Origin of the sequence: Sphingorhabdus sp. (assembly GCF_041737645.1) — a bacterium.
In the GTDB taxonomy this organism is placed as follows: domain Bacteria; phylum Pseudomonadota; class Alphaproteobacteria; order Sphingomonadales; family Sphingomonadaceae; genus Sphingorhabdus_B.
Genome location: NZ_JBGSRI010000021.1, coordinates 1 through 82898 on the forward strand (window position 1 = coordinate 1; position 82898 = coordinate 82898).

Sequence of the window (82898 nt, forward strand, 5' to 3'; positions counted from 1 at the left end):
TAACACCTATCGCGGCCTCGTCCGCGTCGCGCCCAATGCAGAAGGCGTGCGTAACTTCACCCAGTGCGATTCTTTATTGTTGGGCTCGCTCAGCGGCGCGCACACCGTCCCCTATATCGAAGTCCGCAACCCCAGCGCGCAGATCGAGCATGAGGCGACGACGAGCAAGATTTCCGACGACCAGATGTTCTACGCGATGCAACGCGGCCTGAACGCCGAGGAAGCCGTGGCCCTGATCGTCAACGGCTTTGCCAAGGAAGTGCTGCAGCAATTGCCGATGGAATTTGCGGTCGAGGCGCAGAAGTTGTTGGGGATTTCGCTTGAAGGGTCGGTTGGATGAACGACTGCTTAGACACCGTTCAAGTGCGCGAGGTTTCGCGCGACGACGCTGCAGAACTGACCGAACTGCTCAACGCTATCATTGCGCGAGGTGGCACGACTGCGCTTCAAGAGGCTTTCACGCCGAACGATCTTGCGGAGACTTACCTTGATGGCGCCGCCGTGCACTGCTGTTTTGTAGCGATCGATCCCATCACGGGACGGATCGGAGGCTTTCAGACGTTGGTCCGCGAGCCGAGCCTACCCGACGAGATTGGCGACATCGGAACATTCGCACGCGTTGATGGCAAACAGCGAGGAATTGGATCGGCCTTGTTTAAAGCAACACGCGAACGTGCAAAGTCGTTCGGCCATGTCGCCATCAACGCGACAATTCGGGCCGATAACGTCGGTGGCTTGGCATATTATACCAAGATGGGGTTTTTCGATCACTCGATGACGCCGAACATCGCACTTAATGACGGTACGCCAGTGGACCGCGTTCACAAGCGATACCCCCTAACTACCGAAGTGAAATACTGACAATGCTCCAAATAACTAACCTTCACGCCAATGTTGGCGACAAGCCTATCCTCAAGGGCCTCACGCTCTCACTGGGCGCGGGTGAAATCCATGCGATCATGGGGCCGAATGGCGCTGGGAAATCGACGCTGGGTTATGTGCTTTCGGGGCGGCCCGGTTATGAGGTGACCGAGGGTTCGGTGACCTTTAACGGGCAGGATTTGCTTGGCCTAGAACCGCACGAGCGCGCCGCCGCTGGGCTGTTCTTGGGTTTCCAATATCCGGTCGAAATTCCGGGCGTGTCGAACGTGCAGTTCCTGCGCGAGGCGCTCAATGCGCAGCGCAAGCATCGCGGCGAGGCTCCACTGACCGGCGGCGAATTCCTAAAGGTTGCGCGCGAACAGGCGGGCGCGCTGGGCATGGACATGGATATGCTGAAACGCCCGGTGAATGTCGGCTTTTCCGGCGGCGAGAAGAAGCGCAACGAGATGGTGCAGATGGGCATCATCGACCCCGCGCTCGCGATCCTCGATGAAACCGATTCCGGCCTCGATATCGATGCGCTGCGCGTCGTCGGCGATGGCATCAACCGTATCATGCGTAAGCCCGATAAGGCTGTCTTGCTGATCACGCATTACCAGCGGCTTCTCGATTATGTGAAGCCGGACTTCGTCCATGTCCTCGACGGTGGCCGGATTACGCGGACAGGCGGCGCGGAACTGGCGCTGGAACTAGAGCGCGACGGGTATAAGGAACTGGCCGCATGAGCGCCGCAGGCATCCCCCTCTTTTACTCTGCGGTCTCTGCGTCTCTGCGTGCAAAAAAATTGAGTTCACGCAGAGGCGCAGAGACCGCAGAGGGATCGCCACTGCGATGACTGCTCTCCCAACTCAGCGTGATGAGGCTTGGCGCTATAGCGATATTGATGCGCTGGCGCGCATTTGGCCTTTGCCAGCCGCGGAGCATGTTGTTGTGCCTGCTGGTGGAAGCTTCGCCAGGACTATCGTTCAGGACAGCGGCAGCATCCACCAACTCGACATCGCCATCGGCAAAGGCGCGACCGCTGCGATCCATGTACTCAATATCGGTGGCGATTTTGGGCGCGTGGAGTTGAACGTCACGCTGCACGAGGGTGCCGATTTCAAACTCGGCGCGGTGCAGATTGGCGGCGGGGAACAGACGCTGGAAATCATCACCACCGTCACCCATGCCGAACCCGGCGCGACATCCTCGCAGATCGTGCGCTCGGTCCTCGCCGGGACAGCCACCGGCACATATCTCGGCAAAGTCGCTGTAGCCCGCGATGCACAGCAAACCGACAGCGAGCAATCGGTGAAGGCCATGCTACTCGACCGCAGCGCGACCGCCAATGCGAAGCCCGAACTCGAAATCTATGCCGATGACGTCAAATGCGCGCATGGCTGTGCGATTGGCGAGCTGGACCCGATGGGGCTGTTCTATCTGCAGGCACGCGGAATTGCGCCCGCCGATGCCAAGAAACTGATGTTGCAAGCGTTCGTCGCCGGTGTGTTTGAAGGCGCGGCGGATGAGGAGATGCTCATCGATGCGGCGCTTTCGAAATTGGGGGAATTGGTGTGAACGCGCCTGTCTCCATCAAGACCGATATCAAGGCCCAATTCCCCGGACTTGCCAACAACTGGCATTATCTCGACACCGCAGCGACAGCGCAGAAGCCACAGAGCGTTCTGGACGCGATGATGCGCGCAGGTGGCGTGGATTACGCCACGGTCCATCGCGGCGTTTATGCGCGTTCTGCCAATATGACCGTTGCCTTCGAAGCAGCGCGCGAACGCGTGGCGCGGTTTATTGGTGCCGCCTCGCCGAACGAAATCGTCTTTGTCCGGGGTGCAACCGAAGGCATCAATCTGGTCGCGCAGAGTTGGGGACCGGCAAACCTGAAGGCTGGCGACCGCATCATGCTGTCGCAGTTGGAGCATCACAGCAACATCGTGCCTTGGCAGATGCTGGCCGAAAAGGTCGGCGCGCACATCGATGTGTGCCCCCTGACCGCGGACGGCCTGATCGACCTCGATTGGCTGGAGGCGAACCTGACCGGGCAGCATAAGCTGGTCGCATTGGCGCATGTGTCCAACGTGCTTGGTTCAATCCTTGGCGCGAAACGTGCTGCCAAGGCTGCCCATGCTGTTGGCGCAAAACTGCTGCTCGACGGCTGTCAGGCCGCGCCCCGGATGCGGCTCAACATGGCTGAACTGGGTTGCGATTTTTACGTGCTTTCCGGCCATAAGCTTTACGGGCCAACCGGTGTCGGAGTGCTTTGGGCAGCCGCCGAAACGCTCGATGCGATGCCCCCATGGCAGGGCGGTGGCGCGATGATCGACCGGGTCACATTCGCCAAGACGACCTATGCACCTGCCCCTTCAAGGTTCGAAGCGGGAACGCCGATGATCATCGAAGTCATCGGTTTGCACGCGGCTATCGATTTTGTCGACGCGATCGGGCCTGAGGAAATTTTCGCGCATGAAAGCGAACTTGCCGCGCAAACGCGTGAGGCGTTACGCTCGATCAATTCGATAACCCTGTTCGGCCCCGAAAAATCGGCAGGAATCGTGTCTTTTTCGATGGACGGGGTGCATCCGCACGATATCGGCACCATATTGGATGAAGAAGGCGTGGCAATCCGGGCAGGTCACCATTGTGCGCAGCCGCTGATGGACCATCTTGGGGTCCCGGCAACTGCGCGGGCGAGTTTCGGTATTTATAATGATGAAAACGACGTCGCGGCGCTGGTGCGCGGCCTTGAACGAGTGAAGAGGATTTTCGGATGAGCGACGATGGCATCCGCATTGAAGAAGTCGACAGCGTAGAGAAGCCGCCCAAAGCGCGGATCGAAACGGCGTCGGAAACCTTTGAGCGCAAGAAGGACTATCTGGAAGGTTTCCTTACACAGAAACCCGCCGCACCAGCCGCAGGCGAGCCGGATGGCGACCTGTATGAGGCTGTCATTGCGGCGCTGAAGGAAATTTTCGATCCGGAGATTCCGGTCAATATCTATGACCTCGGGCTGATCTACAATGTGGAAATCAATGACGGTCATGCCGTGGTTTCGATGACCCTAACCACACCGCATTGCCCCGTGGCCGAATCCATGCCCGGTGAAGTCGAGCTTCGTGTCGGGGCAGTGCCCGGGATAGGCGATGCGGAAGTCAATCTGGTTTGGGAGCCGGCATGGACTCCAGCCAATATGACCGATGAAGCCCGTCTGGAGCTTGGAATGCTATGAGCGAGATCAAAACCCGCGCACGGCCAGCCGCCGTAATGCTGACACCCGCATCTGAAGCACGCATCGCCGAGCTGATGGCCAAGGCACCCGCCGACGCGATTGGCGTAAAGCTGTCTACACCGCGGCGCGGCTGTTCCGGCCTTGCCTATTCGGTTGATTATGTCACCGAAGCGGTCGCTTTTGACGAGAAGATCGACACGCCCGGCGGCGTGCTTTACATTGATGGCGGGTCGGTGCTGTATCTGGTCGGTTCAAGTATGGACTGGGTGGAAGACGAATTCGCCGCTGGTTTTGTGTTCAACAATCCCAATGCCACCGGCAGCTGCGGCTGCGGCGAAAGCTTTACTGTCTAAAACCGAACCTTAGAAATCATATTGCAGCCGGAAAGCCACACCTACATCGTCGGACAGATTTTCATAATGCCCCGGCTCCTGCCGCCAAAATATGTTGGACGAAAAATAGCCGCCGGTCATCGGTAAGGTCCAAGCTATTTCACTCGCAATTTCGCGGCCCGATGGTGCCAGACTGAACCGGCGCGTACCAAATGTCGGCGTTAGAGTTGCATAATCATAGGATATAGGCACATTCAAAGCCAATCCGCCGCCCGATACACGCAATGGTTGTGCGACCCGCAACGCCAATCGGTCACCGCTGGCAAAGGCATTGATGCGGGCGATATCAAACGAGAATGCGTTGCTGCTCAATTGGCTTTGTCCCGAGATCGCAGCGCCGCTGTTGGCATAAGTCCACCCTTGCCGCCAACTTGCGCCAAGACTCCAGCCCGTTCCCAAAGCCAGTTCGCCATTACCGTCTAAAAACAGAGTGCGCGCGCCATTCTGGCCGATAAACTGGGCAAAACGCGAACCCAGAATTGTCTCATCCTCCCGCATCCAACTGGTACCGAGCGCAAATTTTGCCGGGCCGACCCGCCTGTCCAACGACAATCCAAGCGTTGCGTAGGGATATTTACGTTGGCCGCTGCGGTCAAATTCACCTCCCGCACGTTCGAACAGACGTGCATCGCCCGTTTCGATGCTGCCAGTCAGGCCGAATGCCCCCATCTGCCGTCGTAGCGCCACAGAACTGCCCGGCTGCCGTTCAAATCCGCCGTCGAGACGGGCCTCGGTCGCGGTCAAAAATGCGCCGCTGTGCATATCCTGTAAGGCTACGACTTGTGCCGAAGCCGCCTGCCTTATGCCCAGACTAAATCGCATATCTTGCGAAATGGCGGCACTTACCCGCCCCGCCAGAACGCGGGCCTGTCTTTGCTGTCCATCCGACAGCGCCAAGGGAAGTATATTCGCCGCTCCGGTTGATCCAGCGCTGATTGAAAAGGCAATCTGGGTTGTTCCAACACCCAGATTCACCGACCGCCCCTGATCAACCAGTGCCGGTGTCAGGCGCAATTTGGGCGTCGCTGCATTCAACCCATGCGCCAGATCTATATCATAGGCCCTGCCATAGCTGTCCAATATAACCGCGTTAATTGGCTGGTTGGAAAGAGCGACGTCACCCATAGCGCCCGATGTCGTACCTCCATTCCCAGCAATGGGCACAACTGTCGTTGTTCCTGCCAATGACGTCGTTCCAACCGGGGCAAAGGCTCGGGCAATATCCAATATACCGCGTCCGTAGATTGCATCGGTACCCTGTGCCCCTGCATCGCGCGCACTCGTCAGCAAAAGATTGACGATCTGCGTGCCCGTCAGATTTGGAAATGCTTGTGCGAGCAATGCGGCGGCACCGGCAATTTGCGGCGCGGAAAATGACGTACCATTGAAAACACGCACCAGAGTCTGGCCATTCTGCTGAATACGATTGATGGTATCATTTACATATTCGCAACAGATTCCCTCCCCCAGCGCCGATAAGCTTGTGTTTTGCGACACTCCCGCCTTGTTGCTGAAATCCGAAATCACGTTTTGATCGTCGACTGACGTCGAAATAATGACCAGCCCATTTCCGCTCGCAACCAAGGCTTGTGCAAACGGACTCGGGCTATTCGGATCAAATTCAGGCGCGGTGCTATTGCCTTCGTTCCCGGCGGAAACCACGATGACTATACCGGCAAGGGTAGCGCGATTTATTGCGCTTCGGAGGGCCGCATTGGCTCCACCTGCCCCGCCCAATGATATGTTGATGACACGTGCGCCAATATCGGTTGCGCGATTGATACCGGCTGCGATTGAAGAATCAAAGAAGGAGCAACCGGCTTCGTCATCTCCTGTCGCGGGGGCTGTGCAACTGCCGGCTTGATCCGCGCGCAGCGACAATATGGTTGCGTTAAATGCAATGCCGTGTGTGTCGCGGTCATCTTTTGCAGCGGCAATTACACGCGATACTTCGGTGCCATGTCCGTCTTCATCTCCCAAGGCGCGTCCAGCGCCCGTCACATCGCCTGATTGTGCGTGAATTCGTCCGGCAAATTCGTGGCTGTTGGGATCAATGCCTGAATCGATAACGCCAACCGTGATGCCTGCGCCCGATGCGCCCGACTGATAGGCAGTGACGGCATTGTGGAATCCTGGCCCATCCGACCGGTTATATTCCATCGTGGCAAAATTGGTGGTCGGGGGAGGCGGGGGTGGAGGGGGGGGGTGGGGGTGGCGGAGGTGGAGGTGGAGGAGGCGCAACAATTGTGGGGGCGGGCGGAGGTGGAGGTGTCGAACTCACGCCGCCCCCACTTGCACCGCCGCCACCGCAAGCCGACAATGTAAGGGCAAATACAATCGAAGAGCCGATTACAATCCTATTGTTTTTATGAGCTTGTTGCATCGCCGGGTCAGCCTTTTTTCAGAGTGGAATTAGATAGGACGGCATCACTTTCAAAAAACTTAAGAACATTTATATCCAAAGCTATTAACCCTACTAAATTGCTCCCGACCCTAAGAATTGTTGAGATATGTCAAATAGAAGTTTAGGCAAATTTCGATGCAACAAGCTTTCCGCCATATCGACACCTGGATTTTCGATCTTGATCTGACTCTCTATCCTCCTGAAGCAAATATAATGGCACAGGTACGCGAAAGAATTGCGCTTTTCGTGCAGGATTTTTTTAAGATCGGCTCACAAGAAGCACATCTGATCCGGTACCAATATTGGCAGAAGTACGGGACGACCTTGGGCGGCTTAATGCGCGAGCATCAAGTGGATCCGCATGGCTATCTTGATTTTGTTCATGACGTCGATTTGTCGTTGCTGTCGCCCGCGCCCGTATTGCGCGCGCAAATCGAAGCATTGCCCGGCAGGAAACTGATTTTCACAAACGCCGACGCACCTTATGCCCATCGTGTTTTGATGGCACGCGGGCTGGACAATCTTTTCGAGGATATTTTCGATATTCACCGAATGGATCATCTACCAAAACCAAATCCGGACAGCTACGCCGCATTATGCGCGGAACTTGAAATCAACGCGAAAACGTCGCTTTTCGTCGAAGATTCTGCCCATAATCTGGTCCCTGCCAAAGCAATGGGAATGAAAACTATTTGGGTGAAACACGCCGGAGAAGCTGATAGCAGCGGCAGTGTGGGCCATATCGACCATGAAATTGCCGATGTCGCCGAATGGCTATCGTCAATTCAAAGCATTGAAAGAGCGTTATGACAGAGCAGCTTTCCGTAATAATCGACAATGCCTGGGATGATCGGGAGCAGATCAGTGTGGCGACACAAGGCGAAGTGCGTGATGCCGTTAACACTGCATTGGCTGGGCTGGATGACGGCCGTTTTCGCGTGGCGGAGAAGCGCGAAGGGCAGTGGCTTGTCAATCAATGGCTTAAAAAGGCAGTATTGCTGTCGTTCCGCTTGAACGACAATGCGGTGGTCGACGGAGGTGCCTCGGGCGCTCCTGCTTATGACAAGGTTCCATCAAAATTTGCCGGCTGGGGTGCGAACCGGTTCAAAGATGCAGGCTTTCGTGTCGTTCCGGGCGCCGTAGCGCGGCATGGAAGCTTTATCGCCAAAAATGTCGTTCTTATGCCGAGTTTTGTCAACATCGGTGCCCGGGTCGACGAAGGGACGATGGTTGACACCTGGGCAACGGTGGGCAGTTGTGCGCAAATCGGAAAGAATGTGCATCTGTCGGGCGGCGTCGGGATAGGCGGCGTACTTGAACCATTACAGGCAGGCCCGGTCATCATTGAAGACAACTGCTTCATCGGCGCACGCTCTGAAGTCGTCGAAGGTGTAATTGTCGAAGAAGGCGCTGTCTTGTCCATGGGCGTGTTCATCAGCTCGACAAGCAAGATTGTTGATCGCACGACAGGCGAAGTCTTTGTGGGACGGGTTCCGGCCTATTCGGTGGTCGTTCCGGGTTCATTGCCCGGCAAACCCTTGCCCGACGGCAGCCCCGGGCCCAGCCTTTCGTGCGCGGTTATTGTTAAGCGCGTGGACGCCCAAACCCGCGCAAAAACCGCAATAAACGATCTGTTGAGGGATTAGATCGCTCAGTCGAGTAGCATCGATAAAATTCGCTCTTGCAAATCAGAGCGAATCGCTCCATTAAAAAAGGGCGGACCGGGCCCCTCTGGCGCTCGCTTCTTTTTGAAGCAACGTGATGTCGGCCGCATCGGATGTTTCCGGTGCACTGGCTTGGTGGTTCCCTCCCCCAAACCCGAAACGCTACCTCTCCGGTGACCGGAGCATCCGATTGAACCCAAATTTGTTCAAAGAGGATGTAGCTATGACACTTACGTCATTTCGATTGATGCAATTTCACCAAAAACTGGACCATCAGCTGCGTGCCGAACTCAAGATGCGCTGGCCTGACCTGTTCCGGATCCAGAAGCTGAAACGGCTAAAATTGGTCGTCAAGGATCGTCTGCAGGCGAGCGCGGAAAAGCGTTTGCACAATAAGCGACCCCACCTTTAATAATATGGAGAAACAAGCCCTCTCCCGACACCATATGGCCTGTCCATATGGTGTCTTTTGGGCTGGTAACAGGGAATAGAATATGGAATTTTTACTAATGGACTGGCTGGGCACACCAGTGTGGTTCTGGATGGCTTTTCTTGGCCTGGTCGTGGCGCTGACCGCATTTGATCTTGGCATTTTGCACAAGGAAGACCGCGAGATGGGGATTGGCGAGAGCCTGAAACTGTCGGCCTTTTATATCAGCATCGCTTTGGCATTCGGCGTCTGGGTCTATTTCCAGAAAACTGCCACGTTCGGCGCCGAAATTGGTGCCGACCTGACAATGAAATATTATACCGGATTTTTCATCGAAAAAGCATTATCGATCGACAATATATTCGTCATCGGCCTAATATTCACAACCTTTTCGATACCGCCAAAATATCAATATCGCGCTTTATTATGGGGCATAATTGGCGTTATTGTTCTACGTGGCGTGATGATTGCTCTGGGCGCTGCCTTGGTTGAGCAATTCTATTGGGTGCTGTACATCTTTGCACTGTTCCTGATCGCAACCGGCGTAAAAATGCTGTTCGCCAGCGACAAGCCGATGGACGTCGCAAACAACCCCGCCGTTCGGTTTATTTCGCGCATGATGCGGGTAACGCCTGAATTGCATGCGCAGAAATTCTTCGTTCGCGTTCCCGACACAAAGACCGGAAAGCTGGCTTTGGCTGCCACGCCACTATTCCTGGCTTTGGTGGTTATCAATGTCGTGGACCTTGTGTTCGCGGTCGATTCAGTCCCGGCTATCTTTGCGATCACAACCGATACGTTCATCGTGTACACGTCAAACATCATGGCGGTATTGGGTCTGCGCGCCTTGTATTTCGCGCTCGCCGCAATGGTCCATCGCTTCCATTATCTGAAATATGCGTTGGCGCTTGTGCTGGTGTTCATCGGTTCCAAAATCTTTGTCTCCGACTTTCTGCTGAGCGGCGACAAATTTCCGCCGGTAGTAAGCCTGGCCGTAACATTCGGCCTCATTCTTGGAGGGATTTTCTACTCCCTCTGGAAAACAAGGGGCGAGGAAGAGGCGGCACTCAGTTAACGCCTATCCTTTGTCGGTGCGTTAAAGTCGGGCGGCTTGTTGGCAATCCATGCCACAAACCGCCCGATTTCTTCATGGGCCAAAAGCGCAGTGACATTGGAAAAGCGCTTTTCCAAATCACTGTTGCTAAAGTTCGCGTGGATTGTCCTGTGGCAAATCGGATGTACAGGTTCGCGCGACTTGCCGCCCCGGCTTTTGGGCACAGGATGATGCCATTCGGTTATCTCGCCCATTTCACGGCCGCAAAGCCAGCAAGTGACGGCTGGTTCGGCTGATGCGGACTCTTCATCGTCCAAGTAATCGCGCGATTTGCGAGCCACCCTATTTAACGCCTATCGCCAGACATCAACTTTTTGTCGTGCCGAGAAGATCAAGCACAGCCGCAGTCATTGCTTCAATTCCCAGCCGGACTGAAGGTTCGGGATCAATCTTGAACAATGGAGAATGATGCCCCGCGACGGGCTTGCCACCATTTTTTGCTGTTTCAATCCACTCCGGTGCAGTGCCCCCAACGCCAAAATAATATCCTGGTATGCTGAACTTGGGATCGACAAAGAAAGCAAAATCCTCTGCCCCCATAGTGGTCTGACGGAATGGAACGACAACGTCCGGACCCAGCGCCTTTGCAATGGCACCATTCAACCGACGCGCCAGCGCCGCATCATTGACGGTGACTGGTGTCGATTCAATGACTTTGACGATGGGCAGCTTGTCCTCTGGCAACCCATGCGCGCGGCCAATACCTACCGCAACGCGTTCGATGGAGGCGATTAGCTTGTCGCGCACGTCCTGACTGTTCGCACGAACGGTGACTTGCAGATCAGCAAATTCGGAAATAATGTTATGCTTGGTTCCTGCGTGAAAAGCTCCGACCGTAATCACCCCGGGTTCCAGCGGTCCTTTTTCCCGGCTGATTATCGACTGAAGTCCAACTACAATTTGCGAAGCAATATAAACCGGATCTCTACCAAGTTGGGGTGCTGCGCCATGCGTAGCTATACCGGGGACTCGGATATCGACGCTGTCGGCGGATGAATACTGAATGCCTTCCGATGCGGAAATCTTTCCGGTTTCCAATTCCGCCGCGACATGGAAAGCCAAGGCATAATCCGGTTTGGGGAAACGCGTATACAGACCGTCTTTAATCATCGCATCTGCGCCGCCGACACGTTCTTCAGCGGGCTGTACGATGAATACAACGGTCCCTTTCCATCGATCCTTCATAGCCGCCAATTGTCGCGCCGTTCCGACGAGCGACGTAATGTGCACATCGTGCCCGCACGCGTGCATGACGGGCATTTCAAGACCATCCACGCCAACCTGTCGAACGGTTGAAGCATTGGCAAGACCGGACCGTTCCTGAACCGGAAGCCCGTCCATGTCCGCACGCACCAGGACAACTGGTCCATCCCCATTTTTCAATACGCCAACGACGCCTGTCTGGGCGACTTTTTCGGTAACGACCATACCGGGAACGGCGCGCAATTCCTGCGCCATCCGTGCGGCGGTCTTAAACTCGCGGAACGACAGTTCGGGGTTGCGATGGAAATGATCCCACAAAGCGGCCAGCGATTTGTCATAATCGGCCTTTATGTCAGCCGAATAGTCAGGCTTGGCCATCACCGATCCTGATAGCATTGCGCCGCCTAATAAAGCCAAAATCAATTTCTTTTGCATCATCCTGCCCCTTGTTCCTTTGCGCGCACATCAATGTCTATGCCGCCTCCAGATTGCCTGCAATGTATCATGGGCAACTATCGAAGCAATGGCCAACAGGTGCGAATTCATCGATCATATTTACATATTGAAAAAAACCGCGCCCGCTTTTGCGATTGACCCAGAACCCCGCGCGCAGGCTGTATGCCTCACCGACATGGCCAATCCATTGACCGCCATTTCCATCATCAAGCAAGTGGACGCCCAAACCATAAGCTTTGAAATATCCATGGTCATCCTGGCCATTGCTTCCGTCGAAAGTCCATGACGCCCCGACCATTTCTTCGAACGACCTTTTCGACAATAGAGGCTGGCCTCCTTTCAATAACAGCTGCCCAATTTTTGCAAGATCGCGTGCTGAAATTCGCAAACCTCCCTGCGGACTGAATGTCGATCCGTTAAGACGAAGCCGATAGAGCGCGTCGATATTGCAATTCCCATCGGTTGCAGGAGCAACATTGCAAATGACTTTCTTGCTAAACGCCGGATCAGCGGCCAGATCTCCATTTGGTCGAAGTAGCGTTACGGCCTTTGCTCGCCGTTTTGCGCTACAGCCTGCGCCCCAGTTAAAACATGCATCAAGCTTCAACGGTGCCAATACCAGACCCGCCATCAAACGATCAAAGCGTTCACCGGTGGCGCCCTCCATTATTGCGGCAATTAATGGCGAATTGATATTCGCGTAATTAAAGTAATCCCCGGGAGGATATCGTAAATCCCACGCTTTATTTGCAGCCAAAACTTGTTGCAGGTTACCATCAAGGGGAATGATGTAATCGACCATATCGCGCAGGCCCGACCGATGCGACAATATCTGACGCAGCGTAATAGGCGCATCGGGAAAAGCAGGGTTGCGTGCTGACCAACCGAGATAAGCGTTCACATCCCGGTCCAAATCAAGCTTTCCCTGGTCTACCAAGCGCATCACACCCAAAGCCACCACTAGCTTTGAAATGGATGCAACACGAACAGGGTCGCCAATCGTTACGAGCCGATCTTTTACACCGGCATTGCCTTGAACAAAACGCGTCGAAATTGTCGAAGAAGTGAAGTCTACCATAACTTTTGCGGGACGAATTTCATTTTTCGAACCCTGTTTGCCGAAGGCTTGCTCCGGCGAGCCCGTCAATCCAAGAAAGAGTCCCACCAACGTTGCGACACCGAAATGACGGAACCGGCCTGTCATGTTTTGGGGCAGGCTCCGATATATTTACCTATTGCGTTGCCTTTCATTTTTACCTTGCCAAACATTGGCAAACGGACATCCACTGCGCTTTCATAATTAAATGCAGTTTCGCCCATTACGCCGGCCAGTTCCATATCGATACTGCCCATGCCTTCCATGCCACAGCTCAGTTTTAGCCGGACATTCTGTCCGGAAACATCAAAAGCCTTATACAGGCATTTTTCAGCACCATCGCCGCCGAAGAAATCCGCTCCCGGTTTCTTTGCCTCTGCCTCCGATAGGCAACTACGGCTGGACGCGCTTTTGGCAATCTCATCCATTATCTGCTGCTTTTCCGACTTGCCCAATGTTGGTACATTGATGTCCGAAAAGACAAATTTGGTTTCCCAAAGCCCTGCCTTCATCGGAATAAAGGCATCGTAATCCATTTCGGCGGCACGCTCTTTACTATCAACGATCCCGTTACCATCCTTGTCTGCGCCATTGTCTGAACAAGACACTAGAGATATAATAGCGATCAGCGCCCCTGTTGCGACCCAGAGGCGGTTCATGCCGGACAATCCCCGACGCGTTTGCCTTCTATCTTTCCAGTCATCTTCACCGCACCCATCGGCGTACCTTCGGTGCTTTGATCAATATTCATCGTATAGGTTTCGGCTGCAAATTTTCCATCCATCTTGCTCTTGATCGTCATATTACCCGCAGGCTTACACGTCATCGCAACCTTCATGCTGTTGCCTGACCGGCTCAATTCTTCAAATGTACAATTGGCTTCCGCAGGTGCGCCAAAGAAATCGCCGCCAGGCTTGTCGACCTGTTCTTGCGTAAGGCAGCTTTTCTGGGTCATGCCTTTGCCCATTTGCTCTTTCATTTTACCTTGCAGTTCGGCGGGGATTCCCGGCGCGTCAATCTTGTTGAAGCTGATTTTCACTTCCCACTCGCCCGGTTTCATGGCCATCGAGCCGCCATCCGACATCTCCGCCTTAGCCTCGGCATCGGAAATCTTGCCATCGCCGTCGGCATCCGCACCTTTTTCCGAACATGCCGAAATAGCAAGCACGGCTGCACCTAAGATCAGAAATTTACGCATGGGTTTTCCCTCCCGCTTATGTTTGATTTCCGCTTTGTGTCCCTGCGCCGTCCAAAAGGCAACAGGGATAAAAAGATCCACAATGCAAAAGTGATGCCTTGCCGTAAAATTTAGTCACGATGCCGGGCGCTTCTCTCTTGCCCCTTTTATCCAAAAAGTACATAACGCGAACATGGCTGAACTGATTATCCGCCGTGGGCTGGAAGAACCGGATACGGTCGGCAATTTCATCCCACACAAACCCGAACGCCCACCCAAGATGGAAGGCGGGAAGCCTTTTCGTATTGTTTCTGATTATGAACCGGCGGGGGATCAGCCCACCGCCATTCGCGAACTTGCGGAAACCGCATTGGCGGGCGAAAAAAATCAGGTTCTGCTCGGTGTAACAGGCTCCGGTAAAACCTTTACGATGGCCAAGGTCATCGAAAAATTGCAAAGACCCGCACTCATTCTGGCGCCTAACAAGATTTTGGCGGCGCAGCTTTACGGCGAATTCAAAAGCTTTTTCCCCGACAATGCAGTCGAATTTTTTGTCAGCTATTATGACTATTACCAACCCGAAGCCTATGTCCCGCGCAGTGATACCTATATCGAGAAAGAGTCCTCGGTAAACGAAGCCATTGACCGGATGCGGCATTCGGCCACCCGATCCCTTTTGGAACGCGACGACGTGCTGATCGTGGCATCTGTGTCGTGCATATACGGCATCGGTTCGCTGGAAACCTATTCGGCGATGATCTTCGACCTGAAAAAGGGCGATAATGTCGACCAGCGCGAATTGATTCGCAAGCTGGTCGCCTTACAGTACAAACGCAACGACACAGCCTTCACGCGCGGTAACTTCCGGGTACGCGGCGACAATCTGGAAATCTTCCCCAGCCATTATGAAGATATGGCGTGGCGCATCAGTTTCTTTGGCGACGAAATTGAGGAAATTGCCGAGTTCGACCCGCTGACCGGGACAACGGGCGTCAAGCTGAACAGCGTCCGCGTTTATGCCAACAGCCATTATGTCACGCCGGGTCCGACGATGAAGCAGGCGAGCGAGGCGATCAAATTCGAATTGTCGGAACGGCTGAAGGAACTGGTGTCCGAAGGCAAATTGCTGGAGGCGCAACGGCTGGAACAGCGGACACAATTTGATCTGGAAATGATTGCGGCCACCGGGTCGTGCGCCGGGATCGAAAATTATTCCCGCTTTCTGACCGGCCGCCTGCCCGGCGAACCACCACCGACGTTATTCGAATATCTCCCCGACAATGCACTGCTGTTCGTCGATGAAAGCCACCAGACCGTTCCGCAAATCGGCGCGATGGCCAAGGGTGACCACCGGCGCAAACTGACCTTGGCCGAATATGGTTTCCGCCTGCCCAGTTGCATCGACAACCGTCCGCTGCGCTTCAACGAATGGGATGTCATGCGGCCACAGACGGTGTGCGTATCAGCCACGCCGGGCGGATGGGAGATGGAGCAATCCGGCGGTGTCTTTGCCGAACAGGTGATCCGGCCCACTGGCCTGATCGACCCGCCGGTCGAGATAAAGCCGGTCGAGGACCAGGTGCAGGATTGCATCAACGAATGCCGCAAAACTGCCGAGGCTGGATACCGGACACTTGTGACGACTTTGACCAAGCGCATGTCCGAAGACCTGACCGAGTTCATGCACGAGGCTGGGCTGAAGGTGCGCTATATGCACTCCGATGTCGAAACACTGGAACGTATCGAGCTCATCCGCGATTTGCGGCGGGGGGTCTATGACGTTCTGGTGGGTATCAACCTGTTACGCGAAGGCCTCGATATTCCGGAATGCGGGTTGGTCGCGATATTGGATGCCGACAAGGAAGGTTTTCTACGCAGCGAAACCAGTCTGATCCAGACCATTGGCCGCGCGGCGCGTAACGTCGACGGGCGCGTCATTCTCTACGCCGACCGTATGACGGGCAGCATGGAACGCGCTATCCGCGAAACCGACCGGCGCCGGGAAAAGCAACACGAGTATAATGTGAAGCATGGCATTACTCCGGCCACGATCAAACGCGATATCCACAATATCGTTGCCGACACCGCCAGCCGGGATTCGGTTTTGGTCGAAATCGATGCCGAAGGGTCTAACAACCTCGTCGGCCACAATCTGCGCGCCTATATCGAAGACCTCGAAAAGAAAATGCGCGCGGCCGCGGCGGATCTGGAATTCGAAGAAGCCGGACGCCTGCGCGACGAAATCCGCTCGCTGGAGGCGACGGAACTTGGGTTGCCGCATGAGCAACATGTGGCAGCACCTGTGGGAAGGGCGCAAGAAGGCAAGCCGGGAACGCGCAAGATGCGCTATGGCAAAACGCAGCGGAAGTTCGGGCGGTAGACTTTAGCTTTTTGGCAGCTTCGCTATCAGCTTTTCTACCGAGGCAAGGCGTACCGGTTTCGCCGGGGCTGGTGTTGCCTTCGTTTCTTTGGCTGCTTTGCGATCAATGTCTTTCAGCAGATCGCCCGAAAGACCGAAGCCTGTTTTCAACGCTGCCGATTTGATCGCAGGCGCGGCCAGCTCTGCCATGCGTACCGGTGCGGCAGAGGCAGGTAATGTCGGAACGGTGCGATCTTTCAACAGCATCGCGACAGCCTTGCGTGCGTCGGCTTCACTGCGGCGTTGTTTGGGATAGATGAAACCGTGCACCGGCCATTCGGTGCTGCCTAAGGCTTCGTTGGGTGTGTACCAGACGCGGACGCGGCTCCAGTCGTTCGCTTCGGACACGTCTACGGCGCGGACGTCTTCTTCGATATGCCCACGCACGCCGCCTATCGTTGACCAGTTGGCGTGGCTGATGATGATAGTCCGATCATCCAATATGCGCCGGACAGCCGCGACATGGCCTAGGCGCATTTTGCCATGGGGCGGGAATGCGAGCACTGCGCCAACTTCGGGTGCGTTTCCACGGGCATATTTGCCCTCGGCCTGCCCCCACCAACTATGCGCGTCACCATAAATGGTCACGCCCGACAAGGCCCGTGCATAGGGCACGCATTGCAGGCCTTCATTCAACGCGAACGCTGGTGAAGCGACCAGCAATAAGGACAAGAAAAGCGCTCTCATGTAAAATGTGATAAATTAAGATCACAAATGCAGGCATAATGTTTATGGTTAACGCGCTGTTAAATGTGCGGGCAAGTGAAGATCAGAACAGCCTTGATACAGCCGAAATCGCGGCCAACCCCAAGGTCAGCGCCACAAACAGGCGCCAGATGTGCGCTGGAATTTGGCCGAAAGATTTTGCTCCCAGCCAATTGCCGGCCACCAACGGGGGAAACAATATCAACGACAGCAAAAGCAGCCGCCAACTGGCCAGACCAAGCGCCAGGGATGAAATTGTTCCGGCAATCGCGGTGGCGAAAAAGACCAGCAACATCGATGCCCGCGCTTCGGCGGGGGGAATCGGTTGGCGCAAATAATATGGCACAACCGGCGGCCCCGGCATCGCCGCAAATCCGTTCAATATGCCTGAAGCGATTCCAGTTAGTGCGGTTTCCTTGGGCCCCGGCCGTATTTCGGCGCGCGGCGGCAACAGAACCAGTATGAACGCTCCAATGGCAATCAGAACAATCAGCAAACGCGCCACGGCGGGCGTCGTCTGCTGCAAAAGCCAAATGCCACACGGCGTCGCCACAACGGCATAGGCCGCAATATTGAGCACGCTTTTGCGGTGCGCGTCTGCATAGATTGTCTTAATGCCGACCGGCCCGATCAACACTTGCAACAATATGCCAAGTACAACGGCTTCGGCTGGCGTCACGATCAGCCCTAGGAGCGGAACCAGGATAATAGCCATACCAAAACCGGTAAGGCCACGGACATAGGCCGCGCCAAAAGTCATGGCCGCAGCCGCCGCCAACGTGACAGGGTCGATGCCTGCCAAAATATCGACCGGATTTATGTTCGCAAGTCCGGAGGCGTGGCTTCGGTGGTCAGCATCCCGATCGCGTCATCCAGCGACATGATCCGCTGTCCATCCGAGCCCAAGGAGCGGATCGCGACTTTGCCTTCCTCTGCCTCGCGCATACCGACAACCAACAGATGCGGCACTTTTGCCAGGCTGTGTTCGCGCACCTTATAATTGATCTTCTCATTGCGGAAATCGCTTTCCACACGCAATCCTGCGGCGCGGAGCCGTTCTGTAACGGCAATACCATAGCCGTCGGCGTCCGAAACAATGGTCGCCACCACAGCCTGAACCGGCGCCAGCCAGACGGGGAAGCGGCCGGCATAATGTTCGATCAATATGCCGATAAAGCGTTCATAAGAACCGAATATCGCGCGGTGCAGCATGACCGGCCGGTGGCGCGCGCCATCTTCGCCGACATAGCTTGCGTCCAGCCGTTCGGGCAGTACGCGGTCGGACTGGATTGTCCCTACCTGCCATGTGCGTCCAATGGCGTCGGTCAAATGCCATTCCAGCTTGGGCGCATAGAACGCCCCTTCGCCGGGCAATTCTTCCCAACCATATTCTGCGGTCGCAAGTCCCGCGCGCGCAACCGCATCGCGCAGTTCGTTTTCCGCCTTGTCCCAATCGGCGTCGGAGCCGAACCGCTTTTCGGGTCGGAGCGCGAGCTTGATCGAATAGGTAAAGCCGAAATCCTTGTAGATCCGGTCCGCCAGCGCACAGAAATCCTGGACTTCGGCGACAATCTGGTCTTCGCGGCAAAAGATATGGGCGTCATCTTGTGTAAACTGTCGCACCCGCATCAACCCGTGCAACGCGCCATGCGGCTCGTTCCGGTGGCAACACCCATTCTCGTATAGTCGCAGCGGAAGGTCGCGATAGGATTTGATGCCCTGCCGGAAAATCAGCACATGCGCCGGACAGTTCATAGGCTTCAAGGCCATCCAGTCCGCGTCGCCTGAAATGACAGGACCTTCATCATCCACATTCGGCACTTCATCGGGAATCACGAACATATTTTCGCGATATTTGCCCCAATGGCCCGACTGTTCCCATTGCCGCGCGTCCATCACCTGCGGCGTCTTCACCTCTTGATAGCCTGTCGCGTCGATGGCACGGCGCATATAGGATTCAAGCTGGCGCCAGATTGTAAAGCCATGCGGATGCCAGAATACCGAGCCGTGCGCCTCTTGTTGCAAATGGAACAGGTCCATATCCTGGCCCAAGCGGCGATGGTCGCGCTTTGCCGCTTCTTCTAACCGGACTAGATGGGCATCAAGCTGCTTCTTGCTCAACCAACCCGTGCCGTAAATGCGGCTTAACTGGGCATTATTCTGATCGCCGCGCCAATAAGCACCGGCGACGCGCGTCAACTTGAACGCTTGCGGGTCAAGCTTTCCGGTTGATGCCAGATGTGGCCCGCGGCACATATCCATCCAGTCATCACCCGACCAGTAAACCGTCAGTTCTTCGCCATCGGGCAATTCACGGGCCCATTCCGCCTTGAAGCTTTCGCCCGCCGCCGCCCATGTCGCGATCAGCGCATCGCGGGCCATGACTTCGCGGCGCAGCGGCTTGTCGGCCCGAATTATCTCGCGCATTTTTTCTTCAATGACAGGCAGGTCATCGAGCGTAAACGGTCCGCGATTCGCCGGTGCCATCACATCATAATAGAAACCGTCATCTGTCGCCGGCCCGAACGTAATCTGGGTCCCGGGAAACAGCGCCTGCACCGCTTCGGCCAATATATGTGCAAAGTCATGCCGCGCCAGTTCAAGCGCATCGCCTTCATCTTTTGCAGTAATCAGCGCCAGATGGGTGTCCGTTTCCAAAGGCCGCATGATGTCACGCACCTCGCCATCCACACGGGCAGCAAGCGCAGCCTTGGCAAGGCCGGGACCAATTGCGGCGGCAATCTCCGCAGGGGTGGTTCCGCAAGGCACTTCACGGGCGGAGCCATCGGGAAGGGTGACGCGGATCATCTCGGACATGGGAAAGACTGACTTTCTAAAAGTTTCAAGAAGCGCCCCTTTGCCAGCCCTCACCCAAAGCCGCAACCCTGCAGAAACAGGCGAATTGGCGTGAAATATTCGGCAATTTGGAAAAAATGGAAAGGACGCTTGACACTGCGGGTTAATTAAGTAAAGAGTGCTTGTCTTTTTTATAAGGGTATTTGACATGATCGAGAAGAACAGGATGGCGCCCTATATGCGCCGCTATACGATACGGATCATAATGTTCATGACGGCATACGTCCTTATTTTGACCGGCAGTCTGTTTTTTGCACGTAATGGGGCACCCCATTCGCAAGCCACATTAATCGGACTGGCACTGATAACCGCTTTTCCTGTTATCGGCGTTTTTTGGGCAATTTTTCGATTGCTGGTCGAAACCGATGACGAGTATCAACGGCTGTTATTTGCCAAGCAGACATTGCTCGCCACTGCGATTACTTTAGTTATCGTCACTGTGTGGCAGTTTCTGCAAGTCTATGATGTGGTGTCGACAGGGCCTCAATGGATGGGCGTCCTCTGGTTCGGGGCGCTTGGTATCGCTGGCCCGTTTGTGCGTTGGAAAGCATGAAAAACCGTCTGAAAGTTCTGCGCGCCGAGCGCGACTGGAACCAGCAGGACCTGGCCGATGCGCTTGGCGTATCGCGCCAGTCGGTCAACGCAATCGAAACAGGAAAATATGACCCGTCGCTGCCGCTGGCTTTTCGAATTGCCGATCTGTTCGGTTTGCCGATCGAAGCCATTTTCCTACGCGACTGATTACCTCTTTGGAGACCTACAATGAAACTGATCTTATCTTTGATGTTGGCCACGCTTTGTCTTTTCGTGTCATCATCGCTTAACGCAAAACCCACACAATGCGATCCCGCAAAAGCCACCAAAATTGAACGCTCAACCTTCGAAGGTCAACGTTTCAGCGTCCATATCGAAGGCCCGTCAAAGGGCGATGTCGATGATGTGATCTTGATCCCCGGCCTCGCGTCGCCACGCGATGTATGGAGCACAACAGTGGCGGCCAAAAGCGGATGCATTCGGATCCATGCCGTGCAAATCCGGGGCTTCGGCGACGATGCACAAATCAATGCCGATGGTCCCGTTCTCGATCCGTTTATTAAGGAACTGGCTGATTATATCGCGCAACATATCGTCGCAAAAAACGGAAAGAAGCCAGCGATCATCGGCCATTCAATGGGCGGCCTTTCAGCTTTAATAATGGCGGCCCGCTATCCTGATCGGGTTGGAAAGGTCATGGTCGTAGACGCCTTACCCTTCATTGGAACATTGTTTAACCCTGCAGCGACGGTAGAGTTAGTGCGTCCGCAAGCCGAACGGATGGCCGCCAGTATCCGGTCCTCTTATGGCCAGCCAGCACCGAAAGATACAGGGACCGACCCCGGACCGCAAAGCCAGGCAGGTCGTTTGACCAATACCGCCGAGGGCCGGATCCTGGTGGACCGATGGAGCAGAAATTCGGACTCCCGGGTTATCGCCCAGGTATTGCTGGATGTCATGACAACTGATTTGCGCCCCGAACTCCCAAAGATAACCGCGCCGGTCACATTACTCTACGCACAGGACGATAGCGCGATGACCGTCGAACAATCTACAGCGGCCTTCATCCCGCAATATGCCGGAACGCCAAACTTTAAGGCAGTCCAAATAACTGGCAGCTACCATTTCATCACGCTGGACCAACCGGAAAAATTTGGCGCAGAGCTCGACCTTTTCCTCGATAAAAAGCCGGAGGGTAAATAACCCTGCCATATCAGCAAAAGACCGTTTGGCCCAGGACGGGCGCTGTGTCCAAGTCTGCCGAAACAACGACGACGTTGGTGGCGGACAGACCGGACGGATTATCCGCCCGTCTTTTCCTTTCGATAGGGAACGAATTCTCCAAGGCTGCACACGGGCCCCGGAATGCCACTTGTCCGGTCGACGAGCTTTATCAAGTCGCCCCGGCATTTCTGGCTGCCAAACTGTTCTGTCACCAATATATCATGGCCATTGGCAAGACCGGGGCACCCGCTGCGCAAGGTGTTTTTATACACAAGCCTGCCTGAGACACGGTAGAGGAGAATATCGTCGCTGATACGGATGATATTTTCGCCGTTGAAATCGTTGATGCAGTTCACAGGTTCGCTCGCAACCTTTCCGGACAGTTCCTTGGTCAGGCGAACCGACTGTTTATCGGTTAAGGGCTTCGGAGTGCTGTCAACCGGTCCACAAGCCGCAAGTGTGGCGATTGCCGAAACAGGTACGGCCAATGCGAGAATCATTTTTTTGTGCATGATATTGCTCCTTGAACGATACATCACATTACCAACCTGAACGGCACATTAGCAATATATAGTAGCGCTATGTCTTTTTTCTTGTGGCGTGACATTTACGATCATCCCGCCAAGTTCGATGTCGGCCACATCTTCAAGTACAGCCATGGCCCGTGTGCCATTTTCCATGGCTATCAATAAGGTGGCGGCCCCTATCTGGTCCTTGGACACAGGCCGGGCATAGGTCAGGATTTTGCCTTTACCCTGAGGCGTGCTGTCCAGTTCCACCGATTTGGCCTGATATCCAGTTGCGACGTCACCCATCCACGGCTGCGCGGGTTGAAGGGCGGTATAAATGCCGACCGCCTGTTTTGACATAACGCCACCATTGGCGGTTACCAACGCCGGTTTGGAACCGTCGCTTCGCAAAGCATCGACCATGGCGGCTATGCTATAGGTGGCATAGCCGTTTCCGGGTCCGCCAAAAAAGTTGAGTCCGCCGGTCAGCGTATAATCCCCCAGCGAACGCGTGGGATCACCCAAAGTATCAACCGCCCCATAAACGGCGACCGGGAAACAACTGTAAATGTCGACAGGCCCCAGATCAGTTGCCGCGACTCCCGCCTGGTCAAGCGCGGCGTGCAAGGCGTAGTCCAGCGCACAGGCGTGCAATATGTCGGCACGTTCGCTATAGGGCGGTTCCTTGGTTTCGCTGGCCCCGGCAAGCCAGACCATCTTGTCATCGGACACGCCCATTTCGCGTGCCTTGCCTGCGCTGGTCAATAGGATGGCACCGCCCAGATCAACGGCGTCCTGCGCGACACGCCAACGCCGGTAGATATCGGTCAGACGATAATCGCTTTCATGGTCACGCATCAGGTCGCGCGTCGTAAAATGCTTTGCAAATTGGGCATGTTCGCGGGTCAGGGATTTGACCGACATCGCCGCGCTCAATTCGGCCATATGGACCAGATAGTCTTCGCGGGAAATGCCCAAACCCAGCCGTCGCGCATTTTCCAGAAGCGAATAGGCGAGCGGCATGGAGATAATACCGTGGCGTATTTCGTTGCGGCTGAGAATAGGAAAACTGGACAGGCGATTGTCGAATGCGGTTTGCGACGGCAAGCGCCAGTCTAGTTCAATCCCTGCCTTGCGCGCCCGCTTGGCCGTGCCAGTGGCTTCTGCGGCGACAATGATCGCAACCTGCGTTTCCCCGCGCCGGATCGCACCGGCCATTTCATGCACCATGGCCTGTGGGCTTTGGCCACCGATATCGGCATAGATCAGGTTTCGGGCGCTGATGCCGCCTGCTGCGCCAAATGCTTCGGGCGTGTTATCGGGGGAACCGGTGCCCAAGGATACGCCGCTGTCCTCAAATGTCCGGATGGCGGCTATGGTGTCGATTGCGGCAGAAACCGCATGCGCCTGACCCGTATCAGCCAGCGCAAATTTGATCGCCTGCCCGGCCAGATCGACCGGCCGAGGCCATTCCCCCGGCACCGTCTTGCGGCTTGCCTCGCCTACGCCAATGATGACGGGTGCGCTGTTATCAAAATTGCTCATCATCGGCCTCTCATTATTCGCTTAACCGCACGCTTAAATATGCTAGCAGGTGATGCAAGAATAAAGGAGAGCGCAATGGCAACCTGGCCGAAATTGACATGGGACACAGAACCGACAGGGCCGTTAAAGGGCATCAAAGTCGTTGACATGGCGACCGTGGTTTTGGGGCCTTATGCCACGGTGCAGCTTGCCGATCTGGGTGCGGAAGTCATCAAGATCGAAAACAGCGAAGGCAATACGCCGGGCGACCTGATGCGCCATGCAGGTGATTCGCCCACGAAGCAGCACGGGCCGATCTTTGCCGCGTTGAACCGCAATAAAAAGGCGATCAATCTCAATATTAAAAAGGATGAGGACAAGGCTGTCCTGGAAGCCTTGCTCGAAGAAGCCGATGTCTTCATCCATAATGTCCGGATGGCCGGCATGGAACGCCTCGGCTTTGGCTATGATGCGGTTAAAGCCATCAACCCTGACATTGTTTATGTGCATTGCGCGGGCTTTGGCGCAGGCGGGGCCTATGGCGAACGGCAGGCCTATGATGATCTCATTCAGGCAGCGTCCGGCTTTGCCGCGTTAAGCGAGCAGCGTGATGGCGGGCGGCCCACCTACGCGCCTTCGCTGGTAGCCGACAAGGTTAGCGGCCTGTTCGCAGCCAACGCCACTATGGCCGCCTTGCTGGCCCGTGCAGGGGGTCAAGGCGGGCAATTTGTGCAGGTCCCGATGTTCGAATGCTTCACCTGGTTTCACATGGTTGAAAATCTGTGGGGTGAAACCTTCATTCCCGGCAATGGTCGAATGGGTTATACAAGGTCAGTCAATCCGCGGCGGCGGCCTTATCCGACGAAGGACAGTTTCATTGCCATCGTTCCTTATAATGACCGGCAATGGGCGACATTTTTTGAACTGGGCGGTCGGCCCGGCGTCTTCGATGACCCACGCTTTTCCACCTATCAGGAACGGACCAAACATACGGGCGAACTGTACGCGCTGATCGAAGAAGTGACCGCCGAACGGACGACAGCCGAATGGCTGGACCTGTTGGCGGAAAATGACATTCCGGCGATGAAATATAACCGCATGGCCGACGTGTTAACTGATCCGCATCTGACCGATGTCGGCTTTTTCGAAGAACGCGAAAGCCCCGATATCGGCAAATATCGCACCATGAAGCATCCTGTACATTATGCCGGAACGCCTGTGACGAATTATGCCCATCCACCCATGCTGGACGCAGATGGCGACGAGATAAGGAAAGCGTTGGGGATGTGAAGCCCCTCTCCTTCGGGAGAGGGAATTCAGCTAAACCAACAACCCCCGCATGATAAGCTCGATCGTATGGTCGCGATACCGGTCGCGCATGTTTTCGTTGAAATCGTGCTGATTATAGCAATGCCGCAGAACAAGGCGGGAGGAATAGAAGCGGTCTGCAGCGCCGGTGACGGTGAAATAGAAAAACTGCGGGTCGATGTTGCGGAACTTACCCGCTTTCACACCTTCGCTGATAAGCGTGTCATAGGCCTTGGAAATAGGGCGGAGATAAAGATCGGCGATCCGGGCTGCCTCGGTCGGTGCACTGTCGCGCACCATCCGCATCAACAATCGGTTAAGATAGGGAAAGGCGTAATAAGTGTCGATCACTGCGCCGATATGAAAGCGCAGCTTTTCTTCCGGCGGCATGTCTTTGGCGACCAGCGCACCGAGGCCATGGACGATATTGCCCATATCCCGGTCGAGCAGGGCCAGCATCAAGCCGTTCTTGTTACCGAAATAATATTTGACGAGCGCGCTGTTGAGACCGGCCCGCATGGATAACTCGGACAACGACAAGTCTATCGTGTCGCCGTCACGCATGATCTGGCTGGCAGCGTCTATCAACTGGTCACGGGCATTTCCGCTCTCAGGTGCTTCGCTTATCAATTTGGGTCCAATGCTGGCCATATGCTCCCTATTCCCTCGCTGACGTAGCGTCACTTATAAGCAGGTTCGTTCCACCAAGGAAAGAAGTCCGGCATATCTGTGGATATTTTATCGGGATATACAGGCGGCCGCTTTTCGAGGAAGCTCGCAATCCCTTCGGCCGCATCACCGGACCGCGCGCGGCGGTAAATCGCCCGGCTGTCGATCTGGTGCGCGGCCATCGGATGATCCGCCGACGGCAAACGCCACAGCATCGCCCGCGTCAGGGCAATCGAAACAGGCGCGGTATTGTCTGCAATTTCGCGCGCCAGCTTTGTCGCCTCGGCGAGCAGGTCACCCGGCGCATGGACCGAGCGAACCAGTCCTCCGGCAAGCGCCTCAGCCGCGTCAAAAACACGGCCGGTCATACACCATTCCAGCGCCTGTTGCATGCCCACCAGACGAGGCAGAAACCAGCTTGATGCCGCTTCGGGAACAATGCCCCGACGCGCGAAGACAAAGCCGAAACGTGCTGTGTCGCTTGCCAGCCGGAAATCCATTGGCAGTTGCATCGTCGCGCCAATGCCCACCGCCGCACCATTGATCGCGCCAATAACGGGTTTTTTGCACTGAAATATCCGGAGTGTCAGTCGTCCACCAGAATCGCGTACGCGCTCATCCGAGAGCGACTCGACCTGCGACCCGCTGGCGAAGACATCGCCGCCGCCATCGGGCGTCAGATCTGCCCCTGCACAGAAAGCCCGATCGCCCGAACCCGTTACGATGACCGCACGGACCGCATCATCGGCGTCCCCCAAATCAAACGCCGAACACATTTCGCGCATCATCACATTGGTGAAGGCGTTCATCTTCTCCGGGCGATTGAGCGTGATGGTGGCTATGCCATCGGCAACGTCATAACGGATTTGGGCGAAGTCGGTCATGATGTCAGCGCGGTGCCATGCGGATTGCGCCGTCAATGCGGACATCTTCGCCGTTGAAATAGCCGCATTCGATCATGGTCAATGCGACCATCGCATATTCTTCGGGATTGCCCAGCCGTTTGGGGAATGGCACCGATGCGGCAAGCGCATCCTTCACCTGTTGCGGCGCGCCGTTCATCAACGGCGTGTTGAAGATGCCCGGCAGGATGGTGTTCACCCGAATACCTTCGCTCATCAGGTCGCGGGCGATGGGCAGGGTCATTCCGACAACGCCGCCCTTGGATGCGGAATAGGCCGCCTGCCCCATCTGGCCATCTTCGGCGGCGACCGACGCAGTGTTGACCATCGCACCGCGCTCGCCATCTTCCATCGGGTCGAGTGTCAGCATGCCCGCAGCCGATTTGGCAATGCAGCGGAATGTGCCGACGAGGTTTATCTGGATGATGCGGTCAAAGGCATCCAGCGGAAAATGCTTGATGGAGCCGTCTTCCTTTGATCGGCCGGCTGTCTTGATGGCATTTCCGGTGCCGGCGCAATTTACGAGTATGCGTTCCTGCCCATGGGCCGCACGGGCTTTGGCAAAGCCTGCATCAACGCTGTCATCACTGGTGACATTCACTTCGCAGAAAATGCCGCCAATTTCGGCGGCAACGGCCATGCCTTTTTCGGCCTGCAGGTCGAACAGCGCAACCTTTACGCCTTTGGCGGCCAGCGCACGCGCGGTGGCTTCGCCTAGTCCCGATGCCCCGCCGGTTACGACGGCTGCGATTGTGGAATCCAGTTTCATTGTACTTGCTCTCCGTTTTTTAACCGTCATGCTGAACTTGTTTCAGCATCCATCTATCGACTTTGCCGCCGGTTGCGCGGCGCGATGGACCCTGAAACAGGTTCAGGGTGACGGTGCGTTGATATTAAACCCGTTCGATAATCGTCACATTGGCCTGGCCACCGCCTTCGCACATGGTCTGGAGGCCATATTTGCCCTTGCGCGTCTCAAGCGCGTTGAGGAGCGTCGCCATCAATTTGGTACCCGACGCACCAAGCGGATGGCCTAATGCAATGGCGCCGCCATGCACGTTGATCCGCGAACGATCAGCACCGATATGTTTCAGCCACGCCAATGGCACAGGTGCGAACGCTTCATTCACTTCATACAAATCGATATCTTCGATTTTCATTCCCGAACGCTGCAACGCACGGTCGGTTGCGAACAAGGGTTCTTCAAGCATGATAACCGGATCACCCGCGGTGACCGTCAGGTTGACGATCCGCGCCCGCGGGGTCAGGCCGTGGTCCTTCAGAGCCTTTTCCGACACGATCAAGACCGCCGACGAACCGTCGCAAATCTGGCTGGCATTGGCCGCGGTAATCGAGCCGCCTTCCTGCAACAATTTTACCCCCGACAAACTTTCAATTGTCGCGTCATAGCGGATGCCTTCATCGCTATTGTGGATCATAGTGCCTTCTGGCGTTTCGATTTCGACACCGACTATTTCGTTGGCAAACAATCCCGCTTGCGTCGCGGCTATCGCCTTTTGGTGCGATTCCAAAGCGAACTGGTCCAGATCTTCACGCGAAAAGCTGTGCTTTTTCACCAACATTTCTGCGCCCATGAACTGGCTGAACATGATGCCGGGATAGGCTTCTTCGAGCCGGGGGCTCTTGTAAGTGCCAAGGCCTTCCATTTTGAACAGCATTGATGTCGAACCCATGGGTACGCGGGTCATGCTTTCGATACCGGCGGCCAGGACAATATCCTGTGTACCCGACATGATACCCTGTGCGGCAAACATCATCGACTGTTGCGAAGATCCGCATTGCCGGTCGATACTGACCGAAGGAATCGAATTGGGTAGTTTGGATGCCAGCACGATGTTGCGGCCGACATCGCCTGCCTGCTCACCGCCCATCATGACGCAGCCCATGATGACATCTTCAATCGCCGCGGGATCAAAGTCATTGCGGTCGGCAATCGCATCCAGAACGGCGGCGCCCAGATCTACCGGATGTACCCCGGCGAGCTTCCCACCCCGTCGTCCACCCGCGGTGCGGACCGCGTCTACAATATAAGCATCAGCCATCTTCACTCTCCTATGGGTCAAAATTTAATCAGACGATTAAACTTTGTAAACCGAGAGTCAAGGGCAACTTCCCTCTCCCATTGGGCGTGGAGGGACCAGTCCCCCGGACTGATCCGAGAGGCTCCACGGGTTGCGCAGACTTGCAAACTTGTTTGCTAGTCGAAGCTGGGTGAGGGGTTCTGCGCTATTGGCATAGTAGAGCCCCTCACCAACTGCGCGTAATCAGCAAGCTGATAACGCTTCGTATCCTCTCCCAATGGGAGAGGGAATTAAGCCGCTTCGCGCGCGATTGTGATGACTTGCGGATAGGTGAATTCGAGCAAGCCTTCTTCGCCCAATTCCGCGCCAAAACCTGACTGCTTATGTCCACCAAAGGGCGCATTGGGGGCAAGATGCATCGATTCATTAATCCAGACCGTGCCAGTCTCCAACTGTTCTGCCACTGCCACTGCGGCTTCGGGATTGCTCGTCCAGATAGATCCAGCTAGTCCGTAATCCGACGCATTGGCGCGGCTGATGACTTCGTCGACGGTCGAGAATTTCATCAGCGGCATGACCGGACCAAATTGTTCTTCCGCCACAATGCGTGCATCTTCCGGTGGATTGTCGAGTACCGTCACAGGCACGAAATAGCCGGGAATCGAAGGGTCGTGGTCGCCGCCAACAAGGAATTTATATCCCTTGTCCTTGGCATCGGCGATCAATTCCAGAACGCGGTTATATTGCTGCTTGTTCTGGATCGGGCCAATCGCTGTTCCCTGCTCGGCGCCATCGCCCACTTTTACGGCGCTCGCATAAGCGGCAATTGCGGCCGACAATTCGTCATAAATATCTTCATGAATATAGATGCGCTTTGCCGCGATGCAAACCTGACCCGCATTGTAAAAGCTCGCCCAAAACAGCTTTTCGGCAACCTTGGCAACATCCGCATCTGGCAAGACAATCGCGGCATCGTTTCCACCCAATTCCAACGTGATCCGCTTCAAATCTTTCGAAGCCGATTCCATCACGCGCTTGCCCGTGGCGGTTGAACCGGTGAAGGTAATCTTGTCGATATCGGGATGCGACGTCAGCATAGGCCCAAGCGCATCACCGCCTGTAATGATGTTCAAAACACCAGGTGGGAAAACGCCGGCAATCAATTCTGCCATCCGCAAGGTCGCCAAAGGTGTGAACGGCGAAGGTTTCAACACCATTGTACAGCCTGACAACAAGGCAGGCACGATTTTCTGCACCGCCATCAGCACCGGAAAATTCCACGGCACGATTCCACCGACAACGCCCACCGGGACACGGCGCGTGCGGCTTAGGCGCTTATCGCTGTCTTCGCTGATTTTTTCGTCGAGATTCAACATCGGCAACGCACGCGTCATACCGACGCAACCGGCAATTTCGCTGCCCGCCTGCATATGCGGCTTGCCCTGTTCGCTGGTCAACAGGCGCATCAGTTCATCACTGTTCGCCTTGATGGCATCGGCCATTTTGGCAAAACAGGCGCGGCGTTCTTCAACGGTCGTTTTTTTCCATTTGGGAAACGCAGCGCGCGCCGCCGCCACCGCTATATCCAGTTCCGCCTGTCCGCAATCGGGGACTTGCCCGATGACTTGTTCGTTGGCAGGGTTAACAACATCGATCCATTTGTCGACTGCAACCAATTCGCCGTTGATCAGGTTTTTATACTGCGTGGTCATCACATCTCTCCTTACGAGTCTCTCGACTTATATAATCATTCTGCGGGGAAACCGAGCCTAGACTTTGTCCTGTTTCGTCCAATATTCATCGCGCAACAACCGCTTGTAAAGCTTGCCGGTATCATGACGCGGTAATTCATCGCGAAAATCAATGCGGCGCGGAATTTTGATGCCCGATAGCTTTTCGCGGGCATAAGCGGTCAACTCGTCACGCAAGGCATCGCCTGCGTCTGCCATGTCGAGCGGTTGGACAACCGCGATCACTTCCTCACCCATTTCATCATGAGGTCCGCCGATAACCGCGACGTCCCGAACCTTGGGATGGGCGACCAGATGATTCTCGATTTCCTGCGGGTAAATATTCACGCCGCCGGATATAATCATGAAACTCTTGCGATCGGTGAGGTAGAGATAACCCTCTTCGTCCAGTCGCCCGACATCGCCCAATGTGGTCCAGCCATGCTTGTTCGTGGCGCCCTTCGTTTTTTCGGGGTCATTATGGTAACTGAACGAAGCTGCACTTTCGAAAAAGACGGTGCCTTCCTGACCCACAGGGACATCGTCACCATTTTCATCGCAAATGTGCATAACCGCATTGAGCGCGCGACCTACAGATCCTTTGTGAGTCAGCCATTCTTCGCTTGAAATGAAGGTAATCCCTTGCCCTTCGGTGCCGGCATAATATTCGCGCAGCACTGGTCCCCACCAGTCAATCATCGCTTCTTTGATCGGCACAGGACAAGGCGCAGCCGCATGAACCGCGGTTTCCAGCGTCGAAACATCATATTTGTTTCGCACATCCTCGGGCAGTTTGAGCATACGGGCAAAATGCGTCGGCACCCATTGGCTGGCGGTGATCTTGTATTTCTCGATCGCAGCCAAGGCGGCTTCGGGATCGAATTTCTCCATAACGACAACGGTGCCGCCCAGACGGTGAACGGCGATGCACCAGCGCAGTGGCGCGGCGTGGTAGAGCGGCGCCGGTGACAGGTAGATGCTGTCGCCGGAGAATTTGAACGCCATCATCGCCAGGCCCGATAACGGGTTGGTCCCTGCGATGTCTGGATCCTCGGGCAGCGGAAAACGCACGCCTTTGGGCTGGCCAGTAGTCCCGGAACTGTAAAGCATATCCGTCCCAGCCCGCTGGTCGGCGATCGGCGTTGTCGGCATGGCGGACACAGCAGCGGTATAATCTGTCCATCCGGCATAGGGACCACCCAGTATAAAACGCTGCACCGGGCTTTGCAGGTGGTCAAGTGTCGCACCCAGATAGGACGATGCAAACAGAGCCTTTGCCCCGCTATCATTCAGGATATAGTCCATTTCCGAAGCCGTCAGGCGGCAACTGATCGCGACATAGATCAGTCCGGCCCGTTGCGCGCCCCAGACCAGATCGAAAAACTCGGCGCGGTTTTCAAGGCAGAAGGCAACTGTGTCGCCCTGTTGCAATCCTATCAAGCGGAACAGGTGCGCGCATTGGTTCGATCGTTCATCCAATTCTCGATACGTGATCGTCTCGCCTGATCCCGCCATGATGACGGCGGGCTTGTCAGGATTTGCAGCGGCATGGACGACCGGATGTCCCATGATTATTCCCCTGACCAGTTCGGTTTGCGTTTTTCCGCAAAGGCCAGTGCGCCTTCACGCGAATCTCTCGAGGTGAAGACCGGCCCGCAAACTTCGTTCTGTTTCTTCCACATTTCGGTCGAGTTCCAGTCCGGTCGTTCATTGATAACACGCTTGGTGGCGATCAACGCCAGCGGCCCGTTTGCCGCCACTTTTGCCGCCAATTCCAATGCTGCGTCGATAGCTGAACCTTCGGTCAGCCGGTTCACGAAACCGATTTCATAGGCGCGCTGGGCCGAGATGAAATCGCCGGTCAGCGCAAGCTCCATCGCCATGCGCTTGCCGATGATCGAGGGAAGCGTGAGCAACCCGCCCGCCGCAGCTACAAGGCTACGCTTCACTTCGGGGATGCCGAATTGCGCCTTATCGTTGGCCACCAGCAGGTCACACGCAATCGCTATTTCCATACCGCCTGCCAAAGCATAGCCCTCGACTGCGCCGATCAGCGGCTTGGCAGGCGGGGATTCGATAAATCCGGCAAAGCCTTTGCCCTTGATGCTAGGCAATTCGCCACGCAGAAACGCCTTCAGATCCATCCCCGAACAAAATGTCCCGCCTGCGCCGGTAATGATTCCCGCATTCAGGGTCTTGTCGCTATCGAGCTGCTCCATCGCTGCGGCGACGCCTTGCGCCACCGCTTGATTGACGGCATTCTTGGCTTCGGGCCGGTTGATCGTAATGATCAGGACGCCGTCCTGCACTTGCGTCAGCACTTCACTCATATTGTCACTCTCCAATAATGCTGGCGGGGCTCATTAGCGGCCCTTCGGTAGTCCCAGCACATGCTCGCCGATGATATTTTTCTGGATCTGGCTCGTGCCGCCGCCAATGGTTGCGGAAAAGCTGTTGAGATAGGCACGATGCCAATAGCCATCATCGACTGCATTTTCATCACCGACATAATAGCCTGCACGGCTGCCCTGAAACTGTAGCGAAAATTCGGTCAGTTCGCGGATCAGTTCGGTCCGCGCCAGCTTGTTCATCAATGCCAGCCCCATGGGCCGGTCGCTGGTCAACGGGGCCATCCGGCGGCGCTGGTTATTGAGATTGAGGGCCTGAATTTCAATAATATAGTCAACAAGCTTGTCACGCATGACAGGGTCGTCAAGCACCGGCTTACCGCCACGCTTTGCCGTTCGCGCCATGTCGACAACGCTCATCACGTCCATTTCCTTGACGAAATAGCCGCCGACAGGATTGACCTTCGCGCCCCGTTCATATTCCAGCGTTTTCATCGCGACCATCCAGCCCTGCCCCTCTTCGCCGACAAGGCCCGAGGCGGGAATACGCGCATCGGTAAAGAAGCATTGGGTAAATCCATATTCGCCCGTCAGCTTCTTCAGCCGCCGGGTTTCGACACCGGGGATTTTCATAGGCGCGAGGAAAAAGCTGAGGCCTGCATATTTGCTGGGCCCGTCATTTGAAGTGCGCGCGAGCAGGATCATATAGTCCGCACGGTCACCCAGCGAAGTCCAGATTTTCGATCCGTTAATGACATAATCATCCCCGTCCCGCACCGCCTTGGTCTGCGCCGACCCGAGGTCGGACCCATGCTCGGGCTCCGAAAAACCCTGGCACCAGATTTCCTCGGCGCTCAGCATCGGCTTGATGTAGCGCCGCTTGTCCTCTTCACGACCGATGTCGAGCAACAGCGGCCCGGTCCAGCCATTAGCAATGGCGTTTATCATGATCGGCGCATCATGCGTTTTCATGATCCGCGTCGCTATCCGCTGATATTCAGGATGCAGTCCATAGCCACCATATTCGGTCGGCCAGCTCATTCCGAAATAGCCCGCCTCATAGACCTTGCGCTGCCATTCGCGCAGAAAATCGAACTGTTGGTCGGTGGATACTTCCATGAAGGTCAGCGGCAACATGAAACCGGGGTCGCGAACGGTATGTTCGGCGAACCAGGCGTCGCACTGCTTTTCGAAATCCACAAGTTCTTGGGGGCTTGGTTTGCTCATGGCCGATTCCTCTCTTAACGTTTAATTGCGCGATTAAATATCGAATTGCAAGGGGCGAGGTTTGATTTTCCCTCCGCTTTAAAACTCTTTTTAACCCCGATTTGATCGGCGGTGTCATTGACGTATGCGGCTATTCAACTTTGCCGCTTGAATGGTCCCATTTCCCCCAGAAACTCTATCTCGCGTTCCATGGCCTGCGTCTCGCGTTCCAGAAAATCGGCAACGGCCGAACGAAAGCCGCCATTGGCAATATAATGCGCGGAATATGTGGGCACCGGTTCATAGCCCCGCTCCAGCTTGTGTTCGCCCTGCGCCCCTGCTTCGACTCGCGGCAAACCATGGGCAATCGCATAATCCACCGCCTGATAATAACAGAGTTCAAAATGAAGGAAAGGGACGTCACGGGTGCACCCCCAATAGCGGCCATAAAGGCAATCCGGACTGACAAAGTTCAACGCACCGGCGATGGGCGTAGCCCCATCAAAGGCAAGAAAAAGGACAATGCTGTCCTTCATGCTGTCGCCGATGATGTCGAAAAAGGCACGCGTAAGATAGGGCCGCCCCCATTTGCGCGCGCCGGTATCCTGATAGAAGACCCAAAAGGCACCCCACATTTCTGACGTAATATCCGCTCCCGAAATTTGCTCGATCCGAACTGTTGCCTGCGCCGCTGCCCTTTCTTTGCGGATCGCCTTGCGTTTGCGCGAAGACAACGCCCCCAGAAATTCGTTGAAGTCGCCGTAACCGCGATTTTGCCAATGGAATTGCGTGCCGATCCTGACCAGCCAGCCTGCTGCGCGATAAAAGTCCAGCTCGGACTCGTCGACAAAAGTCGCATGGGCTGACGAAAGACCATTTTGATCCACCACGGTTTCTGCAGCCGCCAGCAGGGACGCCGCATAGGTCGGATCACGCATCAACAGCCTTGGGCCAGGCACTGGCGAAAAAGGCGCGGCAATTTGCAGTTTCGGATAATAGCGTCCACCCGCCCGTTCAAAAGCATCCGCCCAATGGTGGTCGAACACATATTCGCCCTGGCTATGCGTTTTCAAATAGGCCGGAAGCGCCGCTGCAGGAATGTCATCACCGTCGCGGATAAGAATGGGTGCCGCTGACCACCCCGTTCCCGGACCAACGCTGCCCGATTCTTCAAGCGCCGAGAGAAAGGCGTGGCCGACAAAGGGGTTGCCGCGCGGGTTGAGCGAATCCCATTGCACAGGCGCGATATCGCTGACCCGGCTCAACAGTTCGGCGGCAACGCCATCGGCCATTAATTCGAGCGCACCTTGACCACACAATCAATTTCCACCGTCGCATCGCGCGGCAGAACAGGCACAGATACCGCTGCACGGGCATGCTTTCCGGCATCGCCGAACACCGACTCCATCAGGTCGGACGCGCCGTTTGCGACCTCCGGTTGATCGGTAAATTCAGAAGTCGACGCGACAAAGACGCCCAGTTTGACGATCCGTTCCACGCGGTCCAGATCCCCACCCAATGCCTTTTTCATCTGCGCGATCAGCATGATACCACATGCCCGGGCGGCGAGCTGGCCGTCGGCCAAACTGCGCATATCGCCCACTTTGCCGGTAATCACCTTGCCATCGACAAAGGGCAATTGCCCCGACACATACAGCATCCCGTTCGCTTCGACCGTTGGCACATAAGACGCAACAGGGGCCGCAGGTTCGGGCAAGATGATGCCCAATTCGGCGAGTTTTTCTTCAATCATGATAGTCCCTTTTCCAAAGCAGGTGCGACCGCATTTGCCACCAGTTTTTCCCGGATCCAATGTTCTGCGTCAGCCCATCGGTCCAAACGTGCATGCGCCGCCTTCGATGATTTAACCCGTTCCCACAATAACGGCTCACCCACAAAATGCAGCCGCCAGACGTCGGGGAAATGTTCCCCCACCGAATCATGCTGATGCCCCAGATCATCAACAAAAACCGCAACGCTCGGTTTATATGTGTCCAGAATTCGGCCCAGTGCCTCACCCTTGCCGCCCTGATTGGTATAGACCGGCGCATCGATGCCGACGGCCTTTAACTGTGCCGCCCGCGGTTCGGCGCGATGGTCGAGCAAATTCGTCAGAATGACGACATCGGCGACATCGCTTAGCCGGTTAATCGCATCAACCGCGCCGTCAATTGCCTGTTGCCGGCCCATTTCGGTATCAAAAAAGCCGTTCAGCAAATCCCACACGCGCCCGCGTTCGACAACTGTGCCATCATGTTTATGCCGCAACGCTTCGCCCCAGTCGCCATGCACCAGATCGAAATGAATGTGATGCGCCTCGTCCAGCCAATCGCGAAACGGCACAATCATGTGCAACAACACTTCGTCACAATCTGAAATCAATAGGGGTTTACTCATGATTCCAGTTCCTCACGCGCTTTTACCAATAATGCCGGCGATACCCCGATACACGCAGCGCACGCCAACAGATCGGGTTCGTGCGCCTCTAAAAAAGTCAATATCGCCGCCTGTGTCCCGCGTTCGGCGATACTGGTCCGCAACCCTTCTGGCGTAAGTCCGGTAAGCGACAAAAGCCGCTCCGCACGCGTTTCATCCATCAAGGCCCAGGCCAATGCCTGAAACGCCATTCCCGACGCGTCCAACTTGCCATTTGTTTCATGCATGGCTTTCGCTTAAGCGAAGGCACGGGCGAACGCAAAGTGGGAAAAGAGCGGTAATGTCGAAAAAGGTGATGATTGTTGAGGACAATGAGCTGAACCTCAAGCTGTTCACCGACCTTTTGCGCGCGCACCAGTTCATTGTTGAAGGTGTGCGCGACGGGCGGCTCGCGCTGGAACAGGCCCGGATGTTTGCCCCTGACCTCGTTATCATGGACATCCAGTTGCCGCATGTCAGCGGCATCGACCTTATCGAAGCCATGCAGAAAGACGCGATATTGTCCGCTGTACCGGTGCTCGCCGTAACCGCCTATGCCGGCAAAGGCGACGAAGAACGGATCAGAGCCGCAGGGGCGCGCGGCTATTTATCGAAGCCTGTGTCGGTAATGAAGTTTCTGGAGGCGGTGCGGGTGATTGTTGGTTAGGATTCAAATAGTCTGTGCCGCTCGGCCTCGTCTTCGGACTCGACATACCAAACGAAGCGCATAATTTCGTTTAAATCCCCACCTTGCATCTCGAACGCGTCCAAATATCTTGCGAAGCCTGACCTGCCTTCGGAAATGAAGTCATATTTTTCCAGTAAGAACTGAAACTGGGACGCAGCAGCTTCCGCCGTGCGGGATACTCGTTCCGACCACGGCAACTCGGCTGGAACAGACTGGAACGTATCTACTTGGACCCAATTGCATTCACAAATTTCGCCATCCGGAAATCGAAACTGTAATTGTCCGCCGATGCTAACCAGATTCGCAAGCCGTGCTGCCTCGATGACCCTAGGCACATCGCCGACCGTCCAAGAATATTCGTTCCCAATCAGCGTTGAGCGGTCAAGGATATCACTCGGAAGAAATTGTTCTGATGGCTTCATAAACCGAAGCTAGCGGCGCAAAAGTAACCTGCAAAGTATAACTCTCTTATTTCGCAACGCCGAATCAAAAAGGGCGCCCGAAGCGCCCTGATCGATACCGTATTCAAGCAGCGGGAGGCTTACTTGATTTTGGCTTCCTTGAACTCGACATGCTTCCGCACGACGGGATCGTATTTGCGGAACGTCATCTTTTCGGTGATGTTGCGCGGGTTTTTCTTGGTGACATAGAAAAAGCCTGTGTCAGCGGTGCTGAGCAGCTTGATCTTGATCGTGGCTGGCTTCGCCATGGCCCATTCCTTCGTGTTCGAATTTCGTTAAAAATGATAGCAGCAGCAACGCCGACCATTCACAGACGCGCGCCTTTGCGGATTCGTGCGCGCAAAGTCAAGCATTGAGTCGATTGTTCACGCTAAATTCGTTCACAGCACATCAGCTTTGCGGCGTCCTTAGCGCGCGCCGCTCGGCCAGTTTTCATCACTTATTAACCATGATGGCGCAAAGTTCCCGAATATATGGGGTTTAGGGGCAAAGTCATGGACATGAATCATGATCGACAAATGCTGATTCGCGCTGAGTTGAGCGACTTGCTTGAATCCCTGCGGTTGACGTCTTTTGATACCAACCCCTTACAATTTCTCGTCCGCCTTGAAGCCATCCGCCAAACCGCCATCGCACATCATTTCAGTGCCGTCGCCGAAATAGCCAGTGTTTTTGAAGCAACGATGAGCCGGGTTATCGAACATGGCGGGGCCGATTCTGTCGTCAGTAACTTCACCGGCATATTGGACGATGCCATTGGATGTCAGCAACTCAGCTCCTCTGTCACGCAGTCTTTGCTGGCCTCTGTCGCGGTGCGATTGCCGCGTTAGTTTTCAATTGATGCTGCTATAGCGACAACATGGACGCGCTTCTTTCTACATTCTTTTCGGTTTTCATGGCGGAAATGGGGGATCGTACCCAGATTTTGGCTGCCGCGCTGGCTTTACGATATCACCGGAACGGCGCGATTATCGGGGGGCTAGCGTGCGCGACGCTTTTGAATTGCGCGCTTTCGGCAATCGGCGGCTCGGTCATCGATCAGTGGATTAGCGAAACCGCTTTGACGCTTTTTGCCGGGCTTGCTTATATTTTTGCAGGTGCCGGAATGTTGATGTGGCGGCGGACGGTGGACCCTTTGACCACATGGAAAACCCCCGCCTTTCTGACCGCGTTTCTCGGGCTGTTCATTCTCGAATTCGGGGACAAGAGCCAATTCATCATCGCCGCCCAAAGTGCACGCACGCCCTTTTGGGGAATGGCAATGGCCGGCGGTTTTGTGGGCATCATGGCAGCCGCGATTCCTGCGGTGATATTGCGGGCGCGCCTTGCACAGGTCGTCCCGCTCAAACCTATTCGATGGGTGTCGGGGGGCCTGCTGTTGGGCTGGGGGCTTATGTTGGCAACGCAAGCTTTCGGGCTGGCTTGAGCAAGCTGTTCGATATGAGTGGACGACAGGCTGCGATAGCAGATGGAACGGCACGCCTGGTTTTTTAGCGGCAACGCTCGGCAAAGGCTGAAATAAAAAAGGCGGGCAAAGCCTTATGCTTCACCCGCCTTTTCAAAATTTGAACGACGTTTATTCCGACAGCGTGCTTAAATTCGTTGCCGAATATTTGCCGCGGCGATCGATTTCGATGTCGAATGCCAAACGGTCACCCTGTGTCACCTGACCCATGCCCGAACGTTCAAGCGCGGAGATGTGTACAAACACGTCTTCGCCGCCATCATCACGCTGCACAAAGCCAAAACCCTTCATGTCGTTGAAGAATTTCACCGTTCCGTTTGCGCGTTCACCGGTCGATTCGCGCTGCGGTCCACGGGGGGCCGAATCACGGTCACCGCCACGGAAGCCACCGCCTTCACGCGGGGGGCGATCACGGTCAAAACTGCGTTCCGGACGCGGTGCTCGTTCGGGAACAGCGATAGGTTCGCCATCAATCACAAGATCGGTCGCAGATACCTTGCCGCCACGATCCACGAGTGTGAATTCAAGGGGCTGGCCTTCCGCCAAACCGGTCAGACCGGCCTGTTCAACCGCGCTGATGTGAACAAACACATCGTCGGGACGGTCATCGACTTGGATAAAGCCGAAACCCTTTTGCCCGTTGAAAAATTTGACTATTCCTTTGCCGGAACCAATGACCTGTGCAGGCATTGGGGGTCCACCAGGGCCCCTACGCGGGGCGCCAAAGCCACCGCCGCCACCGCCGCCGGCAGCACCGCCGCCAAAGCCACCGCTCGGACGGCCACCGCCGAAATCATTCTGGAAAGGAGGGGGTGCCCGGTAGCCATCATAGCTGTCATCACCAAAACCGTCTCTTTTGTCCCGGCCACGGCCGTTACGCTTGCGATCAAAACCCATGTCTTCGTACTTGCCTTCTCACCGCCCAGAACAACCTAGTCTATGCAGTCGAGGGCGCCGGTCCTGCACATCACAAGCGCGGCCCTTCCTGATCGCGCAAGCCCAAGCTATATCCCAATAAAAGACTGTGCGATAGCAAATATTGCGATGAATCGTCCAAGGTTCAAAAACGCACTTTTAATTGCCTTGGTGGACACAGTCGGGCAAGGGACCGTGCATGAGCGTATATTTGCATGAAGAAGACCTGCCCCAAGGCGTTTTGGCCGAAGGGCCTGTCGCCGTCGACACCGAAACAATGGGCCTGATAACCCCGCGTGACCGGCTTTGCTTGCTGCAAATCTCCGACGGCGGCGGCGACGAACATCTTGTAAAGTTCGGACCCGACAGCGACTATGCCGCACCCAATTTGCGCGCTGTGCTGGCTGATCCCGCACGACTTAAACTGTTCCATTTTGGGCGTTTCGATATTGCCGCGATTTCGCATTATCTAAATGTGGTCGCCGCGCCGGTATTCTGCACCAAAATCGCCTCGCGTTTGACGCGGACCTATACGGATCGGCATGGCCTGAAAGAGCTGGTCAAAGAAATGTTGGCAACCGACATTTCGAAACAGCAACAATCGAGCGACTGGGGCGGCCCGACGTTATCGGAGGCGCAAAAAGATTATGCGGCAAGCGACGTGCGCTATCTGCACCGGCTGCATGATGAATTTGTGGTCCGCCTCGAACGAGAAGGGCGCACCGCATTGGCCCAAGCCTGCTTCGACTTCCTTCCCCACCGCTCTGCCCTTGATTTGGCGGGGTGGCCGGAAATCGACATATTCGGACACAGTTAAGGTTCGAAGGCCCAAAAAGATAATATGTCGAAACAAACTGATCTCGATCGCACACAAAGGCAACAGTGGGCCCTGCCTGGCGGGCGACATGATCGCCTTATCCGATTGTTGCGCGTTGGTCTGCCCAGCACCATCGGGATATTGGTCGCCATTCTGGCTTTCAGTCCCTTTACCGGAACGCAGGAGCTTAGCTTTGTCTTGAACAAAGACGAGGTCAATCTGTCGCGCGAACGGATGCGGCTGATCGAAGCATTTTATCGCGGTGAAGACAGCAAGGGCCGGCCATTTTCGCTACGCGCCGGAAGCGCAGTTCAACAAACTTCCGCAGAGCCGGTGCTTAATATGACCGCATTGTCCGCACGAATTTTACTTAATGACGGCCCGGCATCCATTCTTGCACAGCGCGGTTCTTATAATCTCAACCGCGAAACGATGCGCGTTACCGGCCCGCTGGCGGTAAATTCACCAGATTATAATATGGTAGCCAGCAATGTGGAACTGTCGCTAAAAACCAAATCCTTGCAAAGCTTTGGCCCTGTCAGCGGCAGGACAAAAGTCGGTACATTTCGGGCGGACCGGCTGCAGGCGAATCTGGAAACGCGGGTAGTGCGACTTGAAGGCGGCGTGCATTTGCGTATCAACCAGAATGCAGTTAAGTGAGGCCCTGATGAATTTACGTGCTACTCAATCCGGTGTTTTTGTCACTTGTGTCGCGGCGGCATTGGTGACGACAGCATCGTCTGCACAAACGATCCGCAACCATAACAGTGATGCGCCGGTTGATTTCACGGCTGATTCCCTTGAATTGCAGGATCGGGCAGACCGCGTTGTGCTTTCCGGCGGGGTCACGGTTACCCAAGCCGGCCTTGTGTTAAAAGCGAGCAGATTGACCGCTGCTTATTCCAATGGCGGCGGCGGAACCGATGTTGAACGGCTGGATGCAACCGGCGGCGTCACAATCACGAAAGATGACCTGCGAGCGACCAGTAACGCAGCAATTTATGATCTGGATTCCAGTCTGATTACCCTAATCGGCAACGTCAATCTGGTTCAAGGCAGCAATAAATTGAGCGGTGGACGACTTGTGATCGACCTCAATTCAGGCCGTTCAACCATCAATGGCGGTGGTGCGAGCGGTACGAACGCCAACGGCGGCCGCGTTTCGGGTACTTTTACAGTTCCACCCCGAAAAAATTAATTTCGCCAGATTGTATACGCATGAATCATGCCAATTGCATGTTGGCGGCAGAATGGTTAGCTGTTGAAGATAAACACAAGCTATTCTCGGGCGATGATTTGAAATGGACAGCATGACAGCAGAGCGAGCGGCAGGCGATACCATATCACCCGATGTCGTGCCGTCCGGGTTAGGCGTGATATCAATCGCCAAAAGCTACGACAAGCGCGCGGTCTTAACCGATGTCTCTCTTGCCGTCGCAAAAGGCGAAGTGGTGGGTTTGCTCGGGCCTAATGGCGCAGGCAAAACGACCTGTTTTTATTCGATCATGGGTCTTGTCAAACCGGACAGCGGCCGCATCACATTGGATGGTGACGACATTACCGCTATGCCAATGTACCGGCGGGCCATTTTAGGTTTAGGCTATTTACCACAGGAAACATCCATTTTTCGCGGGATGACTGTTGAACAGAATATCAGTGCAGTTCTTGAAATGGCCGAGCCTGATGCGGATGCCCGCAATGCCCGGCTTGAAAAGCTGCTCGAGGAATTCGGTCTAGAACGCTTGCGAAGCGCGCCTGCTATGGCTTTGTCCGGCGGTGAACGCAGGCGCTGCGAAATCGCCCGCGCCCTTGCCGCCAATCCATCTATCATGCTTCTCGATGAACCGTTTGCAGGGATAGACCCGATATCGATTTCGGATATTCGTAATTTGGTCAGGGACCTTAAAACCCGGGGAATTGGTGTGTTGATTACCGACCACAATGTCCGTGAAACATTGGAAATCGTCGACCGCGCCTGCATTATCTATGGCGGTCAGGTTCTGTTTTCAGGATCGCCCGAAGCGTTGGTGGCAGACCCTAATGTCCGGCGGCTCTATCTGGGCGAAAGTTTTGCAATGTAATGGGGTGGGCGCTGACCGAATTTTTCAATATCCCACGCCGAAATTATAATCCTTGGCTTTAGCACCTCGCCTCGACCTGCGCCAAAGCCAGTCTCTGGTCATGACGCCGCAATTGCAGCAGGCGATAAAATTGCTTGCCCTGTCCTCGCTGGAAATTGAGTCTTTCATCGCCGAAGAGGTGGAACGCAATCCGTTGCTGGAGACTGGTATTCCGGAAATCCTGGCCGAAACGCCGCCGGATGATTTTAACGCTTTGCCCTCCACCCAAAGCGGCGACCGGAGCAGTGACGAGGTGCTGGTCGGCACCGACATGGCGGCATCAGAGGCTTTGGACGTCGATTTTGGCGCAGAAACATTCCATCATGATGGCGTAGCGGACAGCGTTGGTGGTGCCGATGGTATGCTTGGCCTTTCGGGCGGAAGCATGGCAGGAGGTTTTGAGGGCGAGGGCCCGGATTTCGATAGTTTTGCAGCGGCCGATATTAGCCTGCGCGAGCATTTGATGCAGCAGGCCGGGGCCAGTCTTTCCGGCCGCGCGCTCTTTCTGGCGCAACAGATTATCGAACAGATCGAACCCACAGGATATCTGGGGGCGGATCTTTTGGGCATGGCACATCGGTTGGGTGTAACATTGGCTGAAATGGAGGATGCTCTTGCCCAAGTGCAGCGGTTTGACCCGACTGGCGTCGGCGCGCGCGACCTTGCGGAATGCATCATGCTGCAAGCCAAGGAAGCGGACAGATATGACCCTTGCATGGCAAAGCTTATCAACAATCTGGATCTCGTGGCCAAGGGAGCGTTTGACCAGCTAAAACGTATGTGCCGGGTGGACGATGAAGATTTGCGCGACATGATGATCGAATTACGCAGCTATGATCCCAAACCCGGCTGCCGTTTTGAAAGCGAGGACAATGTTTCCGTAACGCCGGATATCTTTGTAACAGCACGCGGCTCGGGCTGGGCCATAGAACTGAACAGCGCGAACCTGCCCCGTTTGCTTATAAACCGGACATATGTTGCGGAGCTGGGAAAAGACAAAGCGACAAAAGCCTGGATCAATGACTGTATGGCGGACGCCAATTGGCTGATTAAGGCTATGGACCAGCGGCAGCGCACGATCGTCAAAGTGGCCACCGAAATCGTGAAGCAGCAAGACGGTTTCTTTCGCGGCGGCGTGGCGCATTTGCGGCCTCTCACCTTGCGTCAGGTGGCCGATGCCATCGAAATGCATGAATCGACTGTTAGCCGGGTGACCAGCAATAAATATCTGCATTGTGGGCGCGGGTTATTTGACCTCAAATATTTTTTCTCATCGGGCGTTCAGTCCGCCGATGGTGATGGCGCTTCGGCAGAAGCCGTAAAAAGCCATATCAAGGCGCTGATAGATAGTGAGGACGCCAAAATTTTGTCTGACGACACATTGGTCGACCTGCTGACGGCAAAGGGCTTTGACATTGCCCGGCGCACGGTGGCAAAATACCGCGAGGCGATGGGCATCGGTTCATCGGTCCAGCGACGGCGGCAGAAAAAAATGGGCCGGTAAAAGCCCCTTCAGCGCGACATCAAGCCATGCCGAATCAGGCTTTCGGCAACGATGGTTTCAATTAACTGCTCCTGCGTCCAACCCATGAGCGTTGCCGAGCGGCCATAGACTTTTTGCGACCATAAATTGCAGTTGAGATTGACCTCGAGCAGATTGATCTCGCCATTGTCCTCGTTGTAGCGGAATTCGAAACGACCATAATCGAAGGGTCTGAATATTTCGGCCATCTTTAGGGTCAACTCGCGAATTTTCGGCCACGCCTTGCCACCTTCGAATGGTACCAGCTCATATTTTTGTTCGCGCTCAACGAGGTCGCGCTTTTCCCAATAGGTCCGCAAATGCGATGGGTCGGCCTGCCGGAACAGCATCGGCGGCATGACAACTGGTTCGCCGCCTATTGTAATCACCGGTACCTCGACATCGCTGCCGTTCATGAACGGCTCGACAATCGCGTCATGGCCCTCGGCATGAATACCGTCGACCGCGGCTTTAACGCCTTCCCAGTCAGATGCATCGCTCACGCCCCAGCTTGCCGAAGAGGCATTCGGCTTGATAACATAGCGATCGGCCTTCGGACAGGCGTCGGCGTCCACCGGCGCGCCGTTGCGGTAAATCGCCCAGTCACAGGTTGGCACACCCCGCACCCGACCTTCGAGCTTGGTCAGATGCTTGTCGTCCGACAATCCGCGCAATATTGGACTTGCGCCTAAAAACGGCAGCCCAAGCCGCGAGCACAAAAGCGGCACCAGCATCTCGGAATTAAAAAAACCTCCCCGGTTCAAGAGCGGGAAGACAAAATCGACGTCGGGATTGTTGAACAAAATATCATAACTGTTGGCGACCTTTAGATTGAGGCCCAGCCCTTCCAATATAGTCCGTACTTCATGGTGATAGACTGCATGATTGCCGTCTTCGCCGTGCAAAGTGCCGTCGCCAAGCGCGTGTTTTGCCATAAACAATATGCGCAGATCGCGCTTTGCTTCCTCGGAAATTTTCACTGGCGCCACGGTCATTGGTTGTATTCCTTGATAATTCGGCCATGTCTGGCCCGGATAGTCGAATGCTTGGACGGACATAATAGCATGTGCAAATTTCGCAATTTCCAATTTGGCCGATGCCGCGCAAGCCATTATAGCCACAGGCCTCTCATGGCCATCGAAAGTCGTAGTTTTGTCGTCTGAACCCATCGCGCCGCTGGCGCAGCTTATGACGCAGGGGGGCGACGCCCGCATCCTGCTTGATCCGGCCACGAAGCTGAACCGATATTATAGCGGGCCATATCCCCGTGACCTGATCGCCTTTGCCTCCTCGACTGCCAATGACCTCAGCGCCGATGCGATGGACTATCTCTCGGCGCGCTTCGAAGATGCTGTCCAGTTGAACAATGGCGCGCTTTATGCTGACTTTCTGGAAGGGGCCCGGACGCAGATTCGATCGGCATATGGCCTACCCGGAACGACCGATATCGCGTTTGCGGCGTCTGGTACAGATCTGGAATATGTCGCTTTGCTGACGGTAGCGGGCCGCAGTCCGGCGGGAATCTGCAATCTTTTGCTTGGGTCTGACGAAGTCGGTTCGGGCTGCATTCACAGCGCGGCGGGCAAATATTTCGCAAATGAAACTCCGCTCGGCCATTCATGCACGCCGGGCGATCCTGTGGGTGGGCTGCCGCCAATACATCTTGGTGATTTTCCGGTCCGTAATGACGCCGGAACCGCCTTTGACAGCAACGGCATAGCCGGACAGATGACCGCGCGGATAGAAGCCGCACTCGCGGAAGGTCAACATCCGCTTATCCATGTCGTGCATGGTTCAAAGACCGGTCTGGTGTTACCGCATCTCGACGATATCGACGCGCTGATCGGACGCTTTGGCGATCGCGTATCCTTTGTCGTCGATGCCTGTCAGGCTCGGATCACCAGCGCTGCCATCGCCGACTATCTGACTCGCGGTATCGTTGTTTTCCTCACCGGCTCAAAATTCATGGGTGGCCCGCCGTTCAGCGGATTTGCTCTTTTGCCGACGGGAATTGTGCAATCCGCCACGCCGCTGGCTTCAGGGATGGCACATATTTTCAGGCGCTCCGAAATACCAGCAGGATGGGCCGGACGCGAAATTTTAACCGTGGAGGGGAATGCGGGGCTGGCACTCCGCCTTGCGGCATCGCTTTTTGAATTAGAGCGATTCCAGAAACTGAGTCTAGCAAATGTCAGCCGGGTTGTAACGGCATTCGGCGACGCGACAGGGCGGATGGCGGACAATCTCGGGATATCAAAGGTTGCAAACTCCGCCCCCGGCGAAAGCGAATGGCCTTTGGAACATCCTATCGAAATGCAGACTCTCGTGACGCTGGATCTTAGCCATGATGCCAACGGGGCGCAAAAACGCAACCTGACCTTTGATGACGCGACCCGCATTCATAAAGCGCTCATCAATGATGGCGTCCGTTTGGGGCAACCGGTGCGGTGCGTGCGGTTGCAAGATGGCCAATGGGGTGCCACGTTGCGTGTTGGACTGTCGATGCCGCAGATTTGCAAGCTGCATGCGTTGGATGATGCCACACTCGTGGCCACATTCAGCGAAATGATCGACGCAATCGAATCGCAGCTTGCACCGTTGATTTAGGCTGCGCGCAATCGATCAAGGAAGTTACGGCTCGCTTCGCGTAAGGCAGCGGCCCGGCTTTCGAGACCTGACATCACGTGCTGCATTTCATCGGCTACCTCGCCCACCTGCACCGCAGCAACATTCACTTCTCTGCTGAATTCGCGCACATCTTCCGCATCCTGCGCGGCGTGTTGGGCGTGTCCGCTAATGTCACGGGTGGCGGCTTGTTGCTGGGTGATGGCGGCGGCAATGTTGTTTGCGCCCTGTTGGACCTGCGACATCTCCCGAGCGACCGATCCTACCATCTGGGCAGCACCGCCCATCTGATCCTTAATGTTTGTTACCGTCGCGGTTACCGACCCGATGGCGCCGTGCGTTTGACTGGCAAGGCTCTTAACTTCTTGTGCAACCACCGCGAATCCACGACCAGCCTCACCTGCACGGGCGGCTTCAATCGTTGCGTTTAACGCAAGCAAATTGGTTTTTCCCGCAACATCCTGGATCATCGACGCGATCTCGCCAATTTTTTCAGCTTCACTGGTAAGATGCGCCATCACACGGCTGCCTTCGCGACTGCTTTTGGTTGCTATCTCGGACGCAGTGACCTGATCATGCACCTGATGGGATATGGCGTCAGAAGAAACGCTCAATTGACGCGCAGCCGCTGCTACCATCTGGATTGCGACACTCATGTTCGATGCCATGTCGGCCATTGCGTCCGTGCGCTCCAACGTTTGCGTTCCGATTGCAGCCAATTGCTGCGATGATTCCCCAACGGCACGAACGGCGGATTCCATCACATCGATAATCGCGTGGACGGAATGCTCAAACTCGGTTGCCAATGCTGTCATGGCCATGCGTTGCTGGGCTTCAGCCCGGTTCCGCTCCTCATTTCGGGCAACGCTGGTATTGCGGCGTTCCGCTTCCAATGCTTCAAGCCGTTCCTTTTCAGCCACAAAGAAGATTTCCTGACGACGCGCAAAGCTTTGTGCTTCATCAAGGGATTGCATGAACGATCGCCATTGCATCATCGCAATTCGGTGCAATGTGACGCCGACCAAAGCGATGCCTGCATAAAAAAACCAGGGCATAGATATGCCTGAATATGTTGCCGATATCCCGCTGCCGATGGTCAATATGGTGAGCCACATCACCATCGCCGCTGGCAAACACAAATAGACCAGGGTCCCGATCGCCAACAATCCGAAAGTCATGGCGCTGGCGACTATAAGTCCGATATCCTGATGATAGCTCCAGATATCGGCGAGCAAAAGTACCCAGCTAAATGACACGACGGACACTTGCAGGATGAATAGTCGCCGCAGAAATAGCAGATAATGCCCGTCAGGGTCAGCATCGATGGAATATTCCTTAATCCGCACATGGACGCGATAGCCGACTATCATCGCAATCGTGTAAAGCGGCGCGCAATATGGAGCAAAATCGGTCTTTGCCCCGCCAAACCATAAAATGAAGAGCGCGGGCCACATCGCCGCCATCCCGGAAAGAAACGCAGCAACGTGCGAGCGACCCACCGCTTGCAATTGAGCCAGCATCAGTTGGCGATTTTCAATGCGCGCAGACCGACGCAATATCGCCCATTCACCCTTCAGATCGGTGAAGAATGCGAACATGTCTTTCAAATGGCGCAAATGGCTCATGCAATAGTTCCGCGGAAATTTCCTCGGTCCACTATAGAAGCTAATGGTAAATCAGCCGTTAACCATGGATTCTGTGACAAATTGCAAGTCATTACGGCGTGGATGCAAAAAAGGCGGCCCCCGAAAGAACCGCCTTTTCTTTTTCCAACAGGCAGGGACCGTGGTGGCCCCGTGCGCTGAAACTCTTAACGCTTCGAGAACTGGAAGCTCTTGCGCGCCTTGGCCTTGCCGTATTTCTTACGTTCAACGGTACGGCTGTCACGGGTCAGGAAGCCTTCAGCCTTTACGGCGCTGCGTAACAGCGGCTCATATTTCGACAATGCCTGCGCGATACCGTGCTTGACGGCACCGGCTTGGCCCGAAAGACCGCCACCTTTTACGGTTGCGATAACGTCATACTGGCCGATACGCTCAGTCACGCCAAAAGGCTGGTTGATAACAAGGCGGAGCGATGGACGTGCGAAATACACTTCCTGGTCGCGGCCATTGACGACAATCTTTCCTGTGCCAGGCTTCAGCCAGACGCGGGCAACCGCGTCCTTGCGACGGCCGGTTGCATAAGCGCGGCCCTGTGCATCGATTTCCTGTGCGCGGATAACCGCAGCAATCTGTGGAGGAGCCTCTACGCCCAGAGTTTCGAGATCAGCGAGTGAATTTGCGGTATCGGACATTATGCACCCACCTTGTTCTTGCGGTTCATGGAAGCGACGTCGAGCGTCTTGGGCTGCTGGCCATCGTGCGGATGTTCAGTGCCGTTGTACAAATGCAGGGCGCGCATTTGGGCGCGGCCCAGTGGTCCGCGGGGAACCATGCGCTCAACAGCCTTTTCAAGAACGCGTTCAGGGAATTTGCCATCAAGCACTTTCCCAGCCGTGATACCCTTGATCCCGCCGATATAACCGGTGTGGCGATAATAGACCTTGTCGGTCAGCTTCTTGCCCGTGAACTTTACCTTGTCGGCGTTGATGACGATGACATGGTCACCGCAATCGACGTGAGGGGTATAGCTAGGCTTGGTCTTGCCACGCAGGATGTTGGCAATGAGGCTGGCAACACGGCCAACGACCAAGCCTTCTGCATCAATGAGGATCCACGATTTCTCAACGTCTTGCGGACGGATCGATTTCGTAACTCTGGATAGCGTTTTCATCGCTAATCGAACCTTTCGGAATTTGTAAATATGTGCCCAGAATCATATAATTCTGGTCGCGAAGCGGCGCTAATGACGATGAACCGGCCGATAGTCAAGCAAAAGCAGGGGTTTTACGACGGGTATAATAATACCCTGTATCGCACCAGCAGTTCGATTATGCCGTCTCGGAGGCCACCCAATTAGCAAAAGCCGGATAAGCAGCTTCGGTTGAAACCCGAACCACAGCAGGTACCTCGTAACGATGCAGGGCCGCAATTCGTTGCAAGGCCATGTCCGCCTTGTCCGGGCTGGTCTTGAACAAAACCGGATGCTCTTCCTTTGCCTCGATCTCGCCTTCCCAGCGGAAATGTGAAATCACCATCGGGAAACGATTGGCGCTGGCAATCAATCTTTCGGACAATAATGTGCGGCACATATCATGCCCTTCACCCGCAGTAGGAAACACCGCATAGATTAATGCGATATCATCCTGTCCTTTCTTATGCGCCATTTCGACGACCGATGACATGTGCACCCCACACCGTTGTCGCAACTACCAACGCACCGACCGCCTGATGCAGGACGGCAAAAACGATGTTCACCCCCGTCATCACCGTTGCGACGCCCAGCAGGATCTGCACGCCAAAGGCGCTGTGGATGGCAATCGATGCAGATCGCACCCCGGCCGCTTTTGTTCGTCGAGCAAGCATGACCAACGCTATTACAGCAACCCATGCCCACCAACGGTGCACAAAATGGGTTAAGAAGGGATCGTTGACGAGGGCCGAAAAGACGCCGCTGCTCATGTCAACACCTTCGGGAATGAATTGGTCATTCATCAACGGCCAACTGTTTGAAACATAACCGGCATTCAACCCGGCTACCCATGCGCCAAAAAGCAGTTGCACGAACAAGATGACCAGCACAATCGCAGAAAATCTGGTAATCTTTGCCGGCTTTGCGGCAGAATTCTTTTCATATGCCTTTAAGTCCAACGCCGTCCAGACCAAACCGCCCAGAATGAACAATGCCGTCAGAAGGTGCACCGCAAGCCGGTAGTGGCTCACATCCGTGCGCTCGGACAGGCCAGACGAAACCATCCACCAGCCAATCGTCCCCTGAAGACCGCCAAGCGCAAGCAGCGCCAACAGGCGGGGCTTATATCCAGCGGGAATAGCCTGCCGTATCCAGAACCAGGCCAGCGGTAAGGCAAAAGCGAGGCCGATAACGCGGCCCAACAGCCGGTGAACCCATTCCCAGAAATAAATGAACTTGAACTGCGCCAGCGTCATGCCCGCTGGGCCACTTATCTCGGTATATTCCGGTATCAGCTTGTACTTCTCGAATTCCGAAACCCATGCAGCCTCATTCAACGGGGGCAAGGTTCCCGTAATCGGCTTCCATTCCGTAATCGAAAGACCCGATTCGGTCAGCCGCGTAATCCCGCCGACGACGACCATGATAAAAACGAGCACAGCAACACTCATCAGCCAATTGATCAACGCCTCGGGTCGGGCGCTTACGATGCCGGAATTTCTGTCGAATGTTTTGGTGTTTTCCATGCTGGCGGATATGCGCGGACAAAAACCGTCTGACAAGTGCGCGAGCGGTCCTAAGCATTGCTTTTCAGGGAAAATCAGTTGCAAAAAACAATCGGCGTAATTTGATACCCCGATCAATTTTCACCAAATGATATGTTGTAACGTCTGCCAAATTGTGCCATTGGCCTCGGATATGGCAAAGCTATGGTCAAAATGGCAATGGGACGGGCTTGGATTAAGCGTTGCCGGGCTGTGCCTTATGCATTGTCTGGCTTCATCGGTTTTGCTGGTTTTCCTTGCCTCGGCAGGTGGCCTGCTGCTCGATCCGATAATTCATGAAATTGGCTTGTTGCTGGCGATTGTCTTCGGGATGCTGGCCTTGGGCAAGGGCCTGTGGGATCATGGTTTTGTCATGCCCACCGCAATCGGCGCGTCCGGAATTGGCATGATGGCGACTGCACTTACAATCCCGCATGGTACGACTGAAATAGTGTTGACCGCGATTGGCGTTGCGATACTGGCTTGGGGTCACGTACTGAACCACCGCGCGTCGAATTGACCTTAGGGTCAGCGCAGCCTACATTGGCCGCATGGTATCACATCAACATCACGAACATGAAGGCGCATCGCTTGCACATGCGGCGCAAAGCGCCCTGATTCAAGCCGGCGAGCAATGGACCAACATGCGGGCCGACATTTTTGGTGTGTTGGCGACATTCGACAAACCTGCTTCAGCATATGATATTGCGGATCTTGTGTCGCAAAAGCGCGGTAAACGTGTCGCACCCAATAGCGTGTACCGGATACTCGACCTGTTTGTGGCGACCAATCTTGCCCGCCGGGTTGAAAGCGCAAACGCGTATTTGGCCAATTCCCATCCCGGATGTTTGCATGATTGCATCTTTTTGATCTGTGACAATTGCGGCATGGCGACGCATATTGATGACGACAATTTGACCAACAACGTTCGGGCAGCCGCGGAAAACGCTGGGTTTGCAAAAGTTCGCCCAGTGATCGAAGTGCGCGGGAAGTGCGCTGATTGTGACTGACAGGTTAAAATTTTCTCGCTATCACGGCATCCTATGACTCATCAGCCAGACACACCGCTGCTCGACACGGTTCAAATACCCGCCGATCTCCGAAGTCTTCAAGTATCGCAGCTTCGCCAACTCGCCGACGAACTCCGCTCGGAAACCATCTCGGCCGTATCTGTGACCGGCGGTCATCTCGGTGCTGGCCTTGGCGTGGTCGAATTGACCACAGCGATCCATTATGTTTTCAATACGCCAGAAGACCGGCTGATTTGGGATGTCGGCCATCAATGCTATCCACACAAGATACTCACCGGACGCCGTGACCGTATCCGCACACTTCGCACTGGCGGCGGGCTATCTGGTTTTACCAAGCGCAATGAAAGCGAATATGACCCGTTCGGTGCGGCGCATAGCTCAACCTCTATTTCCGCAGCCCTTGGCTTCGCTGTTGCCAACAAGATTGCCGGCAAGCCCGGAAAGGCGATAGCCGTTATTGGTGACGGCGCGATGAGCGCGGGCATGGCGTATGAGGCAATGAACAATGCCCAGGCCGCCGGAAACCGGTTGGTTGTCATCCTGAACGATAACGATATGTCTATCGCACCACCGGTGGGCGGCCTTTCCGCTTATTTGTCGCGACTGGTATCATCAAGCGAGTATCTGGGCCTTCGCAGCCTTGCCAGCAAACTGGCCAGAAGGGTTTCCCGCCGTATCCATAACGCAGCTTCAAAGGCCGAAGAGTATGCCCGTGGCATGGCGATGGGCGGCACTTTGTTTGAAGAACTCGGCTTCTATTATGTTGGCCCTATTGATGGCCACAATCTCGAACAACTGATCCCCGTCCTCGAAAATGTCCGCGACAATGCGGAGGGCCCGGTGCTCATCCATGTCGTGACGCAGAAGGGCAAAGGTTACGCCCCGGCAGAAGCTGCGGATGATAAATATCATGGCGTGGTCAAGTTCGACGTGATCACAGGCAAGCAGGACAAAGGCCCGGGTGGCGGTCCGCCAGCCTATCAGAATGTCTTTGGCGAAACGCTGGCAAAGCTGGCCGATACCGATCCGAGAATCTGTGCGATAACTGCCGCCATGCCCGGCGGCACAGGTGTCGACAAATTTGCCGCAGCCCATCCCGACCGCAGTTTTGATGTTGGCATCGCCGAACAGCATGGAGTTACCTTTGCCGCGGGTTTGGCGGCGCAAGGAATGCGCCCGTTCTGCGCCATATACTCCACGTTCCTGCAACGTGCCTATGACCAGGTCGTGCATGACGTTGCAATCCAGAACCTGCCCGTCCGTTTCGCCATCGACCGCGCAGGATTGGTTGGCGCAGATGGTAGCACGCACGCCGGATCGTTCGACATTACCTATCTGGCGACCCTGCCCAATATGGTCGTCATGTCACCTTCGGACGAAGCCGAACTGGTGCACATGACCTACACCGCCGCTTGCTATGACAGCGGCCCGATTGCTTTCCGTTATCCACGCGGCAATGGCACGGGCGTTGCGTTACCCGAAGTTCCGCAGCGGTTGGAAATCGGCAAAGGCCGCATCGTCCGCGAAGGCAAAAAGGTCGCGATTCTCTCGCTCGGCACCCGTCTGGCGGAAGCGAGCAAAGCGGCCGACACGCTGGATGCCAAGGGCCTCAGCACCACCGTCGCCGACCTTCGCTTTGCCAAGCCGCTTGACGAGGACATGATCCGCCATCTGATCGCCACGCATGAAGTGGTCGTGACGGTCGAAGAAGCTGCGGTAGGCGGACTGGGCGCGCACGTTCTGACTTTGGCCAGTGACCTCGGGTTAATGGATGCCGGGCTGAAAATCCGGACGATGCGTCTGCCTGATATCTTTCAGGAGCATGATAGCCCGCAAAAGCAATATGACGAAGCGGGCCTGAATGCGCCGCAAATCGTCGAAACTGTGCTCAAGGCGCTGCGCCACAATAGCGCTGGCGTCGAGGAAGCAAGCGTGCGGGCTTAATGGGCTGGCTGATTGCCGGCTGGTTTCTATTATTGTTCATCGCTGTGGCCATCTGGGACAACGTCGGCTGGTCACGCATGCAACGACGCGTCGCGTTAGCGCGATCAAGCCTAGACCGAGATCCTTACATTGAAGTACTCGCCATTTCGGGTGTTTCGCACGCCGTGGCAGGCGCGTTGTACGACGCCTTGCAACCGAGCTGCGTGAAAGATGTTAAGCCGCATCCAGATGACGGGTTGACCGGCTTTTACTTCGATGATCCAGAAGACATGGAAGATCTTGTCGAAGAGATGTTCGTCAAGTTGGGGCTGCCGACGCCATCCAGGTACGAACCTGAAATCACTCCGCATCTGCAAAGTGCGCGCGAACTGGCCGTCTATTTACAATTAAAAATCGATGACGCGCAGCTCAGCCCGGAATAACCGCCTGCGCGGTTTGTCCGTCACCTTCGGGTGCGGCGATAATGTCACGGGTTATCGAACCCTTGTTCACGGTATTGGTTTCGGGGTCACCGACCGACGAACGAATACCAATTTCAGCCGAGGCTGGCGTACCGGATAGAACGCGTTCTGCCGCAGAACGGGGCGCAGGTCCGCCAAACATGGCTTCAAGCACCGCATCCTGCCCTGCATCTTGTGCGCGGGGTGCAATCGCGCTGGTTGGTTCCAGCGCGAAATCAGGGGGCACAACCAAAGGTGCAGCGCGACCTATTTGAGGGGCAGAGGCGGCTTCATTACCGCGAACATCCCAATTCCACAAATCTTGTCCGGCCTTATCCATCGACGCGCAGCCCGATAGCAAAGTTACCGCCGAAAAGCAGGTCGCCAAAAATAGTTTCTGTTTCATATCTGAAGTCCTAACTGGCGCAATTATGGCCGGGGCGCAGGCGTAGTGTCGGCAAACAAGGCATCGATAACCTGTTCTTTAACATCGCCATCCTGAGGGCGCGGGGCATCCGGCGTCGGCGCGGGCAAAGTGAAACTAGTGGGCACTTCGAGCGGCTTGGAACGGGTTACCGCAAATTCGTCAGGTCGTTCCCTGTCCAATATGCCCGTCGAACCGCAACCTGCAAGCGCGGCAAAGGCAAATATTGCCGACGTCAGGATAATTTTCCGCTTCATATTCACTCCACTATGTCCGCTCTACTTGCGGGTTCCTGAACAGGTGCCTTTTCGCGCATCAGGAAGGCGCGGGCAAGCAATATCAATACACCGATGGTGATGGCAGCATCGGCAAGGTTGAAAATGTAAAAAGGCCGGAATGTGCCAAAATGCAAGTCCGCATAATCAACCACATAGCCATAACGCACCCGATCCAGTATATTTCCGAATGCGCCGCCCAGAACCAGCGACAGCGCCAGCACGTCGCCACGCAGTTTTTCGCGCCACATCCAGACAGCAACGCAGCACGCAATGGCACCCGTCAGCGCCACCAGCGCCCACCGCTCGGCATCGCTGTCGGCGGTCAGGAAGCTCATCGAAACCCCCCGGTTTTCGGCGTAGCGAAGGTCAAAGAAGGATATGATATGGATCACGCCACGGCTTTGCAGCTGCAACGGGCCAAGCATCGCATATTTGACGATCTGGTCGGCGATGAAGACGAGGCTGGCCAGCATGATGCCCTGCAGGCGGAATTTGGGGTTTGGATTCATATTTTTGTCTTACTTACCTTTTCGGTCACGGCAACCATCAACTCTGCGCTCTCTGCGCCTCTGCGTGAACCATTCGACGTTTTTGGTTCACGCAGAGGCGCAGAGAGCGCAGAGGGTTTTAGCCACCAACCACATCCTCACACCGTTCGCACAGCGCGCCGTCTTCGACGACCTCGGGCAGATGCCGCCAGCAACGGCCGCATTTGTGGTTGGTGGTTGGGCCACGCATCAAGCCCATCAGTTCCTGGCCTTGCGATGCCTTCCGCTCGACTCCCATCTCGCTGACAATACAAATTTCAGCAAGGTCAACTGAAGAGAGCACGCCAAAAGTGTTGTCATCATACGCAAGGAATGAACCTGAGATCTCTAGACTTGACCCAATTAGCTTATCGCGCCGCATCTGCTCAGTGTTCGAGTTTACAAAAGCTCGTGCTGAGCGAACCGTAGTCCACTTCTCGAGAAGTTTGCTGTCACGCCAACCTGCATCAACCTCCGGCCAATCCGAGAAATGCACACTCTCGGCATCCGGCCCGAAGCGGTTTTGCCAAACCTCTTCGCTGGTGAACACCAACACCGGCGCGGCATAGCGGACCAGCGCGTGGAACAGGATGTCGAGCACAGTGCGGTACGCCATCCGCTTCGCATCGGTCGGCGCATCGCAATAGAGGCAATCCTTGCGGATATCGAAGAAGAAGGCCGACAGGTCTTCATTGGCGAAATCGGTCAGCAGGCGGACGTAGCTGTTGAAGTCGAAGTCATTGACCGCCGTCTTCAACTTCGCATCCATATCTGCGAGCAGATGGAGCATATAGCGCTCCAGTTCCGGCATCTCCGAAACGGTAACCTTTTCCGCGTCCGAAAAGCCGTCGAGCGCGCCGAGCAGATAGCGGAAGGTGTTGCGCAATTTGCGATATTGATCCGAAACGCCTTGCAGTATCTCTTTACCAATCCGGTGGTCCTCGGTGAAGTCCACAGTCAGCGCCCAAAGCCGCAAGATATCTGCGCCGCTGTCGCGCATCAGGTCGAGCGGGTTGATCGTATTGCCCAGCGACTTGGACATTTTCATGCCCTTCTGGTCCATCGTGAAACCGTGGGTCAGCACGGCATTATAAGGCGCACGGCCCCGCGTGCCGCAGCTTTGCAGCAAGGAAGACTGGAACCAGCCGCGATGCTGGTCGCTGCCTTCGAGATAGAGGTCGGCGGGCCAAGACAAGTCGGGCCAGCGCCCACTTTCGAGCGTGAACACATGCGTACAGCCTGAATCGAACCACACGTCGAGAATATCGGAAACGCGTTCGTAATCGGCGAGCGCATAGTCGCTCCCCAGATATTCTTGCGCGCGTTCGTCGCTCCAGCCATCGACGCCGTTCTCGCGAACGCCAGCGATGATACGCGCATTGACGGCGGGGTCGCAGAGATATTGTCCGGACTTGCGGTCGACAAAGAGCGTGATCGGCACACCCCATGCACGCTGTCGGCTGAGCACCCAGTCGGGGCGGCCCTCGACCATCGAGGACAGGCGGTTGCGGCCCTTTTCGGGGATGAAGCGGGTGTCGGAAATCGCGGTCATCGCCTTTTCGCGCAGCGTCCCGCCCGGCAATTCCTTATCCATCGACACAAACCATTGCGGGGTGCAGCGATAGATGACCTTCGCCTTCGACCGCCAGCTATGCGGATAGCTGTGCTTGTAATCCGCCGAGGCCGCGAGCAATCCGCCCGCCTCGCGTAGCGCGGTGCAGATCGGGCCATCGGGCGCGTTGAATTTGGGGTTGATGACGCTGCCCTCGCCGCCGAGCCAGAGCCAGTCAGCGCGATATTTACCATCGCCTTCCACCGCAAACACCGGATCGATGCCGTTCGCCTTGCACAGGTCGAAATCGTCCTCGCCATGGTCGGGCGACATATGGACAAGCCCGGTGCCGCTATCGGTTGTGACAAAATCGCCCGCGAGCATTGGACGCGGCTTGGCAAAGAAGCCGCCGAGATGGTGCATCGGGTGGCGGACCATTGTTCCGGCTAGGTCGGAGCCTTTGAACCGATTTTGCTGGAGAACAATCGCTACCGCATTTTCCAAACCAAGCTGTTCTTCATTGAACCGTTTGGCGGCGAGGTCGACGCGAGCCTCAAAAGCTTCAAAAAGAGCAAGGGCCATAATAAATTTCGTCGGTTCCGCGTTCGCGTTTTCGGCAACTATTCCAAAATGCCGATCGAGTGCCTCAAAATGCTCTTGGGTGCGCTTGGGATCATTCAGTTCCCACTCAATTGTAAAAGCCCCATACTCAACATCCGGCCCGTAAGCCAAAGCCTGATTGACCGGTATGGTCCAAGGCGTTGTCGTCCAGATCACCGCATGCGCGCCCACCAGTTCCGCGATCGGGCTTTCAACAATCTCGAACGCCACATCGATCTGCGTCGAGGTGATATCCTCATATTCAACTTCTGCCTCGGCCAAAGCGGTCTTTTCGACCGGCGACCACATCACTGGCTTTGCACCGCGATAGAGCTGGCCGCTTTCGGCGAACTTCAACAACTCCGACACGATGGTCGACTCGGCCTGGAAATCCATGGTCAGATAGGGATTGTCCCAATCGCCGTTGATGCCCAGCCGCTTCAGCTGCTCGCGCTGTGTGTCGACCCAGCCTTGCGCATAGGCGCGGCATTCGGCGCGGAACTCGACCGCTGGAACCTCGTCCTTGTTGAGCTTTTTCTTGCGATACTGCTCCTCGACCTTCCACTCGATGGGCAGGCCGTGGCAATCCCAACCGGGCACATAAGGCGCGTCCTTGCCGAGCAACGTCTGCGTCCGGACGACCGTATCTTTCAGGATATGGTTCAGCGCATGGCCGATGTGCATGTCGCCATTCGCATAAGGGGGGCCATCGTGCAGGATGAACTTTTCGCGCCCGCGGCGGCGGTTGCGCAGCTCTTCATAAAGGCGCTGTTCCTGCCAACGGGCAAGGATCACCGGTTCCTTCTGCGGAAGGCCAGCCTTCATGGGGAAATCGGTCTTCGGCAGGAAGACGGTATCGCGATAGTCTACAGGTTCAGTCATATTGAAAGCGCCCTTAGCGCAACAAATTACCTTTCGTCACCCTGAACTTGTTTCGGGGTCCGATTTCACTTCTTCAACGCAGGGCCAATGCCCCAAATATCCTCAATCCAGATATAGCCGTTAAAGGTTCCGGCAATCTTGCCCAGTTGGTGCACATCGGTCAGGCCTTCATTGGACTTCCCGCTTTCATAGGGGCCCATTACGATGACCTTTGCCCCTACCGATTCCATGCGCGCGATCAGGCGGTTGGGCCAGCCCCACATGATCCACTGATAATTTATCGGAATCACGAGCACCCCATTGCGGCAGCTTTCGGGAATGATCCCGGTCCAGCCGAAGGCGACATAATCCTTCGTACACTGTTGCGCTTCGCCCTTCATGTCGAACGCCCAGTTTTTCGGAGCCAACTGGCGGATCCGAGTGACCGGGCCTTGCGCGCCATAAAAGGCGTCGCCCAGCTTTTCATAATCCCGGCCCGAGGCTTTCAAGATGGCAAAAAGCTGATCCGCTTCGTCTGCGTTCTTGGATTTGAAATTGAACATTAAGGGCCGCGACGGCAAGGCTGCGAGCGCCTCTTCGACCGTCGGAATCTGCCCGATACCCTTGCCACGAAGAGGGAATGTCTTGCCACCGTCGGCGGTATAGCCATAGCCGATATCGAGCGCCTTGAGCTCGGCTAGTGTCAGATCGCGGGTTTCGCCCTTGCCATTGGTCCGGCAGTCGACGGTCCAGTCATGGAACAGAACCATCTTTCCGTCTTTGGTCGGCGCGACATCGACCTCGACCAGATTACCGCCCAATCCCGCCGCCATCTGGATGGAAGCGGTGGTATTTTCAAACACTTCATGATCTGGCGGACGAATGAAACGGGCGGTGCAGGTGTCGCGGCCAAAAGCGGCGCGCTTGTCATAGAGATGGTAGACGCCGCGGTGGGCAATCAATTTGGGCTTGCCGACAGGCGTCGGTGCAAGCCAGCTCGAATTCAGCAACGACAGCGCGATGAGGATAAGGGCAACAACGGCCAAAATACGCTTTTGGGTGCGGGATAGTTTCACCGTAAACTCCCTTTATCCTTCTTCTTTGAGTCTTCGTGTCTTTGTGTGAGCAAAAATTATCTCATACGAAGGCACAAAGAACTCAAAGATTATCAATTGCCCAATATGGCGCGTGCCTGATCACAATCCGCCTGCATCTGCGCCATCAGATCATCCATGCTGTCAAACTTGGCCTCGCCGCGAATAAATGCATGAAATTCGACTTCGATGGTTTGCCCGTATAGATCCTCCGAAAAATCGAAGAAATGCGGTTCGAGCAGTTCCTTGGGTGGGTCAAAGCTGGGGCGGATGCCAAGGTTGGCAGCGCCGTTTAGCACGCGGCCATCGGGCAGGCGGCCCTTGACCGCATAGATTCCGTAACGCGGGCGTAGATAATGGGCCATATCAATGTTCGCGGTGGGAAAGCCCAGCAGCCGTCCATTCTTGTCGCCATGTTGCACCGCGCCTGCGACCGTGAACGGCCGCGTAAGCAAGCGTGTCGCGGTGGCGCAGTCGCCATCCTGCAAAGCCTCGCGGATGCGGCTTGAAGAAATCACCCCACCTTCATCCATGACCGGCCCCATCGCGGTGGAGCCCAACCCATGCACCGCGCCAAGTTCGCGCAACACCTGTATATTTCCGCCACGGCCTTTACCGAACGTAAAATCCTCGCCGGTCACGACTGCGGATATGCCCAGCCGCTCCACCAGCAGTTTCGCGATAAAATCTTCGGCTGTGGTCGCCGCAAGCGAGGCATCGAAGTCAAACACAAGCATCGCATCAGCACCCGCTGCTTCGAACAGGCGCTGCCGCTGTTCGAGGGTGGTAAGCCGGAACCATGGCGATTGCGGCGCAAAGAACCGTACCGGATGCGGATCGAACGTCGCAATAATGGCCGGCTTTCCTGCGGCCTTAGCCTGTGCAATCGCCTCCCCCGCTACCGCCTGATGGCCTAGATGGAACCCGTCAAAATTGCCGAGCGCCACGACAGCGCCACGCAGGGTATCGGGCATCCGCTCGGTTGCGTGGAGACGGGGAATCATTCTCCGCTCCGTTCGTGTTGAACGAAGTCGAGACACACCAAAACAGCGGTTGACGGATAGGCATCTCGACTACGCGCGATGCGAACGGACATCAAATTCGTCATTTAACAACAGGTACCTCTGCCATTGGCACGAGTCCGGCCCTGATAACGCGCAGCGCATTTTCACCCATCACGGCGCGGATTTCTGCCGGTGTAAAGCCTTCGTCCATTAAGGCTTGCGTGACTTGCGTCAGTTGCGAGGTGTCGAAGCGCACGGTGGTCGCCCCGTCATAATCCGACCCCAGTGCGACATATTCGATGCCGACCAGATCGCGGACATGTTTCATAGCTTTGGCGGCCGCGCGGGGGGATGTGTTGCAAATGGCGGCATCCCAATAACCGATGCCGATGACTCCGCCGGTTTTAGCGACACCCCTGATTTCGTCGTCGGTCAGGTTGCGGTTGACCTTGCACGTCGCCTGCACGCCACCATGGCTCGACACCACAGGTCGCTTGGCCATGGCGAGTATCTCCGCGACGCCGGTGTGCGACAGGTGGGCGATGTCGATAATCATGCCCTTCGCCTCCATGCGCCGCACGATGTCGCGGCCAAAGGGGGTGAGGCCGCCTTTTTTTAGGCCATGCATGGACCCGCCCAATTCATTGTCGAAAAAATGGGTCAGGCCCGCCATGCGAAAACCGGCGGCGTAAAGGCGATCGAGATTGGCGGCCTTGCCTTCCAGATTTTGCAACCCTTCAATGGTCAGCATCGCGCCAACCGGTCGGGCGTCTTTGGCGCGCGCGGCCAGCAGGCTGTCCAGTTGCGCCGACGTGTTAACAGCTTTGACCATGCCCTTTGAACCGACGACAGCCGCATCGCGCTTTTGCGCGTGATAGAGCGACCGTCCAACCAGCGAATTCCAGGTCTTCACCGGCTGCAACTGGGCGATAGTAAGAAGCGTAATGTTATCCGTGTCCGCGCCATTGCCGTCGTAATTCTGGTTCTTTGGTGTTTTGCTGACCGACGAAAAAAGCTGCAATGCGACATTGCCACTTTGCAAACGGGGCAGATCCATATGCCCCCGCGACGCCCGATCATTCAGGTCACGGTTCCACATCAACGTATCGCTGTGCAAATCAACAATCGTCAGCGTCTTGTGCAACGCCTTCGCCTCATCGCTTACCTTGATGAGCGGTTTGCCGTCGACGACGTTCATCGACCCTTCGACATAGCCCGGTGCAATGCCGAAAAAGCCAATGGCGGCTGCGCCAATCAGCGCCATTGGTATCCAAACCCGTTTACGCATTATAACCCCCCGAAATATTCAGACGCGGCGCGCCAAAGTCACAAAATCATGCGCGGGAATTCTGCCCTCCGCCGCGTGGCTGTCGCGGGCGACTTCTTCCCATTGCGCGTCGTCGAAAGCGGGCATCCATGTGTCACCATCGGGCGTTGCAACGATTTCGGTCAGTTCTATCCGGTGCGCCAGCGGCAGGAACAACGCATAAATTTCGGCTCCGCCAATGACGCACACATGGGGCCCATTGGCGCGTTTCAGGGCTTCTTCGACTGAATGCACCACTTCTGCGCCGTCTTCGTCCCATGCGGTGTCGCGGGTCAAAACAATATGCCTCCGCCCGTCCAAAAGCCCCGGCAGGCTATCGAATGTCTTGCGGCCCATAATCATCGGGCGGCCCTTCGTTATTTGCTTAAAATGGCGCAGGTCAGCGGGGATATGCCAGGGCATTGCGCCATCCCTTCCGATCACTCCATTGGCGGCGCGGGCAAGGACAAGGATAATTTCGGGATGATTCATATCACCCGTCTTGCCGACATTTAACTATCTATACAAGCGGGTGACGTGACCAATTTTACGTCCGGCGCGCGCTTCGGCTTTGCCATAAAGGTGCACATTGGCGGCAGGGTCGCCTAACAGCTGTACCCATCGGTCACCATCATCACCAATCAGGTTCTGCATTTCCACCCGGTCCGCAATCGTTGCCGTGCTGCCCAAAGGCAGGCCGCAAATGGCACGGATATGGTTTTCAAACTGGCTGGTTTCCGCGCCTTCGATGGTCCAATGGCCGCTGTTGTGCACGCGTGGAGCGATCTCGTTGAACAATGGCCCTTCGGCGCTCGCAAAGAATTCCGCTGTAAACACACCGACATAATCCAACGCATCCGCCACATCGCCTGCCATTTTACGAGCTGCAACCTGCTGGCTTTCGATTAGGGGTCCAGAAGGCAAGCAGGACGTAGCCAATATGCCGTCTTCGTGCACATTACGCGAAGAGTCCCAATAGCGGATCTCTCCATCGGTTCCACGCACCAATATGATCGAAAACTCTGCTTCAAACCGAACCATCGCCTCGGCAATCAAAGGCTGTCCTCCGGCGCGACGCCATGCGCTTGCAAGCTCACTTTGCGCCGAAACGCGGACTTGCCCTTTACCGTCATATCCCATGCGGATCGTCTTCAATATAGCGGGCGTCCCCACAGCGGCGACAGCATCTTCGACCTCGATTTCGGTCCGGGCGACGGCAAAGGCAGCTGTTTTACCGCCTAATTTGCGGACGAACTCTTTTTCCACCACACGATCCTGCGCCACCTCCAGCGCCTTGAGGGGCGGGTGGATGGGGACAAGGCCAATGATTGATTTCATCGGGTCCACAGGGACATTTTCAAATTCGAATGTGACGACGTCGCAGCTTTCGGCAAAGTCCTTCAAGGCCGCCAGATCGTGATATTCGGCGATTGTGCAGATTGCCGCGACTTCACAGGCGATATTGTCCCCTGGTGGCGCGTAAATATGGCAGCGATAGCCGAGCTGCGCCGCCGCCATCGCCAGCATCCGGCCAAGCTGGCCGCCGCCCAATATCCCAATTGTCGAACCGGGGGGCAGTGCCGTCATTCAGGCGCCTCGGCAACCGAAGCTGTCTGTTCGGCACGCCAGGAATCAAGCCGACCCGCCAGTGCGGAGTCCTCATTGGCGAGCATTGCGGCGGCCAATAACGCAGCATTTATCGCACCCGCTTTACCAATAGCCAGTGTGCCAACGGGAATACCCGCAGGCATCTGTACTATTGAAAGCAGGCTGTCCATCCCGTCCAGAGCCTTGGACTGTACCGGCACGCCAAGCACCGGCAGCCGCGTCATCGCCGCCGCCATTCCCGGTAAATGCGCCGCACCGCCCGCACCCGCTATAATGCATTTAAGTCCGCGATCCGCCGCGCTTTTCGCATAATCATATAAACGTTCCGGCGTACGGTGTGCCGACACCACTTTACATTCATGCGGAATGTGCAAGGCATCCAGTGTTGCCGATGCCTCACGCATCGTTTCCCAATCGGAACGGCTGCCCATGATGATGCCGATTAGAGGCTGCACTTCACTCACTTATCATCCCCCCGGATTAAAAAAGCGGACATTCAGAAATCTGTTGTCAGCCCATGTCCTATTTTTCGGACAAATAATAGCGTTCGCCTTGAAGCGCGTCATTCAGTTCGTAAACAATCGGCTGGCCTGTCGGAATTTCCAACCCGGTAATGTCTGCATCCGAAATACCCGAAAGATGTTTGACCAATGCCCGCAAACTGTTGCCATGCGCCGAAATGAGCACGGTTTTGTTGGCCTTAAGTTCAGGCACGATAGCACTTTCCCAATAAGGCAGCACCCGCGCGATTGTGTCCTTCAGGCTTTCGGTATTCGGAATCGCAATGCCCGCATAGCGCGGATCGGCCGACAGGTCATAAGCCGAACCCGCTTCTAACGGCGGCGGCGGAATGTCGAAGCTGCGACGCCAGATGTGCACTTGGTCCTCGCCGTGCTTGGCCGCTGTCTCTGCCTTGTCGAGGCCGGTGAGTCCGCCATAATGCCGCTCGTTCAACTGCCAGTTTTTTGTCACCGGCACCCAAAGCCGACCCATCGCTTCCAAAGCCAGATTGAGCGTTTTGATGGCGCGTGATTGTACGCTGGTGAAGGAGACGTCGGGCGCGATGCCCTTTTCCTTCATCAACTCACCCGCAGCCCAGGCTTCCGCCGCGCCCTTTTCGGTCACATCAACATCCCACCAGCCGGTAAAGCGGTTTTCGAGATTCCATTGGGACTGGCCATGACGGATAAGAATGAGTTTGGGCATATTGGGTCCTTCAGTCTTGATTCGACCCTGCATCTAGCGGCAGGTGATGGGCGGTACAATTGGCGTTGGCGCGATGCCGGTTATAGGTCGAGCGTCATAAAGCAGCTGAATAGATCTTCGACATAATCGCCAAATGGCGGACAAATTGCAAAGCCATGCGCTGTATACATGGACAATGCCGGAATAAACGCATCGGACGTACCGGTTTCCAAGCTCAGCCGCCGATACCCCCGCATCCGCGCTTGCGCGATGATATGGGCCAACATGGCAGCACCAGCCCCTTTACGTAAATGGTCGGCATGGGTTCGCATCGACTTGATTTCGCCATGATCGGGAGAAAGTTGTTTAAGCGCTCCGCACCCTAACAAAGCGTCACCCTCCCAAATCGACCAGAACGTCACATCGGGCGCGTTTAAACCGTCAAAGTCGAGAAAATGGCAGCTCCCCGCTGGCGAATTCGCTAACATTCCGGCAAAATGCACTTCCAGCAGAGAGCGGATTTCCGGTCCGGTTAGATCGTCTGCAACGATGCGCATCGGTTTGACTTCAAACCATTTCCGCCAGGGTCGCCAGACATTCGTGTGCCAGCAACTTGCAGCGTTCTGGCGACCATCCTTGTTCCGGATCATTGCCGTGCACCGTGTCCTTATACGGCATTTCGAGCGTCATCGACACGCATCCATGGCTCTTGCCGAAGCGCTCCGCCAGCTGGTTTGTCGACATGGTCAGATTGGCCTTCCCGGGGCCCGCAATTGAATAACCAAGCTTCGTCTGAAAATCAGGAGTCCGGTCCGCTAAGCGATGGATATAAAATTTATACCGGTCACCCTGGTCCTCGGTCCAGGACGGGATACCTTCAAAACCGGCCATGAAGGCTGCGGGAATTGCTTCATCGCCATGGACATCCATGGCCCAGTGCACACCACTTCCATCCATGGCGTTGCGTATTGCCAGCACCTCGGGGCTTTTTTCAACGCTTGGGTTGGCCCATTCGCGGTTCAGGTTCACGCCTGCATAATTGGTCCGCAAATGGCCCCTGCAACTGCCGTCGGGGTTCGCATTGGGTACAATATGCAAGGTGCATTTTTCAAGCAAAGCCTGCGTATGTGGATTGCTTAAGTCGGTCAGCATATCAAGCGCGCCTTCCATCCACCATTCGGCTTGGCTTTCACCGGGATGCTGGCGGGCGTAAAGCCAAATCTGCGTGTAGCCAGTGCCCATGACAAGGCAATCAATCGGCTGACCTTCAATACTGTGGCCAAGGCAGCGGTAGGTGACGCCTTCACAACCCGCGGTTTCGGAGACGAGGTCGTGATGCCGCTCCATACTATACGGCGCGAAATAGGCGAACCACATAATCGGGCTCGACGGGGTGTAGCGTATCGTCAGGGTGCCGCCATCTTCGTTTTTGTCGTAGCTGCTGTCCGCGCGGCCCCAATAGTCCCGGTCTTCGGAGACACAGGCGCGGTAGTCGGGCCACCCGCCTGGATATGCGCTGCTTTCAAGACCTGTAATCCGCAAAGTCAGTTCTTCGCCGGCGGTACAGGCGACACGGAAATGGAACCATTGGGCAAATTCCGATTCCCGGTCCTTGCGGATCGACAGTGTCGCGTTGTTATCCGTTATCGCATGAACGATGATGTTGCCGCTGTCGAATGCAGCATTGATATCTGAAATAGGCATAAGGGTTCCTTGGTTATGGAACGCGGATAGACTCACCTGACACACCGGGGAAGCCCTTAAACAGCGCTTCTGCCAATTTCGATGCGGCAATGCCAGGCTGGGCGGCGGGTGAACCTGCCTTTGCTGTCTGCGTTGCTTTGCCTTCCCACAAGACTAAGTTGTCGCTGCGCCGGATAATGCGAACTGCCAGCATTGTATTGACCTGGGGCGAAGCGGCTCCGCCTAAATTGATACCTACGCCCAAGCCTATTCCAGACCCAAAGCTGCCGGTAGAACCACCGACACCAACCGATACCGGAGAGCGTTGTTCGCGACCAATGTTAGTAACCGAAACGCGAACTTCGGCTGTTACTTCGGAATCAATACCTCTTTCAGTGTAACCGACACGCTGCATCTCCCGCGCGACGGCGGCCAGATAAGGTGAAGGTGCAAGGCCGGGGCCCATATCGGAATCACCGGCGACAGCCACGGCAAAAGAACCCGTGCCATAAGCAACGCCCTCTGCCGCACGATTAAAACGCGTTACCTCGACGGGGCCTGTCGGGACCACGCAACCGGACAGGATCATCAAGGACGTTAGCGATAAAAGTTGGGTTCGGGTCATCATGACATTATCCTTACGCCGCAGTTCTTTCATGGCAAGTGATGTATGGAGAATGAATCCGCAAAAATCGGCCAATGATACTTGACTTTGATGGGTGCCGCCAATAGGAGCGCGCCTTCAATTCAAGCTTTATATAACCAAAAGACGGGTAAATCCGATGAAAGTCGTTAATTCTCTCAAGTCCCTCAAGGGTCGTCACCGCGATAACCGCGTGATTCGTCGCCGTGGGCGGACTTATGTGATCAATAAGACCCAACCGCGCTTCAAGGCACGTCAGGGCTGATTTGGTCCTGCCTGCACCGCGCAGGCAGATAGTTTCAGCAAAACGCCGCTCCGAATCTGATTCGCGTGCGGCTTTTTTGTGTCTAAAATCTATGGGACGGTTAAGATGACACAGATTTCAACGGTGGTTTTCGATGTCGGGCGGGTCCTGTTTGAATGGGATTTGCGGCATTTGTTCGCCAAGCTCATCGCTGATTCGAAGGAGCTCGACTGGTTTCTGGCGCACGTCGTGACGCCTGAATGGCATTTCCAGCACGATGCCGGCCGACCATTGGCGGACATGACGGCAGAATTGACGGCGCTCCATCCGAACTATGCCAAGCATATCGACGCCTATCGTAGGCGGTTTAACGAAACAATTCCGGGGCCAGTATCGGGATCGCTGGAAATTGTCGACGATTTGGCGGCCCGGGGCGTGCCGCTATTTGCGATCACCAATTTTGGCGCCGAATTTTGGGAATCGTTCCGCCCGACGCAACCTATCTTCGACCTGTTTGGCGATATTGTCGTATCCGGGGTCGAAAAACTGGTGAAGCCCGACCCTGCAATATACGCGCTCGCGCTGATGCGGTTCGGCCTCCAGCCGGGTGAAGCCATATTTGTCGATGACAACCATGCCAATGTCGTCAGCGCCCGCGCCAATGGCTTTGCCGCGCATCACTTCAAAGATGCCAAATCGCTCCGTGCGGAACTGGTCGCCCTGGACCTGTTGCAATAGAGTAGGTCCCGATAGATCAGGCAGCACCGTATTCGCATGAGCGGCACCGGTCTTGGGAAAAACTTGTTACCCAGACCCTTCCATTCACGCCTTGTCTGTGCTTTAGAGCCTTCGACTCTGCCATCTGGAAGGACGCATTTCTCCCATGAATATCCATGAATATCAGGCCAAGGAACTGTTGGCGAAATTTGGCGTTGCTGTGCCCAAGGGTATCGCCGCTATGTCGGTTGAAGAAGCCGTCGCCGCCGCCAAGCAACTTCCGGGTCCCCTCTATGTCGTCAAATCGCAAATTCACGCTGGCGGTCGCGGCAAGGGCAAGTTCAAGGAACTGGGTCCCGATGCAAAGGGTGGTGTCCGTCTGGCGTTCAATCTGGACGAGGTTGAGGCCCATGCCAAGGATATGCTCGGCAACACGCTGGTCACCATCCAGACTGGCGAAGCGGGCAAACAGGTCAACCGTCTTTACATTACCGATGGTGCGGACATTAAACAGGAATTCTATCTGGCGCTGCTCGTCGACCGTGCAACAAGCCGGATCGCGGTGGTCGCATCAACCGAAGGCGGCATGAACATCGAAGATGTGGCGCATGACAGCCCCGAGAAGATCCACACGATCACCATCGACCCTGCTTCTGGCATCATGCCCCACCATGGCCGTAGCGTTGCCAAGGCGCTCGGCCTGACCGGTGATCTTGCCAAGCAGGCACAAGCCGTTCTCGCTGGCCTCTACTCCGCATTCATCGGCACCGATGCCGAGCAGATCGAAATCAACCCGCTGGCGGTGTGTAAAGGCGCAAACGGCGACGAGCTGCTGGTGCTCGACGCCAAGGTCGCGTTCGACGGCAACGCGATGTTCCGCCACAAGGACCTCGCCGAATTGCGCGACCTGACCGAAGAAGACCCGGCCGAAGTTGAAGCCAGCGAATATGACCTCGCATACATAAAATTGGACGGTAATATTGGCTGCATGGTCAATGGCGCTGGCCTCGCCATGGCGACGATGGACATCATCAAGCTGAACGGTGAATTCCCCGCCAACTTCCTTGACGTTGGCGGCGGTGCATCGAAGGAAAAGGTGACGGCGGCGTTCAAGATCATATTGAAGGACCCGGCGGTGAAGGGCATTCTTGTCAACATCTTCGGTGGCATCATGAAATGCGACATTATCGCCGACGGGATCGTTGCTGCCGCAAAGGAAGTGAACCTCTCGGTTCCGCTGGTCGTCCGTCTCGAAGGCACCAATGTGCAGCAGGGCAAGGACATCTTAGCCAATAGCGGTCTGCCGATCGTTTCGGCGAACGATCTGGGCGATGCGGCCGAGAAGATCGTGGCTGAGGTCCGCAAGGCGGCCTGAGGAGAACACAAAGCCGCTTTGGCAGATAAAAAATAGACCACTTGACGTTCACGTAAACGTCAAGCATAGGCACAACAGATTTGGTGGGCATTCACTCGCCATGTGAGTCGGCAAGGAAGGATGAGCTATGAAAATCATCGTCCCCGTAAAGCGGGTCATCGATTATAATGTGAAACCACGGGTAAAGCCCGATGGCAGCGGCGTCGATCTGGCGAACGTGAAAATGAGCATGAATCCGTTTGACGAAATCGCGGTCGAGGAAGCGCTTCGTTTGCGCGAAAAGGGCGTTGCAACCGAAGTGATTGCGGTTTCCGTCGGTCCTGAGAAGGCGCAGGAAACTTTGCGTACCGCACTCGCAATGGGTGCCGACCGTGCGATTCTGGTAGTCGCCGAAGATGTCGAGCCACTGGGCGTTGCAAAGATCCTTGCCAAGATCATGGACGAAGAACAGCCCGGCCTTGTCATTTTGGGCAAGCAGGCGATTGATGATGATAGCAACCAGACCGGCCAGATGCTGGCGGCGCTGACCGGACGTCCGCAGGGTACCTTTGCGAGCAAGGTCGAAGTTAGCGGCGATACGGTCCATGTGACCCGCGAAGTCGATGGCGGCAGCGAAACCGTTTCGCTCAAGACCCCGGCAATTGTCACTACCGATCTGCGCCTGAACGAACCACGTTATGCCTCGCTGCCCAATATCATGAAGGCAAAGAGCAAGCCGATGGCGACCAAAACCCCCGCCGATTATGGCGTTGACGTCGCCCCGCGCCTGAAGACCCTGAAAGTGGCCGAGCCGCCCGTGCGTAGCGCCGGTATCAAGGTTGCCGACGTCGATGCGCTTGTCGCGAAACTAAAAGAAATGGGAGTAGCAGCATGAGCGTCCTCGTTTTTGTAGAGCATGACAATGCGTCGGTGAAAGACGCAACGCTGGCTGCAGTAACTGCGGCCGGTAAATTAGGCGAAGTCCATGCGCTGGTCGCTGGTTCGGGCTGCGGCGCTGTCGCCGAAGACGCCGCGAAGATCGCGGGCGTGACCAAGGTCCATGTGGCCGACGATGCGGTATATGCCAACCAGCTGGCGGAAAATGTCGCGCCATTGATTGCCGGCATGGCCGACCATCATGACGCCTTCGTCTTTCCTGCGACATCGCATGGCAAGAACATCGCCCCGCGCGTGGCCGCCCTGCTCGATGTGATGCAGATCAGCGATATCCTCTCGGTCGAAAGCGCCGATACCTTCACCCGCCCGATCTATGCAGGCAATGCCATTGCCACCGTGCAGTCGTCGGACGCGAAGAAGGTCATTACGGTGCGCGGTACCGCCTTTGCCAAGGCGGAGACAACCGGCGGTTCGGCCACCATCGAAGCAGTATCGGGCAACGGCGACGCCGGCATTTCCAGCTTCATGGGCAGCGAAATTGCCAAGCAAGAACGTCCTGAGCTGACTTCTGCCAAGATCATCGTGTCGGGTGGCCGTGCGCTGAAAGACTCTGCGACATTCAACGAAGTTATCCTCCCGCTTGCCGACAAGCTCGGCGCAGGCGTTGGCGCCAGCCGCGCCGCAGTCGATGCAGGCTATGTCCCCAACGACTATCAAGTTGGCCAAACCGGCAAGATCGTCGCCCCCGAAGTCTATATCGCCGTCGGCATTTCCGGCGCGATCCAGCATCTGGCAGGTATGAAGGATTCAAAGGTCATCATCGCGATCAACAAGGACGAAGACGCGCCTATCTTCCAGGTCGCCGATATCGGTCTGGTCGCAGACCTTTACACGGCAGTGCCGGAACTGGTCAGCAAGCTCTAAGGTAGCGGAGCAGTGGCGTCCGATCATTCTGAAGCAGCAGGGATCGGCGATGCGCCGTTCAATGCTGGCGGGCGAAGGTCGGCACGCCACAGTAAAATCGACGACGGTCCCGACGAGGCACAGGACAGGAGCGGTCGCTCGCTCATCTTGGCGAGTGTTGCGCGCGATGCGCGGCTTGACCAGAAGTTTCTGCTTCTGCTGGTTTTGTCAGCAGCAATTGCGACACTCGGAATGTTGCAGGACTCACCCGCAGTGGTGATCGGCGCAATGCTCGTGTCGCCTCTGCTCGGCCCGATCATGGGGATAGGGTTCGGTCTGGCGACGCTGGAAAGCAGCCTTATCAAGCGTTCGCTTGTGACGCTGGCTGCGGGAATGGCCACAGCGATTTTTATCGCGATGCTGATTATATGGCTATCTCCGATTCAGGATGTGACTGCCGAGTTGCGGGCCAGAACCCAACCGACGCTGCTTGATTTGGGGGTGGCCGTTGTCGGTGGTATTGCCGGCGTTTACGCGATCATGCGCAAGCTGTCAGGGGTGATGGTCGGTGTCGCAATTGCCACCGCGCTCGTCCCGCCGCTATCAACTGTAGGGTTTGGGCTGGCGACCGGACGGTTTGATTTTGCCTTGGGTGCGTCCCTGCTTTTTCTCACAAACACACTCGCAATTGCTTTCGCAGCAACGATTGTCGCACGCCTGAATCACTTCGGACCATCGCTGACGCCGCAGCATACCGCTTTGCAAATTGTCGGAATCGTGGTGACGCTTGGCATACTTTCGATACCGCTTGCTTTATCGCTCAACAGCATTGCACGCGAAATTCGGGCGCGCTCGACAGTGCAGAGCGAATTGGCACGACTGATGGATGATGCCGGTCGAGTAGATAGTCTAAATGTCAGGATGGAAGGCGAGGAAGTGTCAATCGACGGCGTAGTTCTGATCGACCATTACAAGCCGCGCCTGAACGAACAACTGACCGCTGCCGTTCGTACGCAACTCAACCGTAAAGCTCAGGTTAGCATCGTGCAGCTCAAGCAGCAGAGCGATGCGGACGAACAGCTAGAGGAGCGGATAAGTCGCCGGGTTGCAGCCCTTGAACAGCGCGACGAAGAAGAACGCCGTGTGCTTATCGGATTGACCGTAGGCGGCCTTCTTAAGCGCGAACAGCTGTTCATCGATGGCCAGGCCCGCAGGGTCATCGTCCAGCGCAGCCGTGAAGAAGAGGGCGAACAGGTTGCGGGAGCGATCGATGGCATAATCGATCAGGTCCAAACCGCCTATCCGCAGTGGTTGGTTGAGGAAATGCCACGAGCCGGGGATATTCCCTGATATTATCGGAGCCTTTATCTCCACTTGCGCGCCAACATTAAATGCCCGAAGTGCGGCCCATGACCACCGTCGATATTACAGCCACCCTCAATTACCAGCTACCACAACCCGCCGACGTGCTTCTCGCGGTCGAAGCCATTCCTATGGATGACCAGAAGCTGCTGAGCGACCTGCTGAAGGTCAAAGGCGACTGTTCTCCGCTGACCACTATCGAAGGGATGGACGGGCTGGGGCGTCGTACCTGGCTACATGCCGAGGGGCGGATCGACATTGTCTACACCGCGACGGTCGCCATCGACCGCGCGCCGACGGCCATTGCCGGACTGGATACCGTCCCCCATGCCGAATTACCGCCCGCTTATATCCAGTATCTGATGCCCAGCCGCTATTGCCCGTCTGACCGCCACGAAAATTTCGTCGCTAGCCGGTTTGACGGACCTGCCAAGGGCGACCGCATTTTACAAATGGCGGAATGGATTTACGATAACATCGAATACGCGCCCGGCTTTTCAGGCACCGGTTCGACCGCGACCGATACCTTCATTTCGCATCGCGGTGTCTGCCGCGATTTTGCCCATCTTCTAATCGCCTTTGCCCGGGCTGCCGATGTCCCCGCGCGTATGGTATCATGCTACGGTCTGGGCATCGATCCGCCTGATTTCCATGCCGTCGTCGAAGTATATCTTGAAGGTCGCTGGCACCTGATCGACCCCACAAGGCTGGCCCCGGAAGAATTTCTGGTTCGCATAGCCGTCGGCCGCGATGCCACCGATATCAGCTTCATGACCATTTTCGGAACTGCGGATCTGATTGCACAGTCGGTGTTGGTTGCAAAAGCCGGGGTGTCGAAAGCCTGACTTCAGTTTACATGGCATTGCCCGCAACCATCCTTTTATTGATAGCAACAAGCGGACGGCTGCGGTGATCAGCGAAACATTTATGATGCTAAATGGAGCAACACTAGCGGCTACTGACGCCGAGCTAGTAGTGGCGTTTGTAGCCCTTGCCGCCGGCGAGTTATCCGAAGACGAACTCGCCGACTGGTTCCGCATCCACCTTGGCTAAGGCAACAGATCCACAGGCTGGGTAGGTTCGCTCAAAAGCTTTTCCATACGCTGCCACCTTATCGCCGGATCAGGATTGCCCCGTTCGATATAGCCCCGGACCAGATCTTTGCCCCACCCATAATTGATGACATAGCTGCGGTAATGATCGGTAAAACCCACCGACTGTTCGGCGCGGGCGGGCGAAAGCAGCAAGTATTTTTGCGTCAACTCAAGCGCTTTTGGCCGATCGATTTCACCGTCCAGATACATTTTGGCAATGGTTAGCCGCGCGCCGGAGAGCGCGTCGGTTTTTTGCTGCATTTCCCAATAGTCCTTGGCCGTTCGCGGATCGAGGCCCGCCAGCGGATACAGGACGTCACGTTCAAATGCCAAACGGTCAGGCCCCGGAAAGGCAAGATCAATGCCATAATTGGCACTGCCTTCGGACAAGACGCTGGTCGGGCTATAAAGCGGGTTAACCTCATATTCCTTCCAACCCTTGGCGCGTGCCAGCCTATCTTCGACCATAAGATTAAGGACATGGTGGCCAGGATAGCCTTCATGGCAACCTAAATCGACGGCCCTGCTGATGCGGATCGGCAGATCAGTGTTGATCTGGATCAGGCTTTTGTAGTTGCCTTTGTAATAATTATAACCCGACCATGTTTTGCCGGTCACGAATTCCATCGTGAATGCTTCGCCTTGGGGCAAAGTGATATATTGCGCCGTGCGCCGCTTGCATTCGGCAATCGCGGCGTCAAATACGGGTTGCAGCTTTTCTTTAGGAATCGTGAAGCGTTCGTTGAACGCGTCGACACGTGCGGGCAGCGAACCCTCGCCTGGAATCAATTTATCCAGATTGTCCAACATTTCGTCATAATGCGCGAGCGGTTTAAGTTCTGGCACGGTTGCGAACTGCCCACTGGCTTCATCATTGAATGCGAATTTCTTGCCTTGCAGCATCTGGAGCCGGGTTTCGGCCGCGACCAGCATCCCGCGAAGCGCAAGCGCACGCCGACGATCGATATCGTTCGAAAGGGCAGGCAGTGCCTGATCAATCCTAACGGTTAATGCACGCGTGTCGGCCAACAACGCTTCCAAACTGCGCGGTGCGGCTTTTGCTGCCTCTTGCAAGGCAGCCGGTCCATAATAAGCATCAACATATTCCGCCTCATGTGTGCCGGCTTCCAGCGTTAGTTTGATATAAGCATCGGCAATATCTCCAATCGCCACAGACAGCATCTGGCCCGACGGTTCGGTTGGCGCCGTTATTGTCGCGCATGCGGGCATAAGAAGCAGCAAAGGCATGAAGATAAGGCGATGCTTCATTCAGATTCTCCTGATTTTTTGAGGTTGGGGGCCGCAAAGCGTAAAACAGCATAGCCGCAAAGTGCGGACAAAAGCGAGCCCATCAGCACACCGATTTTAACCGCGTCATTTTGCGTCGAATCTATAAACGCCAGCCCGCCGATAAAGAGGCTCATCGTAAAACCAATCCCGCAAAGCAGGGCGACACCGTAAACTTGGGCCCAGTTCGCATCTTTCGGCCGCGTCGCTATTCCAAACTTTACCGACAGCCACACGCTGCCGAATATCCCCAGCTGCTTTCCAAGAAACAGGCCAAGCGCGATGCCCAAAGGCAATGGCGCCAATAGCGACGCGGGGGTTACGCCGTCCAGAGAGACCCCTGCGTTCACGAAGCCGAAGATAGGGATGATAAAGAAGGCAACGGGCTTGGCCAACGCATGCTCCAGTCGATGCAGCACCGAATCTTCGGCATCGGGAGCAGCTAGCGTACGCCGAAAAGGAATGGCGAAGGCAGCCAGAACGCCGGCTATCGTGGCGTGTACGCCGGATAACAAGGTTGCATACCAGAGCAACACGGCAAGCAGCAGATAGGGCCACAGCGCATTCACCTTGAAACGGTTGAGCGCCATCATGGTCAGCCAGACCATGAGAGCAGCGAACAACGCCGCAAGATTCAGTTCCGCGGTATAGAATAAGGCGATAATCGCGACCGCCCCCATATCATCGACAATCGCGACGGTTGTCAGGAACAGCTTGAGCGAAGCAGGGGCGCGGCTGCCCAATAATGCAAGGACACCAATGGCAAAGGCAATATCCGTCGCCGCCGGAATGGCCCAGCCTCGAACCAATTGCGGGTCGCCTCCGGCAATGCCGAGGTAAACCGCCGCAGGAAAAATCATTCCGGCGGTTGCCGAGATTACCGGCAATCGCCGGTCGGCCCAGGTCGACAAATGGCCATCCACAAATTCACGCTTTATCTCCAACCCGACAAGCAGGAAGAATATTGCCATCAATCCGTCATTTATCCACAAATGGACCGTCATCGGGCCCAATTTTGGTGTCAGCTGTGGTCCTGTAACGGCGTGGATGAAGTGGAAATAATCGTCCGAAAAGGCAGTATTGGCAGATATCATCGCCAAAGCCGCTGTAGCCATCAAAATGATACCGCCCGCCGCTTCGCTTGCCAGAAACGTTCGCAATGCAGAACGCCCTGCCCGAGATGCTTCAACGCTTGCCATCGGGCAAGTCTATGCAGCCCTGTCTAATGCTTGGCAAGTAGCGTAGTTTTTCCGTTAAACTTTTTTGCCTTGACAATTTATCATAGTATTACAATGTTTAATGATGTCGCAGGCAATAGCTATATTTGGGGCGATCCAGGTCGAATTATTATTGTTCGGGGCGTTCTGGTTTCTTGTGGGCGCAATTGATGACCTGTGCATTGATGTGGCGTGGGTCGGCATTCAGCTGTCCCGCCGCTTCCGGACACCACGCATTGATTTTTTGCGTGATGGGCACGACAATGGGCAAGACGGCCCAATGGCGATTTTCGTTCCGGTATGGGCCGAAAGTGCGGTTATCGGGGCCATGTTACAAAATTGTTTGATCAGCTGGAAAGACAGCCCGCGCCCTCATTATATTTATGTTGGCTATTATCCCAACGATCCCGCATCGCTCGGCGTCATCATGGACGTCGCGAAAAATGCTTCCCATGTTCGCCCTGTCTTGATCGACCATGACGGACCGACCACCAAAGCCGACAGCCTGAACAGCTTGTGGGCGGCGATGGTCGAAGATGAAAGCGCCGCAGGATGTAAAAGCAAAGCAGTTATTCTGCATGATGCCGAAGACGCCGTCCATCCCGACGAGTTGGCCATTTTCGACCAGCTAATTGGCGAATATGCAGCGGTCCAGTTGCCGGTCATACCGATACGAACGCAAGGATCGCTATGGGTAAGCGGCCATTATTGCGACGAATTTGCAGAATCGCATGGCAAGACAATGATTGTCCGCGAAGCACTGGGGGCGGCCTTGCCTCTGGCCGGTGTCGGTTGCGCCATCGAACGGATCACGCTGGGCCGTATTGCCGCACAAAACGGAGGCAAGCCGTTTGACGAAAGCAGTCTGACCGAAGATTATGAATTAGGTCTGCGTATCGGTGCACAGGGTGGACGAACCAAGATGGCGCGGTTGATCGGACGTGACGGCCGTTTGGTGGGGACCCGTTCCTGCTTTCCCGAAACCCTATCCGCGTCGGTCCGCCAAAAAAGCCGTTGGCTGACCGGTATCGCATTTGCCGGATGGGACAGATTAGGCTGGCATGGCGGCTTTGCCCAGAAATGGATGCTGTTACATGACCGGCGATCAATATTCGCGGCGCTTGTTATTTTTCTGGCTTATGCGGGCATTGCTTCCTTCTTGCTGGGACAGTTTTTCGCGGCCGAAAACTTTTTTCTGTCCCAACCAATGCCGCCGATCTTGAGCAGTTTATTGCTGGTGAACTCCTTGTTCCTGTTTTGGCGACTTGGAGTAAGGGTGGCATTTGTAGCGTCCGTCTACGGCCCCGCTGAAGCATTGTTGTCGATACCCCGTGTTGTGGTGGCAAATCTTATCGCGATTCTGTCGGCACGTCGGGCGTTTGTAACCTATCTGCGACACTGTTTTGGTGCCCCGTTGCGATGGGACAAGACTGACCATATTGTCGTGCCTGTGATCCCCCGCGGCGCAAGATAATGCGGGGACGGCAGTTTCATTTTCTGGTGACTGTGTCGATATTTTGGGTCACAGCCAGATTAGGAATTATCGCACAGATTTTGCCCCCTTATCCGAGCGGAAAGCCGATTCCAGTCACGGCACAGAAACATAGCCAGCCAGCCCTACCGGATGAGCCGGAACCGAGCCCGATATGGTTTGAACAACATCACCGGCACCGAAAAACAGATATGGCGGTCGCACTGGTTAGCAAAGCTGTTCTGTTAGAACGCGGATTTGAAATTCGCGAAGGCGTCAATCTTGATCCCGTTGCCGAATTTGGTGTTGTGTCATCTGGCCCGATGCATTGGCCTGAACCGCTCCGGACGTCAAAGCCCCTGCCGTCGGGAGTGACATTTTATGCCTATAGCTTTTTCCGGACGCGGGCATCGCAAGGCGCAATTTCGACCGTAGGTCAATATGGCGGCAGCCAGAGCGGATTTGTAGTCGCCGTTCCATTGCTTGCCCCGCAGGACGGCACGTCGGAAGCCAAAATTGCGCTACAGATGAGAGGCGCTACCGCACATGATGACCTTGATGAACGTGAATTTTCAGCAGGTTTGCGATGGCGGCCGATCGGCAAGATGCCGCTATCGTTCACGCTTGAGCGCCGCTTCCGTAATGATCGAAAAGACTCTTTTAGTGCGTATCTGGCGGGCGGCAAAGCCTTTGATTTGCCCTTTCAATCCCGGTTGGAAAGCTATGCACAAGCCGGATTCATAACAGGTAAGGAAGGCGGACCCTTTTTCGATTTTTCGGCACGTGCGGAGCGCAAATTGGGTGCATCCCCGCTATCCGCCGGATTTGGACTTTGGGGCGGGGGACAGACCGGCATTTTCCGCATCGATGCAGGGCCTACCATCACCCATAGCTTCGAGATTGCTGATACCCCATTTCGTGTCAGCGCCGACTGGAGGACCCGGATCGCCGGCGATGCAGCACCGGCCAGCGGCCCTGCGGTCACATTGTCCACCAGTTTCTGAGACCTGGTCTTTATCCTGCCCCGAAAACGGGTTAGGGTCGTCGATAACAACTCATGGATATCTATCTTCCCATCGCCAATTTGTCCGTCAATGCCCTTGTTATCATCCTTCTGGGTGGTGCGGTCGGGATGCTTTCGGGTATGTTCGGTGTCGGCGGCGGCTTTTTGACCACACCCTTGCTCATTTTTTACGGCATTCCGCCTACTGTCGCGGCGGCATCTGCCTCTACACAAGTCACAGGCGCAAGCGTGTCGGGTGTATTCGCGCATATGAAACGCGGCGGGGTGGATTTTCAAATGGGCGCCGTGCTCGTCGTCGGCGGAATGCTGGGCACTGCCGCGGGCGCGGCGATATTCGAGATATTGGAAGCACTCGGCCAGATCGATACCGTCATCAATATATTATATGTCCTGATGTTGGGCAGCATTGGCGGATTGATGGCCAAAGAGAGCCTGCTGAGTGTGCTCGCCGTGCGCGCAGGCAGGCCGCTTCCGGCAGCCAAGCGGCGGCATCATCCTTTGGTCGCAAACCTGCCGATGCGGTGGCGTTTCTACCGGTCGGGCTTATATATCTCCCCGCTAGCGCCACTTATCCTTGGATTCATCACCGGCATAATGACGATGCTGCTCGGCGTTGGTGGCGGCTTCATCATGGTTCCCGCCATGCTTTACCTTCTGGGGATGGGTGCGCAGGTCGTTGTGGGCACATCTTTATTCCAGATTCTGTTTGTGACGATGGCCGCCACGATGATGCACAGCCTGACCACCAAGGCGGTCGATATCGTGCTCGCGGTATTTCTGCTGATCGGAAGCGTTACAGGCGCGCAAATTGGAGCAAGATTGGCGCAACGGATGCGGCCCGAATATCTGCGCCTGTTGCTTGCGGTGATTGTCCTGATGGTCGCAATCCGCATGGCTTTGGGCCTTGGCTGGCGGCCGGATGAAATCTATACGGTGCAGGCGTTATGAGATGGTTGCTTGCGCTCATCCTGTTGACCATGCCGGCCGCCATTTGGCCGCAAGCGGTTCCAAAACTTGTCCCCGATGTGTCGCAACGCCAAATCAATATCCAGTCCGGATTTACCGGCGCGGAACTCCTGTTATTTGGTGCCATCATTTACCCCAGAGGCGTAGCTCCAGAAGGACAGGTGGATGTAGCGGTCGTTTTGCGCGGCCCCGCACGACCAATCACCTTACGTGAAAAGCGGCAGATTGCGGGCATCTGGATTAATGCCGACAGCAGCGATTTCAGATCGGTTCCGGCCTATTATGCCATCGCATCTTCGCGCCCCTTAAGCAGCATCGTCGATAGTAAAACCGCGGCCATTTACGAACTTGGTCTTGATAAATTGCAATTATCCCCCAGCGGCGAAGTCGATGCCAAGGAACAGCGGCGCTTCAGCAACGGCCTTGTCGATCTGAAACAACGCAATGGCCTGTTCCGGCAAGAGGCGGGGTCCGTCGAAATTACCGATCAGGTATTGTACCGTGCGCGCCTGAAAATTCCGTCCAGTGTTCCGGTCGGCATCTATGTCGCCGAAACCCTGCTGATCCGTGATGGCCGTGTGATTGTTGCCGATGACAAGGTCGAAGTGCGCGTGCGAAAAACTGGCTTTGAACAACTGGTCACAATATTGGCCAAGGATTATTCGTTGTTCTACGGCACTATGGCGGTTCTGGTATCTTTGCTGCTGGGTTGGTTTGCCGGTTATATTTTCCAGCGACTTTGACGCCGAAGGTTGATGTTGGATAGTAAATATATCTTTACTTTCTAACATTAGGTTGGGCCCAAACATAAAGGGCTTTTCGGCAATGGATATCAGCGGCAACCATCAATTCTCATCGGCGCAACCTCTGGACAGCGGCGGTATGTCGGCGGTCAACGCCGGACCCGTGGCGATGGCACCAGCCGCACGGGCGGCCGTACCGGAACCCTCCAATGGGCCGACATTGCACCATATCGGCTTTGTGATGGAAATCGCGGGTTCCGGCTCTCAAGTGACGCTGGATGCCGGTGTATTGAGCGATCTCATGAGCCACCACGACCCGAGCATTGCAATGGCCGGACAGGTAGGGAGCCAGATCAAAATCCGCGTCGGAAGCACGTGGCTGCTCGCCAGCATCCGCACGCAAAAGCTGCATGAACGTGAACAGGGCGTCATATTGGCGGCCGTCGACTTTCTGGGCGAAGGCGATGAAGAACGGCTGACCGGTAAAATCTATAATTTCCGTCGCGGTGTGACGCGCTATCCGGTCCCGGGAAGCGAGATTTTTGCGGTTTCCAGCCCTGACATGAAGCAGGTGTACGCCGCCGATGCCCGGGCCCATGTCGAAATCGGCACTGTTTTCCCGACCAAGGACATTCGCGGTGCGCTCTATGTCGACGCCATGTTGGGCAAGCATTTTGCTTTATTGGGATCAACAGGTACCGGTAAATCGACGAGCGCTGCGCTTATTCTGCACAAGATTTGCGATATCGCGCCCGAAGGCCATATCGTGATGATCGATCCGCACGGCGAATATTCGGCGGCGTTCAAGAACAATGGCGCTTTGTTCGATGTGAACAACCTTGCCATGCCTTATTGGATGATGAATTTCGCCGAACATTGCGAAGTATTCGTAACATCCACTGGCGACGACAAGCAAATCGACAGCGATATTCTTGCGCGATGCCTGTTACAGGCCCGGTCCAAGAACCGGATCGCCGAAAGCATCGGCAAGTTGACCGTCGACGCACCGATCCCTTATCTGTTGTCTGACCTGACCAACATCATCCAGACCGAAATGGGCAAATTGGACAAGGCCACCAACAGCGCACCTTTCATGCGGTTAAAGGGCAAGATCGAAGAGTTAAAGGCCGATCCGCGTTATAATTTCATGTTCTCCGGCATGTTGGTGGGCGACACGATGGCCGATTTCGTCGGCAAGATTTTCCGCCTGCCTTCGGGCGGCAAGCCGATTTCGATTATCGATGTGTCGGGCGTTCCATCCGACATTACGTCGACCGTGGTTGCCGTTTTGTCGCGGCTTGTCTTTGACTATGCCATCTGGTCACGCAACGAACCGCAACGCCCGATATTGCTGGTTTGCGAAGAAGCCCACAGGTACATCCCGTCCGACCGCGTATCGAAGAACAGTGCTGTCCGATCTATCCTGGAACGGATCGCCAAGGAAGGCCGTAAATATGGCGTGTCGCTGGGCCTCATCACACAGCGCCCGTCCGATCTGGCCGAAGGCGTGCTGTCGCAGTGCGGCACAATCATCTCAATGCGCCTGAACAATGACCGTGACCAAGCCTTTGTCCGGGCCGCTATGCCCGAAGGTGCACGCGGGTTTCTCGATTCCATCCCGGCGCTGCGTAACCGTGAATGCATCATCTGCGGTGAAGGTGTCAGCATTCCCATCCGCGTCGCGCTCGACAATCTCGAGGAAGAAAAGCGCCCGGCGTCCGAAGACCCGCTGTTCAGCGAACTGTGGCAGGAAACGGGTGGCGAAGCCGAGATTCTGGAGCGCGTTGTCCGCAGATGGCGCGCGCAGGGGCGGTAATACGAGAGCAACCCATAAAGACTTACAAACGGGCTATTCATAGGATGTCCCTCCGAACGAATGGCGGCTTTCAGTGTGCCGGGCAGATGGCGGGAATGGCAGGAATGTTGTGATGGGGTGGACGCCCCCCGGCGGCATTTATGTGCCATGATGGAGGTGTTGAACACCATCTAAAGGAGGCGTCCGTGTCACAACTTACTACCATTGGTCTTGATATCGCAAAGAATGTTTTTCACGCGCATGG

General features: G+C 55.6%; 89 protein-coding genes and 1 pseudogene. 42 read left to right on the forward strand and 48 right to left on the reverse strand.

Translation table 11 applies throughout. The features are described from left to right. The 7 genes from ACEW72_RS02525 to ACEW72_RS02555 form a co-directional block, all read left to right on the forward strand. On the forward strand, positions 1–340 hold a 340-nt coding region (locus ACEW72_RS02525), incomplete at its 5' end, for a SufD family Fe-S cluster assembly protein (protein WP_373474809.1). After that, positions 337–861: an N-acetyltransferase family protein gene (locus ACEW72_RS02530; protein ID WP_373474810.1), complete on the forward strand. Its 525-nt coding sequence runs from the start codon at positions 337–339 to the stop codon at positions 859–861. The genes ACEW72_RS02525 and ACEW72_RS02530, both read left to right, overlap by 4 nt. 2 nt (positions 862–863) lie before the next feature. After that, on the forward strand, positions 864–1607 hold the full coding sequence (sufC, locus tag ACEW72_RS02535) for a Fe-S cluster assembly ATPase SufC (RefSeq protein WP_373474811.1): 744 nt from the start codon (positions 864–866) through the stop codon (positions 1605–1607). Positions 1608–1713: 106 nt separating this feature from the next. Further along, the gene (locus ACEW72_RS02540) at positions 1714–2439 is read left to right on the forward strand and encodes a SufD family Fe-S cluster assembly protein (RefSeq protein ID WP_373474812.1); all 726 of its coding nucleotides are present in this window, start codon (positions 1714–1716) and stop codon (positions 2437–2439) included. Then, a complete protein-coding gene (locus ACEW72_RS02545) occupies positions 2436–3647 on the forward strand; it encodes a cysteine desulfurase (RefSeq protein ID WP_373474813.1) in 1212 nt (403 codons plus the stop codon). Before ACEW72_RS02540 ends, ACEW72_RS02545 begins: the two co-directional genes overlap by 4 nt. Further along, a complete protein-coding gene (locus ACEW72_RS02550) occupies positions 3644–4102 on the forward strand; it encodes a DUF59 domain-containing protein (RefSeq protein ID WP_373474814.1) in 459 nt (152 codons plus the stop codon). The genes ACEW72_RS02545 and ACEW72_RS02550 overlap by 4 nt, the downstream gene beginning before the upstream one ends. Then, complete coding sequence (locus ACEW72_RS02555; protein WP_373474815.1) at positions 4099–4455, forward strand: HesB/IscA family protein; 357 nt, start codon at positions 4099–4101, stop codon at positions 4453–4455. The genes ACEW72_RS02550 and ACEW72_RS02555 overlap by 4 nt, the downstream gene beginning before the upstream one ends. 9 nt (positions 4456–4464) lie before the next feature. Here ACEW72_RS02555 and ACEW72_RS02560 read toward each other — a convergent pair whose 3' ends face one another. Beyond that, entirely contained in the window at positions 4465–6654 is a 2190-nt protein-coding gene (locus tag ACEW72_RS02560) for a S8 family peptidase (protein WP_373474816.1), read from the reverse strand. Positions 6655–7033: 379 nt separating this feature from the next. Between ACEW72_RS02560 and ACEW72_RS02565 the strand changes: the two genes are divergently transcribed. The 4 genes from ACEW72_RS02565 (at position 7034) to ACEW72_RS02580 (ending at position 10067) form a co-directional block, all read left to right on the forward strand. After that, positions 7034–7708: a pyrimidine 5'-nucleotidase gene (locus ACEW72_RS02565; protein ID WP_373474817.1), complete on the forward strand. Its 675-nt coding sequence runs from the start codon at positions 7034–7036 to the stop codon at positions 7706–7708. Beyond that, positions 7705–8544, forward strand: coding sequence for a 2,3,4,5-tetrahydropyridine-2,6-dicarboxylate N-succinyltransferase (gene dapD, locus ACEW72_RS02570; protein ID WP_373474818.1), 840 nt, complete (start codon positions 7705–7707; stop codon positions 8542–8544). Before ACEW72_RS02565 ends, dapD begins: the two co-directional genes overlap by 4 nt. 241 nt (positions 8545–8785) lie before the next feature. Then, on the forward strand, positions 8786–8974 hold the full coding sequence (locus ACEW72_RS02575) for a DUF465 domain-containing protein (protein WP_373474819.1): 189 nt from the start codon (positions 8786–8788) through the stop codon (positions 8972–8974). Between the two features lie 82 nt (positions 8975–9056). Further along, positions 9057–10067 carry a TerC family protein gene (locus ACEW72_RS02580; protein ID WP_373474820.1) on the forward strand — a complete coding sequence of 337 codons (1011 nt, stop codon included), beginning with the start codon at positions 9057–9059 and terminating at the stop codon, positions 10065–10067. On the opposite strand, the gene ACEW72_RS02585 is transcribed toward ACEW72_RS02580, so the two are convergent. From ACEW72_RS02585 to ACEW72_RS02605, 5 genes are all read right to left on the reverse strand, one after another. After that, positions 10064–10363 (reverse strand): HNH endonuclease, encoded by a 300-nt coding sequence (locus tag ACEW72_RS02585; protein WP_373474821.1) that lies wholly within the window; start codon positions 10361–10363, stop codon positions 10064–10066. The genes ACEW72_RS02580 and ACEW72_RS02585 overlap by 4 nt on opposite strands. 49 nt (positions 10364–10412) lie before the next feature. After that, entirely contained in the window at positions 10413–11747 is a 1335-nt protein-coding gene (locus tag ACEW72_RS02590; RefSeq protein ID WP_373474822.1) for a M20 family metallopeptidase, read from the reverse strand. A gap of 64 nt (positions 11748–11811) precedes the next feature. Further along, positions 11812–12969 (reverse strand): serine hydrolase domain-containing protein, encoded by a 1158-nt coding sequence (locus ACEW72_RS02595; RefSeq protein ID WP_373474823.1) that lies wholly within the window; start codon positions 12967–12969, stop codon positions 11812–11814. Then, positions 12966–13520 (reverse strand): DUF3617 domain-containing protein, encoded by a 555-nt coding sequence (locus ACEW72_RS02600; protein WP_373474824.1) that lies wholly within the window; start codon positions 13518–13520, stop codon positions 12966–12968. The genes ACEW72_RS02595 and ACEW72_RS02600 overlap by 4 nt, the downstream gene beginning before the upstream one ends. After that, positions 13517–14059, reverse strand: a complete 543-nt coding sequence (locus ACEW72_RS02605; protein ID WP_373474825.1) for a DUF3617 domain-containing protein — start codon at positions 14057–14059, stop codon at positions 13517–13519. Before ACEW72_RS02605 ends, ACEW72_RS02600 begins: the two co-directional genes overlap by 4 nt. A 172-nt stretch (positions 14060–14231) precedes the next feature. Here ACEW72_RS02605 and uvrB point away from each other — a divergent pair, with 172 nt between their 5' ends. Continuing rightward, the gene (gene uvrB / locus ACEW72_RS02610) at positions 14232–16418 is read left to right on the forward strand and encodes an excinuclease ABC subunit UvrB (protein WP_373474826.1); all 2187 of its coding nucleotides are present in this window, start codon (positions 14232–14234) and stop codon (positions 16416–16418) included. A gap of 3 nt (positions 16419–16421) precedes the next feature. Here the strand turns inward: uvrB and ACEW72_RS02615 are convergent, their stop codons facing one another. From ACEW72_RS02615 to thrS, 3 genes are all read right to left on the reverse strand, one after another. After that, positions 16422–17144, reverse strand: coding sequence for a CHAP domain-containing protein (locus ACEW72_RS02615; RefSeq protein WP_373474827.1), 723 nt, complete (start codon positions 17142–17144; stop codon positions 16422–16424). A gap of 82 nt (positions 17145–17226) precedes the next feature. Continuing rightward, positions 17227–17964: a TSUP family transporter gene (locus tag ACEW72_RS02620; protein ID WP_373474828.1), complete on the reverse strand. Its 738-nt coding sequence runs from the start codon at positions 17962–17964 to the stop codon at positions 17227–17229. A gap of 14 nt (positions 17965–17978) precedes the next feature. Next, positions 17979–19979 carry a threonine--tRNA ligase gene (gene thrS, locus ACEW72_RS02625; RefSeq protein ID WP_373474829.1) on the reverse strand — a complete coding sequence of 667 codons (2001 nt, stop codon included), beginning with the start codon at positions 19977–19979 and terminating at the stop codon, positions 17979–17981. A gap of 187 nt (positions 19980–20166) precedes the next feature. Between thrS and ACEW72_RS02630 the strand changes: the two genes are divergently transcribed. Genes ACEW72_RS02630 through ACEW72_RS02640 form a run of 3 tightly spaced genes read left to right on the forward strand, consistent with a single transcriptional unit; the run spans position 20167 to position 21755 of the window. Then, a complete protein-coding gene (locus ACEW72_RS02630) occupies positions 20167–20571 on the forward strand; it encodes a hypothetical protein (protein WP_373474830.1) in 405 nt (134 codons plus the stop codon). Continuing rightward, positions 20568–20759, forward strand: coding sequence for a helix-turn-helix transcriptional regulator (locus tag ACEW72_RS02635; protein WP_373474831.1), 192 nt, complete (start codon positions 20568–20570; stop codon positions 20757–20759). Before ACEW72_RS02630 ends, ACEW72_RS02635 begins: the two co-directional genes overlap by 4 nt. A gap of 21 nt (positions 20760–20780) precedes the next feature. Beyond that, positions 20781–21755, forward strand: a complete 975-nt coding sequence (locus tag ACEW72_RS02640) for an alpha/beta fold hydrolase (protein ID WP_373474832.1) — start codon at positions 20781–20783, stop codon at positions 21753–21755. Positions 21756–21853: 98 nt separating this feature from the next. Here ACEW72_RS02640 and ACEW72_RS02645 read toward each other — a convergent pair whose 3' ends face one another. Further along, positions 21854–22288 carry a DUF6491 family protein gene (locus tag ACEW72_RS02645; protein WP_373474833.1) on the reverse strand — a complete coding sequence of 145 codons (435 nt, stop codon included), beginning with the start codon at positions 22286–22288 and terminating at the stop codon, positions 21854–21856. A gap of 48 nt (positions 22289–22336) precedes the next feature. Then, positions 22337–23833, reverse strand: a complete 1497-nt coding sequence (locus ACEW72_RS02650; RefSeq protein WP_373474834.1) for a hypothetical protein — start codon at positions 23831–23833, stop codon at positions 22337–22339. A gap of 72 nt (positions 23834–23905) precedes the next feature. On the opposite strand from ACEW72_RS02650, the gene ACEW72_RS02655 reads away from it, so the two are divergent. Continuing rightward, the gene (locus tag ACEW72_RS02655) at positions 23906–25099 is read left to right on the forward strand and encodes a CaiB/BaiF CoA transferase family protein (protein WP_373474835.1); all 1194 of its coding nucleotides are present in this window, start codon (positions 23906–23908) and stop codon (positions 25097–25099) included. A 30-nt stretch (positions 25100–25129) separates the two neighbouring features. On the opposite strand, the gene ACEW72_RS02660 is transcribed toward ACEW72_RS02655, so the two are convergent. The 12 genes from ACEW72_RS02660 to ACEW72_RS02715 all read right to left on the reverse strand — a co-directional run bounded on the left by ACEW72_RS02660 (position 25130) and on the right by ACEW72_RS02715 (position 36677). After that, on the reverse strand, positions 25130–25768 hold the full coding sequence (locus ACEW72_RS02660; RefSeq protein ID WP_373474836.1) for a TetR family transcriptional regulator: 639 nt from the start codon (positions 25766–25768) through the stop codon (positions 25130–25132). Positions 25769–25797: 29 nt separating this feature from the next. After that, complete coding sequence (locus ACEW72_RS02665) at positions 25798–26670, reverse strand: crotonase/enoyl-CoA hydratase family protein (RefSeq protein WP_373474892.1); 873 nt, start codon at positions 26668–26670, stop codon at positions 25798–25800. Positions 26671–26674: 4 nt separating this feature from the next. Then, complete coding sequence (locus ACEW72_RS02670) at positions 26675–27457, reverse strand: SDR family NAD(P)-dependent oxidoreductase (protein ID WP_373474837.1); 783 nt, start codon at positions 27455–27457, stop codon at positions 26675–26677. 124 nt (positions 27458–27581) lie between these two features. Next, on the reverse strand, positions 27582–28751 hold the full coding sequence (locus ACEW72_RS02675; protein WP_373474838.1) for an acetyl-CoA C-acetyltransferase: 1170 nt from the start codon (positions 28749–28751) through the stop codon (positions 27582–27584). Between the two features lie 269 nt (positions 28752–29020). After that, positions 29021–30442 (reverse strand): aldehyde dehydrogenase family protein, encoded by a 1422-nt coding sequence (locus tag ACEW72_RS02680; RefSeq protein WP_373474839.1) that lies wholly within the window; start codon positions 30440–30442, stop codon positions 29021–29023. A 57-nt stretch (positions 30443–30499) separates the two neighbouring features. Then, complete coding sequence (locus tag ACEW72_RS02685) at positions 30500–32029, reverse strand: acyl-CoA synthetase (protein WP_373474840.1); 1530 nt, start codon at positions 32027–32029, stop codon at positions 30500–30502. Between the two features lie 2 nt (positions 32030–32031). After that, positions 32032–32790, reverse strand: coding sequence for a crotonase/enoyl-CoA hydratase family protein (locus tag ACEW72_RS02690; protein ID WP_373474841.1), 759 nt, complete (start codon positions 32788–32790; stop codon positions 32032–32034). A gap of 33 nt (positions 32791–32823) precedes the next feature. Next, a complete protein-coding gene (locus tag ACEW72_RS02695; protein WP_373474842.1) occupies positions 32824–34035 on the reverse strand; it encodes an acyl-CoA dehydrogenase family protein in 1212 nt (403 codons plus the stop codon). Positions 34036–34169: 134 nt separating this feature from the next. Next, the gene (locus ACEW72_RS02700) at positions 34170–35306 is read right to left on the reverse strand and encodes a GNAT family N-acetyltransferase (protein ID WP_373474843.1); all 1137 of its coding nucleotides are present in this window, start codon (positions 35304–35306) and stop codon (positions 34170–34172) included. After that, positions 35306–35767, reverse strand: coding sequence for a RidA family protein (locus ACEW72_RS02705; RefSeq protein ID WP_373474844.1), 462 nt, complete (start codon positions 35765–35767; stop codon positions 35306–35308). Before ACEW72_RS02705 ends, ACEW72_RS02700 begins: the two co-directional genes overlap by 1 nt. Next, a complete protein-coding gene (locus tag ACEW72_RS02710; RefSeq protein ID WP_373474845.1) occupies positions 35764–36411 on the reverse strand; it encodes an HAD family hydrolase in 648 nt (215 codons plus the stop codon). The genes ACEW72_RS02705 and ACEW72_RS02710 overlap by 4 nt, the downstream gene beginning before the upstream one ends. After that, positions 36408–36677, reverse strand: a complete 270-nt coding sequence (locus ACEW72_RS02715) for a DUF3572 family protein (protein WP_373474846.1) — start codon at positions 36675–36677, stop codon at positions 36408–36410. The genes ACEW72_RS02710 and ACEW72_RS02715 overlap by 4 nt, the downstream gene beginning before the upstream one ends. Positions 36678–36730: 53 nt before the next feature. Between ACEW72_RS02715 and ACEW72_RS02720 the strand changes: the two genes are divergently transcribed. After that, complete coding sequence (locus ACEW72_RS02720; protein ID WP_373474847.1) at positions 36731–37096, forward strand: response regulator; 366 nt, start codon at positions 36731–36733, stop codon at positions 37094–37096. Here the strand turns inward: ACEW72_RS02720 and ACEW72_RS02725 are convergent. Both ACEW72_RS02725 and rpmG read right to left on the reverse strand, forming a co-directional pair. Beyond that, the gene (locus ACEW72_RS02725; RefSeq protein WP_373474848.1) at positions 37093–37539 is read right to left on the reverse strand and encodes a hypothetical protein; all 447 of its coding nucleotides are present in this window, start codon (positions 37537–37539) and stop codon (positions 37093–37095) included. The genes ACEW72_RS02720 and ACEW72_RS02725 overlap by 4 nt on opposite strands. 119 nt (positions 37540–37658) lie before the next feature. After that, complete coding sequence (gene rpmG, locus ACEW72_RS02730; RefSeq protein WP_125229418.1) at positions 37659–37826, reverse strand: 50S ribosomal protein L33; 168 nt, start codon at positions 37824–37826, stop codon at positions 37659–37661. A 246-nt stretch (positions 37827–38072) separates the two neighbouring features. On the opposite strand from rpmG, the gene ACEW72_RS02735 reads away from it, so the two are divergent. Then, complete coding sequence (locus ACEW72_RS02735; RefSeq protein ID WP_373474849.1) at positions 38073–38408, forward strand: hypothetical protein; 336 nt, start codon at positions 38073–38075, stop codon at positions 38406–38408. Positions 38409–38437: 29 nt separating this feature from the next. Next, positions 38438–39004 carry a TMEM165/GDT1 family protein gene (locus ACEW72_RS02740; RefSeq protein ID WP_373474850.1) on the forward strand — a complete coding sequence of 189 codons (567 nt, stop codon included), beginning with the start codon at positions 38438–38440 and terminating at the stop codon, positions 39002–39004. Positions 39005–39154: 150 nt separating this feature from the next. On the opposite strand, the gene ACEW72_RS02745 is transcribed toward ACEW72_RS02740, so the two are convergent. Continuing rightward, the gene (locus ACEW72_RS02745) at positions 39155–39940 is read right to left on the reverse strand and encodes a cold-shock protein (RefSeq protein WP_373474851.1); all 786 of its coding nucleotides are present in this window, start codon (positions 39938–39940) and stop codon (positions 39155–39157) included. 217 nt (positions 39941–40157) lie between these two features. On the opposite strand from ACEW72_RS02745, the gene ACEW72_RS02750 reads away from it, so the two are divergent. The 5 genes from ACEW72_RS02750 (at position 40158) to rpoN (ending at position 44399) form a co-directional block, all read left to right on the forward strand. Further along, positions 40158–40775 (forward strand): ribonuclease D, encoded by a 618-nt coding sequence (locus ACEW72_RS02750; RefSeq protein WP_373474852.1) that lies wholly within the window; start codon positions 40158–40160, stop codon positions 40773–40775. 24 nt (positions 40776–40799) lie between these two features. Further along, on the forward strand, positions 40800–41435 hold the full coding sequence (gene lptC / locus ACEW72_RS02755) for an LPS export ABC transporter periplasmic protein LptC (protein ID WP_373474853.1): 636 nt from the start codon (positions 40800–40802) through the stop codon (positions 41433–41435). Between the two features lie 7 nt (positions 41436–41442). Further along, a complete protein-coding gene (locus ACEW72_RS02760) occupies positions 41443–41973 on the forward strand; it encodes an LptA/OstA family protein (RefSeq protein ID WP_373474854.1) in 531 nt (176 codons plus the stop codon). Positions 41974–42085: 112 nt separating this feature from the next. Continuing rightward, positions 42086–42856, forward strand: a complete 771-nt coding sequence (gene lptB / locus ACEW72_RS02765; protein ID WP_373474855.1) for an LPS export ABC transporter ATP-binding protein — start codon at positions 42086–42088, stop codon at positions 42854–42856. Positions 42857–42908: 52 nt separating this feature from the next. After that, positions 42909–44399 carry an RNA polymerase factor sigma-54 gene (gene rpoN, locus ACEW72_RS02770; protein ID WP_373474856.1) on the forward strand — a complete coding sequence of 497 codons (1491 nt, stop codon included), beginning with the start codon at positions 42909–42911 and terminating at the stop codon, positions 44397–44399. Between the two features lie 8 nt (positions 44400–44407). Here rpoN and ACEW72_RS02775 read toward each other — a convergent pair whose 3' ends face one another. Beyond that, positions 44408–45412, reverse strand: coding sequence for a phosphoribosylglycinamide synthetase (locus ACEW72_RS02775; protein ID WP_373474857.1), 1005 nt, complete (start codon positions 45410–45412; stop codon positions 44408–44410). A 94-nt stretch (positions 45413–45506) separates the two neighbouring features. On the opposite strand from ACEW72_RS02775, the gene ACEW72_RS02780 reads away from it, so the two are divergent. Continuing rightward, positions 45507–47024, forward strand: coding sequence for a hypothetical protein (locus tag ACEW72_RS02780; protein ID WP_373474858.1), 1518 nt, complete (start codon positions 45507–45509; stop codon positions 47022–47024). Here the strand turns inward: ACEW72_RS02780 and ACEW72_RS02785 are convergent. From ACEW72_RS02785 to ACEW72_RS02805, 5 genes are all read right to left on the reverse strand, one after another. Beyond that, a complete protein-coding gene (locus tag ACEW72_RS02785) occupies positions 47021–48667 on the reverse strand; it encodes a methyl-accepting chemotaxis protein (RefSeq protein ID WP_373474859.1) in 1647 nt (548 codons plus the stop codon). The two genes, ACEW72_RS02780 and ACEW72_RS02785, sit on opposite strands and share 4 nt — an antisense overlap. Positions 48668–48852: 185 nt before the next feature. Next, on the reverse strand, positions 48853–49338 hold the full coding sequence (gene rpsI, locus ACEW72_RS02790; protein ID WP_373474860.1) for a 30S ribosomal protein S9: 486 nt from the start codon (positions 49336–49338) through the stop codon (positions 48853–48855). Then, positions 49338–49817 carry a 50S ribosomal protein L13 gene (gene rplM, locus ACEW72_RS02795; RefSeq protein ID WP_373474861.1) on the reverse strand — a complete coding sequence of 160 codons (480 nt, stop codon included), beginning with the start codon at positions 49815–49817 and terminating at the stop codon, positions 49338–49340. Before rplM ends, rpsI begins: the two co-directional genes overlap by 1 nt. Before the next feature lie 157 nt (positions 49818–49974). Then, a complete protein-coding gene (cutA, locus tag ACEW72_RS02800) occupies positions 49975–50328 on the reverse strand; it encodes a divalent-cation tolerance protein CutA (RefSeq protein ID WP_373474862.1) in 354 nt (117 codons plus the stop codon). After that, entirely contained in the window at positions 50300–51361 is a 1062-nt protein-coding gene (locus ACEW72_RS02805; protein ID WP_373474863.1) for a COX15/CtaA family protein, read from the reverse strand. The genes cutA and ACEW72_RS02805 overlap by 29 nt, the downstream gene beginning before the upstream one ends. 172 nt (positions 51362–51533) lie before the next feature. On the opposite strand from ACEW72_RS02805, the gene ACEW72_RS02810 reads away from it, so the two are divergent. From ACEW72_RS02810 to ACEW72_RS02825, 4 genes are read left to right on the forward strand one after another with little or no spacing between them, the layout of a single operon-like run. Continuing rightward, on the forward strand, positions 51534–51899 hold the full coding sequence (locus ACEW72_RS02810) for a MerC domain-containing protein (protein WP_373474864.1): 366 nt from the start codon (positions 51534–51536) through the stop codon (positions 51897–51899). A 31-nt stretch (positions 51900–51930) separates the two neighbouring features. Further along, positions 51931–52389, forward strand: a complete 459-nt coding sequence (locus ACEW72_RS02815) for a Fur family transcriptional regulator (RefSeq protein ID WP_373474865.1) — start codon at positions 51931–51933, stop codon at positions 52387–52389. Between the two features lie 33 nt (positions 52390–52422). After that, positions 52423–54354, forward strand: coding sequence for a 1-deoxy-D-xylulose-5-phosphate synthase (dxs, locus tag ACEW72_RS02820; RefSeq protein WP_373474866.1), 1932 nt, complete (start codon positions 52423–52425; stop codon positions 54352–54354). After that, positions 54354–54776: a hypothetical protein gene (locus tag ACEW72_RS02825; RefSeq protein ID WP_373474867.1), complete on the forward strand. Its 423-nt coding sequence runs from the start codon at positions 54354–54356 to the stop codon at positions 54774–54776. The genes dxs and ACEW72_RS02825 overlap by 1 nt, the downstream gene beginning before the upstream one ends. Here ACEW72_RS02825 and ACEW72_RS02830 read toward each other — a convergent pair. The 14 genes from ACEW72_RS02830 to ACEW72_RS02895 form a co-directional block, all read right to left on the reverse strand. Continuing rightward, positions 54763–55200, reverse strand: a complete 438-nt coding sequence (locus tag ACEW72_RS02830) for a DUF3035 domain-containing protein (RefSeq protein WP_373474868.1) — start codon at positions 55198–55200, stop codon at positions 54763–54765. The two genes, ACEW72_RS02825 and ACEW72_RS02830, sit on opposite strands and share 14 nt — an antisense overlap. A gap of 23 nt (positions 55201–55223) precedes the next feature. Then, a complete protein-coding gene (locus ACEW72_RS02835) occupies positions 55224–55475 on the reverse strand; it encodes a DUF3035 domain-containing protein (protein WP_373474869.1) in 252 nt (83 codons plus the stop codon). A 2-nt stretch (positions 55476–55477) separates the two neighbouring features. After that, the gene (gene lspA, locus ACEW72_RS02840; protein ID WP_373474870.1) at positions 55478–56005 is read right to left on the reverse strand and encodes a signal peptidase II; all 528 of its coding nucleotides are present in this window, start codon (positions 56003–56005) and stop codon (positions 55478–55480) included. 118 nt (positions 56006–56123) lie between these two features. Then, positions 56124–59057, reverse strand: coding sequence for an isoleucine--tRNA ligase (gene ileS / locus ACEW72_RS02845; protein ID WP_373474871.1), 2934 nt, complete (start codon positions 59055–59057; stop codon positions 56124–56126). A gap of 65 nt (positions 59058–59122) precedes the next feature. Beyond that, positions 59123–60112 carry a glycerophosphodiester phosphodiesterase family protein gene (locus tag ACEW72_RS02850; RefSeq protein ID WP_373474872.1) on the reverse strand — a complete coding sequence of 330 codons (990 nt, stop codon included), beginning with the start codon at positions 60110–60112 and terminating at the stop codon, positions 59123–59125. Between the two features lie 92 nt (positions 60113–60204). Continuing rightward, complete coding sequence (locus ACEW72_RS02855; RefSeq protein ID WP_373474893.1) at positions 60205–61131, reverse strand: bifunctional riboflavin kinase/FAD synthetase; 927 nt, start codon at positions 61129–61131, stop codon at positions 60205–60207. Positions 61132–61234: 103 nt separating this feature from the next. Continuing rightward, positions 61235–62422: a dipeptidase gene (locus ACEW72_RS02860; protein WP_373474873.1), complete on the reverse strand. Its 1188-nt coding sequence runs from the start codon at positions 62420–62422 to the stop codon at positions 61235–61237. Positions 62423–62440: 18 nt separating this feature from the next. Then, positions 62441–62932 (reverse strand): dihydrofolate reductase, encoded by a 492-nt coding sequence (locus tag ACEW72_RS02865; RefSeq protein ID WP_373474874.1) that lies wholly within the window; start codon positions 62930–62932, stop codon positions 62441–62443. A gap of 24 nt (positions 62933–62956) precedes the next feature. After that, positions 62957–64027 carry a 5-(carboxyamino)imidazole ribonucleotide synthase gene (locus ACEW72_RS02870; RefSeq protein ID WP_373474875.1) on the reverse strand — a complete coding sequence of 357 codons (1071 nt, stop codon included), beginning with the start codon at positions 64025–64027 and terminating at the stop codon, positions 62957–62959. Beyond that, positions 64024–64479 (reverse strand): 5-(carboxyamino)imidazole ribonucleotide mutase, encoded by a 456-nt coding sequence (gene purE / locus ACEW72_RS02875; protein WP_373474894.1) that lies wholly within the window; start codon positions 64477–64479, stop codon positions 64024–64026. Before purE ends, ACEW72_RS02870 begins: the two co-directional genes overlap by 4 nt. A 91-nt stretch (positions 64480–64570) precedes the next feature. Continuing rightward, positions 64571–65254 carry a 2,3-diphosphoglycerate-dependent phosphoglycerate mutase gene (gene gpmA, locus ACEW72_RS02880; RefSeq protein WP_373474876.1) on the reverse strand — a complete coding sequence of 228 codons (684 nt, stop codon included), beginning with the start codon at positions 65252–65254 and terminating at the stop codon, positions 64571–64573. Positions 65255–65334: 80 nt separating this feature from the next. After that, on the reverse strand, positions 65335–65790 hold the full coding sequence (locus ACEW72_RS02885; RefSeq protein WP_373474877.1) for a GNAT family N-acetyltransferase: 456 nt from the start codon (positions 65788–65790) through the stop codon (positions 65335–65337). 10 nt (positions 65791–65800) lie between these two features. Beyond that, positions 65801–66937 carry a M14-type cytosolic carboxypeptidase gene (locus ACEW72_RS02890; protein ID WP_373474878.1) on the reverse strand — a complete coding sequence of 379 codons (1137 nt, stop codon included), beginning with the start codon at positions 66935–66937 and terminating at the stop codon, positions 65801–65803. 13 nt (positions 66938–66950) lie between these two features. Continuing rightward, positions 66951–67544, reverse strand: a complete 594-nt coding sequence (locus ACEW72_RS02895) for a DUF4136 domain-containing protein (protein WP_373474879.1) — start codon at positions 67542–67544, stop codon at positions 66951–66953. A 154-nt stretch (positions 67545–67698) separates the two neighbouring features. On the opposite strand from ACEW72_RS02895, the gene ykgO reads away from it, so the two are divergent. The 8 genes and pseudogenes from ykgO to ACEW72_RS02935 form a co-directional block, all read left to right on the forward strand. Then, positions 67699–67824: a type B 50S ribosomal protein L36 gene (ykgO, locus tag ACEW72_RS02900; protein WP_125229386.1), complete on the forward strand. Its 126-nt coding sequence runs from the start codon at positions 67699–67701 to the stop codon at positions 67822–67824. Positions 67825–67929: 105 nt separating this feature from the next. Next, on the forward strand, positions 67930–68541 hold the full coding sequence (locus tag ACEW72_RS02905) for an HAD family hydrolase (protein ID WP_373474880.1): 612 nt from the start codon (positions 67930–67932) through the stop codon (positions 68539–68541). A gap of 145 nt (positions 68542–68686) precedes the next feature. After that, positions 68687–69895, forward strand: coding sequence for an ADP-forming succinate--CoA ligase subunit beta (gene sucC, locus ACEW72_RS02910; protein WP_373474881.1), 1209 nt, complete (start codon positions 68687–68689; stop codon positions 69893–69895). 127 nt (positions 69896–70022) lie between these two features. Then, positions 70023–70769 (forward strand): electron transfer flavoprotein subunit beta/FixA family protein, encoded by a 747-nt coding sequence (locus tag ACEW72_RS02915; protein WP_373474882.1) that lies wholly within the window; start codon positions 70023–70025, stop codon positions 70767–70769. Continuing rightward, positions 70766–71695, forward strand: a complete 930-nt coding sequence (locus ACEW72_RS02920) for an electron transfer flavoprotein subunit alpha/FixB family protein (RefSeq protein WP_373474883.1) — start codon at positions 70766–70768, stop codon at positions 71693–71695. The genes ACEW72_RS02915 and ACEW72_RS02920 overlap by 4 nt, the downstream gene beginning before the upstream one ends. Before the next feature lie 12 nt (positions 71696–71707). After that, on the forward strand, positions 71708–73024 hold the full coding sequence (locus ACEW72_RS02925; protein ID WP_373474884.1) for a DUF389 domain-containing protein: 1317 nt from the start codon (positions 71708–71710) through the stop codon (positions 73022–73024). A gap of 59 nt (positions 73025–73083) precedes the next feature. Further along, complete coding sequence (locus ACEW72_RS02930) at positions 73084–73881, forward strand: transglutaminase family protein (protein WP_373474885.1); 798 nt, start codon at positions 73084–73086, stop codon at positions 73879–73881. 10 nt (positions 73882–73891) lie between these two features. After that, positions 73892–74089: pseudogene (locus ACEW72_RS02935) on the forward strand (type II toxin-antitoxin system death-on-curing family toxin); the annotation flags it as partial. Here the strand turns inward: ACEW72_RS02935 and ACEW72_RS02940 are convergent. Beyond that, a complete protein-coding gene (locus ACEW72_RS02940; RefSeq protein WP_373474886.1) occupies positions 74086–75399 on the reverse strand; it encodes a hypothetical protein in 1314 nt (437 codons plus the stop codon). The pseudogene ACEW72_RS02935 and the gene ACEW72_RS02940 overlap by 4 nt on opposite strands. Next, entirely contained in the window at positions 75396–76616 is a 1221-nt protein-coding gene (gene nhaA / locus ACEW72_RS02945) for a Na+/H+ antiporter NhaA (protein ID WP_373474887.1), read from the reverse strand. The genes ACEW72_RS02940 and nhaA overlap by 4 nt, the downstream gene beginning before the upstream one ends. Before the next feature lie 100 nt (positions 76617–76716). On the opposite strand from nhaA, the gene ACEW72_RS02950 reads away from it, so the two are divergent. The 5 genes from ACEW72_RS02950 to ACEW72_RS02970 all read left to right on the forward strand — a co-directional run bounded on the left by ACEW72_RS02950 (position 76717) and on the right by ACEW72_RS02970 (position 82654). After that, entirely contained in the window at positions 76717–78108 is a 1392-nt protein-coding gene (locus tag ACEW72_RS02950) for a glycosyl transferase family protein (protein ID WP_373474888.1), read from the forward strand. Positions 78109–78317: 209 nt separating this feature from the next. Continuing rightward, a complete protein-coding gene (locus ACEW72_RS02955) occupies positions 78318–79109 on the forward strand; it encodes a hypothetical protein (RefSeq protein WP_373474889.1) in 792 nt (263 codons plus the stop codon). Between the two features lie 53 nt (positions 79110–79162). Beyond that, on the forward strand, positions 79163–80077 hold the full coding sequence (locus ACEW72_RS02960) for a sulfite exporter TauE/SafE family protein (RefSeq protein ID WP_373474890.1): 915 nt from the start codon (positions 79163–79165) through the stop codon (positions 80075–80077). Next, positions 80074–80838, forward strand: coding sequence for a TIGR02186 family protein (locus ACEW72_RS02965; protein ID WP_373474891.1), 765 nt, complete (start codon positions 80074–80076; stop codon positions 80836–80838). Before ACEW72_RS02960 ends, ACEW72_RS02965 begins: the two co-directional genes overlap by 4 nt. Before the next feature lie 169 nt (positions 80839–81007). After that, on the forward strand, positions 81008–82654 hold the full coding sequence (locus ACEW72_RS02970; RefSeq protein ID WP_373474895.1) for an ATP-binding protein: 1647 nt from the start codon (positions 81008–81010) through the stop codon (positions 82652–82654). Positions 82655–82898 lie beyond the last annotated feature (244 nt).

What these genes read in the sequence shown, in the direction of transcription:
- ACEW72_RS02530 (WP_373474810.1), top strand. Translation starts at nt 337, where the DNA reads ATGAACGACTGCTTAGACACCGTTCAAGTGCGCGAGGTTTCGCGCGAC.
- sufC (WP_373474811.1), top strand. Translation starts at nt 864, where the DNA reads ATGCTCCAAATAACTAACCTTCACGCCAATGTTGGCGACAAGCCTATC.
- ACEW72_RS02540 (WP_373474812.1), top strand. Translation starts at nt 1,714, where the DNA reads ATGACTGCTCTCCCAACTCAGCGTGATGAGGCTTGGCGCTATAGCGAT.
- ACEW72_RS02550 (WP_373474814.1), top strand. Translation starts at nt 3,644, where the DNA reads ATGAGCGACGATGGCATCCGCATTGAAGAAGTCGACAGCGTAGAGAAG.
- ACEW72_RS02555 (WP_373474815.1), top strand. Translation starts at nt 4,099, where the DNA reads ATGAGCGAGATCAAAACCCGCGCACGGCCAGCCGCCGTAATGCTGACA.
- ACEW72_RS02560 (WP_373474816.1), bottom strand. Translation starts at nt 6,654, where the DNA reads ATGGAATATAACCGGTCGGATGGGCCAGGATTCCACAATGCCGTCACT.
- ACEW72_RS02565 (WP_373474817.1), top strand. Translation starts at nt 7,034, where the DNA reads ATGCAACAAGCTTTCCGCCATATCGACACCTGGATTTTCGATCTTGAT.
- dapD (WP_373474818.1), top strand. Translation starts at nt 7,705, where the DNA reads ATGACAGAGCAGCTTTCCGTAATAATCGACAATGCCTGGGATGATCGG.
- ACEW72_RS02575 (WP_373474819.1), top strand. Translation starts at nt 8,786, where the DNA reads ATGACACTTACGTCATTTCGATTGATGCAATTTCACCAAAAACTGGAC.
- ACEW72_RS02580 (WP_373474820.1), top strand. Translation starts at nt 9,057, where the DNA reads ATGGAATTTTTACTAATGGACTGGCTGGGCACACCAGTGTGGTTCTGG.
- ACEW72_RS02590 (WP_373474822.1), bottom strand. Translation starts at nt 11,747, where the DNA reads ATGATGCAAAAGAAATTGATTTTGGCTTTATTAGGCGGCGCAATGCTA.
- ACEW72_RS02595 (WP_373474823.1), bottom strand. Translation starts at nt 12,969, where the DNA reads ATGACAGGCCGGTTCCGTCATTTCGGTGTCGCAACGTTGGTGGGACTC.
- ACEW72_RS02600 (WP_373474824.1), bottom strand. Translation starts at nt 13,520, where the DNA reads ATGAACCGCCTCTGGGTCGCAACAGGGGCGCTGATCGCTATTATATCT.
- ACEW72_RS02605 (WP_373474825.1), bottom strand. Translation starts at nt 14,059, where the DNA reads ATGCGTAAATTTCTGATCTTAGGTGCAGCCGTGCTTGCTATTTCGGCA.
- uvrB (WP_373474826.1), top strand. Translation starts at nt 14,232, where the DNA reads ATGGCTGAACTGATTATCCGCCGTGGGCTGGAAGAACCGGATACGGTC.
- ACEW72_RS02615 (WP_373474827.1), bottom strand. Translation starts at nt 17,144, where the DNA reads ATGAGAGCGCTTTTCTTGTCCTTATTGCTGGTCGCTTCACCAGCGTTC.
- thrS (WP_373474829.1), bottom strand. Translation starts at nt 19,979, where the DNA reads ATGTCCGAGATGATCCGCGTCACCCTTCCCGATGGCTCCGCCCGTGAA.
- ACEW72_RS02630 (WP_373474830.1), top strand. Translation starts at nt 20,167, where the DNA reads ATGATCGAGAAGAACAGGATGGCGCCCTATATGCGCCGCTATACGATA.
- ACEW72_RS02635 (WP_373474831.1), top strand. Translation starts at nt 20,568, where the DNA reads ATGAAAAACCGTCTGAAAGTTCTGCGCGCCGAGCGCGACTGGAACCAG.
- ACEW72_RS02640 (WP_373474832.1), top strand. Translation starts at nt 20,781, where the DNA reads ATGAAACTGATCTTATCTTTGATGTTGGCCACGCTTTGTCTTTTCGTG.
- ACEW72_RS02645 (WP_373474833.1), bottom strand. Translation starts at nt 22,288, where the DNA reads ATGCACAAAAAAATGATTCTCGCATTGGCCGTACCTGTTTCGGCAATC.
- ACEW72_RS02650 (WP_373474834.1), bottom strand. Translation starts at nt 23,833, where the DNA reads ATGATGAGCAATTTTGATAACAGCGCACCCGTCATCATTGGCGTAGGC.
- ACEW72_RS02655 (WP_373474835.1), top strand. Translation starts at nt 23,906, where the DNA reads ATGGCAACCTGGCCGAAATTGACATGGGACACAGAACCGACAGGGCCG.
- ACEW72_RS02660 (WP_373474836.1), bottom strand. Translation starts at nt 25,768, where the DNA reads ATGGCCAGCATTGGACCCAAATTGATAAGCGAAGCACCTGAGAGCGGA.
- ACEW72_RS02665 (WP_373474892.1), bottom strand. Translation starts at nt 26,670, where the DNA reads ATGACCGACTTCGCCCAAATCCGTTATGACGTTGCCGATGGCATAGCC.
- ACEW72_RS02670 (WP_373474837.1), bottom strand. Translation starts at nt 27,457, where the DNA reads ATGAAACTGGATTCCACAATCGCAGCCGTCGTAACCGGCGGGGCATCG.
- ACEW72_RS02675 (WP_373474838.1), bottom strand. Translation starts at nt 28,751, where the DNA reads ATGGCTGATGCTTATATTGTAGACGCGGTCCGCACCGCGGGTGGACGA.
- ACEW72_RS02680 (WP_373474839.1), bottom strand. Translation starts at nt 30,442, where the DNA reads ATGACCACGCAGTATAAAAACCTGATCAACGGCGAATTGGTTGCAGTC.
- ACEW72_RS02685 (WP_373474840.1), bottom strand. Translation starts at nt 32,029, where the DNA reads ATGGGACATCCGGTCGTCCATGCCGCTGCAAATCCTGACAAGCCCGCC.
- ACEW72_RS02690 (WP_373474841.1), bottom strand. Translation starts at nt 32,790, where the DNA reads ATGAGTGAAGTGCTGACGCAAGTGCAGGACGGCGTCCTGATCATTACG.
- ACEW72_RS02695 (WP_373474842.1), bottom strand. Translation starts at nt 34,035, where the DNA reads ATGAGCAAACCAAGCCCCCAAGAACTTGTGGATTTCGAAAAGCAGTGC.
- ACEW72_RS02700 (WP_373474843.1), bottom strand. Translation starts at nt 35,306, where the DNA reads ATGGCCGATGGCGTTGCCGCCGAACTGTTGAGCCGGGTCAGCGATATC.
- ACEW72_RS02705 (WP_373474844.1), bottom strand. Translation starts at nt 35,767, where the DNA reads ATGATTGAAGAAAAACTCGCCGAATTGGGCATCATCTTGCCCGAACCT.
- ACEW72_RS02710 (WP_373474845.1), bottom strand. Translation starts at nt 36,411, where the DNA reads ATGAGTAAACCCCTATTGATTTCAGATTGTGACGAAGTGTTGTTGCAC.
- ACEW72_RS02715 (WP_373474846.1), bottom strand. Translation starts at nt 36,677, where the DNA reads ATGCATGAAACAAATGGCAAGTTGGACGCGTCGGGAATGGCGTTTCAG.
- ACEW72_RS02720 (WP_373474847.1), top strand. Translation starts at nt 36,731, where the DNA reads ATGTCGAAAAAGGTGATGATTGTTGAGGACAATGAGCTGAACCTCAAG.
- ACEW72_RS02725 (WP_373474848.1), bottom strand. Translation starts at nt 37,539, where the DNA reads ATGAAGCCATCAGAACAATTTCTTCCGAGTGATATCCTTGACCGCTCA.
- rpmG (WP_125229418.1), bottom strand. Translation starts at nt 37,826, where the DNA reads ATGGCGAAGCCAGCCACGATCAAGATCAAGCTGCTCAGCACCGCTGAC.
- ACEW72_RS02735 (WP_373474849.1), top strand. Translation starts at nt 38,073, where the DNA reads ATGGACATGAATCATGATCGACAAATGCTGATTCGCGCTGAGTTGAGC.
- ACEW72_RS02740 (WP_373474850.1), top strand. Translation starts at nt 38,438, where the DNA reads ATGGACGCGCTTCTTTCTACATTCTTTTCGGTTTTCATGGCGGAAATG.
- ACEW72_RS02745 (WP_373474851.1), bottom strand. Translation starts at nt 39,940, where the DNA reads ATGGGTTTTGATCGCAAGCGTAACGGCCGTGGCCGGGACAAAAGAGAC.
- ACEW72_RS02750 (WP_373474852.1), top strand. Translation starts at nt 40,158, where the DNA reads ATGAGCGTATATTTGCATGAAGAAGACCTGCCCCAAGGCGTTTTGGCC.
- lptC (WP_373474853.1), top strand. Translation starts at nt 40,800, where the DNA reads ATGTCGAAACAAACTGATCTCGATCGCACACAAAGGCAACAGTGGGCC.
- ACEW72_RS02760 (WP_373474854.1), top strand. Translation starts at nt 41,443, where the DNA reads ATGAATTTACGTGCTACTCAATCCGGTGTTTTTGTCACTTGTGTCGCG.
- lptB (WP_373474855.1), top strand. Translation starts at nt 42,086, where the DNA reads ATGACAGCAGAGCGAGCGGCAGGCGATACCATATCACCCGATGTCGTG.
- ACEW72_RS02775 (WP_373474857.1), bottom strand. Translation starts at nt 45,412, where the DNA reads ATGACCGTGGCGCCAGTGAAAATTTCCGAGGAAGCAAAGCGCGATCTG.
- ACEW72_RS02785 (WP_373474859.1), bottom strand. Translation starts at nt 48,667, where the DNA reads ATGAGCCATTTGCGCCATTTGAAAGACATGTTCGCATTCTTCACCGAT.
- rpsI (WP_373474860.1), bottom strand. Translation starts at nt 49,338, where the DNA reads ATGTCCGATACCGCAAATTCACTCGCTGATCTCGAAACTCTGGGCGTA.
- rplM (WP_373474861.1), bottom strand. Translation starts at nt 49,817, where the DNA reads ATGAAAACGCTATCCAGAGTTACGAAATCGATCCGTCCGCAAGACGTT.
- cutA (WP_373474862.1), bottom strand. Translation starts at nt 50,328, where the DNA reads ATGTCATCGGTCGTCGAAATGGCGCATAAGAAAGGACAGGATGATATC.
- ACEW72_RS02805 (WP_373474863.1), bottom strand. Translation starts at nt 51,361, where the DNA reads ATGGAAAACACCAAAACATTCGACAGAAATTCCGGCATCGTAAGCGCC.
- ACEW72_RS02810 (WP_373474864.1), top strand. Translation starts at nt 51,534, where the DNA reads ATGGCAAAGCTATGGTCAAAATGGCAATGGGACGGGCTTGGATTAAGC.
- ACEW72_RS02815 (WP_373474865.1), top strand. Translation starts at nt 51,931, where the DNA reads ATGGTATCACATCAACATCACGAACATGAAGGCGCATCGCTTGCACAT.
- dxs (WP_373474866.1), top strand. Translation starts at nt 52,423, where the DNA reads ATGACTCATCAGCCAGACACACCGCTGCTCGACACGGTTCAAATACCC.
- ACEW72_RS02825 (WP_373474867.1), top strand. Translation starts at nt 54,354, where the DNA reads ATGGGCTGGCTGATTGCCGGCTGGTTTCTATTATTGTTCATCGCTGTG.
- ACEW72_RS02830 (WP_373474868.1), bottom strand. Translation starts at nt 55,200, where the DNA reads ATGAAACAGAAACTATTTTTGGCGACCTGCTTTTCGGCGGTAACTTTG.
- ACEW72_RS02835 (WP_373474869.1), bottom strand. Translation starts at nt 55,475, where the DNA reads ATGAAGCGGAAAATTATCCTGACGTCGGCAATATTTGCCTTTGCCGCG.
- lspA (WP_373474870.1), bottom strand. Translation starts at nt 56,005, where the DNA reads ATGAATCCAAACCCCAAATTCCGCCTGCAGGGCATCATGCTGGCCAGC.
- ileS (WP_373474871.1), bottom strand. Translation starts at nt 59,057, where the DNA reads ATGACTGAACCTGTAGACTATCGCGATACCGTCTTCCTGCCGAAGACC.
- ACEW72_RS02860 (WP_373474873.1), bottom strand. Translation starts at nt 62,422, where the DNA reads ATGCGTAAACGGGTTTGGATACCAATGGCGCTGATTGGCGCAGCCGCC.
- ACEW72_RS02865 (WP_373474874.1), bottom strand. Translation starts at nt 62,932, where the DNA reads ATGAATCATCCCGAAATTATCCTTGTCCTTGCCCGCGCCGCCAATGGA.
- ACEW72_RS02870 (WP_373474875.1), bottom strand. Translation starts at nt 64,027, where the DNA reads ATGACGGCACTGCCCCCCGGTTCGACAATTGGGATATTGGGCGGCGGC.
- purE (WP_373474894.1), bottom strand. Translation starts at nt 64,479, where the DNA reads ATGGGCAGCCGTTCCGATTGGGAAACGATGCGTGAGGCATCGGCAACA.
- gpmA (WP_373474876.1), bottom strand. Translation starts at nt 65,254, where the DNA reads ATGCCCAAACTCATTCTTATCCGTCATGGCCAGTCCCAATGGAATCTC.
- ACEW72_RS02885 (WP_373474877.1), bottom strand. Translation starts at nt 65,790, where the DNA reads ATGCGCATCGTTGCAGACGATCTAACCGGACCGGAAATCCGCTCTCTG.
- ACEW72_RS02890 (WP_373474878.1), bottom strand. Translation starts at nt 66,937, where the DNA reads ATGCCTATTTCAGATATCAATGCTGCATTCGACAGCGGCAACATCATC.
- ACEW72_RS02895 (WP_373474879.1), bottom strand. Translation starts at nt 67,544, where the DNA reads ATGATGACCCGAACCCAACTTTTATCGCTAACGTCCTTGATGATCCTG.
- ykgO (WP_125229386.1), top strand. Translation starts at nt 67,699, where the DNA reads ATGAAAGTCGTTAATTCTCTCAAGTCCCTCAAGGGTCGTCACCGCGAT.
- ACEW72_RS02905 (WP_373474880.1), top strand. Translation starts at nt 67,930, where the DNA reads ATGACACAGATTTCAACGGTGGTTTTCGATGTCGGGCGGGTCCTGTTT.
- sucC (WP_373474881.1), top strand. Translation starts at nt 68,687, where the DNA reads ATGAATATCCATGAATATCAGGCCAAGGAACTGTTGGCGAAATTTGGC.
- ACEW72_RS02915 (WP_373474882.1), top strand. Translation starts at nt 70,023, where the DNA reads ATGAAAATCATCGTCCCCGTAAAGCGGGTCATCGATTATAATGTGAAA.
- ACEW72_RS02920 (WP_373474883.1), top strand. Translation starts at nt 70,766, where the DNA reads ATGAGCGTCCTCGTTTTTGTAGAGCATGACAATGCGTCGGTGAAAGAC.
- ACEW72_RS02930 (WP_373474885.1), top strand. Translation starts at nt 73,084, where the DNA reads ATGACCACCGTCGATATTACAGCCACCCTCAATTACCAGCTACCACAA.
- ACEW72_RS02940 (WP_373474886.1), bottom strand. Translation starts at nt 75,399, where the DNA reads ATGAAGCATCGCCTTATCTTCATGCCTTTGCTGCTTCTTATGCCCGCA.
- nhaA (WP_373474887.1), bottom strand. Translation starts at nt 76,616, where the DNA reads ATGGCAAGCGTTGAAGCATCTCGGGCAGGGCGTTCTGCATTGCGAACG.
- ACEW72_RS02950 (WP_373474888.1), top strand. Translation starts at nt 76,717, where the DNA reads ATGATGTCGCAGGCAATAGCTATATTTGGGGCGATCCAGGTCGAATTA.
- ACEW72_RS02955 (WP_373474889.1), top strand. Translation starts at nt 78,318, where the DNA reads ATGGCGGTCGCACTGGTTAGCAAAGCTGTTCTGTTAGAACGCGGATTT.
- ACEW72_RS02960 (WP_373474890.1), top strand. Translation starts at nt 79,163, where the DNA reads ATGGATATCTATCTTCCCATCGCCAATTTGTCCGTCAATGCCCTTGTT.
- ACEW72_RS02965 (WP_373474891.1), top strand. Translation starts at nt 80,074, where the DNA reads ATGAGATGGTTGCTTGCGCTCATCCTGTTGACCATGCCGGCCGCCATT.
- ACEW72_RS02970 (WP_373474895.1), top strand. Translation starts at nt 81,008, where the DNA reads ATGGCACCAGCCGCACGGGCGGCCGTACCGGAACCCTCCAATGGGCCG.